This is a genomic window from Bradyrhizobium xenonodulans (assembly GCF_027594865.1).
In the GTDB taxonomy this organism is placed as follows: Bacteria; Pseudomonadota; Alphaproteobacteria; order Rhizobiales; family Xanthobacteraceae; genus Bradyrhizobium; species Bradyrhizobium xenonodulans.
Genome location: NZ_CP089391.1, coordinates 5,353,338 through 5,468,680 on the forward strand (window position 1 = coordinate 5,353,338; position 115,343 = coordinate 5,468,680).

Annotated in this window: 97 protein-coding genes (2 of these 97 cut by a window edge); 41 read left to right on the top strand and 56 right to left on the bottom strand. The window is 64.2% G+C overall.

The genetic code is table 11. The features are described from left to right. The 8 genes from I3J27_RS25575 to I3J27_RS25610 all read right to left on the bottom strand — a co-directional run. Positions 1–307, bottom strand: the beginning of a protein-coding gene (locus I3J27_RS25575) for a xanthine dehydrogenase family protein molybdopterin-binding subunit (RefSeq protein WP_270161661.1). The gene continues 2,003 nt to the left of window position 1, outside the view; 307 of the gene's 2,310 nt are visible here — the first part of the coding sequence; the start codon lies at positions 305–307; its stop codon lies beyond the left edge, outside the window. A gap of 234 nt (positions 308–541) precedes the next feature. After that, complete coding sequence (locus tag I3J27_RS25580) at positions 542–1,066, bottom strand: GNAT family N-acetyltransferase (protein ID WP_270172883.1); 525 nt, start codon at positions 1,064–1,066, stop codon at positions 542–544. A 58-nt stretch (positions 1,067–1,124) separates the two neighbouring features. Beyond that, positions 1,125–1,523 (bottom strand): DUF1127 domain-containing protein, encoded by a 399-nt coding sequence (locus I3J27_RS25585; protein WP_270161662.1) that lies wholly within the window; start codon positions 1,521–1,523, stop codon positions 1,125–1,127. 260 nt (positions 1,524–1,783) lie between these two features. Continuing rightward, on the bottom strand, positions 1,784–3,310 hold the full coding sequence (gene murJ / locus I3J27_RS25590; RefSeq protein ID WP_270161663.1) for a murein biosynthesis integral membrane protein MurJ: 1,527 nt from the start codon (positions 3,308–3,310) through the stop codon (positions 1,784–1,786). Between the two features lie 184 nt (positions 3,311–3,494). Beyond that, entirely contained in the window at positions 3,495–4,682 is a 1,188-nt protein-coding gene (locus I3J27_RS25595; protein ID WP_270161664.1) for a DegT/DnrJ/EryC1/StrS family aminotransferase, read from the bottom strand. 9 nt (positions 4,683–4,691) lie between these two features. Continuing rightward, positions 4,692–5,696 (bottom strand): Gfo/Idh/MocA family protein, encoded by a 1,005-nt coding sequence (locus I3J27_RS25600; protein ID WP_270161665.1) that lies wholly within the window; start codon positions 5,694–5,696, stop codon positions 4,692–4,694. A 183-nt stretch (positions 5,697–5,879) separates the two neighbouring features. Then, a complete protein-coding gene (locus I3J27_RS25605; RefSeq protein WP_270161666.1) occupies positions 5,880–7,292 on the bottom strand; it encodes a mannose-1-phosphate guanylyltransferase/mannose-6-phosphate isomerase in 1,413 nt (470 codons plus the stop codon). A 7-nt stretch (positions 7,293–7,299) separates the two neighbouring features. Further along, the gene (locus I3J27_RS25610; RefSeq protein ID WP_270161667.1) at positions 7,300–8,289 is read right to left on the bottom strand and encodes an SDR family NAD(P)-dependent oxidoreductase; all 990 of its coding nucleotides are present in this window, start codon (positions 8,287–8,289) and stop codon (positions 7,300–7,302) included. A 189-nt stretch (positions 8,290–8,478) separates the two neighbouring features. Here I3J27_RS25610 and I3J27_RS25615 point away from each other — a divergent pair, with 189 nt between their 5' ends. Beyond that, positions 8,479–9,438, top strand: a complete 960-nt coding sequence (locus tag I3J27_RS25615) for a lysylphosphatidylglycerol synthase transmembrane domain-containing protein (RefSeq protein ID WP_270161668.1) — start codon at positions 8,479–8,481, stop codon at positions 9,436–9,438. Beyond that, complete coding sequence (locus I3J27_RS25620) at positions 9,435–10,445, top strand: MraY family glycosyltransferase (RefSeq protein ID WP_270161669.1); 1,011 nt, start codon at positions 9,435–9,437, stop codon at positions 10,443–10,445. Before I3J27_RS25615 ends, I3J27_RS25620 begins: the two co-directional genes overlap by 4 nt. Here I3J27_RS25620 and I3J27_RS25625 read toward each other — a convergent pair. From I3J27_RS25625 to rfaD, 6 genes are all read right to left on the bottom strand, one after another. After that, entirely contained in the window at positions 10,442–11,389 is a 948-nt protein-coding gene (locus I3J27_RS25625) for an NAD-dependent epimerase/dehydratase family protein (protein WP_270161670.1), read from the bottom strand. The two genes, I3J27_RS25620 and I3J27_RS25625, sit on opposite strands and share 4 nt — an antisense overlap. Then, a complete protein-coding gene (locus I3J27_RS25630) occupies positions 11,386–12,606 on the bottom strand; it encodes a glycosyltransferase family 4 protein (protein WP_270161671.1) in 1,221 nt (406 codons plus the stop codon). Before I3J27_RS25630 ends, I3J27_RS25625 begins: the two co-directional genes overlap by 4 nt. Before the next feature lie 2 nt (positions 12,607–12,608). Next, positions 12,609–14,522, bottom strand: coding sequence for a nucleoside-diphosphate sugar epimerase/dehydratase (locus I3J27_RS25635; RefSeq protein ID WP_270161672.1), 1,914 nt, complete (start codon positions 14,520–14,522; stop codon positions 12,609–12,611). An 84-nt stretch (positions 14,523–14,606) separates the two neighbouring features. After that, positions 14,607–15,860, bottom strand: coding sequence for an O-antigen ligase family protein (locus I3J27_RS25640; RefSeq protein ID WP_270172884.1), 1,254 nt, complete (start codon positions 15,858–15,860; stop codon positions 14,607–14,609). Between the two features lie 41 nt (positions 15,861–15,901). Next, a complete protein-coding gene (gene rfaE1, locus I3J27_RS25645; protein WP_270161673.1) occupies positions 15,902–17,386 on the bottom strand; it encodes a D-glycero-beta-D-manno-heptose-7-phosphate kinase in 1,485 nt (494 codons plus the stop codon). Positions 17,387–17,398: 12 nt separating this feature from the next. Continuing rightward, positions 17,399–18,379: an ADP-glyceromanno-heptose 6-epimerase gene (rfaD, locus tag I3J27_RS25650; protein ID WP_270161674.1), complete on the bottom strand. Its 981-nt coding sequence runs from the start codon at positions 18,377–18,379 to the stop codon at positions 17,399–17,401. 173 nt (positions 18,380–18,552) lie between these two features. On the opposite strand from rfaD, the gene waaF reads away from it, so the two are divergent. Next, positions 18,553–19,623 carry a lipopolysaccharide heptosyltransferase II gene (waaF, locus tag I3J27_RS25655; protein WP_270161675.1) on the top strand — a complete coding sequence of 357 codons (1,071 nt, stop codon included), beginning with the start codon at positions 18,553–18,555 and terminating at the stop codon, positions 19,621–19,623. A gap of 177 nt (positions 19,624–19,800) precedes the next feature. On the opposite strand, the gene I3J27_RS25660 is transcribed toward waaF, so the two are convergent. After that, positions 19,801–20,838 carry a glycosyltransferase family 4 protein gene (locus tag I3J27_RS25660; RefSeq protein WP_270161676.1) on the bottom strand — a complete coding sequence of 346 codons (1,038 nt, stop codon included), beginning with the start codon at positions 20,836–20,838 and terminating at the stop codon, positions 19,801–19,803. Positions 20,839–20,964: 126 nt separating this feature from the next. Between I3J27_RS25660 and galE the strand changes: the two genes are divergently transcribed. The 3 genes from galE to I3J27_RS25675 all read left to right on the top strand — a co-directional run bounded on the left by galE (position 20,965) and on the right by I3J27_RS25675 (position 24,637). Further along, positions 20,965–21,978, top strand: a complete 1,014-nt coding sequence (gene galE, locus I3J27_RS25665; RefSeq protein ID WP_270161677.1) for a UDP-glucose 4-epimerase GalE — start codon at positions 20,965–20,967, stop codon at positions 21,976–21,978. Between the two features lie 118 nt (positions 21,979–22,096). Continuing rightward, on the top strand, positions 22,097–23,899 hold the full coding sequence (locus I3J27_RS25670) for an ABC transporter ATP-binding protein (protein ID WP_270161678.1): 1,803 nt from the start codon (positions 22,097–22,099) through the stop codon (positions 23,897–23,899). A 36-nt stretch (positions 23,900–23,935) separates the two neighbouring features. Further along, positions 23,936–24,637 (top strand): fumarylacetoacetate hydrolase family protein, encoded by a 702-nt coding sequence (locus I3J27_RS25675; RefSeq protein WP_028137558.1) that lies wholly within the window; start codon positions 23,936–23,938, stop codon positions 24,635–24,637. A gap of 55 nt (positions 24,638–24,692) precedes the next feature. Here the strand turns inward: I3J27_RS25675 and I3J27_RS25680 are convergent, their stop codons facing one another. Then, positions 24,693–25,151 carry a YybH family protein gene (locus I3J27_RS25680; RefSeq protein ID WP_270161679.1) on the bottom strand — a complete coding sequence of 153 codons (459 nt, stop codon included), beginning with the start codon at positions 25,149–25,151 and terminating at the stop codon, positions 24,693–24,695. Between the two features lie 141 nt (positions 25,152–25,292). Between I3J27_RS25680 and I3J27_RS25685 the strand changes: the two genes are divergently transcribed. Continuing rightward, on the top strand, positions 25,293–26,105 hold the full coding sequence (locus I3J27_RS25685) for an amino acid kinase family protein (RefSeq protein WP_270161680.1): 813 nt from the start codon (positions 25,293–25,295) through the stop codon (positions 26,103–26,105). A gap of 13 nt (positions 26,106–26,118) precedes the next feature. Next, on the top strand, positions 26,119–26,946 hold the full coding sequence (locus I3J27_RS25690; protein ID WP_270161681.1) for an amino acid kinase family protein: 828 nt from the start codon (positions 26,119–26,121) through the stop codon (positions 26,944–26,946). Between the two features lie 77 nt (positions 26,947–27,023). Here the strand turns inward: I3J27_RS25690 and I3J27_RS25695 are convergent, their stop codons facing one another. From I3J27_RS25695 to I3J27_RS25705, 3 genes are all read right to left on the bottom strand, one after another. Continuing rightward, positions 27,024–27,953: an aspartyl/asparaginyl beta-hydroxylase domain-containing protein gene (locus I3J27_RS25695; protein WP_270161682.1), complete on the bottom strand. Its 930-nt coding sequence runs from the start codon at positions 27,951–27,953 to the stop codon at positions 27,024–27,026. A 133-nt stretch (positions 27,954–28,086) separates the two neighbouring features. Continuing rightward, positions 28,087–28,242, bottom strand: coding sequence for a hypothetical protein (locus I3J27_RS25700; protein ID WP_014493894.1), 156 nt, complete (start codon positions 28,240–28,242; stop codon positions 28,087–28,089). Between the two features lie 146 nt (positions 28,243–28,388). After that, a complete protein-coding gene (locus tag I3J27_RS25705; protein ID WP_270161683.1) occupies positions 28,389–29,312 on the bottom strand; it encodes a LysR family transcriptional regulator in 924 nt (307 codons plus the stop codon). Positions 29,313–29,525: 213 nt separating this feature from the next. Here I3J27_RS25705 and I3J27_RS25710 point away from each other — a divergent pair, with 213 nt between their 5' ends. From I3J27_RS25710 to I3J27_RS25720, 3 genes are read left to right on the top strand one after another with little or no spacing between them, the layout of a single operon-like run. Then, a complete protein-coding gene (locus I3J27_RS25710) occupies positions 29,526–30,236 on the top strand; it encodes an SDR family NAD(P)-dependent oxidoreductase (protein ID WP_270161684.1) in 711 nt (236 codons plus the stop codon). 16 nt (positions 30,237–30,252) lie between these two features. After that, positions 30,253–30,489 carry a tautomerase family protein gene (locus I3J27_RS25715; RefSeq protein ID WP_270161685.1) on the top strand — a complete coding sequence of 79 codons (237 nt, stop codon included), beginning with the start codon at positions 30,253–30,255 and terminating at the stop codon, positions 30,487–30,489. 30 nt (positions 30,490–30,519) lie between these two features. After that, complete coding sequence (locus I3J27_RS25720; RefSeq protein ID WP_270161686.1) at positions 30,520–31,749, top strand: YbfB/YjiJ family MFS transporter; 1,230 nt, start codon at positions 30,520–30,522, stop codon at positions 31,747–31,749. An 18-nt stretch (positions 31,750–31,767) separates the two neighbouring features. Here I3J27_RS25720 and I3J27_RS25725 read toward each other — a convergent pair whose 3' ends face one another. The 4 genes from I3J27_RS25725 to I3J27_RS25740 form a co-directional block, all read right to left on the bottom strand. Then, positions 31,768–33,228: a flavin-containing monooxygenase gene (locus I3J27_RS25725; protein WP_270161687.1), complete on the bottom strand. Its 1,461-nt coding sequence runs from the start codon at positions 33,226–33,228 to the stop codon at positions 31,768–31,770. 159 nt (positions 33,229–33,387) lie between these two features. Continuing rightward, the gene (ahcY, locus tag I3J27_RS25730) at positions 33,388–34,809 is read right to left on the bottom strand and encodes an adenosylhomocysteinase (protein ID WP_270161688.1); all 1,422 of its coding nucleotides are present in this window, start codon (positions 34,807–34,809) and stop codon (positions 33,388–33,390) included. A 126-nt stretch (positions 34,810–34,935) separates the two neighbouring features. Beyond that, complete coding sequence (gene metK, locus I3J27_RS25735) at positions 34,936–36,132, bottom strand: methionine adenosyltransferase (RefSeq protein ID WP_270161689.1); 1,197 nt, start codon at positions 36,130–36,132, stop codon at positions 34,936–34,938. A 62-nt stretch (positions 36,133–36,194) separates the two neighbouring features. Continuing rightward, entirely contained in the window at positions 36,195–37,550 is a 1,356-nt protein-coding gene (locus I3J27_RS25740; RefSeq protein WP_270161690.1) for a hypothetical protein, read from the bottom strand. A 164-nt stretch (positions 37,551–37,714) separates the two neighbouring features. Here I3J27_RS25740 and I3J27_RS25745 point away from each other — a divergent pair, with 164 nt between their 5' ends. Continuing rightward, the gene (locus I3J27_RS25745; protein ID WP_270161691.1) at positions 37,715–39,418 is read left to right on the top strand and encodes a caspase family protein; all 1,704 of its coding nucleotides are present in this window, start codon (positions 37,715–37,717) and stop codon (positions 39,416–39,418) included. A 181-nt stretch (positions 39,419–39,599) separates the two neighbouring features. Here I3J27_RS25745 and I3J27_RS25750 read toward each other — a convergent pair whose 3' ends face one another. The 6 genes from I3J27_RS25750 to I3J27_RS25775 form a co-directional block, all read right to left on the bottom strand. Further along, positions 39,600–40,718: a cobalamin-independent methionine synthase II family protein gene (locus I3J27_RS25750; protein ID WP_270161692.1), complete on the bottom strand. Its 1,119-nt coding sequence runs from the start codon at positions 40,716–40,718 to the stop codon at positions 39,600–39,602. A gap of 19 nt (positions 40,719–40,737) precedes the next feature. After that, positions 40,738–41,454 carry an ABC transporter ATP-binding protein gene (locus I3J27_RS25755; RefSeq protein WP_270161693.1) on the bottom strand — a complete coding sequence of 239 codons (717 nt, stop codon included), beginning with the start codon at positions 41,452–41,454 and terminating at the stop codon, positions 40,738–40,740. Beyond that, a complete protein-coding gene (locus I3J27_RS25760) occupies positions 41,447–42,202 on the bottom strand; it encodes an ABC transporter ATP-binding protein (protein WP_270161694.1) in 756 nt (251 codons plus the stop codon). The genes I3J27_RS25755 and I3J27_RS25760 overlap by 8 nt, the downstream gene beginning before the upstream one ends. After that, on the bottom strand, positions 42,199–43,227 hold the full coding sequence (locus I3J27_RS25765) for a branched-chain amino acid ABC transporter permease (RefSeq protein ID WP_270161695.1): 1,029 nt from the start codon (positions 43,225–43,227) through the stop codon (positions 42,199–42,201). The genes I3J27_RS25760 and I3J27_RS25765 overlap by 4 nt, the downstream gene beginning before the upstream one ends. Before the next feature lie 8 nt (positions 43,228–43,235). Continuing rightward, on the bottom strand, positions 43,236–44,105 hold the full coding sequence (locus tag I3J27_RS25770) for a branched-chain amino acid ABC transporter permease (protein ID WP_270161696.1): 870 nt from the start codon (positions 44,103–44,105) through the stop codon (positions 43,236–43,238). Between the two features lie 192 nt (positions 44,106–44,297). After that, positions 44,298–45,476 (bottom strand): ABC transporter substrate-binding protein, encoded by a 1,179-nt coding sequence (locus I3J27_RS25775; RefSeq protein WP_270161697.1) that lies wholly within the window; start codon positions 45,474–45,476, stop codon positions 44,298–44,300. A gap of 519 nt (positions 45,477–45,995) precedes the next feature. Between I3J27_RS25775 and I3J27_RS25780 the strand changes: the two genes are divergently transcribed. After that, positions 45,996–46,280: a hypothetical protein gene (locus I3J27_RS25780; protein ID WP_270161698.1), complete on the top strand. Its 285-nt coding sequence runs from the start codon at positions 45,996–45,998 to the stop codon at positions 46,278–46,280. Between the two features lie 73 nt (positions 46,281–46,353). On the opposite strand, the gene purU is transcribed toward I3J27_RS25780, so the two are convergent. After that, complete coding sequence (purU, locus tag I3J27_RS25785) at positions 46,354–47,217, bottom strand: formyltetrahydrofolate deformylase (protein WP_270161699.1); 864 nt, start codon at positions 47,215–47,217, stop codon at positions 46,354–46,356. A 145-nt stretch (positions 47,218–47,362) separates the two neighbouring features. Between purU and I3J27_RS25790 the strand changes: the two genes are divergently transcribed. After that, positions 47,363–48,202, top strand: a complete 840-nt coding sequence (locus tag I3J27_RS25790; protein ID WP_270161700.1) for a uroporphyrinogen-III synthase — start codon at positions 47,363–47,365, stop codon at positions 48,200–48,202. Between the two features lie 5 nt (positions 48,203–48,207). Here the strand turns inward: I3J27_RS25790 and I3J27_RS25795 are convergent, their stop codons facing one another. The 4 genes from I3J27_RS25795 to I3J27_RS25810 all read right to left on the bottom strand — a co-directional run bounded on the left by I3J27_RS25795 (position 48,208) and on the right by I3J27_RS25810 (position 57,221). Next, positions 48,208–49,653: an adenylate/guanylate cyclase domain-containing protein gene (locus I3J27_RS25795; protein ID WP_270161701.1), complete on the bottom strand. Its 1,446-nt coding sequence runs from the start codon at positions 49,651–49,653 to the stop codon at positions 48,208–48,210. Positions 49,654–49,776: 123 nt separating this feature from the next. Then, entirely contained in the window at positions 49,777–50,457 is a 681-nt protein-coding gene (locus tag I3J27_RS25800; protein ID WP_270161702.1) for a redoxin domain-containing protein, read from the bottom strand. Between the two features lie 21 nt (positions 50,458–50,478). Beyond that, positions 50,479–53,787: an adenylate/guanylate cyclase domain-containing protein gene (locus tag I3J27_RS25805; protein WP_270161703.1), complete on the bottom strand. Its 3,309-nt coding sequence runs from the start codon at positions 53,785–53,787 to the stop codon at positions 50,479–50,481. 200 nt (positions 53,788–53,987) lie between these two features. Then, complete coding sequence (locus tag I3J27_RS25810) at positions 53,988–57,221, bottom strand: CHAT domain-containing tetratricopeptide repeat protein (protein WP_270161704.1); 3,234 nt, start codon at positions 57,219–57,221, stop codon at positions 53,988–53,990. 269 nt (positions 57,222–57,490) lie between these two features. Between I3J27_RS25810 and I3J27_RS25815 the strand changes: the two genes are divergently transcribed. Continuing rightward, positions 57,491–58,753: an MFS transporter gene (locus I3J27_RS25815; protein ID WP_270161705.1), complete on the top strand. Its 1,263-nt coding sequence runs from the start codon at positions 57,491–57,493 to the stop codon at positions 58,751–58,753. Here I3J27_RS25815 and I3J27_RS25820 read toward each other — a convergent pair. Beyond that, positions 58,750–59,424, bottom strand: a complete 675-nt coding sequence (locus tag I3J27_RS25820) for a Crp/Fnr family transcriptional regulator (protein WP_270161706.1) — start codon at positions 59,422–59,424, stop codon at positions 58,750–58,752. The genes I3J27_RS25815 and I3J27_RS25820 overlap by 4 nt on opposite strands. A gap of 335 nt (positions 59,425–59,759) precedes the next feature. Between I3J27_RS25820 and I3J27_RS25825 the strand changes: the two genes are divergently transcribed. The 6 genes from I3J27_RS25825 to I3J27_RS25850 all read left to right on the top strand — a co-directional run bounded on the left by I3J27_RS25825 (position 59,760) and on the right by I3J27_RS25850 (position 67,032). Continuing rightward, a complete protein-coding gene (locus tag I3J27_RS25825) occupies positions 59,760–60,581 on the top strand; it encodes an ABC transporter ATP-binding protein (protein ID WP_270161707.1) in 822 nt (273 codons plus the stop codon). Beyond that, the gene (locus tag I3J27_RS25830; protein WP_270161708.1) at positions 60,578–62,509 is read left to right on the top strand and encodes a long-chain fatty acid--CoA ligase; all 1,932 of its coding nucleotides are present in this window, start codon (positions 60,578–60,580) and stop codon (positions 62,507–62,509) included. Before I3J27_RS25825 ends, I3J27_RS25830 begins: the two co-directional genes overlap by 4 nt. A 220-nt stretch (positions 62,510–62,729) precedes the next feature. Further along, a complete protein-coding gene (locus I3J27_RS25835) occupies positions 62,730–63,623 on the top strand; it encodes a branched-chain amino acid ABC transporter permease (protein WP_270161709.1) in 894 nt (297 codons plus the stop codon). 3 nt (positions 63,624–63,626) lie between these two features. Next, a complete protein-coding gene (locus I3J27_RS25840; RefSeq protein ID WP_270161710.1) occupies positions 63,627–64,700 on the top strand; it encodes a branched-chain amino acid ABC transporter permease in 1,074 nt (357 codons plus the stop codon). Between the two features lie 46 nt (positions 64,701–64,746). Further along, on the top strand, positions 64,747–66,030 hold the full coding sequence (locus I3J27_RS25845; protein WP_270161711.1) for an ABC transporter substrate-binding protein: 1,284 nt from the start codon (positions 64,747–64,749) through the stop codon (positions 66,028–66,030). Between the two features lie 162 nt (positions 66,031–66,192). Continuing rightward, entirely contained in the window at positions 66,193–67,032 is an 840-nt protein-coding gene (locus tag I3J27_RS25850) for an ABC transporter ATP-binding protein (RefSeq protein WP_270161712.1), read from the top strand. Here the strand turns inward: I3J27_RS25850 and I3J27_RS25855 are convergent. Beyond that, positions 67,029–68,171, bottom strand: a complete 1,143-nt coding sequence (locus tag I3J27_RS25855) for an AGE family epimerase/isomerase (protein ID WP_270161713.1) — start codon at positions 68,169–68,171, stop codon at positions 67,029–67,031. The two genes, I3J27_RS25850 and I3J27_RS25855, sit on opposite strands and share 4 nt — an antisense overlap. 86 nt (positions 68,172–68,257) lie before the next feature. Here I3J27_RS25855 and I3J27_RS25860 point away from each other — a divergent pair, with 86 nt between their 5' ends. After that, a complete protein-coding gene (locus tag I3J27_RS25860) occupies positions 68,258–69,481 on the top strand; it encodes a phenylacetate--CoA ligase family protein (protein ID WP_270161714.1) in 1,224 nt (407 codons plus the stop codon). A 916-nt stretch (positions 69,482–70,397) separates the two neighbouring features. Here the strand turns inward: I3J27_RS25860 and I3J27_RS25865 are convergent. After that, a complete protein-coding gene (locus tag I3J27_RS25865; RefSeq protein WP_270161715.1) occupies positions 70,398–72,035 on the bottom strand; it encodes a carbamoyltransferase family protein in 1,638 nt (545 codons plus the stop codon). A gap of 39 nt (positions 72,036–72,074) precedes the next feature. Then, the gene (locus I3J27_RS25870; protein WP_270161716.1) at positions 72,075–74,162 is read right to left on the bottom strand and encodes a hypothetical protein; all 2,088 of its coding nucleotides are present in this window, start codon (positions 74,160–74,162) and stop codon (positions 72,075–72,077) included. A 356-nt stretch (positions 74,163–74,518) separates the two neighbouring features. Between I3J27_RS25870 and I3J27_RS25875 the strand changes: the two genes are divergently transcribed. After that, positions 74,519–75,208, top strand: coding sequence for an acylneuraminate cytidylyltransferase family protein (locus tag I3J27_RS25875; protein WP_270161717.1), 690 nt, complete (start codon positions 74,519–74,521; stop codon positions 75,206–75,208). Continuing rightward, positions 75,205–77,457: an N-acetylneuraminate synthase family protein gene (locus I3J27_RS25880; protein ID WP_270161718.1), complete on the top strand. Its 2,253-nt coding sequence runs from the start codon at positions 75,205–75,207 to the stop codon at positions 77,455–77,457. The genes I3J27_RS25875 and I3J27_RS25880 overlap by 4 nt, the downstream gene beginning before the upstream one ends. Before the next feature lie 104 nt (positions 77,458–77,561). On the opposite strand, the gene I3J27_RS25885 is transcribed toward I3J27_RS25880, so the two are convergent. Beyond that, positions 77,562–78,233 carry a class I SAM-dependent methyltransferase gene (locus I3J27_RS25885; RefSeq protein WP_270161719.1) on the bottom strand — a complete coding sequence of 224 codons (672 nt, stop codon included), beginning with the start codon at positions 78,231–78,233 and terminating at the stop codon, positions 77,562–77,564. Between the two features lie 193 nt (positions 78,234–78,426). Between I3J27_RS25885 and pseB the strand changes: the two genes are divergently transcribed. From pseB to pseF, 3 genes are read left to right on the top strand one after another with little or no spacing between them, the layout of a single operon-like run. Then, positions 78,427–79,428 carry a UDP-N-acetylglucosamine 4,6-dehydratase (inverting) gene (gene pseB / locus I3J27_RS25890; RefSeq protein ID WP_270161720.1) on the top strand — a complete coding sequence of 334 codons (1,002 nt, stop codon included), beginning with the start codon at positions 78,427–78,429 and terminating at the stop codon, positions 79,426–79,428. Next, positions 79,425–80,606, top strand: a complete 1,182-nt coding sequence (gene pseC / locus I3J27_RS25895) for a UDP-4-amino-4,6-dideoxy-N-acetyl-beta-L-altrosamine transaminase (RefSeq protein ID WP_270161721.1) — start codon at positions 79,425–79,427, stop codon at positions 80,604–80,606. Before pseB ends, pseC begins: the two co-directional genes overlap by 4 nt. Next, positions 80,603–81,292, top strand: a complete 690-nt coding sequence (gene pseF, locus I3J27_RS25900) for a pseudaminic acid cytidylyltransferase (RefSeq protein WP_270161722.1) — start codon at positions 80,603–80,605, stop codon at positions 81,290–81,292. The genes pseC and pseF overlap by 4 nt, the downstream gene beginning before the upstream one ends. Here pseF and I3J27_RS25905 read toward each other — a convergent pair. The 6 genes from I3J27_RS25905 to I3J27_RS25930 form a co-directional block, all read right to left on the bottom strand. Then, positions 81,289–81,927 carry a D-glycero-alpha-D-manno-heptose-1,7-bisphosphate 7-phosphatase gene (locus tag I3J27_RS25905; protein ID WP_270161723.1) on the bottom strand — a complete coding sequence of 213 codons (639 nt, stop codon included), beginning with the start codon at positions 81,925–81,927 and terminating at the stop codon, positions 81,289–81,291. The genes pseF and I3J27_RS25905 overlap by 4 nt on opposite strands. Before the next feature lie 26 nt (positions 81,928–81,953). Further along, positions 81,954–82,793, bottom strand: a complete 840-nt coding sequence (locus I3J27_RS25910; RefSeq protein WP_270161724.1) for a hypothetical protein — start codon at positions 82,791–82,793, stop codon at positions 81,954–81,956. Beyond that, positions 82,790–84,226 carry a DUF6418 domain-containing protein gene (locus I3J27_RS25915; protein WP_270161725.1) on the bottom strand — a complete coding sequence of 479 codons (1,437 nt, stop codon included), beginning with the start codon at positions 84,224–84,226 and terminating at the stop codon, positions 82,790–82,792. Before I3J27_RS25915 ends, I3J27_RS25910 begins: the two co-directional genes overlap by 4 nt. Positions 84,227–84,282: 56 nt before the next feature. Next, a complete protein-coding gene (locus tag I3J27_RS25920; RefSeq protein ID WP_270161726.1) occupies positions 84,283–84,555 on the bottom strand; it encodes a hypothetical protein in 273 nt (90 codons plus the stop codon). Between the two features lie 75 nt (positions 84,556–84,630). Next, positions 84,631–85,506 (bottom strand): phytanoyl-CoA dioxygenase family protein, encoded by an 876-nt coding sequence (locus I3J27_RS25925; protein WP_270161727.1) that lies wholly within the window; start codon positions 85,504–85,506, stop codon positions 84,631–84,633. 147 nt (positions 85,507–85,653) lie between these two features. After that, complete coding sequence (locus I3J27_RS25930) at positions 85,654–87,162, bottom strand: lipopolysaccharide biosynthesis protein (protein WP_270161728.1); 1,509 nt, start codon at positions 87,160–87,162, stop codon at positions 85,654–85,656. 471 nt (positions 87,163–87,633) lie between these two features. Between I3J27_RS25930 and I3J27_RS25935 the strand changes: the two genes are divergently transcribed. The 3 genes from I3J27_RS25935 to I3J27_RS25945 are packed head-to-tail and all read left to right on the top strand — an operon-like array spanning position 87,634 to position 90,002. Then, complete coding sequence (locus I3J27_RS25935; RefSeq protein WP_270161729.1) at positions 87,634–88,329, top strand: SDR family NAD(P)-dependent oxidoreductase; 696 nt, start codon at positions 87,634–87,636, stop codon at positions 88,327–88,329. Continuing rightward, positions 88,326–89,048 carry a metallophosphoesterase family protein gene (locus tag I3J27_RS25940; protein ID WP_270161730.1) on the top strand — a complete coding sequence of 241 codons (723 nt, stop codon included), beginning with the start codon at positions 88,326–88,328 and terminating at the stop codon, positions 89,046–89,048. The genes I3J27_RS25935 and I3J27_RS25940 overlap by 4 nt, the downstream gene beginning before the upstream one ends. Positions 89,049–89,057: 9 nt before the next feature. Continuing rightward, complete coding sequence (locus tag I3J27_RS25945) at positions 89,058–90,002, top strand: ATP-grasp domain-containing protein (protein WP_270161731.1); 945 nt, start codon at positions 89,058–89,060, stop codon at positions 90,000–90,002. Positions 90,003–90,014: 12 nt separating this feature from the next. On the opposite strand, the gene I3J27_RS25950 is transcribed toward I3J27_RS25945, so the two are convergent. From I3J27_RS25950 to pseG, 4 genes are all read right to left on the bottom strand, one after another. Continuing rightward, positions 90,015–90,887 (bottom strand): class I SAM-dependent methyltransferase, encoded by an 873-nt coding sequence (locus I3J27_RS25950; protein ID WP_270161732.1) that lies wholly within the window; start codon positions 90,885–90,887, stop codon positions 90,015–90,017. 64 nt (positions 90,888–90,951) lie between these two features. Further along, on the bottom strand, positions 90,952–92,352 hold the full coding sequence (locus I3J27_RS25955) for a surface carbohydrate biosynthesis protein (RefSeq protein ID WP_270161733.1): 1,401 nt from the start codon (positions 92,350–92,352) through the stop codon (positions 90,952–90,954). After that, positions 92,345–93,457, bottom strand: a complete 1,113-nt coding sequence (pseI, locus tag I3J27_RS25960; protein ID WP_270161734.1) for a pseudaminic acid synthase — start codon at positions 93,455–93,457, stop codon at positions 92,345–92,347. Before pseI ends, I3J27_RS25955 begins: the two co-directional genes overlap by 8 nt. 251 nt (positions 93,458–93,708) lie before the next feature. Next, the gene (gene pseG, locus I3J27_RS25965; protein WP_270161735.1) at positions 93,709–94,803 is read right to left on the bottom strand and encodes a UDP-2,4-diacetamido-2,4,6-trideoxy-beta-L-altropyranose hydrolase; all 1,095 of its coding nucleotides are present in this window, start codon (positions 94,801–94,803) and stop codon (positions 93,709–93,711) included. A gap of 178 nt (positions 94,804–94,981) precedes the next feature. On the opposite strand from pseG, the gene I3J27_RS25970 reads away from it, so the two are divergent. The 4 genes from I3J27_RS25970 (at position 94,982) to I3J27_RS25985 (ending at position 99,730) form a co-directional block, all read left to right on the top strand. Then, positions 94,982–96,382, top strand: coding sequence for a capsular polysaccharide export protein, LipB/KpsS family (locus I3J27_RS25970; protein ID WP_270161736.1), 1,401 nt, complete (start codon positions 94,982–94,984; stop codon positions 96,380–96,382). 12 nt (positions 96,383–96,394) lie between these two features. Beyond that, complete coding sequence (locus tag I3J27_RS25975) at positions 96,395–97,144, top strand: glycosyltransferase family 2 protein (RefSeq protein ID WP_270161737.1); 750 nt, start codon at positions 96,395–96,397, stop codon at positions 97,142–97,144. Positions 97,145–97,285: 141 nt separating this feature from the next. Next, entirely contained in the window at positions 97,286–98,746 is a 1,461-nt protein-coding gene (locus I3J27_RS25980; RefSeq protein ID WP_270161738.1) for a DUF6056 family protein, read from the top strand. Between the two features lie 21 nt (positions 98,747–98,767). Beyond that, positions 98,768–99,730, top strand: a complete 963-nt coding sequence (locus I3J27_RS25985; protein WP_270161739.1) for a glycosyltransferase family 2 protein — start codon at positions 98,768–98,770, stop codon at positions 99,728–99,730. 3 nt (positions 99,731–99,733) lie between these two features. Here the strand turns inward: I3J27_RS25985 and I3J27_RS25990 are convergent, their stop codons facing one another. From I3J27_RS25990 to rfbF, 5 genes are all read right to left on the bottom strand, one after another. Next, the gene (locus tag I3J27_RS25990; RefSeq protein WP_270161740.1) at positions 99,734–100,654 is read right to left on the bottom strand and encodes an NAD-dependent epimerase/dehydratase family protein; all 921 of its coding nucleotides are present in this window, start codon (positions 100,652–100,654) and stop codon (positions 99,734–99,736) included. A 41-nt stretch (positions 100,655–100,695) separates the two neighbouring features. After that, a complete protein-coding gene (locus I3J27_RS25995) occupies positions 100,696–102,453 on the bottom strand; it encodes a thiamine pyrophosphate-binding protein (RefSeq protein ID WP_270161741.1) in 1,758 nt (585 codons plus the stop codon). Between the two features lie 14 nt (positions 102,454–102,467). Continuing rightward, on the bottom strand, positions 102,468–103,760 hold the full coding sequence (gene rfbH / locus I3J27_RS26000; RefSeq protein WP_270161742.1) for a lipopolysaccharide biosynthesis protein RfbH: 1,293 nt from the start codon (positions 103,758–103,760) through the stop codon (positions 102,468–102,470). 120 nt (positions 103,761–103,880) lie between these two features. Then, positions 103,881–104,960, bottom strand: a complete 1,080-nt coding sequence (gene rfbG, locus I3J27_RS26005; protein WP_270161743.1) for a CDP-glucose 4,6-dehydratase — start codon at positions 104,958–104,960, stop codon at positions 103,881–103,883. After that, positions 104,957–105,727, bottom strand: a complete 771-nt coding sequence (gene rfbF / locus I3J27_RS26010) for a glucose-1-phosphate cytidylyltransferase (RefSeq protein WP_270161745.1) — start codon at positions 105,725–105,727, stop codon at positions 104,957–104,959. The genes rfbG and rfbF overlap by 4 nt, the downstream gene beginning before the upstream one ends. Before the next feature lie 221 nt (positions 105,728–105,948). Here rfbF and I3J27_RS26015 point away from each other — a divergent pair, with 221 nt between their 5' ends. The 7 genes from I3J27_RS26015 (at position 105,949) to I3J27_RS26045 (ending at position 113,116) form a co-directional block, all read left to right on the top strand. Next, positions 105,949–106,911, top strand: coding sequence for a UDP-glucuronic acid decarboxylase family protein (locus tag I3J27_RS26015; protein ID WP_270161746.1), 963 nt, complete (start codon positions 105,949–105,951; stop codon positions 106,909–106,911). 102 nt (positions 106,912–107,013) lie between these two features. Next, entirely contained in the window at positions 107,014–108,276 is a 1,263-nt protein-coding gene (locus I3J27_RS26020; RefSeq protein WP_270161747.1) for a hypothetical protein, read from the top strand. Between the two features lie 4 nt (positions 108,277–108,280). After that, positions 108,281–109,459, top strand: coding sequence for a CgeB family protein (locus tag I3J27_RS26025; RefSeq protein WP_270161748.1), 1,179 nt, complete (start codon positions 108,281–108,283; stop codon positions 109,457–109,459). A gap of 126 nt (positions 109,460–109,585) precedes the next feature. Continuing rightward, positions 109,586–110,032, top strand: a complete 447-nt coding sequence (locus tag I3J27_RS26030; RefSeq protein ID WP_270161749.1) for a cupin domain-containing protein — start codon at positions 109,586–109,588, stop codon at positions 110,030–110,032. Then, positions 110,029–111,150 (top strand): DegT/DnrJ/EryC1/StrS family aminotransferase, encoded by a 1,122-nt coding sequence (locus tag I3J27_RS26035; RefSeq protein ID WP_270161750.1) that lies wholly within the window; start codon positions 110,029–110,031, stop codon positions 111,148–111,150. The genes I3J27_RS26030 and I3J27_RS26035 overlap by 4 nt, the downstream gene beginning before the upstream one ends. Continuing rightward, the gene (locus I3J27_RS26040; protein WP_270161751.1) at positions 111,147–111,914 is read left to right on the top strand and encodes a class I SAM-dependent DNA methyltransferase; all 768 of its coding nucleotides are present in this window, start codon (positions 111,147–111,149) and stop codon (positions 111,912–111,914) included. Before I3J27_RS26035 ends, I3J27_RS26040 begins: the two co-directional genes overlap by 4 nt. After that, entirely contained in the window at positions 111,911–113,116 is a 1,206-nt protein-coding gene (locus I3J27_RS26045) for a glycosyltransferase family 4 protein (RefSeq protein WP_270161752.1), read from the top strand. Before I3J27_RS26040 ends, I3J27_RS26045 begins: the two co-directional genes overlap by 4 nt. A 63-nt stretch (positions 113,117–113,179) precedes the next feature. On the opposite strand, the gene I3J27_RS26050 is transcribed toward I3J27_RS26045, so the two are convergent. Both I3J27_RS26050 and I3J27_RS26055 read right to left on the bottom strand, forming a co-directional pair. After that, complete coding sequence (locus I3J27_RS26050; protein WP_270161753.1) at positions 113,180–113,581, bottom strand: hypothetical protein; 402 nt, start codon at positions 113,579–113,581, stop codon at positions 113,180–113,182. Between the two features lie 7 nt (positions 113,582–113,588). After that, on the bottom strand, positions 113,589–115,343 hold the 3' portion of the coding sequence (locus tag I3J27_RS26055; RefSeq protein ID WP_270161754.1) for a hypothetical protein. It continues 336 nt past the right edge of the window; the window shows 1,755 of its 2,091 coding nt (coding positions 337–2,091); its start codon lies off the right edge, out of view; it ends in the stop codon at positions 113,589–113,591.

A 115,343-nucleotide genomic window follows, 5' to 3' on the forward strand; every position in this document is an offset into this window, starting at 1 on the left:
CGCCCGCAGCGAGGATCGGGTAAGGCGGGCCGGTGAACGGATCGGTCTCGAGATTGAACAGGCACGGCAGGTTGCCGAGATCCTTCACATCGTCGGCGGTCAGGACCAGCGCGACGCCGGGCAGCGTGCGGGCGCGGCTCACATCGATGGTGTATTTGGCATGCGCATGCGGCGAGCGCAGCATCAGGCAGCGCAAGGCCGCCTGCGGCGCGTAATCGTCGGTATAGCGGCCCTTGCCGCGAATCAGCGCGTCATCCTCCTTGCGCAACACGCTTTGGCCAACGCCGAACTTGATGGGAGCCGCCATTTTCTTGTCCCGTCCTATGGTTGTTTTGCGGGCATATTGCCGTGGAAAAAGTGGCAAGGCAAACGGGTTTAGCCACGCACATCGGCGCAGGACGGAAAAAGGCGCCGCCCGCCCGTCATGGCGGGACTGCGCGAAAGGGCCGGAGGTCGCACCTTTCCCGTGGGGGTCGATATTCTGCGACCTCCACAACGCGCCCGGCGCTGCCCACCCCCGACCGGCCGCGCCAGACGGACGTTAATGACTGAACCTCTTCACCATAAGGTGGTTGTCATACACGGTGTCACCTATGCGAACGACACGCGGATCCGTGCCGTAGATCTCGAAGCCGTTGCGCTCGTAGGTCTTGATTGCGGCGATTTCCGTCGACACCACGGCAAGATGCACCTGTTCGACGCGTGCTTCGGCATGGGCAAGAAGCTCTTTGATGAGTCGATCTCCGACACCGTGCCCTCGACTATTCTTCCTCACGTAGACCGTGAAGATATGGCCCCTGTGCTGTGACCTCTTGTCCGCTGAGACATAAAAGCCCGCGACTCCGATCAAGCTCCCGCACCCAAATGCGCCAACGATAGTGCCGCTGAGCCAATGGCGATAAGCCGCCACCATGGCCTCGCCGCCTTCGTCCTCTTCGTGCGATCCAAACGTTTGAGGGTGGTTCTGAAGCGCTTCCGCGCGAATTTCGCGAAAAAGATTCAGATCATCGAGCGTCAATCGTCGGATTTCGAGGTTCGCCTGAGCACTGGAAGCATGTGACGCCATGATCGCCACCTTTCTTTCATAAATGCGAAGGATCGTATCGGCAGGGATTCGTGACCTGTCACATCCCGCCACGGCTCAACAGATACCTCGTGCCCTCTCTCAACCTGTCGATAGCGCGTTCAGGCGAGAGGTAGTCGACTTGGCCGCGCGTCAGACCGATATCCCTGAGCTCCCTGTCGCTCAGGTCCTGCACGGTGACCCGTGGGACCTGGCGCCGCTGCTGAAACGCACGCCAATATTGCTTGAGCAAGCCCAGGACGTTCGGCGTCGATGCGGCCGATGGTCCGGCAGCGTCCTTTTCCGACAAGGCGTCGTCCAGCGCTGCGGCGGACGCCTTGAGGCGTGCCGCCAAAGCCTGGTCGATCGCGTCCTTCGCCTGCACGATCGAGAGGTTGAGGCTGCGCCGTGCGGCATCGCCCTCAATCCCGGGTGAGATGTTCGTCAGTTGGGGTGGCATCGCATGCTCCTGCTGTTGTGCCGGCAGGGAGCGTGGCCAAACAAAAGGCCCCGTCCGATGCCGGCGGGGCCTGGTGGAAAAGATGTCGTCGTCGAATTGCTAGCGCACGACTCCTTCCACGGCCCAGCCGAAGCGGGTCATGTGGTTGCGGTTAATGGTGCGCGAGCATTTGATCATGAGCGGCTCATACCACGGCAATCGTGCAAAATCAAGAGATGTGCGGTGCTTTGCTGCAGCCTAGAGGCGAGCGCCCTGCCCGCCTAGCCACGCACCAGCGAGACCAGCCAGCGGCGGCCGAATAGGACGAGGATCGCGAGCGCGTAGACGATCGTGCCTCCGACGGCGAGCAGGACGAGCGTCAGCTCATCGTGGAAGTGCATTGCGCCCAACCAAGAGCCGCCGAAGCGCGCGATCAGCCAGAAGGCGGCGGCGAGGATGATGCCGGTCACGAGGAATTTCGCGAGCGACACTACCCAAGCGCGGTCCGGCACGAGAAAGCCGCGCCGCACGGCGAAGAACAGCACCAGCAGCAGATTGGTCCAGACGCCGACAGCGGTCGCGAGCGCGAGGCCAATCTGGGCAAGCGATCCCATCAGGGCGACCTTCAGGGCGACGTTGACGGCGATGCCGGTCAACGACGCCCGCACCGGCGTGGCGGTGTCCTTGCGCGCATAGAAGGTCGCAACCGCGCTGCGGATCAGCACGAAGGGGATCAGGCCGATGGCATAGGCCGCGAGCGTGGCGCCGGCTACGGCTGCATCGGCCTTGGAGAACGCACCGCGGGCGAACAGCGCACGCATGATCGCGTCGGGCACGGTGATGAAGGCGGCGACGAACGGGATCGAGAACAGCAGCGTGAAGTCGAAGGCGCGGCGTTGCGCCTTCATCGCGCCGTCATGGTCGTTGGCCGTGATCCGCCGCGACATCTCCGGCAACAGCACGGTGCCGATGGCGATGCCGATCACGCCGATCGGAAGCTGGTTGAGGCGATCGGCATAATACAGCGCCGACAGCGCGCCAGCGGGCAGGAAGGTCGCGATGATGGTGTCGGCGAACAGCGCGACCTGCGTGCCCATCGAGCCCAGCGTTGCCGGCCCGAGCGCTTTGAAGAAGCCGCGAATGTCCTCGTCGAGCCTCAGTGGCGCAAAGCGCGGCAGGCCGCCATGGCGCGCGAGATCGCCCGCGAGCAGGAAATATTGCAGGAAGCCCGAGATCAGCACGCCCCAGGCCGCGGCGTGGCCCGCGGTCGGAAACCAGGCGGCGACCGCCAGCGTCATCATCATGGAGATGTTGAGGAAGATCGACGCCGCCGCGGCGCTGGCAAAGCGCTGCATCACGTTGAGCATGCCGCCATAGAGCGTCACCAGCGTGATCAGCAGCAGATAGGGAAAGGTGATCCGCGTCATCTCGATCGCGAGCCTGCGCTGCTCGGCGTCCTCGCTGAAGCCCGGCGCCAGAATGCTCATCGCCTGCGGCATGAACAGCCAGGCGACGATCAGCAGCACCACCTGCGAAGCCAAGAGCAGCGTGAAGATGCGGTCTGCGAACAGTTTTGCCGCTCCCTCCCCGCGCTCGCCATGAACATGGGCATAGGCCGGCACCCAGGCGGCGTTGAAGGCACCCTCGGCAAAGATCGCGCGAAAATGATTGGGCAGCCGCAGCGCCACGAAGAAGGCGTCGGCCACAGGACCAGCGCCGAGAATCGCCGCGAGCATGATGTCGCGGGCAAACCCTGTCAGCCGCGAGAGCAGCGTGTAACCACCGACCGTGAAGATGCGTCCGAGCATGCGTCTGTTTTAGAGCATGGCGAGATTAGGTCTAGGTGCAAGCCGCGAAGAAGGTTTGCCCCTTCCCCCGCTTGCGGGGGAGGGTTGGGGAGAGGGTGTCTCCACAGCGGGACAGTCCCCAAGAGGAGAGAACCCTCACCCGGCGCTTCGCGCCGACCTCTCCCGCAAGCGGGAGAGGTGAGCCTCACCCCGCGAGCGCGCCGCGGACGGCGGCGATGATTCGCTCCTGGTCGGCTTCGGTCAGATAGGCGTGCATCGGCAGGCTGATGACGTCCTGCGACAGGCTCTCGCAAGCAGGCAGGCCACCCTCGGCGACCGGATACTGCTTGTAGGCGGTCTGCTGGTGCATCGACTTGCCATAATAGATCGCGGTCGGCACGCCCTGGGCCTTCAGCGCAGCGGCGAAGCCGTCGCGGTCGGTGCCCTCAGGCAGGCGGATGGTGTACTGCGCCCAGACCGAGGTGTTGCCCGGCGCCAGACGCGGCACGGTGACGACGTTGGAGAGGCCCCGCGCGTAGCGCTCGGCGACCCTGTTGCGGGCGGCGATCTCGTCGTCGAAAATCTTCAGCTTCTCGATCAGGACCGCGGCCTGCATGGTGTCGATCCGGCCGGTCAGGCCGAGGCGGACGTTGTCGTATTTATCGACGCCCTGCCCGTGCACGCGGATGCTGCGCAGCGTGGCCGCGAGCTCGTCGTCATCGGTGAAGATCGCGCCGCCGTCGCCGAAGCAGCCGAGCGGCTTTGCCGGGAAGAAGCTGGTCGCGGTGGCGAGCCCGAAGGTGCCGAGCTTGCGGCCCTTGTAGCTCGCGCCAAAACCCTGTGCGGCGTCGTCGAGCACGAACAGGCCTTCGGCCTTCGCGATCTCGGCGATGGCGTCGTGATCGGCGGGCTGGCCGAACAGGTCGACCGGAATCACCGCAACAGGCTTGAGGCCCGCCTTGCGTGCGGTCGCGATGCCGCGCTTGAGCGATTCCGGGCTCATGTTGAAGGTGGCTTCGTCGACGTCGACATAAACAGGCGTAGCCCCGGTCCGCGCCACCGGCGAGGCGGTCGCGATGAAGGTGAAGGACGGGCAGAACACGGCATCGCCGGGCCCGACATTCTTCGCCATCATCACCATCAGGATCGCGTCGGTGCCGCTGGCGCAGCCGATCACGTGCTTGGCGCCACTATAGGCCGCAAGCTGCTTCTCGAGCTCGGCGACTTCAGGGCCGTTGACGAACTGGCAATGGTCCATCACGCGCTTGACGGCGGCATCGAGCGAGGCGCCGAGCCGGCGGCGCTGCGAGGCAACGTCGATGAACGGAATGGGTTCGGAACGCAAATGCTGGTTCATGGCCTGGTTCTTGGCGCCTTCTTGCGAGGTCGACATGGAAAGAGTTCAGCCGGCGACGCGGCGCGGACCCTTGCGGGCGGGCGCCGTCGCCGCGGGACGCGACGGCGTCTCGAGGCATTGCGTCGCGATCTCGAGGCTCGCAACGCCCTCGTCACCGGTCACTGCCGGCGTCTCGCCGTTGCGGACGGCCTTGAGGAATGCGATCAGCTCGGCGCGCAGCGGCTCGTCATGGCCGACCGGCAGATGCCGCATCGAGTAGCTGCCGTCCGGTTTGAAGCCGAAGCACTCGGTGACCTGGCGCGTGAGCAGATCGCCCATCACGTATTTGCCGCGGGTCGCGACCGTGACGCTGCGCGCCTTGAACGGCGTCAGCCAGTTGGTGTTGATGTGCGCGAGCACGCCACTCTCGGTGCGGAACTGGAGCAGTGCGATGTCCTCGCGCTCGGCGACCGCGCTCGACAATTGCGGCTGCACCTCGACGATGTCCGATTCGGTGAACCAGCGGATCAGATCGATGTCGTGCACGGCGAGGTCGATGACGACGCCGACGTTCGACATGCGCGGCGGGAACGGGCCGACGCGGGTGATCGCAATGGAGAGAATGTCCTCGCCCGCGATCGCCTGCTTGACCGCAGCGACCGCCGGATTGAAGCGCTCGACATGGCCGACCATCAGCGTCACGCCGGCCTTCTGTGCGGCGGCGACGATCTCGCGGCCTTCCGCGACCGTGGAGGCGATCGGCTTCTCGACCAGCACGTGGATGTTCTTGGCGATGCAGGCGAGCGCGACCTCGTGATGCAGGTGGGTCGGCGCCGCGATGGTGACGGCATCGACGCCGGCCGCGAACAGCTGGTCGATGGTCTCGAAGCCCTGGCAGCTCGCAAGCTCGGTGGTGCGCGTCAAATGCGCCGGCGACGGATCGACCACGCCGACGAGGGTGACGCCGGGAAGACCCGCGAGCACGCGCGCGTGGTTGCTGCCCATTACGCCGGCGCCAATGACACCGACGCGCAAGCCGGCCTTTGCCGGTTGTGACCCTTTGGAACTCATCTGAGCAAACCCCGATTCAACGCAAATCCCCGGGCCGCTTCTAGCACGGACGCCACATTTGTGGCGAATGCCGCCCCAATGGGCCGGACACGATTTGATTCAAAAAATTACACGTTCCCCGGGCCTTAAGCCGAAAAAGATACCGCCTTTTCGGCCCGGGTCGCGTGATTCGGAGCTTGCTGGTTACGACCTTTGATAGTCGTCTTCAATCCGGATGATGTCGTCTTCCCCGAGATAGCTTCCAGTCTGAACCTCGATGAGTTCCAGCATGATTTTACCGGGGTTCTCCATCCGGTGCACCGCGCCCATCGGGATGTAGATGGACTCGTTCTCGTGCACCGTCTTCACGGTTTCGTTGACGGTGACCCGGGCGGCGCCACGGACCACGATCCAGTGCTCGGCGCGATGATGGTGCTTCTGGAGCGACAGGCGCCCGCCCGGCTTCACCACGATGCGCTTGACCTGATGGCGCTCGCCATTGTCGACCGACTGGTAGCTGCCCCAGGGCCGGTGCACCTTGAGGTGCTCCTCGGTGACCTTCGGCGCGACCGTCTTGAGCTTGGTGACGAGGCGCTTCAGGCCATTGGCATCCTTCTGCCGCGAGACCAGCACCGCATCGGCAGTCGCGACCACGACGAGATCGTCGACGCCTTCGAGCGCGACCAGCGCCTGGTCGGTGGTGACGTTGCAATTGCGCGAGTCTTCGAACACCGCGGTGCCGTGCGCGGCATTGCCTTGCGCGTCCTTCTCCGACAGCTCCCACACCGCGAGCCAGGAGCCGACGTCGGACCAGCCGCAGGACACCGGCACGACCGCGGCGCGCGAGGTCTTCTCCATCACCGCATAGTCGATCGAGATCGCCTTCGCCGCGCCGAACGCCTCGGGCTCCAGCGTCACGAAGCCGAGATCGCGGCCGGCATTAGTGACGGCGTTGGAGATCGCTTCCACGCTTCCCGCATCGACCTTGCGGTATTCGTCGAGCAGGACAGAGGCCGGGAACATGAAGTTGCCGCTGTTCCAGAGATAGCCCGAATTGACGTATTCGGCGGCCTTCACCGCGTCCGGCTTCTCGACGAAGCGCGCGACCGCGTGCACCGTGCCGGAGATCGCCTCGCCCGGGCTGATATAGCCGTATTCCGTCGCCGGCCGTTCCGGCTTGACGCCGAAGGTGACGATGCGTCCGGCGCTGGCGGCGGTGAGGCCTTCGCGGCAGGCGGCGACGAAGGCGGCATTGTCCTGCACCACGTGATCGGCGGCGAGCGCGAGCACGATCGCTTCACTCGAACGATTCTGCGCGAACACCGCGCCCGCGGCGATCGCGGGGCCGGAATCGCGCCGCATCGGCTCGAGGATCACGTCGGCCTCGATGCCGATCTCGGCGAGCTGCTCCAGCACCATGAAGCGGTAGGACGCGTTGGTGATGACGATCGGACGATCGAACAGCGCGGCGTCGGAGACGCGCAGCAGCGTGTCCTGGAAGGTCGAGCGCGTGCCGAACAGCGGTAGGAATTGCTTGGGGCGCACCTCGCGCGAAGCCGGCCACAGCCGCGTTCCGGCGCCGCCGCACATGATCAGGGGGATAATGCGTTTGTCCATCGTCATCTCAAACCTTGAAGTAGTCCCGATACCAGGTGACAAAATTACGAACCCCGAGCGCGATCGGCGTTGACGGTGCAAAGCCGGTGTCGCGCATCAGGTCCTCGACATCCGCGAACGTTTCCAAAACGTCTCCCGGCTGCATCGGCAGCAATTCTTTGATCGCCGTCCGACCCAGCTCCTGCTCCAGAAGCCCGACGACATGCATCAGCTCTTCCGGATGGTGGTTGCCGACATTGTAGACCTTAGACGGCGCATTTGCGGCAGCCGGGTCATCTGCGGGCACACGATCGATGAGCTTGGATACTACACGGGTGACGTCGTCAATATAGGTGAAGTCGCGGCGCATTTTGCCATGGTTAAAGAGCCGGATCGGCTGGCCCGCCATGATGGCGTTCACGAACAGAAACATGGCCATATCAGGCCGTCCCCACGGGCCGTAAATGGTGAAGAAGCGCAGGCCCGTGACCGGGAGCCGGTAGAGATGGCTGTAGGACTGCGCCATCAGCTCGTTGGCCTTCTTGGTCGCGGCATAGAAGCTCACGGGATGGTCGGTGCGGTCCTGCACGGCAAACGGCAGTTTTGTATTGGCACCGTAAACGGAGGATGACGAGGCGTAGACGAGATGACGACAGCCGTTGTTGCGGCAGCCTTCGAGCACGTTGAGGAAACCGCTCAGATTGGAATCGGCGTAAGCCTGCGGCTGCTCGATCGAGTAGCGCACGCCGGCTTGCGCGGCGAGATGCACGACTTTGGCAAATCGATGTCGCGCGAACAGCGCCGCCATCGTCGCGCGGTCGGCAAGATCGGCCTCGACGAAGGAGAACCGGGAATCGGTCGCGAGCAGTCCCAGCCGCGCCCGCTTCAGCGCCGGATCGTAATAATGGTTGAGATTGTCGAGTCCGACCACAGGCCGGCCTTCGCCAAGGAGCTGCCGGGCGACGTGAAAGCCGATGAAGCCGGCGGCACCCGTGACCAAAATCGCCTGATCCGTCATCCTGTTCCCACGGGATCCCTAGCTCACGGCGTCCCTTTAGCCACGGTATCGAGGGGGTCGCAAGAGCCCGAGAGCCCTCTTCACGACAGCTATTGCAAGATCGGCGCCAAAACCATACCAAAGCGGCCGAATTCGGCGCCCTGCGTCGGGTTGCCTCAAATCTTCGCAAACCCAGTTCATGCGGGCGAGATGCGCCGAATCCTGCTGTCGACGGCCAAAATCCTGATTTCCGCGGCGCTGCTCTACCTGGCGCTGCGCAAGGTGGATCTGACCGAACTGTTTTCGCGCTTCACCGCGACCAGCCTGTTCTGGATCGCCATGGCGATCGCGATCACGTTCCTGCAAATCTTCGTCGGCGTGCTGCGCTGGCGCGAGATCAGCGCCGAATGCGGCGCGCCGCTCGAGTTCGCCCGGGCCATGCGCTACAACGTGATCGGCGCTTTCTTCAACCAGACGCTGCCCTCCGCAATCGGCGGCGATGCGGTCCGGCTGTGGCTGGTCGCGCGCGCCGGCGCCGGCTGGCGAGCCGCGACCTACTCGATCTTCGTCGACCGCGCGATCGGCTTGATCGCGCTCGCGATCCTCATCGTCGCGAGCCTACCCTGGAGCTACGAGCTCATCACCGATCCGCACGGACGCTCGGCGCTGCTGCTGGTCGACCTCGCCGCGCTTGCAGGCGGGCTCGGCTTCCTGGTCTTCGGCGCGCTGAAATGGTCGTGGTTGAAGACCTGGTGGGCGACCCACCATGTCCACGCCTGCGCCGCGATCGCCAACCGCGTGATCTTCAACACCAGGCGCGGCCCCGTCATCGCGATCCTGTCGCTGCTCATTCACGTGCTCGCCGTCGTGATCGCCTGGTGCGTGGTGCAGTCGATCGCGGCACCGGTCACGTTCGCCCAGGTCTTCCTGCTGGTGCCGCCCGTGATGTTGATCACCCTGATGCCGATCTCGATCGCGGGCTGGGGCGTGCGCGAGGCGACCATGGGCCTCGCCTTCGGCTTCGCCGGGCTTGCCGCCAATGAAGGCGTCAACGTCTCGCTGCTGTTGGGCGCGGTTTCCTTCATCGTCGGCGCCTTCGGCGGCCTCGTCTGGATCCTCAGCGCCGAGAAAGCCGCACAGGGCTCGGCGCAGCTCGGGGTGCCGGAGTGAACCCACCCGCCGATGCCGTTGCCGCCGCGCCCTCGCTGCTTGCCCTCGCGATCGCCGCGCTGATCTCGGCGCTCATCACCAGGACCAGCCGTCCCCTGCTCCAGCGCTACGCGCTGGCGCGACCGAATGCGCGCTCCTCCCATCGCACCCCGACGCCGCAAGGCGCCGGTATCGCGGTGATCTCAGCGACGCTTCTCGTTGCATCGATGTGGGCGACCTGGGCGAACATCGCGATCCCGCCGGCGCTGGTCATTGCGACGATCGTGATCGCGCTGGTCGGATTCGCCGACGATATCGTGTCGCTGCCGGTGCTGGTGCGGCTCGCGCTGCAAGCGGCCTGCGTCGGCGCGGTGGTGTTCACCGCGCCCGAGACGGCGCGCATCGTGCCGGCGCTGCCGCTCGTGCTGGAACGCGGGCTGATCATGCTCGCCGGCGTCTGGTTCGTGAACCTCGTCAACTTCATGGACGGGCTCGACCTGATGACGGTCGCGGAAGTGGTGCCGGTCGCAGCGGCGCTGCTGCTGCTGGGATGGCTCGGCGATCTCTCCTGGCCGGCCGTGCTGATCGCGACGGCGCTGTGCGGCGCCATGCTCGGCTTTGCGCCATTCAACAGGCCGGTCGCAAGAGTCTTCCTGGGGGATGTCGGCAGCCTGCCGATCGGCCTTTTGCTCGGCTGGTGCCTGCTGGAGCTTGCCTGGCACGGACAGCCCGCCGCGGCGCTGCTGCTGCCCGGCTACTATCTTGCGGATTCCACCATCACGCTGTTTCGCCGCATCGCGCGCCGCGAGCAGTTCTGGTCGGCGCATCGCTCGCACTTCTATCAGCGCGCCACCGACAACGGCTTTTCGGTCCCGCGCGTGATCGGCGAGGTGTTCGCTCTCAATCTCGTGCTCGCATTGCTCGCCATCGTCACCGTCCGCGCCGGCGCGATGGCGACCACGCTTGTCTGTCTGCTCGCAGGCGCGATCGCGATCGTAGTCGTGCTGCGCCGCTTCTCCCGCCCTTAGATCTTCTGAGCCGACAGCGCGAGCCGCAGTCCCTCGTCCAGGGAGACCTGTGGCTGCCAGCCGGTCGCGATCGCCTTGGCGAGGTTGAGCTCGAGCGAGCCGATCAGGCTGTCATGCGTATCCTGCCGGCCCATCACGCTGAGCAGCGTCGAGAGCAGGTCCGGCGACATCCCGAACAGCCGCGAGTTCTTGCCGGCCGCCTTCGCCAGCCGCTCGATGAATTCGGGCGTCGAGACCTGCTCGGTGTCGGCGACCAGGAAAATCTCGAAATTGCTCGCGGGATCGGGATGGGTGAGCCGGCGCAGGATGAACGATGACAAATTCTGCACGGCCAGGAACGCGCGGTGATTGCGGATCGCACCGAAAGGCAGCGGCATCCCCAGATTCACCGCGCGCGTCAGCAGCGCGAAATTGCCCTTGGCGCCCGCGCCGTAGACCAGCGGCGGGCGGATCACCGAGATTTTCATGTCGCTGTCGCGCGCCAGCGTCCGCAAGCCCGCTTCAGCAGCGGCCTTGGACATGCCGTAGAGGCCGCGCGGCGTGAGGATGTCGTTCTCGCTGAACGGCGCGCGGCCTTCATTGCTGCGGCCGTGCACGAGAACGGTGCTGACGAAGATGAACTGGCGCGCGCCCGCCGTCGCCGCCGAGCGCGCCAGGTGCAGCGTGCCGGCGATGTTGACGTTGCGGTAGAGCTGGACCGCGTGTTCCTCGTGCTTGTGATGCACGCGCGCGGCGAGATGGACCACGGCGTCCACACCTTCGAGCGCGGCCGTCCAGTCGGTCTCGGGGCCGATCGATTCGATCACGACCTCGTCGTCCATCCCTTCCGGGCTGCGCACCGCACGGCGCACCGACCATCCCTCGCGCGCCAGCGCGGGCGCGACGTGACGGCCGACGAAGCCGCTTGCTCCCGTCACCAGCACGATCGGTTTGCGCTCGCTCATCGTTGCTCCGCCAAAACAGGGTTGCGCAACAATTCGTCGATCAGGCCGGCATAGGCGTTCATCGCGACGGTCCGGTCGAACTTTGCGGCGGCCCTCACCGTGCGCTCCGCCATCGCGCCGTCGCAGGACACGGACGCCGCGCGAATGGCGTCGGCGAGCTGATCGGCGCGGCCCGGCGTCACCACCCAGCCGAGCCCGTTCTCCACCACCGTCAGGGCGGCCTCGGCCTCCGGCTCGGAGACCAGCGCCACGGGGCGCCCGACCGCCAGCAGATTGTAGAAACGGCTCGGCACCGACACCCCCGCAACGTCCTTCCGGTACGGAATGATCCAGAGATTGGCAGCCGCCAGGAACGCCTCGAGCTCGGCATCCTCGACCCGCGCCACGAACGAGACATTGGCGAGGTTCGCCTCGGCCTGCAACTGCTTCAGCCGCTCGAAGCCTATGCCCCAGCCGGACAGCAGGAAGTGGATATCCGGCTCGTCCTTCAAAAGCCGCGCGGCCTCGAACACGATCTCCGGATCATGGGTGAAGCCGAGATTGCCCGACAGGCCGACGATGAAGCGCGCGGACAGCGCTTTCCGGAACGGATTGTCCGGCGTGATCGGCCGCGCCCCGGGCGCGAGCGTCGCCCAGTTCGGGATGAAGCGGATCTTGTTCCGCGTCATCCCGGCATAGCTCAGCAGCGGCCGCTCGGCGTCGCGCCCGATGGTGATGACGGCATTGAGCGCGCGGAACATCAGGCTGTTGGCGGCGCGCATCGTCCGCGTCACGATGGAACCTGGCTTCAGGATTCCCGCCATCACGAGCACGTCGGGGAAGAGGTCGTGCATGATCAGCGCCGAGCGCGCACCCCTCAGCCTTGCTGCCGCAGCAACGGCATAAGGCAGCATGAACGGCGCGGTGACGGTGAGCACGACATCGCCTGCCTTGAGCTCCCGTATCAGTGCAAAGAACGTGCGCGCAGCGAACAGCAGCTCGGATAAGCCGCGCCGCACCAGCGCCGCCTTTCCCGCCATTCTGTTCTTGATGGCGACGATTCGCGGCTTGCCGGGACCTGTCTGCAAGGCCGGCAATGCGCCCGATGAGCCCGACAGCACCACAACCTCATGATCTCCAGCAACGCGGCAGGCGATGTCGGCCATGATCGCCGCGGTCGTGCTCGGATCCGGCGGGTAGTGCTGGCTCGCGACGACGATCTTGCCTCGAGACTGCATGGTCAGGCCGCGGTCGACCCGAATTCCGGAACCGCATCCTTCAGGATCGTCCTGATGGTGGCCCGATCGTCGCGCGCGATTGCCTGCTCCAGCGCGGCGATCCATTTGCGCAGCGTCTGCATCGGCGGCTCGTTCGGCTGCGCGGCCATGATGCCGGCGACGCCGATCTCGCGGGTCGGCTCCTCGGATGCGAACAGGATCTCGTGCAGGCGCTCGCCCGGCCGCATGCCGGTGAACACGATCTCGATGTCGTAGCCGGGCTGCAGGCCCGAGAGGCGGATCATGCGCTCGGCGAGATCGACGATCTTCACCGGCTGGCCCATGTTGAGCACGTAGACCGAGACGTCGGGACGCTCGGTTCCGAGCGCGTGCGTCGCCGCCGTGATGACGAGATCGCAGGCCTCGCGGATGGTCATGAAGTAGCGAACCATGTCGGGATGGGTCACCGTCACGGGGCCGCCGGCCTCGATCTGGGCCTTGAACTTCGGCACCACCGAACCGTTCGACGCCAGCACATTGCCGAACCGGACCGAGATCAGCCGCATCGGCGGCCTGGGGCCGCCGGCACCTGTCGCAAGATCGTGGTCAAGCGCCTGGCAGTACATCTCGGCAAAGCGCTTGGTGAGGCCGAGCATCGACACCGGCTCGATCGCCTTGTCGGTCGAGATCATCACCATGGCCTCGGCGCCGGCGCTGTGTGCGGCATCGGCGACGTTGATCGAGCCGAAGATGTTGGTCTTGACGCCCTCGCTCCAGTCGCGCTCCAGGATCGGCACGTGCTTGAGCGCGGCGGCATGGAACACGATATCAGGCTTGAAGTCGGCCATCAGGCGCATGATGCGCTCGCGGTCGCGAATGTCGGCGATTCGTCCCTCGATCTCGGCCACCGCGCCGTGCGCGGCGAGCGCTTCCGTCACCGCGTAGAGCGCCGGCTCGGAATTCTCCACGATCAGGAGCCGCGCGGCGCCGAACGCGACGACGCGCTCGCAGATCTCCGAGCCGATCGAGCCGCCGCCGCCGGTGACGAGCACCGCCTTGCCCTTGATCAGGGCCTCCAGCCGCGCATAGTCGATGGCCTCGCTCGGCCGCAGCAGCAGGTCCTCGACCGCGACGGCCGTGAGGCGCGGCGTATCGCCGCTCTCGAGCGAGGGCATGCGGTTGACGATTACACCGAGCTTGCGCGCTCGCATCAGGATCGATTCCGGATGCGCCTCCGGCTCGAACGCCGACGGCGTCATGATGAGGCGCGCGATCGCCTTGTTGCGCTTGGCGAAGTCGGCGATGACGTCCTCGATGTCGTCGATGCCGCCCAGCACGGGCACGTTGCGGATGAGCTGGCCGCGATCGGACGTCGAGGGCGACAAGACGCCGACCGGCCAGATGCGCTTGATCGCCCCGCTCTCTATGCCGCGCAGCAGCACCTCGGCATCGGCGGCGCGGCCGATCAGCAGCGTTGGCGCGGCGTCGGCGGTGCGGGCATGGCGCCGCACCCGCGTATAGCGGAAATAGCGATAGGTCATGCGCAACGCGCTGAGGAAAGAGATCTCGAGGAACCAGTAGAGGACGATGGTCACCTTGCCGAGGAAGAAGGCGCCGCGGACGTTGGGGGCGACGAAGATGTAGTCGAGCACCAGTAGCGCCACCGTCAGCACGGTCGCGACGCGGATGATGTTCAGCGCGTCAGGCAGCGAGATGAAGCGCCATTTCGTGGTGGTCAGGTTGAAGAGGAAGAACACGACCACGCTGAAGGCGAGGAAGTAGGGCAGGATCTGGAACAGCAGCGGCAAACGGTCATAGAAGCCGTCGCCGCCCTCGAAACGCAGATAGAACGCGACGAACAGCGCCGCCGCGGTCGCCAGCAGGTCGTGGAGCGCGATCATGAAATTGCGCAAGGTGAGATGCGAAAGCCGCGTCATCCGCCGACCGATGATAATCCCGTGAGTTGCAACCTGACCGCGCTGATAGCCCATCTCGACCAGAGTTGCCAGCCGCGCGGCCGTTCAGGAACCGGCTTCCCCCATCTTCGCCCCGGCCTGTTGTGTCCGGATCACCATGCCGCCGGCAACGCCGACGCCGATGACGTACATCCAGCCCTCGTGGAAGTCGAACAGATGGGAGTTGAACAGCGAGGTGAAGAGGTTCTGAACCACGACCAGCAGCCCGATCCAATGAGCCAGCCCGTCGCCGCGAAACAGCAGCAGATGCAGGATCCAGATCGCGTAGAGAACAACGACGCCGATGATGCCCCATTGCACGGCGACGTTCAGCGTCTGGTTGTGCGGATTGCCGATCACCTCGGCGGAAGCCTGGTACTGCCCGCTGGGGGTGGCAACCTGCTCGAACAATCTGCGCGTCGAGCCCGTGCCGTGCCCCACGATCGGCGCCTCCGCGAAGAAGCCGAGCGATTTCCGCCAGAATTCGAGCCGCAGGCCCAGCGAGGTCGGCTCGCCCTTTTCGACATAGCGCGTGTAGTCGCTGACGAAGGTGTCGGCGGTCTTGCGTAAATACGGCGAAGCCTGCCAGGCGACGGCTGCGCCGACGATCAGGGCGACGGAGATGATCGCGATGCTGCGCCAGCGCAGGTGCAGCAGCGCGAACACGCCGAACATGATCGGAATGGTGACGAGCGCGGTGCGCGACACCACCACGAAGGCCATGTTGACGAAGAAGCCGAGCGCCAGGGCGATCAATAGCCCGGCGAGCCAGTAGCGCTTCTCGCGCAGCAGGGTCACGATCGGATAGGCCAGCGCGACCGCGCACAGCGTGAATTCCTGGCTCTGGTCGATGTAGTTCTTGACGAAGATGCCACGTTCGAGGTGGTCGGGCTTGAGCGTCAGATCGGGATAGAAGGCGACCAGCCACGACATCACCGACAACAGCGCGCAGGACACCAGGAAGGCGATGAATATCCAGTGCCCGCGCGGCGATCGCTCGAAGTGATAGAGCAGGACCGGCAGCACCAGCAGCTTGACGGTCGGACTGAGCGCATAGATGCGCGCACCCCAGGCCGCATCCGACCACAGCGTGCCCACCAATGCGAGCGCGACCATCGCGATCGGCGCCGCGCAGATCGGACGCTTCAGCGATTGCAGGAAGGCGCGGACGTCGAGAAACGGCACCATGCAGACCAGGAACGCCACGTTGAAGATCGCCGCGAGCGAGGTCGACCAGGGCAGCGAGGCCACGGTCAGGATCGCAAGCAGGTCGACCGTCTCGCACCACGCCGCCGGGCTGCGAAAGCGCCGCCACAGCATCTGGGTGGTCGTCTCCCGGGCGAGCGTCGTCGCTTGCTCCGTCAATTGTCCCCTCCCCGCGCGCGATGGACCAGCGCGGTCGTGCTGAATCCCTGGAGGATGTCGACCAGCACAACGGTTCCGCCGGCGGCCTCGACGACCTCGTGGCCGACCACCTGCTCGCGGGTGTAGTCGCCGCCCTTCACCAGCGCGCTCGGCTTGATCCGGGTGATCAGGTCGATCGGTGTGTCCTCCTCGAAGATGACGACGAGGTCGACGGCCTCCAGCGCCGCGAGTACTTCCGCGCGCGCGCGTTCGTCCTGCACGGGACGTTCCGGCCCCTTCAGCCGCCGCACCGAGGCATCGCTGTTGAGGCCGACGATCAGGCGGTCGCAGGCGGCGCGCGCCGCGGTGAGCACCTTGACGTGGCCGGGATGCAGGATGTCGAAGCAGCCGTTGGTGAAGCCGACCCGCAGGCCCTGCCGTTTCCATTCGGCGAGCTGCGCGTCGAGCGCGCCGGGCGCGAGCACGATCTTCTCCTCGGCCGCGAGATAAGCATGCGGCAGGATCTTTTGCCGCAGCTCGGCCGCGCTGACGCTGGCGGTGCCCTGCTTGCTGACGGCGACGGCAGCAGCCGCATTGGCCATGCGCAGCGCCGTATCCCAGTCCGCGCCGGTGGCGAGCGAGACCGCGAGCGCCGCAGCGACAGTGTCGCCGGCGCCGGAGACGTCTCGCACCTTCACCGGGAAAGCCGGCACATGAACGGCCTCGCCATTGCGCGGCACCAGCGTCATGCCATGCTCGCCTTGCGTGACCAGGATCGCCTCGCAATCGGCCAGCCGCATCACGTCCTCGCTGGCATCGACGATGCTCTGCGGCGTGTCGGCGCGGCTGCGGGTAGCTTCCGCAAATTCCTTGCGGTTGGGCGTCAGCAGCGTCGCGCCGCGATAGATCGCCCAATTGAGGCTCTTGGGATCGACGATCACCGGCTTATCGAGCTTTCGCGCGGCATCGATGGTGTGACGAATCACACGCGCGGTCAGCACGCCCTTGGCGTAGTCGGAGAGGAGCACGATGTCGGCGCGCGCGATCTGCGGTAGGATCGCCTCGATCAGCTTCGTCTCGATGTCGTCGGAGGCCGCGACCGCCTGCTCCCAATCCGCGCGCAGCATATGCGTCGAAAAATGCTCGGAGACGAAGCGGACTTTGCGCGTGGTCGGCCGCGACGGATCGCACACCAGCACGCTTTCGATTCCACCCTGTTCGGCCAGCGCCGAGGCGAGCCGCCCGCCCGCATCGTCCTCGCCGACGAGCCCGACGAAGACACAGCGCGCGCCGAGCGAGGCGACATTGCGCGCGACGTTGCCGGCGCCGCCGATATGGATCTCGCTGCGCTGGGCAACGATGACAGGCGTCGGCGCTTCCGGAGAGATCCGCGACACCTCGCCATAGACGAACTCGTCCAGCATGATGTCGCCGATGCACAGCACCGTGCGGCGGCTGATGGCTTGCGCGAGCGCATCGAAATCGAGAATGGGGGTCGGCATGATCCTGAAACCTCAGCGGAAGCGGTCGGGCCGGTCGAGATAATCCCCGACATAGGCTTTCACCGCGTCCTCGAGCGTCGTGAAGCCACCGTTATAGCCGGCGCGGTGGAGGCGATCGACCTCGCTCTGGGTGAAGTACTGGTAGGCGCCGCGAATGCTTTCGGGCATGTCGACATATTCGATGTTCGGCCTAGTGCCGAGTGCCGCATAGGCGGCTAACATCAGGTCCTTGAAGCTGCGTGCCTTGCCGGTTCCGACGTTGAAGAGGCCGGACACCGACGGCGTCGCCAGCAACCACATCACGACGCGCACGACATCGTCGACATAGATGAAATCGCGGTGCTGATCGCCGTCGGCGATGCCTTCGCGATGCGACTTGAACAGCTGCACGACACGGCCCGCTCTGACATCGTCGAAGCGGCGCGCCAGCACGCTCATCATCGAGCCCTTGTGGTATTCGTTGGGGCCGAACACGTTGAAGAATTTCAGGCCCACGCATTGCGGCGGCAGCGTCTCGCCTCGCGCGACGCGCTCGGCGACGGCGAGATCGAACATGTGCTTGCTCCAGCCGTAGAGATTCATCGGCCGCAGTTTCTTCAGCGCTTGCACCGAACCATCGTCGTCAAAGCCCGTCTCGCCGTCGCCATAGGTCGCCGCCGACGAGGCGTAGATGAACGGCACCATATTCGTGGTGCACCAGTCCAGCAGACGCATCGACAGACGGAAATTGGTCTCGATCACGAGGTCGCCGTCGGTCGCGGTGGTCGCGGAAATGGCCCCGAGATGGATCATTGCGTCGAGCTTGCGGCCCTTCAGCCAGTCGGGCAGCTCGACCGGTGGGACGATATCCACAAGCTGCCGCTTGGCGAGGTTGCGCCATTTGCCGTCGTTGCCGAGCAGATCGCAGACCACGACGTCGCTGCGGCCGGCCTCGTTCAGCGCGGCGACGACATTCGATCCGATAAAACCGGCCCCGCCGGTCACCAGCAACATTCCGAAATCCCTGCCCGATGTTTTGCGACCCGATACCTGCCGTAGCGCATCATCTGCCAAAGTGTAAGCATTTTGGGGCAGGCGCTTTTGGACTTGGGCTCTCCCGGCTTTACGTCCCGGCCCGGAGCAGCTAACCGAACCGCCACCTCACCTCGCCTCAGCCCTATAAACAAATGAATTCAGATTCGCAATTTAGTGGAGATGCAGATCGGAGCGACACACGCCCGATCCTGATCATTCCCTATATGTGGATCGGCGATTTCGTCCGGAATCACACTGTTATCCGGGTCCTGAAGGAGCGCTGGCCCAATCGGCCGGTCGATCTGCTGACAACCTCGCTCTGCGCCCCGCTGGTCGACTACATGCCCGGCGTGCGCGAGGGCATCGTCTGGGACCTCCCCCGCAGCCAGCTGGCCGTTGGCCGTCAGTTGGGCCTGGCGAAGCTCCTGCGCGAGCGGAACTACGGCACGGCCCTGGTGCTGCCCCGGACCTGGAAGGCCGCCATTGCGCCCGCGCTGGCCGGCGTCCCCGAACGGGTCGGCTTTGTCGGCGAATTCCGGTTCGGCCTGCTCAACCGCTGGCGCTGGGGCGAGAAGAAGCTGCCCCGCTTCATCGACAAGAACGCCGCCCTCGCCCAGCCCGACGGCGCTCCCCTGCCGGCGGAATGGCCGGTGCCGCAACTCCGGGTGCCGGCCGAGGAGATCGTCCGCTGGCGGCAGGCCAATGGCATCCGTGCCGGGGCAGCCGTGGCGCTTGCCCCCGGCTCGGTCGGGGTGTCAAAACGCTGGACCTACTATCCGGAGGCCGCCCGCCTGCTGGCCGAGCGCGGGCTTGAGGTCTGGGTGGTCGGCGGCCCCGGCGAAAAGGGGCTGGCCCAGGAGATCGTCGCCGCCGGCGGCCCGGGGGTGCGGGACCTCACCGGCAACGATTTGCGCAACGGCGTCCTGGCCATGGCCGCGGCCGGTGTCGCCATCTCCAACGATTCCGGCCTGATGCACATCGCGGCTGCTCTCGGCACGCCCACCATGGGCATTTTCGGCCCGACCAGCCCCTATCTCTGGGCGCCGTTGAACGGTCTTGCCGCCACCGTGGTCCAGGACAAGAGCGTGCTCTCCTGCCAGCCCTGCCAGAGCACGATCTGCCGGATGAACGACCACCGCTGCATGCGGGATATCGCGGCGAGCGAGGTGGTGGCGATTGCGGAGAGGGTGCTGGGTGAGGCCGGAGTACGGGCTGGGACGTGAGGCCGCCGCAGCTTCGTCGACGATGACATCATGCCACTGTATTGCCCGACGCGTCAAATCGACTTCGTAAAATCCGTAGCGCCTTGCACGGCGCGCCAAGCCATTGATCTTGCTGACCCCGGCTACTGTGCATGGGGTTGTTTTCGCGGTTTTTTGTTTGGCCACGAAAATGGTGGCTCAGAGCAGCGGCCGATAGACCTCGCCGATCCGCGCCGCTTCTGCATCGAGACTGAACTTCGCGAGCACCCGTACCCGCCCGCGTTCGCCCATCGCGATCGCGGCAGCCACATCGCGCATCAGCGGCTCCAGCGCCGCAGCGAGCGCATCGGCGTCACCTGTCGGGATCAGCACGCCGCTCATGCCATCCTCGACCACGAGTTCCGCCGCGCCGGCGCGTGCGGCGACGAGCGCGCTGCCGGCAGCCATCGCCTCGATCAGCGTCAGGCCAAAGCCCTCGTTGCGTGAGGTGAAGGCGAAGATCGTCAGCCGCTGATACCAGCGCTGCACCGCTTCGATCGGCAGTTCGCCGGTGATGACGATGCGCGATTGCAGGCCGGCGGCTTCGATCCGTTTCTTCAGGTCGTTCGCAAAAACAGTCTGCTCGGCCGTGACCTGGCCGACGATCACGGCCGTGAAATCCGGATAGCGCGGCAGCAACCGACACATCGCGTCGACGAACACATCGGTGCCCTTCTGCGCGCGCACGCGGCCGAAGCAGCCGATGGCGTAGCGGCCCGGCAAGCCGCTTTCCGCGAAGGCCGCGGCGCGGTCGTGCGGCGGTGCATAGACGTCGGTGTCGACGCCGTGCGGGATCACGGTCGCCTTCACCTTCAGGAACGCGGCCGAGAGATCCGATGTCGCGATGATCGCGTCCATGCGCCGGATCAGCCAGCGCGTGATCCAGCTGTGATGGCGCTGCGCCGCCGAGGTGAAGACGAGCTTCAACGGCCAGCCGAGCGCGCGCAGCACGACGCCCGCGATCATCTCGTTGTTGCGCCGCGCGTGCCAGATCAGCGGCTGCTTGCGGCGCCACAATCCCAGGACATCGACAGCGCCGAGGCGCGAAATCCCCTCCGGCGCGTCGGAGCCGAACCAGCCTGCGCGAAACAGCTTTGCCAGCCGCGGCGCCACCATCCGGTTGGTCGCCGTGACCCCGGAATAGCGCCTGTGCAGATTTGGCACGATCACCTGTAGATCGCGGGGGGAATTCGCCACGTCACGCTCCGTTTCGCAAAGTCCCTATACGCAACATTAAGCATAGTGACCAGTTCAGCCGCGCCGATACCCCCTCTTCACCACGCAAACGCTAGCATCCCGCGTTGATCGAAGACGGGTGAGACCATGACTGTGCTAGTCACCGGCGGCGCCGGCTATATCGGAAGTCACACGGTTCTAGCGCTGGCGGAAGCCGGCGAGGACGTCGTCGTGATCGACGATCTCTCCACCGGTTTCTCCGCATATCTGCCCGAGGGCGTGCCGCTGTTCATTGGCGATGCCGGCGACGAGAATTTGCTCGAAGGCGTGATCGCCCAGCACAACATCGAGAGCATCATCCATTTCGCGGGCTCCGTGGTCGTGCCGGATTCGATGCGCGATCCGCTCGGCTACTACCGCAACAATTTCACGACCGCGCGCAACCTGCTCAACGTCGCGGTCAAGCGCGGCATCGGCCGCTTCATCTTCTCTTCGACCGCGGCGGTCTACGGCAATCCGGATCAGGTGCCGGTGCCCGAGCACGCGCCGACGCGGCCGCTGTCGCCCTATGGCTCGTCGAAGCTGATGACCGAGATCATGCTGCACGACGTCGCCGCCGCCTACGGCATGCAATATGTAACCTTGCGCTATTTCAACGTCGCCGGCGCCGATCCGCAGGCGCGCATCGGCCTCGCCACGGTCGGCGCCACGCATCTGCTCAAGATCGCCGTGGAGGCCGCGACCGGCCAGCGCGCCAAGATCGACGTGTTCGGCACCGACTATCCGACCCAGGACGGCAGCTGCATCCGCGATTTCATCCACGTCACCGACCTCTCGCAGGCGCATCGCTCGGCGCTCGCCTATTTGCGCAACGGCGGCACCTCGACGACGCTGAATTGCGGCTATGGCCGCGGCTATTCGGTGCTGGAAACCATCGACGCCGTGCGCCGGGTCTCGGGCCGCAGCTTCGCCGTGCAATATGCCCCGCGCCGGCCCGGCGACATCATGACCATGGTCGCCGACACCAGCCGCATCCGCGGCCTGCTCGACTGGAAGCCGCAATACGACGACCTCGAGACCATCGCGGCGCACGCGCTGGCCTGGGAGGACAAGCTGTTCCGCGAGCGCCATGGCGAGCTCCGCCACGCCGCCTCGGCCTAGATTCCATCGAAGCGCAAGCCCCTAATTGGGCTTGAAAAACCCCGCTTGAGCGGGCACAGAGGCCCATCGATCCCTGACGCGCGGGCAGACTTGTCCCTGCCCCGTCAATGGACACCGGATGGCCCAGTTTCCAAAGAAAATCACCGACGATCCCTATGCGGCTGCGGCCTTGATTCGCCGCCTGGTCACGGAACAAGGGGTCGTCTACTGGCGGCGCTACCTCGTTGCCTTCTCGCTGATGGCGGTCGCCGCCGGCGCAACGGCATGCGCGACCTACGTGCTCGGCCAGGTCATCAACCAGGCCTATGTCGACAAGAACATCCCGGGCATCGCGATGTTCTCGGGGCTGACGGTGATCCTGCTGTTCATCAAGGGCGTGGCGACCTACGGCCACATGGTGATCCTGACCAAGATCTCCAACGCGATCCTCGCGACCAACCAGCGCCAGCTGTTCGCCAAGCTGATGCGCGAGGGCGTCGGCTTCTTCTCCGAGCGGCACTCGTCTGAATTCCTGGCGCGGCTGACGGCCGGCGCCAAATCGATCACCGACGTCCTCAACATGCTGGTCAATGCCATCGGGCGCGACCTGTTGATGCTGCTCGCCATGATCGGCGTGATGGTGTGGCAGGATCCCGTGATGTCGTTCATCGGCCTCGTCGTGGTGCCGCCGGCGATGCTGGTGCTGCGCAAGCTGGTCAAGCGCATCAAGGGCCTCGCCTACAACCAGTTCACCGGCACCGCCGACATCATGGAGACCATGCAGGAATCGCTGCAAGGCATCCGCACGGTGAAGGCGTTCACGCTCGAAGAGACGATGCAGAAGCGCATCGACGAGAACATCGCGATCGTCGAGCGCAACGCCAACAAGATGGCCCGCGTCGCCAACCGTTCCAACCCGCTGATGGAGATGCTCGGCGGCTTCGCGGTCGCCGGCTGCCTGCTCTATGGCGGCTACAGCGTGGTCGCGCTCAACGCCACGCCCGGCGCGTTCTTCTCCTTCATGACCGCGTTCCTGATGGCGACCGAGCCGGCCAAGCGGCTGGCGCGGCTCAACATCGACCTCAACAGCCAGCTCGTCGGCGCCCGCATGCTGCTCGAAGTCGTCGACAGCCCGGCGAGCGAGCACTCCGACGACGACAAGCCAGCGCTCAAGCTCTCCGACGCGCGGATCGAGCTGCGCGACGTCAGCTTCTCCTATCGCGCCAATGAGACTGTGCTGAATCGGATGAGCTTCACGGCAGAGCCCGGCAAGGTCACCGCGCTGGTCGGCCCTTCCGGCGGCGGCAAGTCGACCGTGCTGGCGCTGCTGCTGCGCTTCTACGAGGTGACGCAAGGCGACATCGTGATCGACGGCCAGTCGATCGGCGCGGTCTCGCGAAAGTCGCTGCGGGCGCAGACCGCCTATGTCGGCCAGGACGTCTATCTGTTCCGCGACTCCATCCGCAACAACATCGCCTTCGGCAAGCCGGGCGCGAGCGAGGACGAGATCATCGAGGCGGCGAAGGCGGCCTGCGCGCATGATTTCATCATGGGCTTCCCGCTCGGCTATGACACGCCGGTCGGCGAGCACGGCACGCAGCTCTCGGGCGGCCAGCGCCAGCGCATCGCGGTGGCGCGCGCGCTGATCAAGAACGCGCCGATCATCCTGCTGGACGAAGCGACTGCCGCACTGGATTCGGAGTCCGAGCGGCAGGTGCAGGAGGCGATCGAGCATCTCTGCCAGAACCGCACCACCATCGTGATCGCGCACCGCCTCCACACCATCATGCACGCAGACAGCATCCTGGTGGTCGAAGGCGGCGAGATCGTCGAGCAGGGCAGGCATGACGAGCTGCTGCGCCGCGCCGGCCGCTACGCCTCGTTCTTCCGCCTGCAACATCACGACGCCGGCGCTCTGGCGCCGATCAGCGCAACCGCATAGAGTTCCACATCACCTCAAGAGCCGCGAGATCGCTCCATGAACGCCGCCTCCTACGTCATCCCGCTTCCGCCCCAGGCCTCGCTTCCCGTCGTCGGGGAAAGCGGCCGCTATCCGGTGCGCCGCATCTGGTGCGTCGGCCGCAACTATCTCGAGCACATCCGCGAGATGGGCAATGACGAGCGCGCCCCGCCGTTCTTCTTCGCCAAGCACGCCGACATGCTGGTGCCGGATGGCGCCACCATCCCCTATCCGCCGCTGACCAAGGATCTGCATCACGAGGTCGAGCTGATCGTCGCGATGAAGAGCGGCGGTCTCAACATCCCCGCCGACAAGGCGCTCGACCATGTCTACGGCTACGCGGTCGGCATCGACCTCACGCGCCGCGACCTCCAGATCGCCTCGCGCAAGAAGGAGCGTCCCTGGGAGATCGGCAAGTCGTTCGACGGCTCGGCCCCCTGCTCCGCAATTCAGCCGGCCTCGAAGATCGGTCATCCCGCCAAGGGCAAGATCTGGCTGACCGTCAACGGCAAGGAAGCGCAAAAGGGCGACCTCACCGAGCTGATCTGGAACGTGCCCGAGATCATCTGGCAGCTCTCGCAGCAGGTGAAGCTCGCCGCCGGCGACATCATCATGACCGGCACCCCGGCCGGCGTGTCGCAGCTCCAGCCGGGCGACAAGCTCGAATGCGGCGTCGACGGCGTCGGCACGCTGAAGGTCTCGATCGGCCAGCCTGAATAACGCTGCGGCGACTGGAAATCAAAAGCCCCGGACGCGTCCGGGGCTCCTTTGTTTTTCACCAGGCCTTCACCGGCCGATTGGCGTGGCTGGTCTGCGGCACACCACGGTTCAGCGACATGTGCGAATGCACGCACAGCCAGCCGTCGCCGTTCCTCGCAAACACCATTGTCGCCCGGCCGGGACGCGGAAACGCACTGCCATCGGGATGATAGCCCGTGCTCGTCCACGGCACGATCACCGTCGCCATCGTGCCATCGGCGGACGCCAGAACGGAAGCCTGATCGAGTACGAAGCGGAAGTCGCTCGTCTTCGGCCACACGTTGTCCCATTGCGACGTGACCCATTGGTCGAGGCCGGGGATGACGTCGTTATGCGTGCCGAAGGCCAGCACATCCGGATGGAAGAGCGGCCGCGCCGAAGCGTAGTCGACCTCGCGGACGTAGCTTGCGAAGGTTTCCAGCCAAGCGCGGAAGAACTGTGCTATCTCCGCGTTCGCGGTCGGCAAGGGCGCCATTGCCTGCTCCATGTTCGGCCACTCAATCGCGGCAATCCTGTTGTTGCCATGGACCGAAGCGTCCGGCAACTCCAGGACCGCGAACGGTCAGGACCGGAGCGTCCGCCGCAAGAACGCATTGGATACGAAAGGATGCCTCTGATGTCAGCGACGACCACGGAGCTTGAAGCGCTCCTCATGCAGCGCTCGCTCTCCGACCCGCAGCTTGTGGCCGCAACGGAGGCGGCTTCGGACTTCCGCATCCTGCCGGACGCCACGGTGATCAAGATCGGCGGCCAGAGCATGATCGATCGCGGCCGCGCAGCGGTCTATCCGGTCGTCGAGGAGATCGTGGCCGCCCGCAAGGCACACAAGCTTCTGATCGGCACCGGTGCCGGCACCCGCGCGCGGCATCTGTATTCGATCGCCGCCGGGCTTCGCCTGCCGGCCGGCGTGCTGTCGCAGCTCGGTGCGTCCGTCGCCGACCAGAACGCCGCGATGCTCGGACAGCTGCTTGCCAAGCACGGCATCTCCGCCGTCTCCAGCGCCGGGCTGTCGTCGGTGCCGCTCTTCCTCGCCGAGGTCAATGCGGTGATCTTCAGCGGCATGCCGCCCTATAGCCTGTGGATGCGTCCCGCGGCCGAAGGCGTGATCCCGCCCTATCGCACCGACGCCGGATGCTTCCTGGTCGCCGAGCAGTTCGGCTGCAAGGCGATGATCTATGTGAAGGACGAGAACGGTCTCTACACCGCGAACCCGAAGACCTCGAAGAATGCCACCTTCATCCCGAAAATCTCGGTGGCCGAGATGAAGGCCAAGGGCCTCCAGGACTCCATCCTGGAATTCCCGGTGCTCGATCTCCTCACGGCGGCGCGCCACGTCCGCGAGGTGCAAATCATCAACGGCCTCGTCCCCGGCAATCTCACCCGCGCGCTCGCGGGCGAGCATGTCGGCACCATCATCACCGCGAGCTGAAGAGAGCACCGTCATGGCTGACACCAACCAGATCAAGCACGTCGCCTCGCCGCTCGCGCGCCAGACGCTTCTCGACAGCGACCTCACCCGCCCCGTCGCCGGCAACCGCCCGATCAAGCTGCTGCCCTGGCTGCAGGTCGTCAAGATCGGCGGCCGCATCATGGATCGCGGTCACGAAGCGATCCTTCCGCTGGTCGACGAGCTGCGCTCGCTCCTCCCGGAGCATCGCCTGCTGATCCTGACCGGCGCCGGCATCCGGGCGCGCCATCTCTACAGCGTCGGCCTCGACCTCGGCCTGCCGGTCGGCTCGCTCGCGCCGCTCGCCGCCAGCGAGGCCGGCCAGAACGGCCATATCCTTGCGAGCCTGCTCGCGCCGGAGGGCGTCTCCTACATCGAGCATCCCACCATCGCGAGCCAGCTCGCCATTCACCTCACAGCTAGCCGCGCGGTCGTCGGCAGCGCCTTCCCGCCCTACCACCATCATGAATTCCCGACCTCGCGCATCCCGCTGCATCGGGCCGACACCGGCGCCTTCCTACTCGCCGACGCGCTCGGGGCCGCGGGGCTCACGATCGTGGAGGACGTCGACGGCGTCTACACTACGGATCCCAATGGCGCCGATGGCAAGAAGGCGGAGCTGCTGAAGGAGACCAGCTTTGCCGAACTCACAAAACTCAAGGGCACGCTGCCGTTCGATCCTGCGCTGCTCGAGGTGATGGCGAATGCACGGCACATCAGCCGTGTGCAGGTCGTGAACGGCCTCGTCCCCGGCCGGATCAGCGCGGCACTGCGCGGACAGCATGTGGGGTCGATCATCAACACGGGCGCCCGGCCGGCGTAACACTCCGACCAAGCCCGAAAACAACAAAGCCCCGGAGATCACTCCCGGGGCTTTTCATTTTCAACGCGGCGATACGATCACCGCAACGCCGACAGCACGATGAGGCCGAGGATCAGCGCCGTCAGCGAGTACTTCAGCGCGTAGTAGACGTTGCGATTCCACTCCTTGATCTTGCGGCTGCCGAGATGGATCTCGTAGAGCTTGCCGAACACCTTGTTGAGCGCGCCGACATTCTCGCCGTCGACGTTCTGGGTTGCCGACGCCTTGACGATGTGATGGCTGACCCAGCGATTGATCGCGGTCATGAAGCCGTACTTCATCGGGCGCTCGACGTCGCAGAACAGGATGATGCGATTGATTTCGGTCGCATTCTCCGCGCTGTGAATGAAGGTCTCGTCGAACATGAAGGCCTCGCCGTCGCGCCAGACGCATTCGACGCCGTCGACGAGGATACGGCACTTGTTCGAGTTCGGCGTGACGAGGCCGAGATGATAGCGCAGCGAGCCGGCGAAGGGATCGCGGTGCGCGCCCAGCTTGCCGCCGGGCGGCAGCATCGCGAACATCGCGCCATGCACGCTCGGGATCGACCTGAGCAACTCCACCGTCTTCGGACACAGCGTGTTCGCCGAGGGCAGGAAGTCGTCGTACCATTTCAGGTAAAAGCGCTTCCAGCCGCTCTTGAAGAACGAGTAGAAGCCCCAGTCGTTGTTCTTGGCGGCCGCGCGGATGAAGCCTTCATCGAACAGGCGCACGGCCTCGTCGCGGATGGTCTCCCAGTTCTCGCTGAGGGGTTTCAGCTCGGGAAACTGCTCGACCGGGATCACCGGCCTGTTCGGCACCGCCGAGCCCGCATACACCAGCACGTTGTAGGGCGCGAGATAGGTCGAGTGATCGCCGAGCTGGCGCGCGAAGCGCAGCCGCTGCTTGCCGCGGAAGTGAACGTAAATCGTCGATGCTGCAAGCACATAAAGAATGACAAGTTGCGGCGCAAAAAGCTGTTTCAACATCTCCCCGTTCCCCAGTGACCCAGCCGGGGAGGTGATCTACTCCGCCCCGATTGGAGCGGCAAGATATTCACCGAAGGGTTGCGGTCACACTGGCGAGAGCGGGAGGCCGGAATCCGGGCCGAACCCGGCCGAATCACGCCCGGGACAGCGCCTGAAGACCCTTGAAGGTGAGGCGCTTGGGGTCGGTGACACCGGCGAGATAGAGCCGGCGGATGAAGGCGATGACGGCGTCGCGGTCGCAATCGGTCAACGCAACGACGGCGTCGACCGCGATCTTCTGGGCTTCCATTGGGCTCACCTCGGCCTTGCGAGTAACCCCGGCCGAGACAGGCTAGGACTCATCCGTTAAATCGCCGTTAACCGTTCCCGGATCATCGCCGATTCAGCCCAGCGGCCGTATACGCAAAACAACGCATTGGCGAACGATGCAGTGGCTCAGCGTGCCCTGATGCTCTTCTTCAGCAGCGCAAACTGCTTCTTCAGCCGGGGCACGGCAAAGTCGGTGAAGGCCCGCACCTTCGGGACCGAGAGCCGGCCCTGCGGGCAGATCAAATGCGCGGGCATCGAGGGATCCTCATCGCCGGCCAGCACGATCTCGAGCTCGCCGCGCGCGACCTGCTCGGCCACCTGGTACGAATACATCCGCGCCACCCCGCGCCCGGCGACCGCGGAGGCCACCGCCGCATAGGTGCTGTTGACCAGGAGCCGCGGGGTGAACTGCACCGTGCGCGGCGCCGACGAACCGGCCTGCGGCGCAAAGGTCCACGAATTGGGAAGGTGCGCCATCGCGACGATCTGGTGTTTTGCGAGATCGCCGGGCTCGGTGACGCGGGGATGCTGTTTCAGATAGCGCGGCGCCGCCACCACGACGCGGCTGATCTCGCCGACCCGCATCGCGATCATCGCGGAATCAGCGAGGGGGCCGATGCGGAGCGCCACGTCGACGCCCTCCTCGATCAAGTTGACGGCCCGGTCGAACAGCAACAGCTTGGCCGACACCGTCGGATAGGCGTCGAGAAACGCATCGAGGATCGGCCGCAAGACCATCTCGCCCGACACGACGGGTGCCGTGATCGTGAGCAGGCCGCGCGGCGCCGTCCGCGGCCCGGCCGCGATGTCATCGGCCTCCTCCAGCTCCGCAAGCACGCGGCGGCAGATTGCGGCATAGCGCTCCCCTTCCTCGCTCAGCTTGATCGACCGCGTGGTCCGGTGCAGCAACTCGGCGCCGACGCGCTCTTCGAGAAAACCGATCGCTCGGCTCACCGCCGCCGGTGAACGGCCGAGCTTGCGCCCTCCGGCCGCAAGGCTGCCCTCATCCACAGCAAGGACAAACACTTTCATCGCATCCAGACGATCCATACGCTTCCCGTCGCCCTATGAAATTGCGGTGCAAGCTAGGCGTTTGCCACCGCCGCGACAACCGCCTCCGGCGGCCGATCCGGCATTCGTTCGCGCCGCGAAAGAGTGTCTGCCGGACAGCGAGTATTCGCGAGCAAGCCGTCGCGGCGTACCTCTCTGCCCAAGCCAGCCGCTGCTGGCGCAGATTCTCAAAGCCAACAACAGGAGCCCATCATGGGTATCGAGCAGAAAGTCGCCATCGTCACGGGTGCTTCGCAGGGCATCGGCGCCGCGCTGGTCCAGGGTTTTCGCGATCGCAACTATCGCGTTGTCGCCACAGCGCGCTCCATCAAGCCGTCGAGCGACGACGATGTCCTCGTCATTCCCGGTGACATCGCCGACCGGAGCACGGCGGAACGCCTGGTCTCGGAAGCCGTCGCCCGCTTCGGTCGCGTCGACACGTTGGTCAACAATGCCGGCATCTTCGTCGCAAAGCCGTTCACGCAATATACGGCCGAAGACTATGCGGCGGTAATGGGGACCAACGTCGCCGGCTTCTTTAACATCACGCAGCTCGCCATCGCCGAGATGGAGAAGCAGGGCTCTGGCCATGTCGTCCAGATCACGACCACGCTGGTCGATCAAGCGAACTCGAACGTGCCGTCGGTGCTGGCCTCGCTGAGCAAGGGCGGACTGAACGCTGCGACCAAGTCGCTCGCCATCGAATACGCGAGGCGCGGCATCCGCGTGAACGCGGTCTCGCCCGGCATCATCAAGTCGCCGATGCATCCGGTCGAAACGCACGCCCAGCTCAGCGCGCTGCACCCGGTCGGCCGTATGGGCGAGATGTCCGACATCGTCGATGCCGTGCTGTATCTCGAGGGTGCTTCCTTCGTCACCGGCGAGATCCTGCATGTCGATGGCGGCCAGAGCGCCGGCCACTGAGCGGAGGAGAACGACAATGCCCATCGTCACAATTCAAGTGACCCGCGAAGGAACGACGCCGGGAGCGGCGTCGGTCACGGCGGAGGAGAAGGCCGCACTGATCAAGGGATCAAGCGAGCTCCTGCGGGATGTCCTCGGCAAACCGCTCGATGCCACCTTCGTCGTGATCGAGGAAGTCGACACCGACAATTGGGGCTGGGGCGGCCTGCCCGTGCCGGAATTCCGGCGCCGCCGCGCCGCCCAGACGGGATGATCCGCGCGCCGTCGCGCGCAGGAGGATGACATGACCAACGCCAACACGAAGCAGCACATGGAGACCCGGCTGCATCCGCAGCCGGGGTCAGAATCACAACAAACCTGGCGATATGCAGTGGCCGGCTTGTCCGCGTCGCTTGTCGGCCTCGGCCTCGCCCGCTTTTCCTACACACCGCTGATCCCGGCGCTGATTGCGGCAAAATGGTTCAGCGCATCCGACGTCGTCTATCTCGGTGCGGCGAACCTTGCCGGCTATCTCGCCGGCGCGCTCGCGGCCCGAGCCGTGGTCACCCGGATCGGCGCGGTCCGCGCACTGCGTTCGATGATGCTGCTGGCCACCGTCTCCTTCTTCGCAAGTTCCACACCGGTGTCGTTCACCTGGTTCTTCGCTTGGCGCTTTCTCTCCGGCCTCACCGGCGGGATCATCATGGTGCTGGCGGCGTCTGTCATTCAGCCTCACACCTCGCCGGCGCGGCGCGGCATCGTCGGCGGCGTGATCTTCGCCGGCGTCGGTCTCGGCGTCGCCGCGTCGGGCACGCTGGTGCCGTTGCTGCTGCAACAGGGCTTGCAACAGAGCTGGTATGGCCTCGGCGTGCTCTCGGCCATGCTCACGCTCGCGAGCTGGTGGAACTGGCCGACAGAGACCAAGGCCGATGCTGCATCCTCGCATCAAGCCAATCCCCATCATACCTCGCCCGCTGCCCGCGCGTTGCTCGTCCAATACGGCCTCAACGCGGTCGCGCTGGTACCGCACATGGTCTTCATCGTCGACTTCGTCGCGCGTGGCCTTGGCCAAGGGATCGCCGCAGGATCTCGCTACTGGGTACTGTACGGCCTCGGCGCCATCGCAGGTCCGCTCGTCACCGGCCATCTCGGCGACCGCTGGGGTTTCGGTCCGGCGCTGCGCGCGGCGTTCCTGATCGAGGCGGCCGCCGTGCTGCTGCCGAACGTCAGCGCCACGCCAATATCGCTGATCGTATCGAGCATTGTGGTCGGCGGCTTCACGCCCGGCATCGTACCGCTGGTGCTCGGACGCATCCATGAACTCGTGCCTCACTCCAACGAACGGCAGCGCGCGACATGGAGCCACGCCACTACCAGCTTTGCGCTGTTCCAGGCCGCCGCAGCCTATGGCTTCTCCTGGATCTACGCGCAGACCGGGGGTGACTATCTGCTCCTGTTCGGACTTGGCGGCGGCGCTGTCGTGCTGGCGCTTGCAATCGATCTTGGCCTTGCGCTCGCCACGCGCAAGGCATGACCGCTGACGATGGCGCGATCAGGAATACTGCATCACGCCGTCGTCGATCCCGCCGAAGCGCAAGGAGACGATGTCGAGCGCATAGTTCTGGTACAGCCGCCATGGCTGCTTCGAGCCCTGCTTCGGCATCTTGGCGACCGAGCGCTGCACATAACCCGAGGTGAAATCGAGCGACGGCTGCGCGGTGATTTCAGGATCGTCATTGTGCGGCATGCACTGGCGGAAATTGCGCCGGTCCATGTAGTTGATGAGGCGGCAGACATATTCGCAGGTGAGATCGCATTTCAGCGTCCAGGACGCATTGGTGTAGCCGAAGGCTGACGCCATGTTCGGCACGTCCGCATACATCATGCCCTTGTAGGTCAGCGTATTGGCGAAATCGACGGCGCGGCCGTCGACGCTGACGTCGAGGCCGCCGACGACCTGGAGCACCAGCCCCGTCGCGGTCACGATGATGTCCGCCGCAAGCTCGCTGCCGTCCTTGAGGCGAATGCCATCGCGGGTAAAGGTATCGATCTCATTGGTGACGACGGCGGCGCGCTTTTCGCGGATCGCCTTAAAGAGGTCGCCGTCGGGCACGAGGCACAGCCGCTGATCCCAGGGATTATAGCGCGGCGTGAAATGAGTGGCGAGGTCGTAGTCGGGGCCGAGCGCGATTCTCACGCCCTTGAGGACCAGTTCCTTCACCTTCGCCGGGCGGCGGCGGCTGAGCTGGAAGAAGAACATCCCCCACATCACGTTGCGCCAGCGGATGACATGATAGGCAAGCCGCGTCGGCAGATTGCGGCGCAATTTGTTGGCGACGGGATCCTGCGCCGGGCGCGACACCACATAGGTCGGCGAGCGCTGGAGCATGGTGACCTGCGCCGCAGTCTTGGCGAGCTCCGGCACCAGCGTCACTGCGGTCGCGCCCGAGCCGATCACGACGACGCGCTTGCCCGCATAGTCGATATCGTCGGTCCATCTCTGCGGATGCACGATGCGGCCGGCGAAATCCCCGACGCCCTTGAACTCCGGCGTGTAGCCGGCCTCGTACTTGTAATAGCCCGAGCACATGAACAGGAAATTGCAAGTGAAGCGCACCAGCTCGGTCGCGCCCTCACCTGTCATGCGCTCGGCCTCGACGGTCCAGCGCGCCTCAGGCGTTGACCACGCCGCACGCTTGACGCGGTGGCGAAAGCGGATGTGCTTGTCGATGGCGTTCTCGGTTGCGGTCTCGCGCACATAGTTCAGGATCTGCGGCCCGTCCGCGATCGCCTTCGGGTCGGTCCACGGCTTGAACGAATAGCCCAGCGTGAACATGTCGCTGTCGGAGCGGACGCCCGGATAACGAAACAGGTCCCAGGTGCCGCCGATGCAGTCGCGGCCCTCCAGAATGACGTAGCTCTTGCCCGGGCACTTCGTCTGAAGATGATAGCCGGCGCCGATGCCGGACAGGCCGGCGCCGACGATGAGAACGTCGAAATGTTCCTGGGGCATGGTTTCCTCCGCCGAGGAGGATTGTCCGCCCGTCGCCGCAGGCCGTCAATTGGCAATCAGTGGTGCAACAACCCTAAAGCGAGTTGAATTCCATGCGCCGAAACAACGAAGCCCCGGATTGCTCCGGGGCTTCGAGTCGAAATCGATGTGAGCGGCGGATCAGTACCGATAGTGGTCCGACTTGTACGGACCTTCCTGCTTGACGCCGATGTAGTCGGCCTGGTCCTTGCGCAGCTCGGTGAGCTTGACGCCGATCTTGGCGAGGTGGAGGCGCGCGACCTTCTCGTCGAGCGACTTCGGCAGCACGTAGACTTCCTTCTTGTACTTGCCGTCCTTGTTGTTGGCGAACAGCTCGATCTGCGCCAGCGTCTGGTTGGTGAAGGACGCCGACATCACGAAGCTGGGGTGCCCCATCGCGTTGCCGAGGTTCACGAGGCGGCCCTCCGACAGCATGATGATGCGGTGCTTGTCGGGGAATTCGATCTCGTCGACCTGCGGCTTGATGTTGGTCCACTTCAGGTTACGCAGACCCGCGATCTGGATCTCGTTGTCGAAATGGCCGATGTTGCAGACGATGGCGCGATCCTTCATCGCGCGCATGTGCTCGATCGTGATGATGTCCTTGTTGCCGGTCGCGGTGACGAAGATGTCGGCGCGGGGCGCCGCGTCTTCCATCGTCACGACCTCATAGCCTTCCATCGCGGCCTGAAGCGCGCAGATCGGATCGACTTCGGAGACCATCACGCGGCAGCCGGCCTGGCGCAGCGAGGCGGCCGAGCCCTTGCCGACGTCGCCGAAGCCCGCGACCATCGCGACCTTGCCCGACATCATCACGTCGGTGCCGCGGCGGATGCCGTCGACCAGCGATTCACGGCAGCCATAGAGGTTGTCGAATTTCGACTTGGTGACGCTGTCGTTGACGTTGATCGCCGGCCACAGCAGCGTGCCGGCCTTCTGCATGTCATAGAGACGATGCACGCCCGTGGTGGTCTCTTCGGAAACGCCCTTGATGCTCTCGGCGATCCCGGCGAAGTAGCCCTTCGGCTTCTCCTTGAGCTGCTTCTTCAGAAGCGCGAAGAAGACTTCCTCTTCCTCGGAGCCGGGCTTGTCGAGGAACGCGGCGTCGCCGTTCTCGGCGCGCAGACCGAGATGGACGTACATGGTGGCGTCGCCGCCGTCATCGAGGATCATGTTCGGGTGACCGCCGCCGTGCCAGTCGAACAGTTTTGCGGTGTAGTCCCAGTATTCGGTCAGCGTCTCGCCCTTGACCGCGAACACTGGAATGCCGGCGGCAGCGATCGCCGCCGCGGCGTGGTCCTGCGTCGAATAGATGTTGCAGGAGACCCAGCGGATGTCGGCGCCGAGTGCTGCCAGCGTCTCGATCAGCACGCCGGTCTGGATCGTCATGTGCAGCGAGCCGGCGATACGCGCGCCCTTCAGCGGCTGCTTGGGGCCATACTCTTCGCGGGTTGCCATCAGGCCGGGCATCTCGGTCTCGGCGAGCGAGAGCTCCTTGCGGCCGAAATCGGCGAGCGAAATGTCCTTGACGATGTAGTCGGTAAAGCCGGGCTTCGCATTCATAGCGGAGGTCCTGTTGTTGAATTGGTCATTCCGGGTGCCTCGACGAGGCGAACCCGGAAACTCGACGTGATGGATTTGGGATCCCGGGCTCGCCGCCCTCGCGGCGGCCCGGAATGATGTCGGTGATCAGACGGCGCGCTTGAGCGCTTCGACGAGATCGGTCTTCTCCCAGGAGAAGCCGCCCTCGTTGTCGGGCGTGCGGCCGAAATGACCGTAGGCCGAAGTCCGTGCGTAGATCGGACGGTTGAGATCGAGATGGGTACGGATGCCGCGCGGGGTGAGATCCATCGCCTTGGCAGCGGCCTTCTCGAGCTCGTCCTCCGACACTTTGCCGGTGCCGTGGGTGTCGATGTAGATCGACAGCGGACGCGCCACGCCGATGGCGTAGGCGAGCTGCAGCGTGCAGCGATCGGCAAGACCGGCTGCGACGATGTTCTTGGCGACGTAGCGCGCGGCGTAAGCCGCGGAACGGTCGACCTTGGTCGGATCCTTGCCGGAGAACGCGCCGCCGCCATGCGGGGCCGCACCACCATAGGTATCGACGATGATCTTGCGGCCGGTCAGGCCGGAATCGCCATCGGGACCGCCGATGTAGAACTTTCCGGTCGGGTTGATGTGCCAGATCGTCTTCGGCGTGATCCAGTCCTTCGGCAGCGCCTCGCGCACATAGGGCTCGACGATGTCACGGATCTGCTTGGACGAGATGTCCTCGACCAGATGCTGATGCGACACCACGATCTCGCGCACGCCGACCGGCTTGCCGTTCTCGTACTGCACGGTGACCTGGCTCTTGGAGTCCGGACCCAGCACCTTCTCGCGGCCGGAGTGGCGCGCTTCGGAGATCAGGCGCAGGATCTTGTGGGCGTAGAAGATCGGCGCCGGCATCAGATCAGGCGTCTCGTTGGTGGCGTAACCGAACATGATGCCCTGGTCGCCGGCGCCTTCTTCCTTGACCTCGCCCGGCTGCAGCGCATCGACGCCCTGCGCGATGTCGGCCGACTGCGGATGCAACAGGATCTCGATGTCGGCGGTCTTCCAGTGGAAGCCGTCCTGCTCGTAGCCGATGTCCTTGATGGCACCGCGCACGACGCTCTCGATCTGCTCGTTGGTGACCGATGCCGGGCCGCGGGTCTCACCGGCGATCACGACCTTGTTGGTGGTCGCGAGCGTCTCGCAGGCCGCACGGATCTGCCACGGATCGATGCCGGCCTTCGGCCCTTCGCGGTAGAACAGATCGACGATTTCATCGGAGATCCGGTCGCAGACCTTGTCGGGATGCCCCTCGGACACGGACTCGCTGGTGAAGAGATAGGACGCGCGCATCAGTAACCCCTTGTTCCGCCGCTGAGCTGGCGGGCGTTTGCGATGTTTACCTTCGGATGAAATCAATCACGCCGTCGCGAGATGACGTAGGATTCGTCGAGAAACCAGAGCCCGTTGTACTTTCGCAGCACATCCCTGGCGGCATCCAGGGTGCGGCCGTTTTGAGTCATTTCCGTCAAACGATCGTCCTCGATCTGAGCGACATACACCGCCGCATTCCACGCTGCAAAGGCCGTCGAGGTTCCGATGGTACCCGTGACCTCGTTGGGCAGCGCTTCCATATCATACCTGAAGATCGAACGGTTATCCGCGTAAGCATTAAAATTTAGGTCCCGGCCCAACGATCCGAGCTCGTACTTTACCGCGCGCAATAGCTCATGACGGCTGACCGAGAAAGGATTTTCTCCCGGCCAGATCGCCTGGATCATTTCCATGCCCGGATCCTGGCCGTGGGAGTGAATTCCGATCAGCCGCCCCCCCGGTCGAAGCGCCCGCGCCAGCGGCGCGATGATCCGCTTTGCCCGGAAATTGACCGAGGACAGGGCCCGGTAGGGCTGGGATGCGATGACGAGGTCGAAATTGGCCTCGGTCTGCCCCGGCCGCGGAATGGTCGAATCGAGCAGGAACCTGTGGTCCTCGCGGTAGAGCACGAGGACGACGGGCCGCTCATAGAGCGGCATGGCCGTGCGTGGGCTGATCGCCGCGCGCCAGTTCTGCTCCAGGAACGGCCGCAGCTCGGCGATCTGTTGCTCGAATTCGCCCGATGAGGCGCCCCGCAGGGGAACTTCGTGCCAGACGGTCGCCGCCGCTGCCGCGGGCGATGCCGGCGTGAGCCAGGGCGCCTCCGAATAGAACATGTTGGTGAAGACGAATACCGACGCCGGATGCTCGAAAATGCGGTCCGGCACCTTTTCTAGCGTCAGGCGCAGATCCTCGAGACTGAGCTCTTTGCCGGCCACGTAGAAGGGCATATGCGGGTAGCGCTGGTGGGTTGCACGCAGCACCCGCGCCAGCACCGTGCCGTCGCCGACGCCCGCGTCGAAGATGCGCAATGCCGGCGGACGCGGATGGATGCTGGAGAGTTCGAGCGCGACGCGCTCGGCGACCACCCGCTTCTCGCTACAGGTATGGACGAACAGCAGGTATTTCTGCCGGTTCTCGAAGAAACGGAAATTGCCGCGCGGGTCGCGCTTTTCCGGGGGCACCTGAAGCCCCCGCGGCGGCGGCAGCCCGCCGGTCGTCGAGGCCGCGATATAGGCCTGGATCCGGTCGAGCGTGTCGATGGTGATGCGCTTTCCCTCGCGCAGGCGGTGCACCAGCTTCCCATCGTTCACCGCGCGCCGGCCAAACGTCGATTCCGCCATGTCCGCCTTGCGGCAGAACTCGGTGATCTGGCTCAGGATTTCGTCGTTTTTCATGAGTGGGAAGCTGGTGGGCAGCGGTGTTGGGTTCTGCCTCGTAGCAAAATCTGCCCACTGAGGGAATACCCTCCCCTGGATTTCCCCGCGTCCAATGACGGGAGCGTGAACCCTGGGGCTCTGCCGGGCAACAAACAAGCGCTTCACCTCAGGGGACCACCGTCATGCGCCGCCTGCTCGTCGCGCTCTGCCTGCTCGCCGCAACCCTGTGGGCCGCACCCGCCTTCGCCCAGGCGCGCAGCCAACTCGGGCCGCTCTGCACCACCGACACCACGCCTGCCGACCAGATGATCGACGCCTGCACCAAGATCATCGCGCTGAAGGTGTTCAAGGGCGAGCAGCTTGCGACGGTCTATTTCTGGCGCGCGGTGGGCTGGAACAAGAAGGGCGACTACGCAAAAGTCATCACGGACGCCACCGAAGCGATCCGGCTCCGGCCGAGCCAGGCGGTCTACAATCTCAGGGGATCGGCCTATTACGACAAGGGCGACTACGACATCGCGATCGCCGATTTCGACGATGCGCTGAAGCTCGGCCCACCGAGTGGCATCATCTTCCACAATCGCGGCAATGCCTGGCGCGGCAAGGGCGACTACGCCAAGGCCATTGCCGACTACGACATGGCGATCAAGGCCGACCCGAAATCGGCGTTCTCGTTCCAGAACCGCGGCATCTCGAAAGCGGCGCTCGGCGAGCTCGACGGCGCGCTCACCGACATCAACCAGGCGATCCGGCTCGATCCGACGCTGCCGCAGCCGTTGATCAACCGCACCGCGATCTGGCGCGCCAGGGGCGATCTCGACCGCGCCATCGCCGATGGCAGCGAGGCGATCCGGCTTGCGAAGGAGAAGCCGCCCGTCAACATTATGACGCCGCCGAACAGCGTGCTGATCTCCGGCTATATCCATTGCGCACTGTCCTATGAAGCCAAGGGCGACTATGCGCATGCGCGCGACGACTACAGGGCGACACTGGCGATCGTGGCTTCCGATGCCGGCAGCAAGGCCAATCAGGCCACCGCAAAGGTGCGGCTGTCGCTGGTAACGGATGCGCTCACACCCATCCCGCGCGATGCGCCGTCACCGACGACGCAGCCGGCACCGCAGACGGGCGCGGCGCCGGTGCCCTCGCCTGCGCCGGTTGCCCTTGGCAAGCGCATGGCACTGGTGATCGGCAACGGCGCCTATGCGCATGTCAAGGCGCTGCCCAATCCACCCAACGATGCGCGTGCCGTCGCGAAGAGCTTGCGCGACATCGGCTTCGCGGTGACGGAGGGCGTCGATCTCGACCGCGCAGCGATGCAGAAGGTGACGCGCGACTTCCTGCGCGAGGCGGCGCGGGCGCAGGTCGCATTGGTCTATTATGCCGGCCATGGCGTGCAGGTCGACGGCCGCAACTATCTCATTCCCGTCGATGTCGAGCTCAAGGCTGGCATCGGCATGACGGAGGCGATGATCGACATGGACACGATCATGGCCGGCCTCGACGACCAGGTCCGCACCAACATTCTGATCTTCGATGCCTGCCGCAACAATCCAATGGCCCCGCAGGTGGCAAGCACCGGCGCCAACCGCGCCATCGAAGGTGCCTCGGGTCTTGCAGCTCCGACGAGCTTAGGTGCCGGTGCGACGCTTGGCGCGGGCACGCTGATCGCCTTCGCCACTGCGCCGGGCCAGGTCGCGCTCGACGGCGAAGGCGCCAACTCGCCTTTCTCCGCTGCGCTGTCCCGCCATCTCGGCACGCCGGGACTGGAAGTGCAGCAGATGCTCACGCGCGTGCGGGCGGAGGTGGTCTCGAGCACGAAGAACAAGCAGGTGCCGTGGTCTAACTCGTCGCTGTTGGGTGAGGTCTATCTCGCGTCGAAATGACGACACGCTAATCGCCCCAACACTCAGCTATCATCGCCCGGCTTGACCGGGCGATCCAGTATTCCGAGACGTCAGTGATTCACCGAGAGGCCGCGGCCTACTGGATTCCCCGCTTTCGCGGGGAATGACAGTGTGTGTGGTGAGGCTTCGCCGTTACCCAGCTGCGGGACGACGTGGCGCGTCAGTTGCCCCACACTTCCTTCGCGATCTCCACCGCAAGGCTCAGCTTGGCCCACTGCTCTTCCTCGGAGAGGATGTTGCCCTCTTCCGTCGAGGCGAAACCGCACTGAGGCGACAGCGCGAGCTGCTCCAGCGGCGCGAACTTGGCGGCCTCTTCCAGGCGGCGCTTGATGTCGTCCTTCTTCTCGAGCTCGCCGAACTTCGAGGTGATGACGCCGACCACGACGACCTTGTTGCCCTTCGGCAGGAAGCGCAGCGGCTCGAAGCCGCCTGCGCGGTCACTGTCGTATTCGAGGAAGTAGCCGTCGTAATTGGTGCCGGCGAGCATGGTCTCGGCCACGGGCTCGTAGCCGCCCGAAGAAATCCAGGTCGAGCGGAAATTGCCGCGGCAGACATGCGTCGTCACCACCATGTCGGCGGGCTTCTCTGCCAGCGCGTAGTTGATGACGCGCGCATAGATCTGCTGGAGGCCGTCCGGATTATCACCGCGCTCGCGCGCCTTCTGCAATTCATCCGGCGAGCAGAGATACGCCCAGACCGTGTCGTCGAACTGGAGATAGCGGCAGCCAGCGTCGTAGAACGCCTTCACCGCCTTGCGGTAGGTCTTGCCGAGGTCCTCGTAGAAGGCGTCCAGATCGGGATAGACGTCCTTGGAGATTGCCTTGCGGCCGCCGCGGAAGTGCAGCACCGCCGGCGAGGGGATCGTCATCTTGGCGGTGACGTGGGCCTGATCCGCGTTCTTCTTGAGGAAGCGGAAATGGTCCAGCATCGGGTGGTCGTCGGGGAAGTCGAGCTTGCCGATCACGCGCACCGCGTCGTGACGGGTCTGCACACCCGCGAACTGGATGCCGGAGTCGGGGTGAAACAGCTCGCAGCCGGTCAGCTTGGCCAGGAAGTCGAAATGCCACCAGGAACGGCGGAACTCGCCATCGGTCGCGAGCTTCAAGCCGACGGAGGCCTGCTTGTGCACGACCTTCTCGATCTCCATGTCCTCGATCTTGCGCAGATCGTCGGCCGAGATCTCGCCCTTCTCGAGACGGCTGCGGGCTTCCTTGATCTTGGCGGGGCGCAGGAGGCTGCCGACCTCGTCGGCGCGGAAGGGGGCTTTGATTCGCTGCATTTGTTACTCCCGGGATATTTTAGTGGGCGGCCGCTCCGGCGACACCGAGGTGGCGCTCCAGGACCGACGGGTCGGCCTTCAGCGCGGCGCTCGGGGCGTCGTGGACGATCGTTCCGCGCTCCAATATCACAACGCGGTCGGCGAGCCCCAGAATCTTTTGGGCATTCTGCTCGACGATGATCGAGCAGATGCCACCCGCCCGGGTGATGGCCCCGATCGCCCTCAAGAGCTCCTCGACGATGATGGGGGCAAGACCCTCGGTCGGCTCGTCCAGCAGCAGAACCTTCGGGTTGAGGGTCAGTGCGCGGCCGATCGCCAGCATCTGTTGCTCGCCGCCGGAGAGCTGGTTGCCGAAATTGCTCCGCCGCTCCTTCAGCCGCGGGAACATCTCGTAGACCTTCTCGACCGTCCAGGGGCCGGGCTGCGCCACGGCGGTCATGTTCTCTTCCACCGTGAGCGAGCGGAAGATGTTGCGCTCCTGCGGCACCCAGCCAATCCCGGCGCGCGCCCGCTGGTCGGGCCGCAAACTCGTGACGTCGGCGCCGGCAAGTGCGACCGAGCCGGAGAAGCGGCGGGTGACACCGACGATGGAGTTGATCAGCGTGGTCTTGCCGGTGCCGTTGCGCCCCAGCAGCGCCAGCACCTGCCCCTCGGCGATGCGCAGCGACATGTTGGGCAGCACCACCGCCTCGCCATAGCCGGCGCGCAGGGAATCGATCGCGAGCAGGTCAGACATTGACCGCCTCCTCGCCGAGATAGACGGCCTTCACCTGGGGATCGCGCGCGACCTGCTCGGGCGGACCTTCGGTGAGCAGCGCGCCCGAGACCAGCACCGAGATACGGTCGGCAAAGGAGAAGACGAGGTCCATGTCGTGCTCGATCAGGAGCACCGTGACGTCACGCGGCAGCGCGCCGACCACCGCGAGAATGTCGTGGCGCTCGCTTTCGGGCACACCGGCGGCGGGCTCGTCGAGCAGCAGCACGCGCGGCTTGGCCGCGATCGCGACCGCGATCTCGAGCAGGCGTTGCTTGCCGTAAGGCAGAGTCACGGTCTGCTCGTTCATGACATCGAGCAGATGGAAGCGCGTCAGCAGATCGGCGATCTCGCCGTTGACGTCGCTGCGCGTGCCCATCCGCCGCCACCAGTCGCCGCCATGTCCGAGGCGTTCGGAGACCGCAAGGCCAATGGTCTCGAGCGGCGTCAGGTCGGGATAGAGCTGGTTGATCTGGAAGGTGCGCGACAGGCCGCGCAGCACGCGCTTGTGCACGGGAAGGTCGGTGATGTCCTGGCCTTCAAGCAGGATGCGGCCGGAGTTCGGCTTCAGCACGCCGGTGAGCTGGTTGATGACCGTGGTCTTGCCAGCGCCGTTCGGGCCGATCAGCGCATGGCGGGCGCCCTGCTCGATCTTCAAGGACAGATCGCGGGTGACGCGCAGGCCGCCAAACTGCTTTTCGAGATTCTGGGTTTCGAGCGCGATGGTCATGAATCGCTCTCCGGCACGGCGACGACGGCCTTGCGCCCCATCACCTGCTTGATCACGAGGTTCGGCACGTACAGCACCCAGCGATGCAGGCGCTGGCGGCCGACCAGCACGATCACGACCAGCACGAGGCCGATCCAGAACATCCAGTATTGTGGCGTGATGGTCTGAAACAGTTCCTGCAGCATCTTGAAGACGACCGCGCCGATCAGGCCGCCATAGAGATAGCCGGTGCCGCCGATGACGAGCACCAGCATCAGATCGGCCGAGCGCTCGAAGGCGAACACGTCGAGCGAGGCGATCGCGGTGGTCTGGGTGAACAGCGCGCCCGCGATACCGGCATAGAACGCTGCGAGCGTGTAGATCGCGATCAGCCGGCGGTTGACGGGGATGCCGATCGCGGCAGCGCGCAGCGGATTGTTCTTGATCGCGCGCAGCGACAGACCAAACGGCGAGTGCACGACGCGGCGAGCGAGCAGAAACAGCAGGAACAGCACGGCCAGCGAATAGAAGAAGCCGGTCTTGCCGAACATGTCGAACGGGATCTCGCCGAAAATCGGCTCCATCTCGATGCCCTGCAAGCCGTCGGTGCCGCCGGTGATGTTGGAGAAGCGCTCGGCCAGCGCCTCGAGCAGCAGCGCGATGCCGAGCGTGACCATCAGCCGGGTCAGGTCGACGCCGCGGATCACGAGAAAGCTCGTGGCAAAGCCCAGCACCATCGCAGCCAAGCCAGCGACGATCAGCGCGAGCACCGGCTCCTTGACGATGCCGTGAAGCGCAAGAAGCCCCGCCGCATAGGCGCCGACGCCGAAGAAGGCGGCGTGGCCCAGCGAGACGATGCCGGCATAGCCGAGGATGAGATCGAGCGACATCGTGAACAGCGCCAGCCGCAGGATGTCGGTCATGATCAGATAGCGCGTGGGAAATATGAAGCCGCAGGCCAGCACGAGGAGCCAGAAAGCGACTTCGCCATAGTGCCAGCGCGCCTGGCGCTGGGCATGATAGCCGACGTCGGAGGAAGCGCTCATCGGCAAACTCAACGCGCGGCCGTGCGGCCGAACAGGCCGTTCGGGCGCCAGATCAGGATCACGATCATCATGGTGTAGATCACGAAGGGGCCCATCTTGGGCACGTAATATTTGCCGGCGACGTCGCCAATGCCGAGCAGAAGCGAGGCCAGGAACGGCCCGGTGATCGAGGACGAACCGCCGACGGTGACCACGATCAGGAAATAGATCATGAACTTCAGCGGGAAGTACGGATCGAGGCCGAGGATCTCCGCGCTCAGCGCACCGCCGAGACCGGCAAGCCCGCAACCGAAGGCAAAGGTGAAGGCGAACACCTGCGGCACGTTGATGCCGAGGCCGCTCGCGGCACGGGGATCATCGACCGCGGCGCGCAGGCGGCTGCCGAAACGGGTCTTGGCCAGTACCATCTGAAGACCGATGGTGAGCAGGCCGCAGATCACGATGATCATCAAGCGGTAGCGGCCGATGCCGACGCCGAACACGTCGAACTGGCCCTGCAGCGCCGCCGGCAGATTGATGAACACGCGCGACGAGCCCTGGATGTAGTCGACGGCCGCGACCGACATGAAGGTCAGGCCGATCGTGAACAGCACCTGGTCGAGATGGCTGCGCGTGTAGAGATGGCGATAGAGCGTGCGCTCGAGCGCGATGCCGATGGCGGCGGAGGAAACGAAGGCGAGCGGCAGCGCGGCGAAGAACGGCCAGCCCATCCGGTTGACCAGCACCATGCAGACATAGCCGCCCGCCATGGCGAAGGCGCCGTGGGCGAGATTGACGAAGTTCATCAGGCCGAGCGTGACCGCGAGCCCGCAGGCCAGCACGAACAGCAGCATGCCGTAGGCAACGCCATCGAACAGGTTGGTGAGGATAGAGGTCATCGAGGCTCGAAGGTCATCCTAGGTGTGGCCTGGGGCCGTGCTGCGCTCCCTCTCCCGCTTGCGGGAGAGGATTGGGGAGAGGGTGTCTCGACGGAGAGACTCCCGATGAGGAGGGAGCCCTCACCCGGCGCTTTGCGCCGACCTCTCCCGCGAGCGGGAGAGGTGAGCCCCGGGATGACGCGCTTTCGCGCGTCACTTCTTGGTCTTGCCGAGATCCTTGACGGCCTCGAAGGTCGCGAACTCGACGTTGTAGAGCTCGCCGTCGACCTTCTCGACCTTGCGGATGTAGATGTTCTGGACGATGTCGCGGGTCTCGGGATCGATCGAGATCGGGCCGCGCGGGCTCTCCCACTTCTGGCCCTTCATGGCTTCGATCAGCTTGGTGCCGTCGGTGTCGCCATTGGTCTTCTTCAGAGCCTCGTAAATCAGGTGGATGCCGTCATAGCCGCTCACGGCCATGAAGCCCGGACGGTTGCCGAAGGCCTTCTTGTAGGCCGCGACGAAATCCTTGTTCATCTGCGAGGGGTGCGCGGCGGAATAGAGATGCGCGGTGACCGTGCCGAGCACGGCGTCGCCCATGTTGTTGAGCAGATCGTCGTCGGTGACGTCGCCGGGTCCGATCACCTTGATGCCGGCCTTGTCGAGACCACGCTCGGCATATTGCTTCATGAAGTTGCCGCCCTGGCCGGCCGGCACGAACACGAAGATCGCGTCGGGTTTTGCGTCCTTCATGCGCTGGAGGAACGGCGCGAAATCGGGATTGGCGAGCGGCGTCTTGACCTCTTCGACGACCTCGCCGCCACCGGCGGTGAAATTCTGCTTGAAGAAGTTGAGCGCATCATTGCCCGGCGCATAGTCCGAGGTCAGCGTCGCCACCTTCTTGATGCCGTTCTTCACGGCCCAGTCGGCGATGATGGTCGAGGACTGCGCGAGCGTGAAGCTGGTGCGCACGATATAGGGCGAGCGCTCGGTGATGATGGAGGTGCCGGCCGCCATCACGACTTCCGGGATCTTGGCCTGCGTCGCGAGCGGCGCGGCGGCGAGCGCGGCCGGCGTCACGCCGAAGCCGGCGATGAAATTGACCTTGTCGTTGACGATCAATTCCTGCGCGGCGGTCTTGGTCTTGTCCGGGATAGCGGCGTCATCCTTGAGGATGATCTCGACCTTCTTGCCGGCGACGGTGTCGCCCTTCTGCTGCATGTAGAGCTTGATCGCGTTCTCGATCTGCTTGCCGGTCGAGGCCTGGCCGCCGGTCATCGGCAGGATCAGGCCGACCTTGACGGTGTCCTCGGCCTTGGCCGGCACGACGGCCGCAAGGCCGGCGATGGCAACCGCTGCTGCCGTGCGTGAAAACGTGCTGCGTTCGAACATCAGATGTCCCTCCCCTTCATTCCTGACCTCTTGTGCGCCGAACCGAGTGCCCGGTCCTTCTTAACCTTAGCTCACGCAGGCGCGTGTCGCGCGTCACATGGCGTCTTTCGCGCCCTCATTGTCAATCGGACGTTTGGCGACCATTCGGCGCAAGCCGAACGTTCCGATTGCCGACGGCGGGAAGCGCTGCCGCGGTTACGTCGGAGTGACCCGAGCCCCCGATCGCGGTTTCACCTATTTGTACGATTGTACAAATAAAATGGACCTGTCAACGAAAAATCCCCTGCGTCGGCCAAGCCAATTTGTCTCGAGCCTGTTGCCGCAGTCTAGGAACGCAGCGGACCGGGTGGATGGAGGATTTCGTCTTTCTTTTGCAGAATTCGGACACGGGCCCGCCCGTGCCGGCCACAATTCGGTAACAAATTACCTACCTCGAATAAGTCTATTTTACCTTGTTGAAGGCTACGCTCCGTCCCGCCAGCCTGACCTGGCGCCCAACAGACCGAATTCGCGCGCACAATGCTCAAGCCATTCCGCTCCGTCCTAATCCTCGTTGCGCTCGCCGCGGGGCTGTCCGGCTGCGGCACCGTCAACGAGAAGCTTTCGGCCGGCATGGGCGACTACATTCCGCAATGGGCTGGCGGCCTGCCGGCCGGCGCACCGCCGCGGCCGGGCACGCCCCAATACGATGCCTACCTGAAGGAGCGCGAGCGCAAGCGGCTGTTGCCGGCGGCGGATCGCGAGAAGGAAGAGCAGGCGCAGCAGGGCGCGACCGGATCGACGTCGGGCGACGCGGTGCGCTGAGAAAGCGAATGGCGAATAGGGAGTGGCGAACAAGGCCACCGATTGCTATTCGCTACTCCCTATTCGCCATTCGCTAATCCATGAACACCACGGTCTTGCGACCATTGAGGATGACGCGATCGTCGAGGTGGTAGCGGATGGCGCGCGCGAGCACGCGGCGCTCGATGTCGCGGCCCTTGCGGACGAGATCCTCAGGCGTGTCGCGATGGCTGATGCGCTCGACGTCCTGGTCGATGATCGGGCCCTCGTCGAGGTCGCGCGTGACGTAATGCGCGGTGGCGCCGATCAGCTTGACGCCGCGCTCATGGGCCTGGTGATAGGGCTTTGCACCCTTGAAGCCCGGCAGGAACGAGTGGTGGATATTGATGCAGCGCCCCGACAGGTTTGCCGAAAGGTCGTCGGACAGGATCTGCATGTAGCGCGCGAGCACGACGAGATCGGTCCCGGTCCCGGCGACGAGATCGAGGATTTGCGCCTCCTGCTCGCGCTTGGTCTCCTTGGTCACAGGCAGATAGTGGAACGGGATGCTGCCGAAATCGAGCCCGGCGTAGACCTCGCGCGGATGGTTGGACACGATCGCGGCGAGCGTCATCGGCAGCTCGCCGGTGCGCCAGCGATAGAGGATATCGACCAGGCAGTGGTCGGATTTCGACACCAGCAGCATCACCTTGCGATGCGCGGCGCGGTCGCGCATCTGCCACTCCATGCCGAAACGCTCCGCGATCGCGGCAAAGCCGGTCTGGAGTGCCGACAGTTCCACCGCGAGGTCGGCGGCGGTGAAGACCACGCGCATGAAGAATTTCTTGGTCTCGACGTCGTCGAACTGCTGGGCGTCGAGAATATTCTGTCCGTTATGGGCGAGGAAAGTGGACACCGCCGAGACGATGCCGGGGCGATCCGGACAGGACAGGGTCAGGACATATTGATGATCGGGCATGGTTCTTGATCAAGGTTTGTGCAGCGGCGCGCGGAACAACCCGCGATTTGCGCCCTGCTCTATCACCGACCCCGCCCTTGCGCCAATCCCGATCGCGGAGTCAGGATGAATGGTCCATTGCGATTTGACTGACCGGAGCATCCCCATGGCCGACCGCTTGAACGGCACCCGCATCCTGATCCTGGAGACGCGCGAGGAGGCGCAGTTTTCCAAGCTGCTGGCCGAGCAAGGCGCCGAGGTCGTGCAGTGCCCGATGTTCACGATCGAGGATGCACCGGACCCCGCGCCAGTCGAGGCCTGGATCCGCCGCGCCATCGACAGGCCCCTCGACGACCTCGTGCTGATGACCGGCGAAGGGCTGCGGCGGATCATGAAGCTCGCCCGCGCCCGCGGGCTCGACGCGGCTCTCGTGACAGCCCTCGCCAAATCGCGAAAATTCACCCGTGGCCCCAAGCCCGGCAAGGCGCTGCGCGAGATCTCGCTCGAGGCGCAGCAGACCACGGAGAAGCCGACCACCGAGGGCGTGATCGAGATGCTGGGCAAGCTCGACCTGAAGGGGCGCCGCCTCGGCCTTCAACTCTATCCGGACAAGGATCACAGCGCGCTGACCGTCGCGCTCTCGGCGCAAGGTGCCGACGTCGATACCGTGCTGCCTTATGCCTACGATTCCAAGGCAGCGGATGCGAGCATCGTCGCCGCCATCGACGACATGGCGGAGGGACGGATCGATTCCATCGCGCTGACCAATCTTGGCCAGGTCCGTCGCCTGGTCGAGGCAGCGAAGGCGCATGGCAGCGAGGCAAAGCTGCGCGCCGGCTTCGAGCGGACGCTGATCGCATCGGTCGGCCCGGCAGTCTCGGGCGAGCTCGCCGCGCATGGCTTGCGCACGGACATCTCGCCGGCCGATGAAGCCTATTTCATGCGCCCGCTGATCTCGGCGATGGCCATAGCGCTCGCGGAGAAGCTGCCATCACGAGAGACCTGAGAGTCCTACGCGCGCAAGACACGATACACGCTGGCGTTTCCTTCAACGCCGCGAAGAGGAGCATCAAACACCGCGATTGCATGCCCGGAAAGGAGATCGCACACTCCTGGCGCCGAATACAGCGCCTCCGAGATGCAAATCTCGCACGCGTCCGCCAGCGACTGCACACGCGCGGCAACATTCACGGTCTGACCGAAATAATCCAGATTGTCGTTCAGGGTTACCGCGATGGAAGGGCCGCAATGGGCTCCAATCTTCAGGATGATGCTCGGCTCGCCATGCTCTGAGTTGTGGCGTTCAATTTCCCCCAGCATGTGGAGCGCAGCCGAAACCGCGTCCGTTGGTCGAGAGAAAACAGCCATGACCGCGTCCCCAATCGTCTTGACGATGGCCCCGGAATGTTCCTGGACGGTCGCACCGAGCAGGGCAAAATGTTCGCGGACCAGCGCATAGGCATTGAGATCGCCGAGCCGTTCGTACATGGCGGTCGAACCTTTGAGATCCGTGAACAGCAAGGTCACCTGCCGGATACCCAGCCCCTCCCTTTCGTCCACGCGTTCTGACCGGAACAGGCGACGAAACGTTTGTCTTGCAAGCAACATCCCACCGGACATGTAGGGCTCGAAATCAAGCGGCGGCTTGGTCGCTTGAGCCAGAACGTCAGGCGGCCAATTGATCAGGAGCAAGGAGCCTCGCATCGCTCCGGAGTTCTCCGTCTCGACAATGACGGGACCGGGCGGGACGGCGGCCAGCGAAGACGAAAAGCGCTGCCCGTCGTATCCAATTCGCAAGATTGTCGGCGTGGTCGTCGGCTCGCCGGCCACCCCGACCACGAACGCAGCCTGGGTTTGAATATTGACCCCCGCCAGAGCGCCGGGACCGAGCTCGCAGCGAATGGTCGTGGCGGAGCCTGGCGGCAAGAACGAAAGTCCACGAACGAACGCATGCAAATGATCGAGGAACCGGATTTGCTGGCCCGGTATCCGCGCGTCACTCAGAAATCGAAGCTTCCAATGGAAATCCTCGACCGAAAGGGAGTCGGGATCGTGAAACGGAAGCCGCCGCAGTTGGGGCGACACAGTAAACGTGACATCTATGAAGTCGTCGAGATCAGTTTCGCCAGAGACGTCGCACAAGCCGCAGACATAGTGGGTCTTGAGCGTGCGCAAGGCGCCGAAGCTATCGAGCACCATGCCGGATTGAGGACAAACAACGCCCCAGCTCATCTCGAACAGCCCGCTTCTCGTCGCGTAGAGAAACAGGTCTATGCTTTCCGGCTCCGCTATGGCGCGGTCGCGCGCGAATGCCAGAGGATTGACGCGGTAGAGCGATAAATCGTCACCGCTCCTGATGAGCGTTTCGAATTTGGAGATCACGCGGGGGCTCCAGGATCGGGCCCGCTCGATCTCGGTCATCTTGCTTTCGAGGAGCCTTTCCTGAATCTGGGTCATGGTACGCCCGGGTCATTGCCTTCGTCATGTGCGGGCCTGGTCGGGAAAACGGCGGCTGCACCTCGAGCGCACAGGCTCATGCCTTCTGGTGCCGAGGGCAGCGCGCCAACCAGGCGACGACGCCTAGCCTGCGACCTGCGAAGCAGCCGACATCAATTCCTGCGGGCTCGGCATCCCGAACATGCGATGGCCGCCTTCGGGTACCTCGGTAAAGGTCCAGCGTACGACCCCTTCCCGATCGAGCAGGAACTGGCCGAACAGCTGGCCCTGCCCGGTTGCTGCCATGCGCTGATCGGCGTCCATCATCTCGTAGCCATCCTTGTTGTTGAGCTGCTCGGCAGCCGCCAAGCGATTCATCGGCCCTGACAATTCTCCGGGAATGTCCACCTGCATGCTCGTGACCACGTCCATGCCCACCTTGCGCGGCCACTCGGTTTCCTTCTCGGTGAACTCGAGATTGGGCAGGCCGAACGCGCGATGCGACACCCGCTCGGGGTCGGACGCGGCGAGCAGATTGGGCAATGGATGATAGCGGAAGTAGAGCCGCGCGCGCTCGATGGGCGTATTCACGACCGTGAGACTTTCGACGCCCTTCTCGCGCAGCGCTGCGTCAAGTTGCGCCTGTGCCGCGATATGGCGTCGGCAGAACGGGCAATGCAGACCTCGAAACAAGCCGATCAATATCGGACTATGCCCGCGGTAATCCTCGAGAGCGATCTTTCCGTCGCGTGTGATGGCATCCAGCACGACGTTCGGTGCGCGGTCGCCCGGTTGAAGCGGTCCATCGACGTGAAGTTCTGGCATGGTTGAACTCCTTCATATGACCTAGTCAAGAAACGGCAGTACGATCAGCCCTGCGGGATCGAGCCCGTGGCGGGCGCAGACATCCTGGGCCAGCGCGAAATATCGATCGGCCTCGGGCATGTCGCCTCGATCAAGGCTCAGTGTCGCGAGACCATCATAGCATGGAAAGAGCTGCTGCGGTTCACCGGACTCGTTCGCCACCTCGATTGCCTCATTGTAGCAGCGGGCGGCCAGATCGGGGCGGAAATGGCATTGATGGATCTGCCCGAGCACGATCAAAGGCACCGATAAATGCTCGCGCTGATCGAGTGCACGATCGATCTCGATCGCCTTTTCGGCGGCCGGCACTCCCTCGTCGGTACATCGGTCCGTGAAGGTGCAACAGGCAACGGCAAAATTGGCAAGAAGACGCGCCTGGAAGCCGAGATCGCCAATACGGTGCGCGACATCGAGTCCGCGCCGGCAAACCTCGATGGCTCGCGCCGGATCGACGATCGTGTAGAGCACGCCAAGGTTGGTGTAGCCACGACACACCACGTTGAGGAGGCCGGCGGCTTCGGCGGCTGCGACACTTTGCTCCACCTCGCGTATCGCCTCCTGATATCGTCCAAGCCGCGCCAGTGCGACCCCCTTGGTATTGAGAGCCTCCGCAATGGCGCGCGCCGCCTCCAGCCCGGCCTGCTTGTCCACGTCGACCGGCACGGACCGGGCATAGCCGAGCGCCTCGTCGGCCCAACTCGCGGCGGCCACGTGATCGCCGGTGCGAAACGCGAGACGGCCGCGCTCCTGCAGGAGATGAGCCCACTCGATAGGGGCGTCGGCCCCTCCGAGCAGTTTGGCCGCCTCGGCGTAATGCGTCTCCGCCTTGATCCGCTTGCCGGCGTCCCACAGCAATCGGCCAAGCTTGCGAAGAATTCGCGCTTCGCCGATCCGGTCCCCTATGGCGCGGTGTCCCTCCAACGCGCTCTGATAGTGCTCCTCGGCCGTGTTCCGGCGGCCAGCCGCACCGCAGAGGTCCGCAATCCGCTCGTACAGGACCAGACGTTCAGGCTCCCGTTCGCCGCCGGTCGCCAGCACCGCGAGGGCCTGTTGGTAGAGACGGATGGCATCCTCATTGGCATAGGTCGCGCGCGCGCGATCGCCGGCCGCGCGCAGATAGCGCGCGCCTTTCGGCTTGCTCGCGCTCAGACTGAAGTGATGTCCGAGCAGTATGAGATCTTCGAGGCGCTCGGGCTCGTTGCCGTAGAGCCGCTCCAGCGCGGCCCCAATCCGTCCATGAAGCTCGATCCTGCGCTGCAGAAGCAGATTTTGATAGATCACGTCCTGAAGCATGGTTTGCGTGAAGCGGTAGGCCCGCAGCGAAATCGAGTTCGAGCCGGCGATCTCCTCGATGATCTCCGCGTCGCACAGAAGTTCGAGCCCTGTTTCAACCCTTGCCGGTTCGGTTGCCGCCGCACCGAGAGCCGCCGCATCAAAACGTGGGCCGATCACCGCGGCCTCCTGTGCCAGGCGGCGCACCTGATGCGGCAACCGGTCGAGGCGCGCCAGCAGCAACGCCTGAATGCTTGCCGGAATATCGGCGGCGGCTTCATCCGATTTCATCCGCCACTGCGCGCCGTCGCGCTCCAGGGCACCGGCTTCGATGAGACCGCGTATGATCTCCTCGAGGAAAAGCGGATTGCCGCCAGCGCGATCGAGGATTCGACCGAACAGACGTCCCGGCGGTTCGCGCCAACCGTGACTGAAATAGGCCGCGAGAAGCCGTTGTCCGTCAGCGTCGCCAAGCGGGGGCAGCCGGAGGGTTGCCTGACTGATCCTGCTCGAACCGAACTGGTCCAGTTCCAGCATCGGCCGATGCGTAAACAGCAGCATCAGCCGCGTCCGCTCCAGTCGGTCCATCAGGAACCGCAACGCTTCAAGAGACACCGCATCGGCCCAATGCAGATCCTCGACGATGATCAGCAGCGGCGACAGGGCCAGGCGGCGTTCGAAGACGGTGCGAATCGCGAAGAATATCTGCCGGCGGAGCTGTTCGGGCTCGACATGCCTGAGCACGGCGTTGGGGTCGCCGAGACCGAGTACGTGCAGATAGAGGGGCATCAGGCGGTCGGCCTCGTCAGTCGCGAGGCCAAGCTCCGAAAGCGCTTCGGCAACCCTCGCCTCCGCCTCTGCTGCGCCGGCCTTCTGCGCGATGCCATAGGCGCTGCGCAGCACGGCGGCGAGTGTGCCGTAGGATTGTTCGCCGAGCGGCGAGCAGGCCGCCTGCCGGACCGCCACGCCTGCGAAGCGGTCCTCGTCGCGGATGCGGGCGACGAATTCGCTGACCAGACGTGTTTTCCCGATGCCGGCTTCACCGACCAGCCGCACCAGTTGAGCCGCGCCGCCGCACGCAAGATCAAGGCTGCCGATCATGCGTGCAAGCTCGGCGTCGCGCCCGATCAGCGGCGCATTGAGGCCTAGCGTGTCGAGGCCTCGTGCCGCACGGGGCGTGTCGAGCGGCTCCTTCAGACGGTGGACCAGTACGCTGCCCATCTTGCCCTTGAGCGAAACCTCGCCAAGCGAATCGTAGGAGAACGCATGCCGCGTCAGACGGTGGGTCAACGGCCCGACCAGCACCTCGCCCGGAGCCGCCATCGACTGTAGTCGCTGGGCGGTATTCACCGTGTCGCCGGTCACGGAGTAGGATTTGGCAACGCCCACCCCCAGTCCGCCCGCGACCACGTGTCCGGTGTTGATGCCAATGTGGAGCAGCAGCGGCGCACCGGCATAGACCTTCGCACGGGCGCTGAGCTGCTCCGTCCGCTTGATCATGTCGAGGGCAGCGCGAACCGCACGCTCGGGATCATCCTCGTGCGCAGCCGGCGCGCCGAATAGCGCCAGCAGCGCATCGCCGATGAATTTGTCTACGAAGCCGCCAAAGCCTTGCACGGCCGCCGTCAGCTCCTCGAACAACTCGTTCTGAAGCGTCTGCATGACCTCGGGGTCGAGGCGTTCGCTCATCGCGGTGAAGCCGCTGAGATCGGCAAACAGCACGGTGATGGTGCGGCGGTTGGCTTCGCTGTCGATCTTGTCCGGCTGCGGTCGAAGTGCCGGTTGAGGGTCGTCCGTCGGCGCCAGCGGCGGAGACGACGCCCTGATCGGCGCTGTCTGCCGGACCTGTCCCCCGGCTTTCGGGGCTGCACCGACGAGGGCGCCGCATTTCGGGCAATACGCAAAATCCGGTGCGCATGCATAGCCGCAGCCGGGGCACGCGTTCGGCTGCTTCGTGCCGCACTTCGGGCAGAAGCCAAAGCCGCTCTGAACCTCGGAACCGCAGCAAGAGCAGTTCATGGGTCAAGTCCTCGCGGAAGCCGCGACGGCGCGATCTACTGGACCTGCCGGATAGGTCCAGGAACCTGGCAAGCATGGGCTCGCCGCTTTGGAAGAGCAAGCTGCCTTTCGATGTCGAGGATAGTGGCCCCCAGTGCTCCAGCCGCAAAAAGAACCCTCCTTCTCCGGCCGGTATCAGCCCGCGGCATCGCGCTGACCCACTACAGGGCGCCGGTCCCCACCAGCACGAACGGCGCCCAGGTTCCTGGCCGCGCGCTCTCGGTGCCCTTTGCGATCAGCGCCGAAATCGAACGGCGCAGCGCCTCGGCGCGGCCGACGTCGGGATGCGCACGCATGGCGTCGATCGCACCTGTGGTGACGGCGACCGCCGCGTCGGAGTTCACCGCCCAGTGCGACACCAGCAGCGCGCGTGCACCGGCATAGAAGAAGGCCCTCGCAAGACCGGAGAACGCCTCCGAATTGGCCGCCTGCCCGCCGGCGGTGTTGCAGGCCGACAGGATCACCCAGTCTGCGTCGAGCTTGAGGCCCGATATCTCCGACGACGAGAGATAGCCGTCATCGGTCAGTGTCGGCGCCGTTGGCGGGCTGAGGATCAACCCAGGCTCGATCGAGCCACGCACCTGTCCCGCAAGCGCGCCATGTGTGGCGAAATGCAGGATGCGATACTTCGCGAGATCACCGCTCAGGCTGAGCGCCTTCATCTTCGTCTCGGAGGCATCGCCCGCGAGGGCGACGTCGCCTTTGACGGGCGTGAAGGTGTCCGCCACCGCGCACAGTTCGAGCGCGGTTTCCGGCAGCGGCATCTGGCGCCGGAGCTGGGCGATATCGGCCGTGCCGCCCGACAGCGCATCCACGGCGCGCAAGCTCCTTTGCGCGACCTGGGTCGCCTGGGTCGGGATCGCGGCACAGCTCTGGATCTGGCGCGCCAGTTTGGCGCGTGCCAGCGCGAGCTCGCTGCGGCCATCGCCGTCGAGCACGGGATTGCCGACGCCGAGAAACGGTTTCGGCGCCATGCTCTTGCGCGCGACCTGGCGCAGCGCCCTGAGGCTGGACACGGAGGGCAAGACGGTCGTGGCAAACCGCCTGACGAGCCAGGGCGCCTTCGTGAGGTCTCCACCCGCCACGGGCTTGTCCGTCAGCAAGACCTGGAAGGGCAGCGTCGCCAACGGACCCGACGGCACCAGGATCAGCTCCTTGCCATCGATGTCGCGCGCGACCGGGCCGAGCAGCGCCTGGTAGAGTGCGAAGGCGCGCTCCTGATCGAACGGCAACGGCTCGTCTGCGCCCAGCGGCGTTTTTCGGCCGAGCTTCTGCGGACATGTGGATGCCTTGTCCAGCCATGCCTCCGCATCGAGACCGCAGCGCAGGGCGCTGACCGCTTCGTTGAGCTGCTTCTCGCCGAGATCTGCCGCATGCCAGCGCACGTCCGAACGTGTCACCGTCCAGACAAAGGTGGCGCGCGCCGTTGTCGTGAACAGCAGCATTGCCTCATTGGGTCGAAGCTGCTTCTGGACATCCTCGATCGCCACCGGCGCCTTGGTGACCAGTGCCGTATAGTCCGGAAACTGCGCAGCGATGGTACGATCCAACTCCCGGATTTGCCCCGCGATGGCCGCGGCCCGGGCCCGAAGCGCCTGCTCCGATGCCGCGTTGCGCGCCGCATCGGCTTGCGAGATCGCCGCGACGAGCATCTTGTCGGTAGCGACGGCCTGCTCGCCGAGATCCTGCCGCTCACGGACGCGGGCGGCCAGATCGCCGCGGCCATCAGCGATGCGGGCCGACATCCCTGCGATCGCCCGCGCGGCCTGCTCGTCACCGATCCATTGCGCCGCCTCGAACGCCTGCGACCGCAAGGCGCCCGCCTGCCCGCCATTGGCGGCGAGATTGTAGGCGGCAACGATCAGTCCCGGATATGGATTGGTGTCTTCATGAGCTTTCAGGTCGCCTCGGCTCTCCTCGCCGAGCTCCGCGGCACGGCGGCCGTTCTGAATCGCCGCCGCGCGCGCGAACGCATCGCGGGCTTGCTGCCAATCCTTCAGATCGAGAAAGTGGGCGCCGAGGTTCGCAAAGCTGCCAGCGACATCCGGATGCTGCTCGCCGAGAGTACGGAGACGGATATCCAGCGCGCGTTTCAACAGCGGTTCGCTCTCCTGCTGCCGGCCGGTGCTGTCCAGAACGACGGCGAGATTGTTGAGGCTGTTCGCGACCAGCGGGTGAGAGCTGCCGAGCGCCGCCTCGCGTATGGCCAGCGAGCGACGCGCGAACGGCTCGGCCTCGGCGTAACGACCGCCGTCACCCATCAGCGTCACGAGATTGTCGAGCGCGATCGCAACGTCCTGATGCGCCGGACCGAGAGCTTTCTCGCGTATGGCCAGCGATTTGCGGAACAGCTGTTCGGCTTCCTGGCTGCGGTTCAGACGCGTCCAGGCTTCGGCAAGATTGTTCAGTGCCGTCGCCACGTTCGGATGCGCCGCGCCGAAAGCCTTCTCCTGGATCGCGAGCGCGCGCGTCAGCAGCCCCTCGGCCTCGGCGTCCCGCCCCTCGCGCGAAAACACCAAGGCAAGATTGTTGAGGCTCGCCGCGACGTCGGCATGATCGGGCCCCAGCGCCTTTTCCCTGATGGCCAGAGTCCGGCGGGCCAGTTGCTCGGCCTCCTGAAGCCGCCCCTGCGCACGCCGGAGCTCGCCGAGATTGCTGAGCGTCGCCGTCAGATAGATGCTATCAGGACCATGCTGCTTCTCCTGAAGCACCAGCGCTTCGGCAAAGCTCGCCTCGGCCTGCTGCAGCCGGCCTTGCGCCCGGTTGACCTCCGCGATGTTGTTCAAGGTCACCGGAATCATGATCTCAGCCTGTCCGGGAGAGTTCCTGAAAACGACGAGTGCGCGGTTGAACAGGTCGAGCGCCTCCGTCTCCCTCATCTGGCGGTGACGGAGATTGCCGAGCTGCATCCGAGCCAGCGCCGTCGTGAGATGATCGCGGCCCAATACGCTCTCGTCGATGGCGATGGCGCGCGACATATCCTGCTCGGCCTCGCTCAACCGGTTCAGGCCCAGCTCGATCTGGCCGAGCGTGGCGAGCACCGCGGCGACGTCGGGATGATTGGGACCGAGGCTCTTCTCGCGAAACGCGAGTGCCCGCCTCAGCACGGTCTCCGCTTCGGCCGATTCGCCTTGCGCCTGGAGCGCTTGGCCGAGCACGACCAGCGTGGTTGCGGTCAGGGGCGACTGTCGCCCCGCGGTCTTCTCGGCCTCGCTAACGAGCTTTCGCGCAAGACCCACCGCCTCGCCATAACGGCCCTCCTTCGCCAGCGACGTAATGCGCTGCATCAGGGTCACCATGTCCTGCGGACCGGCGCGGCAGGGCAACACGACGACGCTCATGAAAAACAGTGCACCGAAAAGCCGCGCGGCGAGCTTTTGCCAACGTACCCACATGCTGCGATCGCTCCACTCCCCCGAGCCGGCCGACCCTTAGGGCCACAGCAAAATGAAAACTGTGTGACCGCACCATCGGATTTTGGCCGCGGCAACGGGAAATGAGGACGCGCGGAATGGTGACGCCGGCGCGTGGCAAGCCGTCCAGTATCTTCGAGCATGACGCCATGCGGCAGCTCCGATTGACATGAACACTCCCCGCGCTACGCTGACGAACGAAAAGAACAAGAATAAGGGCAGGGAATCGCCGTGACACGCGTCATCGCGTCGTGAGCGCAGCCGCGCGGCCTTCGGCGCTCGCGCCGTTCCGCATCCGCAATTATCGTTTCCAGTGGCCGTCCGATCTGCTGACCTCCTGGGCGTTCGAGGTCGAGACGCTGGTGCTCGGCTGGTACGTCCTGGTCGAGACCGGCTCGGTGCTGATGCTCACATTGCTTGCATCGCTCCAGTTCGTCGGGACACTGGTGGCGCCGGTGTTCGGCATGATCGGCGACCGCATGGGCCATCGCGATCTCCTGGTGGTGATGCGCCTTGCCTATACGGTGCTGTCGTCGACCATCATGGTTCTCGCGCTGAGCGGTCACCTCACGCCGCTGAGCGTCATGATCATCGTCGCGATCATGGGCCTGATTCGCCCGTCGGATCTCGGTGTACGCGGCGCGCTGCTTGCCGAGATCATGCCGGCCGAGCAGTTGGTGGGTGCCATCAGCGTCGCGCGCACGACCCAGGACAGCGCGCGCATCGCCGGCGCGCTGACGGGCGCCGGACTGTTTGCTCTGCTCGGCATTGGCTTCGTCTATGTGGCGATCGCCTGCCTTTACTTCGTGGCCGCACTGCTCATGCTCTGCCTGACCCGGCCGGAGAGGACCATCATCACGAGCGATCTTCCGGCCAACAGCCACGCCATCTCGCGATTGCTGGGCGATCTGAAGGAAGGCATCGTCTACGCCTGGAACGGCCCGGGAATGAGCGCGGCGCTGTGCGTCGCCTTCCTGGCCAATCTCACCGCATTTCCCTTTACCGGCGGACTATTGCCCTACATCGCGCGCGAGATCTTTCAGACCGACCAGACCGGCCTCGGTTATCTCTCGGCGAGCTTCGCAATCGGCTCGCTGACCGGCTCCATCACGCTCAGCCTCGTCGGCGGAGTGCGCATTGCCCGGCTTCTGATCGGCGCGACGCTGGCGTGGTATGCGATGCTGCTGGTGTTCGTCGAGATCAGGACCATGCCGGTGGCGATGGCCTGCCTCGTGCTCGCCGGCATCGCCCAGAGCATGTCGATGATCTCGGCCGCGGTGATCCTGATGCGCACGGCGAGCGCGCATTTGCGCGGCCGCGTCATGGGCGTCCGCATGATGGTGATCTACGGCCTGCCGCTCGGATTGCTCGCGGCCGGCAGCCTGATCGACGTCATCGGCTATTCCGCGACGGGCTCGCTCTACGCCGCCGCCGGCTTCCTCGCGATGCTGGCGATTGCGATCCACTGGCGCGCCGACCTCTGGCCGGCGCACGCCCCCGCCAACGCGCGCTAATCCCCGTAGCCGCGCAGCCGCGCGACATCGAGGATGGTGACGCCGCCATATTCCAGCCGCAGCAGCCCCTCCTTCTCCAGCCGGTTCAGCGCGCGGTTGGCGTTCTGGCGGGACATGCCGGAGAGCGCGCCGATCTCCTCCTGGGTGATCTCCAGATGCGCGGTCGATTCCGGATAGAGGATCGGATTGAACAGCGAGGCGATGCTGCGCGCGAGGCGCGCGGTGGCATCCAGCGTACGGTTGACCTCGAGCATGCCGATGAACTGGCCGAGCCGCTCGTTGAGCTGGCGGACCAGGAAGCGGTTGAAGCCGACACTGTTCTCGAACAGCCACATGAAGGCGCTGCGCTCCATCAGCGCGACGCGGCTGTTGCGCAGCGCGACGACGTCGTAGCGGCGCGGCTCGTTCTTGAGCACGCTGCCCTCGCCGAACCAGGCCCCGGCCGTGAGCCCGGCAAGGCTGGTCTCCTTGCCGTCGCGCGAGACCCCGCCCATCCGGGCAAGCCCGAAGACCATGCCGGCCCAATAGTCGAACGTGTCGCCGCGCATGAACACGGTTTCGCCGGTGCCGTAGGACCGCTCCGTGATCCCGGCACGAGCAACCTCGATCTCCGCTTGCGTGAGCTCGCGTGACCAGGCGGCGACGCGCTTCAGTTGATCCTCTGAAATCATGATCCCGAAGCCAGCCGCACCGTGTCGTTACTCCACCTTCTGCTGCATTGCAGCATATTCACTCGACCACTATCCGACGAAAGATGGAGGTCGCTGCCCACCCGAAAACTTTGTCGCAGAATTGTCAGGCCGGAGACATTTCAAAATAGCGCTTTCCCCTATTGAGGACCACCTCGGGCGATGCGGCTTTTGATCCCAAACGGGAACGAGAGCGGTGCGGCTCCGGTCGAGACCATGTGCTGCATGGCCTCACCGGCACGGCCGTACTAGGATCGGCCGGCAGAAACCGACGAAGAGCGCTGCTGAATGCGCCATCACCGGGAGGGATTTGTTTGGTGGCTACCAGTCTCGAAGTGCGCGGCGTGTCCTTGCGATTCGGCGGCGTGCGCGCGCTGACCGACGTCAGCTTCGCCATCAATACGGGCGAGCTGTTCTCGATCATCGGCCCCAACGGCGCCGGCAAGACCTCGATCGTGAACTGTATTTCCGGCCGCTACAAGCCGACCGAAGGCCAGCTGTTCTACCAGGGCCGCGACATTACCGGCCTGACGCCGAATGCGCGTCCCACGCTCGGCATCGGCCGCACCTTCCAGAACCTGGCGCTGTTCCACCATATGAGCGTGCTCGACAACATCATGGTCGGCCGTCATCACCTTCTGAAGAACAATTTCCTAACGGGCTCACTGTACTGGCTCACAGGTGCCCGCAAGGAAGAGCTCGCCCATCGCCGCAAGGTGGAAGAGATCATCGACTTCCTCGACCTCCAGTCGGTCCGCAAGGCCACCGCCGGTACCCTCCCGTATGGCCTGCGCAAGCGCGTGGAGCTTGCCCGCGCCATGGCGCTGGAGCCGCGCCTCATCCTCCTCGACGAGCCGATGGCCGGCATGAATTTCGAGGAGAAGGAGGACATGGCCCGCTACATCGTCGACCTCAACGAGGAGTTCGGGATGACGGTGGTGATGATCGAGCACGACATGGGCGTGGTGATGGACATCTCCCATCGCGTCATGGTGCTGGATTTCGGCCGCAAGATCGCCGAGGGCGACCCGGCCGCGGTGCTCGCCGACCCCCACGTCAGGCGCGCCTACCTTGGTGAAGAAGACGAGGTGCTGGTCGATCCCGACGATGCTCCGCCGGCGCAGGAGAGCGCGGCATGATGGACTACGCAGGACGCGTCGCGCAGGCCGATACCTATCCAAAGATGCTCCGGCTCAACGCCAGGGAGCACGGCAACGAGATCGCGCTGCGCGAGAAGGATCTCGGCCTCTGGCGCATCTTCACCTGGAATGATTACCACGCCCGCGTACGTGACTTTGCGCTCGGCCTCGTCGAGCTCGGCCTCGGCCGCAACGACGTGATCGGCATCATCGGCGACAACCGGCCCGACTGGGTCGCTGCAGAGATCGCAACCCACGCCATCGGCGGTTTGAGTCTCGGGCTCTATCGCGACGTGCTCGACGAGGAAGCCGCTTATCTCCTCACCTATGGCGAGGCCCAGCTCGTCTTCGCCGAGGATGAGGAACAGGTCGACAAGCTGCTCACGCTTGCCGAGCGCGTGCCGAGGCTGAAGCACATCATCTATTCCGATCCGCGCGGCATGCGGAAATATGACGACCCGCGCCTGATGTCGGCGGAAAAGTTCGCTGAGCTCGGCCGCGCCCGCGCCGCACGCGAGCCGGATCTCTACGACAAGCTCGTCGATGCCACCAAGGGCGAGGATGTCGCGATCCTCTGCACCACCTCGGGCACGACCTCGCACCCGAAGCTCGCCATGCTCGCCGCCGGCCGCGTGCTCGGCCATTGCGCGACCTATCTCGCCTTCGATCCGAAGGGTCCCGACGACGAATATGTGTCGGTGCTGCCGCTGCCCTGGATCATGGAGCAGGTCTATGTGCTCGGCAAAGGCCTGCTGTGCCGGATGAAGATCAACTTCGTCGAAGAACCTGATACGATGATGAACGATTTGCGCGAGATCGCGCCGACGTTCGTCCTCTTTGCCCCGCGCGTCTGGGAATCCATCGCCGCCGACGTCCGCGCCAAGGTGATGGATGCAACGCCGTTCAAGCAGCGCCTGTTCGATCTCGGCATGAAGTCGGGTCTGTCGGCGCTCGCAGAGGGCAAACGTTCGGGCTTCGCCGACGCCATCCTGTTCCGCGCGCTGCGCGACCGGCTCGGCTTCACCCGCCTGCGCTCGGCTGCGACCGGCGGCGCGGCGCTCGGGCCTGAGACGTTCAAGTTCTTCCAGGCCATGGGCGTGCCGCTGCGCACGCTCTATGGCCAGACCGAACTGCTGGGCGCTTACACGCTGCATCCCGAAGGCAAGGTCGATCCTGACACGACCGGCGTGCCGATGGCCGACAGCGTCGAGATCCGCATCGACAATGCCGACGTCCATGGCGTCGGCGAGATCGTGGTGCGGCACCCCAACATGTTCCTCGGCTATTACAAGAACCCCGAGGCGAGTGTTGCCGACATCAGGGATGGCTGGATGCTGTCGGGCGATGCCGGCTATTTCAACGCGAACCGCCAGCTCGTCGTCATCGACCGCATCAAGGATCTCGCCGAGACCTCGCGCGGCGAACGCTTCTCGCCGCAATTCATCGAGAACAAGCTGAAATTCTCGCCCTATATCGCCGAAGCCGTGGTGCTGGGAGCCGGCCGCGACGCGCTCGCGGCGATGATCTGCATCCGCTACTCCATCATCTCGAAATGGGCGGAGAAGAATCGCTTCTCCTTCACGACCTACAGCGACCTCGCCTCGCGGCCCGAAGTCTATGCGCTGCTCCAGAAAGAGGTCGAGACCGTCAACGCCACCTTGCCCCCGGCCCAGCGCATCTCGCGCTTCCTGCTGCTGTACAAGGAGCTCGACGCCGACGACGGCGAGCTCACCCGCACGCGCAAGGTTCGCCGCGGCGTCATCAACGAGAAATACGAAGGCATCATCGACGCCATCTATCGCGGCGATGCCGACATCCCCGTCGACACCGTGATCCGCTTCCAGGACGGCACCACGCAAAGAGTGCGCACCACGCTGCGCGTGGTGGATCTCGGGGGGCACGGGCATATGGCGGAGGCGGCGGAATGAGTTTGCTTCGAACCGAGAGCGCGATGCCGGCCGATGTGCCCTCTCCCCTTGTGGGAGAGGGCATCTCCGCCACCAGCCACGCCCTCACTCGGGTGAGGGGTCCTCTCTCCGCACCGTCACTGCCGAAGCAACCCCTCACCCGTCTTCGCTTCGCGAAGCCACCCTCTCCCACAAGGGGAGAGGGAAAGAGCACGCCGGATTTGTCAGCGAGCACCACTGCATGAACACCGCCTTTCTCATCCAGCTCCTGGTCAACGGCCTCGTGGTCGGCACGCTCTACGGCGTGGTCGCGATGTCGTTCGTGCTGATCTACAAGGCGACGCAGGTCGTCAATTTTGCGCAAGGCGAGTTGCTGCTGGTCGGCGCCTGGGTGTGCTGGGCGCTGCTCGCGAAATACCAAGTGCCGTTCTGGATCGGCATGCCGATGACGCTGGTGTTCATGTTCGTGTTCGGCATCGCGGTCCAGGTCCTGATCCTGCGGCCCATGATCGGCGAGCCCATCATCTCCGTAATCATGGTAACGATCGGCCTCTCCACGGTGCTCCAGGCGACGCTGAAATGGATGTTCGGCGTCAATCCGCAGCCGTTCCCGCGCGTGTTCGAGAGCCAGTCAGTCAGCCTGCTCGGGCTTCAGGTCCAGACCGTCTATGTCATGAGCCTCGTGGTCTCGGTCGCGATGATGATCGGCATGGCCTGGTTCTTCCGCGCTTCGAAATACGGCCTCGCGATGCGCGCCACTGCGTTCAATCAGCAGGTGGCGCAGTCGCTCGGCATCTCCGTGAAAAGCGTGTTCGCGATGGCCTGGGCGATCTCGGCCACGGTGTCCGCGGTCGCGGGCGTCGTGGTCGCCGTGGTCAACGGCGTATCCTCGGGCCTTGCCGCCTACGGCATCAAGGTGTTCCCGGCGGCGATCCTCGGTGGGCTCGATTCCGTCGGCGGCGCCGTGCTCGGCGGCATCATCATCGGGCTGCTCGAGAATGTCGCGCAATATGTCGACAGCGAGTATCTGCACTGGGGCAATCTCTACGAGATCGCGCCGTTCTACGTCCTCATCATCGTGCTGATGATCAAGCCCTACGGCCTGTTCGGCACCCACGACATCGAGCGGATCTGATTCATGGCCGGCCCTGCCCTCATCCCCGCTGGTGATTTCCGCACCTCCTATGCCGCGGACACCACGATCTTCCCGACCTCGACCAGCCGCAACTTCGCGATCGCGGGCGCGCTGCTGCTGTGCCTCGCGCCGCAGTTCTTCAGCGGCTACTGGCTCAGCATCCTGATCCAGATCGGCATCTTCTCGATCGCGGCACTGGGGCTGAACATCCTGGTCGGCTTCACCGGCCAGATCTCGATCGGTCACGCCGCCTTCTTCCTGCTCGGCGCCTTCACCTCGGCCTACATCTCCAACAACGCGCCGATCCCGGTGTTCTTCGCGATTCCACTCGCCGGCGTGGTCACCGCGCTGGTCGGGCTGATCTTCGGCATTCCGGCGGCGCGGCTGAAGGGGCTGTATCTCGTCATCGCGACCCTCGCCGCGCAATACATCCTGCTCGACTTCTTCTCCCGCGCCGAGTGGTTCACCGGCGGCTCGGTGCCGGCGAGTGCAAACCCGTTTTCGATCTTCGGCTTCACGCTGCGCGGCGACAAGCAGTATTTCTACGTCGTGCTGGCCTATGTGCTCGCAAGCTACATCCTCGTCACCAATCTGATGCGCACGCGCGATGGCCGCGCGCTGGTGGCGATCCGCGACCATTATCTCTCCGCCGAGATCATGGGCATCAACCTCACCAAATACCGTACGCTGTCGTTCGGCCTTGCCGCGTTCTTCGCCGGCATCGCCGGCGCGCTCTATGCGCATTACCAGCTCGTGGTCTCGCAGGAGGGTTTCGGCATCGAGCGCTCGATCCTGTTCCTCGCCATGATCATCATCGGCGGCACCGGCTCGATCATGGGCACGCTGATGGGCACGGCTTTCGTGGTGCTGTTGCCCGAGGCGATGGAGTTCATCAGCCACTATTTGAAGGGCGGCGCCATCGACAAGGCGCTGTCGCTCAATACCAATATTACCTTTCTGCGCGAGATCGCGATCGGGGTGATCATCATCGCGTTCCTGATGTTCGAGCCTGACGGCCTCGCCCATCGCTGGCGGCAGATCAAGGCGTACTGGAAACTCTACCCGTTCTCGCACTGAGCGCGGTAAATTCACTACCAACGAATAAAACAGGAGGAGGCAACCCATGAAGACAAAATCCCTTTTGAGCACCGCGTCGCTCGCTCTTGCCATCGCAGCCTTTTCTGCAAGCGCACAGGCGCAGATCGCGATCGGCCATCTCGCCGATTATTCCGGGGGCACCTCCGACGTCGGCACGCCCTACGGCCAGGCCGTCGCCGACACCTTTGCGTGGGTCAACAAAAACGGCGGCGTCGGCGGCAAGCAGCTCAATGTCGACACCAACGACTACGGCTACCAGGTGCCGCGCGCGATCGCGCTCTACAAGAAGTGGTCGGCGCCGGACAGCAAGGTCGCCGCGATCATGGGCTGGGGTACCGCAGACACCGAGGCGCTGACCGGCTTCCTTGCCCAGGACAAGATCCCCGACCTCTCCGGCTCCTATGCTGCTGCCCTCACCGATCCCGAAGGCGTCAGCGGCAAGGCCAAACCCGCGCCCTACAATTTCTTCTATGGCCCAAGCTATTCGGACTCGCTGCGCGCGATGCTGATGTGGGCGGCTGAAGACTGGAAGGCCAAGGGCAAGCCCGGCAAGCCGAAATTCGTCCACATGGGCGCCAACCATCCCTATCCGAACGCGCCGAAGGCCGCCGGCGAAGCCATGGCGCAGGAGCTCGGCTTCGAAGTGCTGCCGCCGCTGGTGTTCGCGCTGACGCCGGGTGACTACAGCGCGCAGTGCCTGAGCCTGAAGTCCACCGGCGCCAACTACGCCTATCTCGGCAACACCGCCGCCTCCAACATCTCGGTGATGAAGGCCTGCAAGACTGCGGGCGTCGAGGTGCAGTTCCTCGGCAATGTATGGGGCATGGACGAAAACGCCGCCAAGACGGCAGGGGATGCCGCCAACGGCGTGATCTTCCCCTTGCGCACCGCAGTGAGCTGGGGCGGCGACGCGCCCGGCATGAAGACGGTGATGGAGATCTCGAAGATGTCCGACCCCACCGGCAAGGTCTATCGCCCGGTGCACTACGTCGCGGCCGTCTGCTCGGCGCTCTACATGAAGGAGGCGCTTGACTGGGCTGCCAAGAACGGCGGCGCCACCGGCGATAACGTCGCCAAGGGCTTCTACCAGAAGAAGGACTGGGTGCCGGCGGGAATGGAAGGCGTCTGCAATCCCTCGACCTGGACCGACAAGGACCACCGCGGCACGCTGAAGGTCGACCTCTATCGCACCAAGATCGCGGGCGCGACCGACGGCGAGCTCAATGACCTCATGGCCAAGGGCGCGATCAAGCTCGAGAAGGTCAAGACCATCGAGCTGCCGCGCAAGCCGGAACTGCTGGGGTGGTGAACCTCACTATTCCCTCGCACGCAACTGTCATCCCCCGCCTTGTGCGCAGTGCGCACTGGAGCGGGGGATCCAGTACGCCGCGCCCTCTCGGGGAACGTCAGGCGTCTCTGGAATACTGGGTCACCCGCCTGCGCGGGTGACGACAGCGGAGATTGAAGACGCATGTCCCAAACGATTGAAGCGACCCACCCCACTCCTGCCGCGGTGCCGGCGCCTGCCCTCCTCGCCGTGCGCAACATCGAGGTCGTCTATGACGACGTCATCCTGGTGCTGCGCGGCCTCAGCCTCGACGTGCCCAAGGGCGCGATCGTGGCGCTGCTGGGTGCCAACGGCGCCGGCAAGTCGACGACGCTGAAAGCGATCTCGGGGCTGCTCAAGACCGAGGACGGCGAGGTCACGCGCGGCGAGATCCTGTTCGAGGGCGAGCGGATCAACGGCATCGATCCCGACAAAATCGTCCGCCGCGGCATCTTCCAGGTGATGGAGGGACGGCGCATCGTCGCCGACATGACGTCGCTGGAGAACCTCAAGCTCGGCGCCTTCACCCGCAGGGACCGCGAGGTCGATGCCGATCTCGACATGGTCTTCAACTATTTCCCGCGCCTGAAGGAGCGCACCGGCCTTGCCGGCTATCTCTCCGGTGGCGAGCAGCAGATGCTCGCGATCGGCCGCGCGCTGATGGCGCGCCCGAAGATGATCCTGATGGACGAGCCGTCGATGGGCCTGTCGCCGCTGCTGGTGAAAGAGGTGTTCTCCATCATCCAGAAGATCAACCGCGATCTCGGCGTCACCATCCTCTTGGTCGAGCAGAACGCGCGCGCTGCGCTGTCGGTCGCGAGCCACGGCTACATCATGGAGCAGGGCAAGGTCGTGCTCGACGGCACCGCGGACGAGCTCCGCGACAACGAGGACGTCAAGGAATTCTACCTCGGCGGTGCCGGCGACCAGCGCAAGAGTTTCAAGAACCTCAAGAGCTTCAAGCGGCGCAAGCGCTGGCTCTAATCCAGCACCTGCTCCGCTTCCGTGACTGCACAGAGAACATGATAGAACGACGACGCAGGAATGGTGTCGACCAGCGATTTGCCGTCGCGATCAAACTGGTCGTACCAGCCACCCTTGACGGGATGGCTGAGGTAATGCCGTTCGAGCCGCGCCAGCGCCGCGCGCGCCTCGTCCGCCGCACCGACCTCGCCGGATTCGGCCTGCGCGATCCACGCCTTCGCCATCTCGGTCTGCGGCCACAGCCGTCGCGTGCTGCGACGGATGCCGCCACTGGCATCGCCCTCGTCGACGAGGCAGCCGGTCGCCTCGTCGCGATAGCGCAGCGCCGTCGCCAGCAGCTCGGCACGGCGCTGCCCGGTCGGGCATCCCGTGATGCGCTCGAATCCCTTCAAGAGCCAAACCCACTCCGCCTGGTGGCCAGGCTCGACGCTGACCGGCTCGATCTTCGACCAGTCCTCCTCGAAATACTCCGTCAATATCCGCTTCTGCTTGTCGTAGAGATTGGCGAGGAACAGCGCGAAGAACTCGCCGGCGCGATTCTGGAACGACAGATCGTGGGTCGCGTCGAAGCACGCGATCATCGCCTCGAACAGATGCATATGCGGATTCTGCCGCCGCGGCAGCGAGACCGGCAGGCTCTCGTGCACGCCGCCATGCGGCGAGCGCAGATGGCCGTCGAGGAAGGCCAGCAGCGCGCCGATCTCGGCGCGGATTTGCGCGTCCTGGTCGAGCGCGTAGACGGTCGCGAGCGCAAACAGGATGAAGGCGTGGTCATAGGCATCGCGCCGGCCGTCCAGCACCGCTCCCTCCGGCGTCAGCCGGTGCACGTAGCCGGGCTTGCCGTCGGGCGCCTTCGCGCGTCCCAGCAGATGCTCCAGCCCCTTCAGCGCGATGGCGCGCCCGTCCGGATACCATCCCATCTGCGCCGCCTTGGCGTAGCACCAGATCTGACGAGCCTGCACGAACACCCGCCGCGGCGCGGCTGCATCCGCCGTGCCGTCATGGTGCAGCCGGTCGATGAACCCGCCTGCGGCGTGGTCCCAGCCGACGGTCGACCACAGCGGCAACGCCTCGTCGATCATGCGGCGCTTCAGGCGTGCAACGACGTCGTCCGCCGCCATGATTCCCTCGTCCGCCATCGCGTCCTCTTCAAGCCTTACCCATGGCCGTTTGATAGCCATGCCGGCGGCGGCGCGCAACGGATGCCAACCCGGAAAGACCCGCCATGACCGCCCATTACGATGCCCGCGAGACGCGCGAACAGGCCGCGCGCGAGGCCGAGCTGTTCGCCCGCCTGCCGGAGGTGCTGCGCAGCGCGATGGCCGCGCCCGCCTATGCCGAGCGGCTGAAGGGCGTCGATCCGGCCGCCGTGACCTCCAGGGCGGCGCTGGCGGGCCTGCCGGTGCTGCGCAAGTCGGAACTGCCTGTCCTGCACAAGGCCTCAGCGCCCTTCGGAGGCTTCGTGGCGGCAGCCCCCGGCTCGTTCGCACGCCTCTTCACCTCCCCGGGGCCCATTTTCGAGCCGGAGGGCCGGCACGCCGATCCCTGGCGCGGCGCACGGGCGCTGTTCGCGGCGGGGTTCCGGCCCGACGATATCGTGCTCAACACGTTCAGCTACCACCTCACCCCCGGCGGCTTCATCTTCGACGCCTCGGCGCGCGCGCTCGGCTGTGCGGTGATCCCGGCCGGCCCCGGCAATACCGAGCAGCAGTTCGAGCTGATCGAGGCCTACCGTCCGGTGGGCTACAGTGGCACGCCGGACTTTTTGAAGATTCTGCTCGATGCCGCGGCAAGCTCAGGCCGCGACGTCTCGTCGATCAAGCGCGCGCTGGTCTCGGGGGCCGCCTTCCCGCCCTCGCTCCAGGCCGAGATCAAGGCGCGCGGCATCGACGCCTACCAGGCCTTCGGCACCGCCGATCTCGGCCTCATCGCCTTCGAGACGGAGGCACGCGAGGGCATGGTCGTGAACGAGGATCTGATCATGGAGATCGTCAAACCCGGCACCGGCGATCCCGTCGCGCCGGGGGATGTCGGCGAGATCGTGGTGACGTCGCTCGACCCGCATCATCCCTGGATTCGCCTAGCGCTCGGCGACCTCACCGCAGCACTGCCCGGCCCGAGCAAATGCGGCCGCACCAACATGCGCATCAAGGGCTGGATGGGCCGCGCCGACCAGACCACCAAGGTCAAGGGCATGTTCGTCCGCCCCGAGCAGGTGGCCGAGATCGGCAAGCGCCATGCCGCGCTCGGCCGCCTGCGCCTCGTCGTCACGCGCCAGGGCGAGACCGACGCGATGACGCTGAAGGCCGAAATAGCGGGCGCGAGCGACAGCTTGCGCGAGGAGATCGCCGGCACCTTGCGCGCGGTGACGAAACTCGGCGGCAATGTCGAGCTGGTGAACCCGGGCGCGCTGCCGAACGACGGCAAGGTGATTGCGGACGAACGATGAGGTTCGGTTGTCCGAATGGAAATTTCGCTTTGATGGGCAAACGCCCGCGTCCTTCCTCTGAGGAGGTCGAGAGCAAGAGCCATATGCACGCCAAATGAGCGGCAGTCTTGGCGCCATTCCGGGGGCGATTGGAGCGCAGGATCCGCCTGGGCAGGGGAGACGCCGCACACTTCGTGCTGGCAAGTTTCTTGCGGGACCGATCATCCTCTCAGGTGAATTTTCGGTGAATGCACCGTTCAGCTCTCGTTCCACTTGAACTACAATACTTCCTGCTACAACACTTCCTGCTACAACCCGATCCGTGGGAGAAGCCATGTTCATTCGTGCGATAACGTTGGTGCTGGCGACAATCGGCGCCACGGCGTGCGCTGCTGCGCAGGCGCAGGAGCCTCAGATCCACCACATACAGTTTCCTGGGAGAGGCGGCGCATGCCCGGATGGATACGATTTCAATTTCTCGAACGGACGCTGCTATCCAAACACGATGCACGCTCCCGGCGTCTACAATCGGGGCGACCCGCCATATGGCTATGACCGACCCCACAGGTATGGCGCTTGTCCTCACGGTTACGACTTCAATTACTCGGATGAACGCTGCTATCCGAATGGAAGGCGTGTGCCAGGCACTTATGCCCGCTAAATGGAGCCGCTGAGTTTCCCGTTTCCCCGCGCCGGAGTCCGGGGAAGCGGAGTGCGAGATGTCACTCGCTGCGTCGGCGCCAGGGCCTTTGTTTGAAGGCGCCCAGACGGCCCTCGGCATGCTCGACTGCCGTTGATGCCGGCTCAGTGGAATATCTAGAGCGCGATGAGATTACGATGAATCGTCATCGCGCTTTGGGTTGTTGTTTGAGCATGATCTTTTCGAAAACCGCTTCGCACTTTGCGCTAACGCAGCCCTTCGGGTCCGGATCATGCCCTAGCGCAGTTTGGACAGTCGATAAGGCCCGAGATAGAGCACATCGAGTCCCGAGCAGAAATAGGTGTGCAGCGCTTCCAGCGGCGCATTGACGGTCGGCTGCTCGTTGATGTTGAGACTGGTGTTGATCAGGACCGGCAGCGAACTCGCTTTCGCGAATTCGCCGATCAGGCGGCTGTAGAGCGGATTGCTGTCGGCATGGACGCTCTGGATACGCGCGGTATTGTCGACATGGACCACCGCCGGCATTGTCTCGGCGACCTTCTGATTGACCGGAAATGTCACCACCATGAACGGCGCGTCGAACGTATCCTCGAAATACTCGGCCTGGCGCTCGTACAGCACCGAGGGGCAGAACGGTCGGAACTCCTCGCGATATTTGATCGTGAGGTTGATGCGGTCCTTCATGTTCGCATGGCGCGGATCGGCCAAGATCGAGCGGTTGCCGAGCGCGCGCGGACCGTATTCCATGCGCCCCTGGAACCAGCCGACCGTCTTCTGCTCCGTCAGGTCGGTGACGCAGCGCGAGACCGGATCGTCGAGCAGTTCGAACCGCGCGCCGATCTTGTCCAGCGTCTCCTTGATCATGTCGTTGGAATATTCCGGTCCCCAATAAGCATGGGTCAGCGGCGCGATCCTATGGCCCGCCTCCGCGCACTTCATCATCGCAGCGCCGAGCGCCACGCCCGCATCGTGCGGTACCGGCGGAACGTAGAGACGCTTCACGGACGGCTCGGCCGCGATCTCCATGTTCATCTTGCAGTTCAGCCCGACGCCGCCGGCAATGCAGACGTCGCCGCAGCCCGTCTCGGCGATGGCGGAGCGGATCACCTCGGTGGTGACGATCTCGAGTTGCTTCTGGCCGCTGGCGGCGATGTTCGTCATCCGCTGGTCGAGCGGCGCGCCGCGCAGCCGCCGCGGGCCAAGGATCTCCTCCATCTTCTCGGTGAAGATGCGCTCCTGGCGCGTGGAGAAATCGCTGGTGAAGACATCGGCGTCACGCCTGCGCTTGTCGAGTTCGGGATCGAGCTCGTAATTGATGCCCGCCGGGCGCAGCAGCTTGGCGAATTTGTCGAGATATTCGGGACTGCCATAAGACGACAGGCCCATGACTTTGTATTCGTCATTGGTCATCTGATAGCCGAGATACTGGGTCAGCATCCCGTAGTAGAGACCGAGGCTGTTGTGGCGGCCGAACCGCGTCAGCACGCGGAAGTCGTTGCCGCGCGCATGGGCGACGAGGCCGGCGCTGGAATCGCCCGAGAAGTCGAAGCAGGCCACCGTCGCCTCGGAAAATCCGGAGCCGTAGAACGAGCTTGCGGCGTGACAGAGATGGTGGTCGTAGAGCTCGATCTTCGGGCTGTGGCCGAACTGATATTTGAAGTATTCGGTCAGGCGCTGCGTGTAGTTGGTGTAGGTCTTCAACGGCGAGCAGATCCAGTCGACGTCGCGCATGGTGATGCCGGCCTGCTTCAGGCAGAAGCCGATCGCCCCGCGCGGCAGCTCGCCGCGCGCGTGCTTGGCCAGCGTGAAACGCTCCTCCTCGGCCGCCGCGATCAGCTCCCCGTCACGCAACAGCACCGCCGCGCCATCATGATGGCCGTGCTTGATCCCCGAACTGATTCCGATCACATACATGCGTTCATACCTCTGGGGCGCGTTCTATAGGAACCGCAGTCATTTGTGAATTGGCGTAGCGCCTGCGCCGCAATCGATCGTGCGCGCCTCGGTTGGCGTCGCAAGGACGAACACCGTACGCAACCCCCACCGAGTTGCGCGGCTACACAGCTCCTCGTCCGTCGTTGGCTGGGACACAGAGTCGGGCCCGTAGGAGGGAAAGCCGTAATTGGGCTCGTTGCGGCACTCGGGTGCTATTGGACTGAGTCCTCTGATCATCGGCGCGCCGAGCAGCGCAGGAATGAACAGCGAGCCAGTGCGGCAATCCCGGAGGTGCGACCAGAACGGCACGTTTTCCGGCGGAATGAATACGGCGCTGCGCGGGGTTTCGGCAAGTCCGGCGTCGAGCAGCGTCTTGATCGACTGTGCACGCGGCAAGCGAGCCACGTCGGCTGCGAACGCGCGGCGTGTCCCGCTGACCGGGAACAGAAGCGTGTCGAGGCGACGCCGCGTCGATCCCCCCACATCGGTGGCGCTCCCGAAATAACCGCTCGTGCGATGCGCGAGATCTGCCAACGCCTCGCCGACGACGATGGGACTTCTGATTTTCTGGGGCGTATCGAGCGTCGCGAGCACGAGGGCGGCAACGAGGAGCTCCGGCCTGAACAGGTTCGGCACCTTGCCCTCAAGCCAGGGGCCGGCATAGGCGACGACGAAGACGACCGCGGCGAGCGCCCCGACGTGGATGAAGTAGTAGGCCGAGCCGCCGGTGATCGCCAGCAGCAGGCTCGGCGTGCTGGCCGCGAACGCCATGATTGCAAACGACTCGGCGCAGAGACGGTCGGCGCGCTGTCCAGCGATCCACACCGCGACGGCGACACACAGCAACACGATGTTCGAGACGAGCATCGGCCAGCCCGCCTCGGGATATTCGTTCATGATGCTGAACGGATCGATCATCTCCAGGCGTCCACCCATCGCCCTGACGATGACCCACGCTCCCACCGCAGCCAGCACAACAGCCGCGGCTGCGGAGACCCACAGCGTCATCGGCCTCAGGCCGATCTGGCGGAGCAGCAAGTATCCGGCAGCAGGCAGGAACACGACGCCCACCGACACTTTCGACGCCTCCATCAGCAATCCCGCGGCGGCAACGCTCGCGGCCTGAACGCAGAGTCTGCGGCGGCTCGAGGTTCTCGAGATTTCCGCGAGCAGCGGCACGCTCAGCAGAAAGATGATGATCGCAAGGAAGTAGGATTCGGAGATCAGGTAGGACGATACGTTCCACATCTCCGTCAAGGACAGCAGCAACAGCGGTGCAAGCACGACAAGTGCACCGGAGCGGAGCCGCTCGCCCTGCGGCCTCAGCAAGTAGACTGCCCAAAAAAGGCTGAAGAACAGCAGGGGCACGGCGACGATTTGCGCGCCGATGTAATAGGCGTTGAACGTGCCGGCGCCGAGCCACAATCCGAGGCAGCCGAGCCAGATGTGCGACAGGAAGTGATAGGCGATCGGCACGAGACCATCGATGCCTGTGCTGAGCGCCCCCTGCTTCACCAGCATGTTGGCGATCGCAGCATGAAACAACGTATCGAGGTTCTCGACGCCAACGATCGCCTGCTCCGGCGACAGCACGGTGGCGAGGCCGCGGGAGTTGATCAGCATGAAATAGCCAAGGCCGGCCAGGCCCCCGAGGCTCACCGCCGGCAGCTTCTGGCGCGACGTCATCGCGCGTGCCGCCAAGGCGTTCTGCCGGATGCCAAAGGCAAGAAGCACGAGCAGGACCGGATCGATGACGAGGTCAGCGGCCCGCCCGAGCAGCAAGGCGAGGCAGGGCAGAAACAGCGTCGCCAATCCCGCCATCAAGACGCCTGCATAAGATCCGCCGCGCCGCTCCGCGACAGCGCGCATCAGGGTCACGGCAGACACGACCGCGCCGAACAACAGAAAGGCCTTGGCGAAGACAAGCCAGTGCGGCCCGCCCAGAGGCCCGCGGACGATCGCACAGGTCATGGCCGACACCGCCGACATCGTCAGGGCGAAGACCGTGACGAACTGGAACGGCCCCGGCGAATCAGCACCCGGGCGTTGGCGCGCCGCTGCGAATGACGGGAACCAGGGATTGAGGAGATCTTCAGCTGCTTGCACGCACGCCCGTCCCAGGGTGAGGAAATCTAGGGTTCCGCAACCCGGGGGCCCCCGGGGACGAAGTACTCCCATATCGCCCCATGACGGTCCAGCGGCGGCCTGCCGCTAGCACGCAAGGCCGGCGTCCGCCACCGCCGGAAACCTTGCATGATGTTGCCCCGTGCCGTATCTAGCAACTCCCGGACGAGGTTGACCGAGCAGCTCGTCGCGGACATAAGGGCTGGAAATACCTTCGGTTTTTCGACCCGCCAACGGGGGCAGACGCAGCATCGGCAGAAAGCCCGTGTGAGCATTCGCCGAGATCACCACCTGCTCTCCCCGGCGATCTCCGCCTGACATGGATGAACGTTGATTCGATGAACGCCTCGCCTGGCAAGCAGAGCATTGCGGCACTGGTTCCGCTGCGCGGGGGGTCGAAGTCCATCCCCGGCAAGAACATCAAGCCGTTTTGCGGCCAGCCGCTCTGCGCGTGGACGCTGAGGGCGCTACTCGACTGCGACTTGATCTCGCGGGTCTTCGTGTCGACCGACAGCGAGGAAATCGCCGCGGTGGTGAGGTCCGTCGACGCCCGGATCCTCATCCACCCCCGCCCCACGCATCTGGCGGCCGACAACTCCACCACCGAAGAGGCGATCTACGACCTGACCGCGTCCTGCGACATCACGGAAAAATATTTGATCACCGCGCAGGCGACGAGCCCGCAGACGACCCGCCGCGACGTGGCGAGCGCCATCTCCCATCTCCTCGCCAGCGGCGCCGATTCGCTCGTCACTTGCGTCAGGACGCGGCGGTTCTTCTGGAATGACGACGGTACGCCGATCAACTACGATCCGTCGAGACGACCGCTGCGTCAGCAATGGAACGGCACCCTGATGGAGAACGGCGCATTCTACATTTCGACCGTGGAGCGGCTGCGCGGCGGCAGCGCGCGCCTTCACGGCAAGATCGCCGTCTACGAAATGGATGAGAGCACGAGCATAGAACTCGACGAGCTGTCCGACTGGGAAGCGCTCGAAGCCACGTTCCGCAGGAACATCGCAGGATGATCATCGACAGAGACCTCCAGAGCTATCTGGTGCACGAGGACGCCTCCATCCAGGAGGCGGCGAGCAAAGTCGCGGCGAACCGGCGCGAGATCGTGTTCTGCGTCGACGGCAGCGGCCGGCTGCTCGGCAGTCTCTCGAACGGCGACATCATCCGCTGGATCGGCGCAGGCGCCGCCTCGGGCGTGCAGGCCGCGGTCGGCGACCTCTGCAACCGGCGCGTCCGCAGCGCCGTCGCCGGCGACCGTGAGACCGCCAACCGCCTGCTGCGCGATGTGCTCTACGTGCCGCTGGTCGACGCCGAGCGGCACGTCGTCGGCGTCGCCCGCCAGCGTCATCCCGGCGAGGGCATCAGGATCGGCGGCCGCACCATCGCGGAAGAGAATCCGACCTTCCTGATCGCGGAGATCGGCAACAACCACAATGGCAGCCTGGACGCCGCCTTCGCCCTGATCAAGGCGGCGGCGGAGGCCGGCGCCGATGCCGCCAAATTCCAGATGCGCGACATGTCCGGCCTCTACGGCAAGCGGGCGAAGGGACAGAGCGAGGACCTCGGCACCGAATACGTGCTCGACCTGCTCGACCGCTTTCAGCTCAGCGACGAGGACCTCTATCGCTGCTTCGACTATTCGGCCTCGCTCGGAATGGAGCCGCTCTGCACCGCCTTCGACGTCAACAGCGCGGACAAATGCCGCGCTTACGGATTGAAGGCGATCAAGACCGCGTCCGCCGACCTCACCAATCACGAGCTGCTCCAGCACATCGTCGACCAGCGAATCCCGATCATCTGCTCCACCGGCATGTCGACCGAGGACGAGATTCGCGAGACGGTGAAGCTGCTCCAGACCTCGGGCGCGGAGTACGTCATGCTCCACTGCAACTCGACCTATCCGGCGCCGTTCCGCGACATCAATCTGAAATACATGCTGCGCCTCCAGGAGCTCTGCGAGAGCGTCGTCGGATATTCCGGGCACGAGCGCGACGTCTTCGTGTCGGTTGCGGCCGTGGCGATGGGCGGACGCCTGGTCGAGAAGCATTTCACGCTGGCGCGCGACCAGGAAGGCAACGACCACAAGGTCAGCCTGCTGCCGCACGAATTCAAGCGCCTGGTCGAAGGCGTGCGCCAGGTCGAGGACTCCCTCGGCAGCGCCCTGCCCCGCATCCTCAGCCAGGGCGAGAAGGCCAACCGCATCAGCCTCGGCAAATCGATCTTCGCCATCGACGTCATCGCAGCCGGTGCGACGATCACGCGGGAGATGATCGAGATCCGCAGCCCGGGCCAGGGGCTGTCACCGAATCGCATCGACGAGGTGGTCGGACGGAAGGCGCCGCGCGCGATCCCGGCCCAGACGCCGCTCTATCCATCCGACATCTCGGATCTCGGCGAGCTCACGGCCGGCGGACAGATCAATTTCCGCCGCCCCTGGGGCGTTCCGGTGCGCCATCGCGACGCCGACAAGCTGATCGCGACGATCAACCCGGACTTCGTCGAGTTTCATCTCAGCTATCGCGACCTCGGCATCAACGATTCCGACTTCCTTGCCGACAGCTATCCGTGTGGCCTGATCGTGCATGCGCCGGAGCTGTTCGAGGGCGACCACGTGCTCGACCTGACGATACCGGACGACGACTATCGCACGCGCTCGATCGCGGAGATGAAGCGCGTCATCGCCAAGACCAAGGCGCTGGCGCAGCGTTTTCGCAACGACGGCCCGGTCGGCATCATCTGCAACGTCGGCGGCTTCTCGTCCACACGCTTCCTGACTGCGGAAGAGCGGGCGGTTCGCGAAGCCCATTTGCGTGCCAGCGTCCGTGAGCTCGCCGATCCCGCGGTCGAGCTCTGGCCGCAGACCATGCCGCCCTATCCCTGGCATTTCGGCGGCCAGCGCTATCACAATCTGTTCGTCTCCAGCGACGACATCGTGCGCAGCTGCCGCGAGCTCGGGTTGCGCATCTGCTTCGACACCTCGCATTCCCAGCTCGCCTGCACCGAGAATCGCTGGTCGTTCGACGAGTTCATGGAGGCGATCGGCTCGCTGGTCGCTCATGTTCACATGGGCGACGCCCGCGGCGTCGACGGCGAGGGCCTCCAGATCGGCGAAGGCGAGATCGACTTCGGCAACGTGTTCCGGGTGCTGAACCGGCAGGCGCCGCAAGCCTCGTTCATCCCGGAAATCTGGCAGGGACACGAGAACGACGGCGAAGGATTTCGCATCGCGCTGCAGCGATTGTCGAGCTTCGAGGACCGCTAGAGCATGATCCGGAAAAGTGCGAAGCGGTTTTCCGAAAAGATCATGCTCAAACAACAACCTAAAGAGCGATGACGATTCATCGTAATCTCATCGCGCTTTAGAATTCACTCGGGCTTCGGTCCAACCGGACTGAAGTGGTAATAGCTCGAATAGCTCCAGAGGTCGCTGAACTTCATGCCCTTGCTGGTAATGAAGCCGGCTGCAGCGATATAGCCCTTTCCCTTGCGCACCAGTTTCAGGCCGGCGCGATTGATAAGAGATTGCATCACCGAAGAGGGAAACAGCGAGATGTGGCCGAATTCACCGGGACGCTCTGTGCGATAGCGGTAGCTGTTGCCCGTCAGCAGCCAGCTTACTCTTTGGAATACGTTCGTGCAGTTCGGCACCGTGACGTAGAGTGAGCCCGTATCGGTCAACAGCTCCCGCATTGACCGTATGACTTTGGCCGGGCGCTCGAGATGCTCCAGCGTGTCCGAGCACACGATGAGCTCGAACTTTGAATCGACCACGTCCTCCAGCCTCTGCTCGTTGAGATCGACCTGCTTGTAGGAAGAAACCGAATTTGGAATAAGGGAAGAAGCGGCACCCCAGTCGACACCATGAACCTCGGGGAACCCGGCTTCCCTCATCAGCTTGGCGAGATATCCAGGTCCGCAACCGACATCGAGGACCTTGCCGACGAAACCGGGCTGTTCTTCCTTAATGAATTCGACAAGATCTTGATGCCGCCGAAGCTGCGGAAATGCGTTCGGACTGCTCTTTATCCGTTCAATCATGCTCGACCCGGCCGGTTAACCTCCCCAATATCTAATCAAACTCCCCACCGGTTGAAAGTGCGATTTGTCCGGCTCAAGATGGCCGGTCCGGGCCACTTCTTCCCGCGTGGAGATTCCATGCCTAGACGGCTTCGAATGTCTATGGTAACAGCCGCCGTTCCCCCGACATCACCGCAAGCCGTTTAAAGCGCCCATGTTTGACGAAAGATCTGTACTGATCACCGGAGGCACGGGCTCGTTCGGCAAGAAGTTCGTCGCTGGCCTCCTCAAAAACTTCAAGCCGCGTCGCGTCGTGGTCTATTCGCGCGACGAGCTGAAGCAGTACGAGATGCAGCAAGACTTCGACCAGCCGGCGATGCGCTACTTCATCGGCGACGTGCGCGACGGCGAGCGCCTGCGCACCGCCATGAAGGGGATCGACTTCGTGATCCATGCCGCGGCGTTGAAGCAGGTTCCGGCCGCCGAATACAATCCCATGGAATGCATCAAGACCAACGTCCATGGCGCCGAGAACGTGATCCAGGCGGCGCTCGAGGCCAACGTCGAAAAGGTCGTCGCTCTCTCGACCGACAAGGCGGCCCAGCCGATCAACCTCTACGGCGCGACCAAGCTCGCCTCCGACAAGCTGTTCATCGCCGCCAACAACATGGCCGGCGGCCATCGCACCTCGTTCGCCGTGGTCCGCTACGGCAACGTGGTCGGCTCGCGCGGCTCGATCGTGCCGCTGTTCAACAAGCTGATCGCCGAGGGCGCCGATCATTTGCCGATCACCGACCCGCGCATGACGCGGTTCTGGATCACCCTGCAACAGGGCGTCGACTTCGTGATCAAGAGCTTCGAGCGCATGTCGGGCGGCGAGATCTTCGTGCCGATGATCCCCTCGGTGCGCATCCCTGACCTTGCGGCCGCGATGGCGCCGAGCCTGCCGACCCGCGTGATCGGTATCCGGCCGGGCGAGAAGCTGCACGAAGTCATGTGCCCGACCGACGATTCGCATTTGACGCTGAAATTCGACGATCACTTCGTGATCAAGCCGACGATCAAGTTCTTCCGCCGCGACGTCGACTACCTCACCAACCAGATTGGTGAACATGGTGAGCCGGTATCCGACGGCTTCGAGTACAATTCCGGCCGGAACGACCACTTCCTCGACGTCGCCGAGATCAGAGAGTTCAACAAGATAGCGGTCCAATGATTCCGTACGGGCGCCAGGATATCTCTGCCGAGGACATCGACGCGGTCAGAGACGTCTTGACCTCGGACTGGTTGACCCAGGGACAGGCCGGGCCGCGTTTCGAGCAGGCGCTGGCGACATATTGCGGTTCAGCCCACGGCATCGCCGTCTCGAATGCGACCGCCGCGCTCCACATCGCCTGCCTCGCGCTCGATCTCGGGCCGGGCGACATGCTGTGGACGGTGCCGAACACGTTCGTGGCATCAGCCAATTGCGCGCTCTATTGCGGCGCCAGCGTCGACTTCGTTGATATCGATCCGCGCACCTACAACATGAGCGTTGCGGCATTGGCCGAAAAGCTCGCCCAGGCGGAAGCCGCAGGCGGTCTGCCGAAGGTGGTGGTGCCCGTGCATTTCGCCGGGCAGTCCTGCGAGATGGTGGAGATCCGCGCCCTTGCGGACCGCTACGGCTTCCACATCATCGAGGACGCCTCGCATGCGGTCGGCGGCGACTACCGCGGGCGCAAGGTCGGCGATGGCGCCCTCAGCGACGTCACGGTGTTCAGCTTCCATCCGGTCAAGATCATCACCACCGGCGAAGGCGGCATGCTGATGACCAACGTGCCGAAACTCGCCGAGCGGCTCTCCTATCTGCGCAGCCACGGCATCATTCGCCCAATGCAGTCACCCCCGACGGCCGACGAGCGGCGCTCGAACGAGGACCGACACGGTCCCTGGATGTATGAGCAGATCGAACTCGGGCTGAACTACCGGATGACCGACATCCAGGCCGCGCTCGGCAGCAGCCAGCTCAATCGGCTCGATGCGTTCGTCGAACGCCGGCGCGAGCTCGCGGCGCGCTACGATCGCCTGCTGTCGAAGCTGCCGGTGACCTGCCCGTGGCAGCATCCGGACACGAACTCGGCCTGGCATCTCTACGTGATCCGGCTCCGGCGCAACGAGCTCAAGCGCAGCCGGCGGCAGGTGTTCGAGGCGCTCCGTGCCGCCGGCATCGGCGTCAACGTGCATTACATCCCCGTGCACACCCAGCCCTACTATCAGCGCCTGGGCTTCAAGGTCGGCATGTTTCCGGAGGCCGAGAGCTATTACCAGGACGCCATCACGCTGCCGCTGTTCTCGAAAATGACGGATGCCGAACAGGACACCGTCGTCGCAGCGCTCACGAATATCCTCGCGTGAAGATCGCGGTCATCCCGGCCCGCGGCGGCAGCAAGCGCATCCCGCGCAAGAACATCCGGCCATTCTGCGGCAAGCCCATCATCGCCTATTCGATCGAGGCGGCGCAGGCGAGCGGCCTGTTCGACGAGATCATCGTCTCCACTGATGACGCTGAGATCGCCGAGGTGGCGCGCCAGTTCGGCGCGACGCTCCCTTTCATGCGGCCGAAGGAGATCGCCGACGACCACACCGGCACCGCCGCGGTCGTCAAGCACGCCGTCTCCTGGTTCATCGAACGCGGTGACGACGTCACTCATGTCTGCTGCATCTACGCGACTGCGCCACTGATCCAGACGCGCTTCCTGTGCGAGGCCCATGACGCCCTCACCGGCTCCGACGCCGCCTACGCGTTCTCGGTGACGAGCTACTCATTTCCGATCCAGCGCGCCTTGCGCGTGACCCCGGCCGGCCGCGTCGATCCGTTTCACCCCGAGCATCGCATGACGCGATCGCAGGATCTCGAGCCGGCCTACCACGACGCGGGCCAGTTCTACTGGGGTACCGCCGCGGCGTTTCTGGAAGATGTCCCGGTCTTCTCAGAGCGTGCCATCGGAATCGTGCTGCCGCGCCACCTCGTGCAGGACATCGACACGGTCGAGGATTGGGAGCAGGCGGAATTCATGTTCCGCGCGATCGCCCGGAGTTAACTCCGGGCGGTGAGCAACGGACGGAGGAATGCGGCGAGGTCGCCTTCCCTGAACAGATGTCCCGGTATTCCCGCGGCAACCGCTGCCTCGATGTCGCGAATGTTGTCGCCGACGAGCAGGCTGCCCTCGATCCGCACCGGCCACGTCTTCAGGCAATCCAGGATCATTCCGGGGGCCGGCTTGCGCCGGTCGCTCACGCGTCGATAAGCCTCGACCGTGCCTTCCTCGTGGTACGGACAGTACTGGAAGTCGTCGATATGGGCGCCGATCGCACCCAACTCCCTGTTCATCCAGTCGTGCAGACGGTGGATATCGTCGACACCAAAATACCCTCGGGCGACCCCCGACTGATTGGTGACGACGAAGACGTAGTAGCCGAGATCATTGCAGAGTTTGACAGCCTCGCGCGCTCCCTGCACCCACTCGAAGTCGTCGATCCTATGCACATAGGCCTTGTCGACGTTGAGCACGCCATCGCGATCGAGGAATACGGCCGGGCGTCTCGGCCTGTCGTCCGCCGGCTCGCGTCGGGCGTGCCGGGGATCAGCAGGATTTTGCATCTTCACGAAGGCTCCGCCAAAGCATCTGGCACCGAGCTGACCGACCCCGGCCATTTCGCGTGCGCAGGTCGACATCGACAATTCGCAACCGGATCGGCAGGCTAGGCCGATGTCGGCCTGCTCACCATGGCATATACGAGCATGATCACCAGCACGATCGCAGCGGCGAAAATGGCGTGCCGAAGCGGACTTGGAGATATCTGTCGGATGGTCACATCGTCGCTGAGTGTTGCCGGGTAAGTCTTGGACAGCCCAATCCGCTCCGCCAGAGCGCGCCGATCGTTCGTCGCGGCCGCCAGCTTTTCCTCATTGCGCGCAATCAGATCGAGCACCCACACCCGCCGCAGCATCACCGAGGCCGGATCGTTCGCCGACTCCGGCGCGATCGATCCGGGAGACGCGAGCGCCTCTCGAACTCTGGTCAGACTGGCGATATTCGAGTCAACCAGGCCGACCTGGATGTTGATCTCCGCGAGCTTCGGCTCACGAATCTTTTCCTGATCGGCGTTCAAGGTGCGCACGGCGGCCTGAAGCGCTTCTGCCGCAGCCTGCTCGTTCGCGGCACCGACGAACAGGGTGAGCAATTCGGCCGTCGCAGGCCGCACCTCAAAGCTGTCCAGGATCAATTTCCGTGACTTGGCGTCACCACCAGCCGATGCATCCGCGCCGGCGAATGCCCGGCGCTTGAACGACGTCGAATTCATCTGGAGGACGATCGACGACATTGGCGCGACGTCGGCGCCATCGATCCGTCCGACCCGCATCACGCCTTGCGCGGCGTTAACGACCGGACGCATCCAGTCCCCGACGAAGACGACGACAGCCGCGAGCAGCGTTGTCAGGACAACGGTCTTCAACCGGAATCTAACCGAGCGGGCCAGAAAGCTGAACATCCCGCCAATATAGGCAACAGTCGATATGGAAGTCGTCGTATCTCTCATGGCGTGACTTCCTTCTCGAATACCGTCGCCTGATCCGCTCCAGGCGATATCGATGCCATCAACCTCGCCCGCCACCTATCTTCCAGGACGTAGACGAAGATCGCCACCCCCAATTTTATCATAAAGGTCAGCTGGATAAACGAATTCATCATTCCCGACGCGAGGTTGATTTCAACCGCATACAATATCGGCGTCAGGAAAAAGCAAGTAGCATATCGCTCCTCCACGACACAGCGCATCAACAAAAACAAGAACTCAGAAAAAATGATCGCCGAGATTGCAGTTAAAAGAAATCCGTTAACCGGTCCGCCGAGTTCAAACAACACCTCCGGCCAGCCGCCTGCGTAGGCTATCCCTGAATCGATCAGGTCATGCGTACGCTCGATCGGCAGACCGAGCTCCATCAGCAGTTGCATTGTCGAATTGCGGTTCGGATTAAAAGGATCGAGGAAAAGCTTGATGAAAGCCAGACGTGCGTTCCAGTCTCCGTGCAGAAAGACGCGCTCATACGTCATCCACCACATCTCACCCTGCTGCACCAGAAGCCGCTGAGTGAGTTTGGCTTGGAGCAATCCCGATTCCCCACCACGCACGACGGCGTAAGAATATGTCAGCGCGCCCAGAACGAGCGCACCAAGACCGGCCACCGGCAACCAGAGAGCGCGCAGCATGCGGAAGAATGCCGAATGGTCGAACGCTGCTGCCTTGCTGCGTCCCAGGAGAATGCAGCCCAAGGGCATGATGAAAAACGAGAAATACAGAAAGAACGACGAAAACCTGTGCCCGACGAAGAGCAGGTAAACCATCAGGCCGCCGAACAACGCTCCAAATCGGTGGTCAAAGCGCGCGCCGCGCAGGACCGGCGCCGCGAAAAGCAAGCCTAGCTGGAAAGCCAGCATCGGCCCCCAATCCATCAGGCGTCCGTGGAGAAAACCCCCGAACTGCCTCGAATAGTCCAGCCGTTCGATTTTACCGACAATCGGGATCGACCCCCGGCTCAGCATCTCGATCCAGAGAGCAACTTCGAACAGGAGGACGATCCAGAACGCCAGATTGAACAAGTCGAGGCGACCGGACGGCAGAAAATTCGGCATTCTGAAGTTGGACGCGGCCGCGAGAGCCTTCAAACGCTGCGGGTGAAAGGAGACCAGCAACATCAGCAAGACAAGGATCTGACAGGCGGCCAGCGGCACTGACGCCAGCCCGGGACCGATGCTCCTCTCCAGTTGCTCGGAGGCGATCGGCCCGGATATGTCAATATAGAGAACCGAGACGAGCCTCCAGCTACTGACAAAGCAGAAAAGGAGACTGAGGAGAAGCAACCCAGGCTGGGACAGAGAGATCCGGGCAATGAGCGCAAAGACAAGCAACGTGACGGATGCGTTGAGGAATAGTTCGAGCAGCGCTCCGGAATCCCATAGCAGTGCGCCCACTTCACGTCCCCCATTCACACCAAGGCTCGAACCGCAAGCCTGGTTTGATCAACCGCCTAGCGGCTCCCCGGCTGACTGAGCGAAAACAGGTGATGACCGGTCCAAGAGCCCAACTCGACCAGTGATGTCGCTTCGCCGCCATGGCGCATCATCCAGGCACGCTCGTTCAGCACTCTGTCCCAGACACCGCTGCTGTATTCAGAATCGACGGCGTCGCCGGTCCGTTTGCCATTCCTGAAGGCGAGGCGGAGCAGGCTCCGTGCAAGGTCGGGCGTACAGGGACGGGACAACGCCAGCATCGATGCCGGTGCGATATCAGGCGACAGCATCAACCCTGCCCCTGGACTGCTGATCCATGGAAATCTCGATGGCCGCCCCGACCGCACAGTGCGAAAGCGCCAAAGTCAACCAAGCCCCAGGATCATCTTGTGCAGTTCGGAGGTGTCCCGGGTTGCGCGGAACGGCCGATCGCCCCAGGGAAACATCCGAGGAAAAGCAAAGAAGGTCGCAGTGTACATTAGCCGGCCATGACCGGGAGCGATCCGGCTGCCCATGTGCAGACAATGGCTGGTATCGATCATGAAAGAAACAAGACGAGGCGCCTTCATCACCTTCACGTCTTGGCGCGAAACTTTCTCGAAGACTTCCTCGTCCTTGAAATGGCTTCCAAGCAACGGATAGCCAAATCGGTCGGTCGATTGCCGGGGCAGAAACGTGAAGGGACCGTCTGCATCCTCCTGCACGTCGGTGAGATAGGTGTAGAACTTCACCACCCGGACGTCATCATGATCACGATGCCACAGCTGCGATGACGCGAGCGCCTGCCCGGTGTGTCGAGAATACGACAGCATGACATAGTCGAGCCAGGGAACTTCTCCGAGCGCGCTGGCAACGACGTTCACCACACCCGGCTGCAGGGCGTATCGCACGAACAGATTGTCTGCGGCGAGCTTTCCATCGACCATCTCGGAGTCGAGCAGGTGGACAAGGAACTTCTTCCAGTATCCGGCCTGCTGCTCGGCGGCGGCGTCTATTTCCGACAGCTTCGCATCGCCCGATGCGGCAAGCTGCTGAAGCAGCGAGGGGTCGATCAGATCGCTGACGACGGCATAACCGTCGCGATTCAAGTCAGCCGCCGCGGCAGCTTGCGCCGCGTCCACGTGCAGTTGGTTCAAGGCCTGCTTGCGCTGCCGTTTGGCGCCGTAATGCCAGGTGTTGACGCCGGTCTTTACCGCCCATCGCAACGGCGAACGGTTTACCTGCCAAAGTGCTCTGGACATCAACCCCATTCTGCCCACCCAATCGTGCCGGTTTCGCATCCCTTGTACCCAAGGGCTGATCGTACGGTTGCCATTAGCAAATCGCCCCATAGCGGGCAACCGTAGAGTGTCTGCCGGGAGCTTGACCACGCTGGGCGGCGAGATTGCCTAATGGTGGGTCATGGCGCGGGCGAACTTGCCGAACATGGCGCGATCGCTGCGGGACAGAATCAGCATGAGGCTCAGCGCCCACGCTGCGACGCACCCCGTTGCGCCCGCAACGATCAGCGCGGCCAAGCTCTGAGGCGGCACATATGTCTTGTAGGCAAGCACCAGTGCCGCAAGGATCGCAGCCACCAGCGCCTGCCGAGCGAGGTGCTGCCAGAGCAGCGAGCTCGGCAGTTCCATGAACCTGAGCATGCGATGTGCGGACACGGGCGTCAGCGTCACATAAGAGAACACCCAACCGAGGATGAACGCGCGCTCCTGAAACCAATGCAATGTGATCGCGGTCGCCACATATTGCACCATCACCTGCGAATAGAGGTATCGATTTGCAAAGCGCAGGTAGTCGGCCTTCACCAACAGCGCCATCTGTCCGGCCCCGACCATGACCTGAGCAGCAGGCACAATCAGCGCGAGCGCGAGCCACGGCCATTGCTCGCTGCCCTGCGGTCCAATCCACACCTTCAATATCTCTTTCGAGTACAGCGCCATCACCACCACGATCGGAATGACGACGGCGGCAGGCAGCACGAGGCTATTGCGTCCCAACAGCTGTAGCCGGCGAACGTCGGTCCTCTCATCGATATGCGCCGAGATCGGAAGGATCGCAGAGAACAACGGACTCAACACCGTCTTCAGGAAGCGCGGCAGACGCATCAACAGATCGTAGGCACCGACCTGCGCGGGTCCGTACAGCGCACCGATTGCGAGCGGAATGACGGGCTGCTGCAGGATGCCGCCGATACGGGCGTTGAACATCAGCCAGCCGCGGTAGACGAGGTCGTCGCGCGTCTCGCGGGTCCACGAAACGAAGCGGAGCGAAGTGCGCCTCGCGGCTGTCGCGACAATGAGCGCGAGCACAAGATATTTGACGACCATGGTGGCGAGATAGGCGTAAGCGATCCACTCGAAGGAGAGATTGTGCGAGGCCGCTAAATAGATCGCGGCGACATAGAGGAGGCTTCCACCCACCTCGGTCAGCCGCAACCAGCCATACTCTTCGAATCCCTTCAGGGCGCCTTCCACCACTAGGCCGACGAATGCCAGCGGCGTGATCAGCGCCGTGACCTTCAGGACCGAAACGAAGGCCGGTGCCTCCTCTGCCGCAACCTTGAGCAGGATTGCGAGATCGGTCGCCGCAAACCACAGCGCGACACTTGACACCAGACCGGTGACGGCGGCAACCGCGGTCAGGAACGAAACTCTCTCGCTCGCCGCCACCCAATCCCCGAGGCGCCCGCGGGCGACCATCTGCGTTGTGGTCTCGGAGACACCGAAATCGATCAGGGACAGAAAACCGCTCGGCAGGAACGCGCGTGCCAGTGCAATGAGGCCAAGCCCGGCAAGCCCGTAGAATTTCGCGATCAGTCCGACCGAGAACAGCCCCAGCAAGCCTGCCAGGCCGAAGGCGACAGCGGAAATCGCGGTGTTATGTAAGAATCTACGCAGCACGAATCAGCCCGCCTGGATCCGCAGCACAATAACGCGGCAGGCGGCACGAAAGCCTAGTCCGCCGGCAACGCGGCAGGCAACCGCGGAAATGGCGGCGTCAGACGGGAAGTTCCAAGGCACGGATCGGTTCGCCTCGCCACAGATTATCGCAACGGGTAGATAACATAGCCCAACGTCACTTACCCATCATCCTCAATGCCGGAGACAAGCAAGCATCATCGAGGTTTGTCCTATTTAGTATCATTCTATGACCCTCGCGGAATCCTAGTCCGCCGCCAATCCCACCAATCTAATGGTATTTTGTTACCGGAAGCCGCACAATGCGTGGATGGCCGCTACAGCCCAACCGACATAGCCGCAGGACCCCTGGCTTGCGCCTTCGCCCGGCGATCGGTCGTAGAGCACCGCAACCAGCTTTGCGAAACGGCTCTTATCGACAGAATACCGAGATATATGCCAAAGGGGGTCCGCATGGAGCAACAGCGCGCAATCGTCATCACCGGGGCTTCGCGTGGGCTCGGCTTCGAGCTGCTCGATCTCCTCGTTGGGGTTGGCGCAAGACCGATCGCGATAGGCCGGGGTCTGGACCCGCGCCACGCGGCGGCCGTAGCCAACAGCGCCTGCATTTTCCTGGCTGCTGATCTTTCCGTGTTGGAGAGCCTCGAGCAGATCGACCTTGCCGGCGCGTTGCCTCAAACCGCCGATGAGATCGTCCTGATCAGCAATGCCGGCGTGGTTGAGCCAATCGGCACGCTCGGCACCATCGATGGCGCGTCGCTTGCCGCGGCGTTCGCGGTCAATGCTCTGGCCCCGGCGATTCTCGCACGCAAGCTTCTCGCGGCGACCGGCGCGCAAAAGACACGGCTGCGCATTCTCAATATCAGCACGGGAGCCGCGCGCCGCCCGCTGCCGGGACTTGCCGCATACTGCGCCAGCAAGGCGGCAGCCGCGATGATCCTTGATTGCCTGGGCAAGGAACGATCCGACATCGCCATCGAGCATATCGATCCGGGCGTCCTCGACACTGACATGCAAACGACGCTGCGGAGCGCCGACGATCAGGCCTTGCCGGTCCGGCAACTGTTTGCGAGCTTCGAGAGCGAGGCAAAACTTCGACATCCTCGCGACGTTGCCCGCGAGATCCTCACGCGAGCCAGCCTGCTATGAAGATCGCCGTGCTCGCGGACATCCATGGTAATGCCGGGGCTCTGCGCGCTGCCCTCATCGAGGCGCGCAAGAGAGGCGTCGAGCATCTGGTCGTGCTCGGCGATCTCATCGGCTACTACTATGCCGCGCGCGACGTGCTTGAACAATTGAGGGAGTGGCCCTTCGTCGCGATCCGGGGCAACCATGAGCGGATGCTCGCCGAAGCTCTCAAGAATGATGGGGCCATGCAGACGTATCGCGAACGGTATGGCAGCGCGCTGGACGTGGCCGCGACGACGCTTCAGCCGCAGGACATCGATTGGCTGATCGGCCTGCCCGACCGGACAAGCATTCATCTCGGCGAAATGGCGCTGGAGCTGTGCCATGGCTCGCCGCGCGATCCCGATGAGTATGTCTATCCCGACGCGAAGGCGGCCACGCTGGAAGCTTGCCGGGTCGCCGGGGCCGATCTCGTGCTGATGGGACACACTCACTATCCCATGCTTGCCGCCGGCGAGCGCCCTCTGCTGCTCAATCCAGGCTCGGTGGGGCAGGCCCGCGACCGCGGTGGATTTGCCTGCTGGTGCCGCATCGACACCGACACGCGTGTCGTGGTGCTGGAGCGAACCCCCTATGATACGCGCGCACTCATCGATGAAGCACGACGGCGCGACGGGCACCTCCCCTACCTCGCGGATGTGCTCGAACGAGGCTATCCCGCAGCCGCCCGCACAAGCTGAGACCGCCAGATGATTTACGACACCATGCTGATCACGGGATGCGCAGGCGATATCGCGCTGGCGCTGGCCCGTATCGCGCGGGAAGCGGGCGCAGTGCGCCGGCTGATCGGCTGCGACATTCATGCCGACCACGCAGGTCCTGCCTTCTTCGATGCGTGCGAGGTGGCTCCGCGTGCAAACGTTGCTGCGTATCTCGAAGCACTCGAACGAATCGTCAGGACGCACGGCGTCGACGTAATCGTGCCGATGTCGGAAGCGGAGCTTACCGTGCTGCTCGCCGCCGGGCACTTGGGCGCTTTCGCCGGCGTGCCGGTCCTCGCCGCAAACCGGCTCGCCGTCGAGACTGGTCTCGACAAGCATGCGACGTTCAATCGACTTGCCGCACACGGACTTGGGGTGCCCTGGACCCGTGTCGTCGGGGAGGCGCCGCCGCTCACCCTGCCCTGCATCCTCAAGCGTCGGCGCGGCCAGGGCAGCAAGGATCTGCGCCTCGTCAACACCGAGGCGGACGTCGAGGTCGCCGGGCAGACGCGGGCCGGCGACCTGTGGCAGGAGTTGCTGCTGCCCGACGACCAGGAATACACCTGCGGCTTGTACCGCAGCCGTGCCGGGGAAACCCGCATGATCGCACTCCGTCGCCGGTTGCAAGGCGGGCTCACCGGCACGGCCGTGGTGGCCGACAGCGCACCGTTCAGCCCCCTGCTGCACGGAATAGCGGACGCGCTTCACCTCAATGGTTCGGTTAACGTACAGCTGCGACTGACGGCCGACGGCCCGAAAGTGTTTGAGATCAACCCGCGCTTTTCGAGCACGGTCCGCTTCCGTGACAAGCTGGGCTTTCGCGACTTCATCTGGTCGTTGCTGGATTTACGTGGGCTTGCCATCGGGGACTATCGTGCGCCCACTCCCGGCATACGAATGTATCGCTGCGCCGATGAAGTCATCATCGGCTGACATCCGGCCCGTTCAGCGCTGCACGACGATACAAATATCCCTACCCAGTCCCGCCGTGAATATCGACCTGAACAACCCGAGCCTGGCGTCGACGTCGATCCTGCTTGCATAACGGAAAAACTTTCGCCGCAACGAATGCGCCGAAGGACCAAGCTTCTTATCCTTGTAGTAATTGAACGCATCCTCCATCAACAGATGGTCGATGGGGTAATCGCCGAAGCCGTCAAGGACGGAAAAACCGTTGCGCCGCCCAAGCTCGGGAAGCGTCTTCGTCGTGAAATAGTGCAGGTGCACCGGCGGCACGAAGATGGAAAGCTCTTCCTTGCTGGTATCGCCGAATATGATCGAATGAAGCTCTGAGAAATCATTGGGAACTTCGATGATCGCTACCCCTCCGGGAGCCAGGTAAGACGCAATGCGCGTCATGATGCTGTCCGGATCGATGACGTGCTCGATGACGTTCTTGCAATAAACCAGATCAAACGCGACGCCTTCGAAATGACGCCGGGATCCGATGTCCCCGGCGACAAAATGGCTGGGATCGCTGTCGATCAGATCGCGATTTTGCCGTTCAATGCCGACCAAGGAGTGGTCCACACCGTAGACATTGAAGCCGCGTCGCCGCGCCGACTTCAGGACAAACCCCTCCCCGCAGCCGAGATCAAGCACATTTCCCTTGGTGACACCGTGAAGCGCTGAGAAGTCGAGCGCGACGTTCGCTCGATCGTCGAAATAGTCGAGTTCCACTCTCTCATACGTCTTGCTGTATTGCCCGGTCGGGTCTTGATAATAGGACTCGCGATAGTGTTGCTCGATCTCCTCGATGCTCGGCATCGGCTCGGCCGAGTGACCATACACGGAGGGGACGCATCGATATTTCTGCATTGGCTACTCGCGAGAAAGATCAAGGGACATGAGGTTGTGAAGCGGTAACATCCCGTTTCTGCGGTCAGTTCGCTTCCATCAATTGCAGGCTGCCGCCGCTCACGGCTCCGGCCATCCGGCGCGCGTCACCAACGACCCTGCGGACGGAAAATCGCCTTCCATCCACGGAAGCAGCGTCTATCCTGCCGAGTACGGCGCCGACCATGTCCACTGCGAAGGACTTGGCGAGGCGACGACGCTCGATCTCCGGCGAGCCAAATCGGCGACGCAGGGCCGAACTCGCCTTGTACCCAAGCGTGGCACGGGCCATGGCAACGGCACGGCCGCGCAACGAAGGTCGCGGCACGGCGCCGGAACGCACCTTGCCGCGAGCGTTTGCGATGGTGTCGAGGACGACATCGGCAACGCGAATCGAGCTTGCGCCGTCGACGGCTGTAAAGAGATCGCTGATGATCTGGCGGCGGAATTGCGCGGTTTCCTCGGCAACCGAGGGCAGCCGTCTTTCCAGCCCCTCCTTCACCAGCGCGATCAGATCGGATTCCGAGGCGACCGGACGGCTGACCTGTGCGGCGGCCTGAACGCGCAGGGAAGGCGTATTGAACCACTCCATACTCAGCGGCTCAACATTCAGCATCGTCGCTTCGATTGCCGTCGAGCAATTCTGGTGGATCAGCAGGCGCGCCCGATTGATCCACTCGATCGACGTCCCTTCCTGCCGCACCTCGAAATTCGGATAGGCGGCCAACGCATCGTAGGACTTGATGTTCTCGAAGGGGTGCGGGCGCAGCACGAAACGCACGTCGGGAAAATGCTCGGCGAGCTTCTTCGACATCTCGAGCGTCGATTGATAGGCATGCCTGGCTTCGACAATGACCTGATTTGCGTAATCCCTGGAGTAGCCCGCGTTGACGATGGTCTCCACCTCATCACCCGGTCCCTTGGAGAAACGCGGATTGACGCTCGGGAAGTTCGTGTTGAGGAGCACATAGTCCGTACCGACCGACGGCTTGGACAGCGCCGCGCGCCACGGCCCCGCGCAAAAATCGTATCGCGGACACCCGGTCGCATGCAGGATATGCGCAGGCACGGTCCCGTGCTTGAGGAAGGCAGCCCGTTGCGCCTGTCCCCAAACGCAATAGAGGTCGAGCAAATCGGGAGAACCCGCTTTTTTGACCAGCTTGGCGAACTCCTCGGCATTGTTGCCGCCGATGCCCTCGGTATCCAGCACGCCGACCAGGATGCCTGCCCGCTTGTAACGCCTGATCAGGTCGGCATTGTTCGGTCGCGTGTAGTTCAACAGCACCAGATCGGGTTGCAGCGCCGGAACGTCGTATCCCTGTTCGTACATGGGAACGAGGGTGACCTTCACGCCTCGCGTCGCAAGTTCCCGCCCAAGCAGAACCAAGCCCTCGAGGTCACGAAGCGGATTGTCGACGATCAGGCAGACATGCGGCTGGTCAGGCACGGGCGTTCCTCGACGCGGCCTGTCGCGGCTCCACGACCGGAGCGTCGACGGGCGTCAGAAGGTCCCAACTCATCGGCGTGCCCTTGCGCACGGGGCGGCCGACGCGCTTGCCGATCAGGGTCGAGAAATACTTCGGCGGCAGCCCAAGGCCGGGGCGGATGATCCGCAGGTTCTTATCCGTCAGGACATCCCCCGCCGCGAGGTCCTCGGCCACGTAGAGCGAGCGGCGGAAGACCCGCGAGTCCTTTTCCTTCCCGGTCAAGCCGTAGTGAACCTCGCCGAGCGCCATCCAGGCGCGCTCGGTCTCGACCACCAGCGAGGCCATCTCGTCGGGCTCCATGGAGAAGCTCGAGTCCACCCCGCCATCAGCGCGCGCGAGCGTAAAATGCTTCTCTATGACGCTGGCGCCGAGCGCCACGCTCGCCACGCTGGCTCCGATGCCGAAAGTGTGGTCGGACAATCCGACCTCGCAACCGAACATGCCGCGCAAATGCGGAATGGTCAGGAGATTGGTGTCGGACGGCGTCGCCGGATAAGTGCTGGTGCATTTGAGGAGAACCAGCTCCTTGCAGCCGACCTCCCGCGCAGTGCGCACCGCCTCGTCGATCTCGGCCACATTCGCCATGCCGGTCGATATGATCATCGGCTTGCCGGTCGAGGCGACCTTGCGGATCAGCGGCAGGTCGGTGTTTTCGAACGATGCGATCTTGTAGCAGGGCACGCCGAGCCCTTCGAGGAAATCCACCGCACTCGCATCGAATGGCGACGAGAACGGGATCATTCCAAGGGCGCGGGCGCGCTCGAAGATCGGCTTGTGCCATTCCCAGGGCGTGTACGCCTGCTGGTAAAGCTTGTGCAGCGAGTTGCCCTTCCACAGGCTGTCCGGATCGTTGATGAAGAATTCATCCTGGTCGAGATCGAGTGTCATCGTGTCGGCCGTGTAGGTCTGCAGCTTCAGCGCGTGCGCGCCGGTCTTCGCTGCGGCCTCGACGATGGCCAACGCCCGATCTAGCGATTGATTGTGATTGCCCGACATTTCCGCAATGATGAACGGCTTGTGCGACCGGCCGATCGAGCGCCCCGCAATTGAGATCTTGTCCGTCATCGATTGCTCCTAACGCTCACGGATCGCGGTTCCATCGTATCAAGCAGCGATCCGGCCGGCTCGTTTGTTCCAGCGCATCTATGGTCGCGGGCCGCTTCATGTCATTTCGATAACAGTCCGGCCTCGTCTTTGGTAGCTGATCGTCCCAAAACGTCGCATCGCGAACCATTCCAAAGCAGTCCCGCCATAAGCGTGGACCGTTGATGAGTCAACCGACGGGGCGGGTCTCAGGCCCGCTTCCCATTGGAAAGTCAGCAGAAAACTGCGCGGCGGACACGCTCCGCGCCGCCGCCGTCGACGAGGGCCAGTGCGGTCTCGCTCATCAACCGCACCTGCCCCGGATTGCACAGCAGCGAATGCAGCGCCTGCGCAATCACCCCATCAGTCACTGACGCGGCTGCACCGATATGCATAATCGCCCCGGCCGCTGCGAGGGCCGTGAGGACGTCGGCCTGGTTCTCGGCAATGCCGATCGCCAGCGTCGGCAGACCAAGACAGCAACGTTCCCAGCTCATCACGCCACCTGCCCCGATCGAGAGATCGGCGCGCCGCATCAGCTCAGCAATATTGTTCGCTCCGCGATGCAGCGTGACATTCGCCATCCGCTGGCAGAGCGCATCCACCGACGCCGCATGCGGGTTGGTCGCTCCAATGGCGACATCCGCCGCAAGGCGCGCCATCGCAAGGCTCGCGATCGCCTCCAGCGCCTTCGCGGTTTCGTTGCTCGGATCGGAGCCGCCGAAGCAGATCAGGATGCGATTGATCTCGCCGCTGCGCGGGGCGAGGAGAGCGCGCAACGCGGCAAAATCCGGACGAAGCAGTGCGTAGCCGGGCCCGAGCAATTGCGCGCAGGCGGCGGGCACGCGGCCACGATAGCGCGTCTCCATGCCCCTGACGAGATTTTGGTCGAGCAAGATCTCGCAATCATGATCACGGTCGGCAAGGTCGTCGATGGCGAGGATGCGCATGCCGCCGCGCCGGCAGGCGTGCTCCCATCGTGCGTCGAGGGCGTAGTGATCGACGATGAGCCATTCGACCGCGCCGATCTCGTCGAGTGCGCTGCGCGTCTGGGCCGCGTCTTGTTGCCAATTGGTCGGCAGCCAATGCGCGTACGGCCCGCCACTATCGTCAGTTCCGGCCAGCCGCACGGGCGGATCGGGGAGCAGCCGCACCTGATGTCCACGGCTCTCGACGAGATGTGCCAGTCCGGCCGCATGACCGCGCATGAGGAAGCACGACCGCGCTCCGGCCGCGGCGAGCGCATCGGCGAGCGTCAGACACCGCGTGAGGTGACCAAGTCCCATCTCGACCGAAGCGTCGACGCGGAAGACGACCTGCCTGTTCATCGATTTGAGCCAACAATCCTCTGTTCTGTCACCCGAGCCCGGTGCGTTTCGCCATGTCTGGCCCGATAGCACCGTCTATTACCACAATTCGATGGTGGAACTGGCCTCAATCCACCCTTGAGCTATCGTGCAGGCTTCTATATGCGGAAACCGCAACCGAGCAACCCAGCCCCAACACATGTCTTCCGAGAAAACCCTCCTGATCACGACGCTTGCGGAATACCAGACCCGGTTCTGGATCCCGGTGGCGCAGCGTCTGCGCGCGGCGGGATACGCGGTCGAACTGCTCGCCTTCGACGATCGCAGCGCCGAAATGTCCGGGGCCGCCGGCGTTCCGGTCATGAACATGTACCGCCAAGGCCTCAAGACGGGCGCTGCACCCGACGACCGGCAGGCTTTCGACGCGCGCATCCAGGCCTACGGCCTCGACGGCTCCAACTTCCTGTTCAGCCACGAGCGCTTCACCTTCGGCATCCGCGATACCGCCGCATTGCGCCGTCGCTTCATGATCTACACCAATGCCATGGAGGCCCTGCTCGACCGGCTGGAGAGCCAGGGCAAACGCGCCGAACTGGTGCAGGAGCTCGGCGGCTTTCTCTCGGTGATCACGAGCTTCTACGCCGCCAAGCGCCGCGGCATTCGCAACTGGTTCATCGAGCCGTCGTTCTTCCGCGGACGGATGTATTTCACGCCTGACAGTTTTGGCGCGCCCGAGATGATGGCAAAGCCGGCCGACGCCGTGTCGCCCGACGTGAAATCCTATCTCGATGCCACGCTGAACCAGCGCGCGATCGTGATCCCGAAGAAGGACGCGCATCACTACTCGGCCGCCTTCAAGAAGGTGGTGAACTTGCGCAACTCACGCCGCCTCGCCGAAAAGCTGTGGGACCAGTTCGCGCTCGGTAAGCACCAGGAGTTCGGACACAATCTGCGGCACGCGCGGGTACACGCGATGATGGCCGTCAACGCGGCGCGGCTGCGCAAGCTCTACCGTCCGATTCCCGAGACGCCCTTCGTCTACTATCCCTTCCACGTACCCGCCGACATGGCGTTGACGCTGCGCGCGCCCGACTATCTCGACCAGGTCGCGACCGTCGACTTCCTGCTGCGGACGATCCCGGACTCGCACGTGCTCGTCGTCAAGGAGCATCCGGCGCAGATCGGCGCGATCTCGGCCGATCGCCTGTTCGAGCTCGCGCGGCGTTTCGACAATCTCGTCCTGTTGCCGCCGCAGACCAACAATTACGCCGTCCTCAACCGGGCCGATGCCGTGATCTCCGTCAACAGCAAGTCGGGCGCCGAAGCCCTGCTGCTCGGCAAGCCCGTCGTGGTGATGGGCGATGCGTTCTATCGCACCTGCCCGCTGGTCTATTCGACCGACCGTCTTGCCGACGTGCCGAAGCGCCTGCGCGAGGCGCTGCGTGCCGGGCCGTTCGATCCCGCCCTGGGCGCGCCCTATTTCGAAGCCGCCTGGCGCCGCTCGTTTCCCGGCGAGCTCTACATCGGCGATCCCACGCTGCTCGATACGTTCACCGCCTCGCTGCGGGCCGCGCTCGCCGAGCCTGCGACCGCTCACTGAACGGATCACGCGATGCCCCTCGTCTCCATCATCATGCCGTCCTGGAACGTCGAGCGCTTCATCGAGGAGACTATCCATTCGGTGCAGGCGCAGACCTTTGACGACTGGGAATTGCTGATTGCCGATGACTGCTCGACGGATCGCACGCCCGCGATCATCGCGGAGATCGGCACGCGCGATCCCCGCGTCGAGCTGATCCGAATGGCGAAGAACGGCGGCCCCGCGCTGGCGCGCCAGGCCTCGATCGACCAGGCGCAGGGCCGCTATCTCGCTTTCCTCGACAGCGACGATCTGTGGCTGCCGACCAAGCTGGAACGCCAGCTCGCCTTTGCCGGCGAGAGGCGCGCCGCGCTGAGCTACACGGCGTTCCGCCGCATCGACGAGGCCAACACCATGTCCGGCCGGCTGATCGAGGTGCCGGCGTCACTGAGCTACGATCAGCTCCTGAAGAACACCTCGATCGCGACGCTGACGGCGCTGGTCGACCGCGAGATTTCGGGCCCCGTCGCGATGACCAACGAGGGCTATGACGATTTCTGCCTGTGGCTCTCCATTCTCAGGCGCGGCCACACCGCCCACGGCCTCAACGAGGATCTGGCGCGCTACCGCGTCCGGGGCTCATCCGTCTCCAGCCGCCCGGCGCGCTCCGCCAAATGGGTCTGGAACATCTACCGCAACGTCGAGAAGCTGCCGCTGCTCAAATCGGCCTGGTGCTTCGGCCATTGGGCCGCGCGCGCCTGGCTGAAGCGGCGACAATTCTAGCGATCTGCGACGCACGTGACCGTAGCGCGGACGAGCGCCGCGCGGCCGTCCGCAGCGGGCGGAAATCAGCATTGCGAGCCGGATCGGTTGTCACTAGTCTGACCTGGATCGAAGGGGCTTTGCGTGTACAATCAAGCTGTTATGCCGTTGGCGACACGCCCCCTCGCCGGGCGAAGAGCCAGCCTTGCCTGGGCGCTGGGCAGCTTCTTTCCTGCCGCCTTTCTGTTCGGTCTGTTTGCGCTCATTCTACTCAGCGCGCCCGAGCATGATGATTTCTGTTTCGCGGATCAGTACGCGCGCCACGGCTTCATCCAGACCATCTCGATCATCTATCATTCGCTATCGGGCCGGGTGGTAGCCCTGTTCCTGAGCCAGATACCAACGGCGATCTCCAAGGCCACGAATGTCAGCCTGCTATCGGCCTATTCACTGACGCTGATGGCGTGCGCCGGCCTGTTCCTGTTCGGCTCGGCTGTGGCGACGATTCGTGCATGGCCGCGCGCGGGCGTGCTGCAAGTGACATTTCTCACTTTGGCGTTTGCGAGCACCGTGGTGAGCGCGGCGCCGAGCCTGCGCGAGTTGCTTTACTGGCTGGCGGGCCTGACGTGCTACGTTCCGCCTGCGCTGCTCACCATTCTGATCCTCGGCGAATGCACGCGGGCGCTCGACACTGATACGGAATTCTCCTGGCCGCTCACCATCGGCGTGGCTTTGGGCGGACTCGTCGCCGCAATGTGCAATGAGTTCACCGGCCTCTGGCTGCTGCTGATCGTCGCCGCATCCCTCCTCGCGCGTCACCTCTTCGGCCAGCGGCGCCAGATCACACATCACAGCCTGATCGCTGTCGCCATCGCCGTCGGCTTTGTCGTGGTGGTCTCGGCCAGCGGCAACAGCACGCGCATGGAGCAGCTCCCGAACGCCGGGCATTTCCTGCCGTCGCTGTTCAATGGCTTCCGGGATTCGCTGATCGGGCTCGTCCGGTTCTTCCGCGAGCCCGCGACACTGGTCTCGCTGATCGCCGCTGGCGCCATCGCCCTGGTCGAACCGGAGCCGGCGAAACCGGCATCGTCCAAAGGCAAGATGCTGGCGCTCGGCATCATCGCCACGTGCATGGCCTGCTGCTACTTCGAATATTTCGCGCATCAATACGCGACGGGATTCCGGCTGGTCGAAAGGGCGCAGAACCAGGCCCTGATCCTGCTGCTGTTCGGCCTGATGCTGAGCGTCAGGCTATTGGTCCAGGCTTATCGCCCGCAATTGCGTGAGCGGATTTCGGTCAGCGGCTACCGCGGCCTCCTCGGTCCGGTCACGCTGCCGACGGGCCTTGCGCTTCTCATGATCGCCTCGCTCGGCCTCGGCTCGACGGCGGCGCTGCTGCGCAAGCAGTGGCAAGACCTCTATCCGTACTGGCAAGAAAGCAACGCCCGACACGTACTCCTGACGACGAGCACCGAACAAGTGGTTGCCGTTCCCAGGCACAGGTGGACGCCGTCCTTGCTGATGAGCTCCGACGTCACCGCCGATGCCGACCGATTGCCGAACGACTGCATCGCCAGATACTATCACAAATCCGCCATCTACGCCTCCGACGCGCCACGCTGACAGCTTCCCCTTTCCAGAGACATGAACGTGAAAACAATCAGCGTCATCACGCCCTGCTACAACGAAGAACTCAATGTCAGGGATTGCTACGAAGCGATCCGGAAGATATTCGACACCGAGCTTGGGGGCTACCAGCGCGAGCACATCTTCTGCGACAACGCCTCCGACGATCGCACCGTGGAGATCCTGCGCGAGATCGCCGCACAGGACCCGGCCGTCAAGATCATCGTCAACGCGCGCAATTTCGGGCCGCTGCGCAACACGTTCAATGGCGTCATGGCTGCGAGCGGCGACGCTGTTCTTCTCTTCATGCCGGCCGACCTCCAGGATCCGCCCGAACTGCTTCCCGAGTTCGTCAAGCTGTGGGAGGCCGGCAACGAGATCGTCTACGGCATCCGCGCGGTACGCGAGGAAGGGCAGCTGATGCGCGGCATCCGCAACGTCTATTACCGCCTGCTGACCCGTTTCTCCGAGATCAAGGTGCCGCCGGGCGTCGGTGACTATCAGCTCGTCGACCGCGCCGTGGTCGAGCGGATGCGGCTCGTCCGCGACGGATACCCGTTCATGCGCATGATGACCTTCGAATGCGGCGGCCGCGCCGTCGGCGTGCCTTACACCTGGCGCGCACGCAAGAAGGGGCTATCCAAGAATCGCGCGGCGGCGCTCATCGACCAGGGGCTCAACGGTCTCGTTTCCTTCACGTCGGCACCGCTGCGCTTCGGCCTCTATGCCGGCTTCATCCTCTCATTCGCGAGCATCGGATATGCCGTGATCAACCTGCTGCTCGGCCTGCTTCTCTATCAGCGCCTCGCGGAGCCCGGCATCCTGACGCTCATCGTGGCGATGTTCTTCTTCGGCGGCGTCCAGTTGTTCTTCATGGGCATGATCGGTGAATATATTCTCGCGATCTACGGCCAGGTCCGGGAGAAACCCGTGGTGTTCGAGCGCGAGCGCGTCAATTTCGACGGGCCGCCGCCCGGCTAGAGATTACCTGTCGCCCGCTTCCGCGGTCCGGGACCACGCAACCGTTTCGCGCAATCCTTGATCGAGCCCGACCGCGGGACGCCAGCCCAGACCTTCGAGCCGCCTCACATCCGCGGCAAGGACCATCACCTGGTCGGGCCGGTAGGGCACCTCGCCGAAGCCGAGATCACCGGCGCCGATCTGATCGCGCAACCGCGTGACCGTCTCGCGGAGCGGCGGCGCCTCCGGGCTGCCGAGATTGTAGACCCCCTCCGCGGCCGGACTTGCCAGCACCAGCCGGACGGCCGCCGCGGCGTCGCGGGCGTGAAGGAAGCCCCAGCGCTGTTCGCAACCCGTCAAAGCCATGTGCCCGTTGGAGCGCAGAGTTCTGATCAGGCTCGGAATCAGCCAGGAATCGTTGTCCTTGGGGCCGTAGACGGAAAATATGCGCAGCCATACAAAACGCAGCTTGCGTTCCGCGCAGCGCCGCTCGGCCATCAGACAGCTTGCGAGTTTGGCGATGCCGTAGAGAGTTGTCGGTTTCGGCGGATCACTCTCGACGATCGCCCGATCATAAGGGCCATATTCGGCCTGAGACCCCGCACCGACGAAGATCGTCGCGCCCGCGTCCGCGGCGAGGTCGACCAGGTCCACGGTATCAACGACGTTTCGCGCTTGGTCCTTGTTGTTTCGATCGCTGTTGCCGACGCCACGCCAGGCCATGTGCACCACGGCGTCCGGCCTGAAGGAACGAAGTCCGCTCCCCAGCGCAGCAAGATCGTCGAGCGCGCCCCCAATCACGGTGAGCCGATCCAGCTTGGCCGCGAGGCGCCAGGGCCTGACACCAGGCCGCAACAACACTGCAACATCGTGCCCCTGATCGATCAGGTCGGTGACGACGTAAGACCCCAGAAAGCCCGTCGCTCCCGTTACGAAGATGCGCATCGCGATCCCGACAATGTCATGGGGACGACCTCCTGCGAGACCTATGCGGTTCGCAGCGAAGCCGGCCTGGGGTAGTCGACGAAGCGGTTGCCTTCAGCGTATTCGCTCTCGCCGAGATAGGGAAACTGGTCGTTGATGGGGCGCCCCATCTCGAGCTTCGGTTCGATCAGCGTATGCTCGCTCAGCATCACGTCGATGACGATCGGCCCGCTAGTGAACAATCCCGGCTCGATCTGTTCGAGTCGCTCGATTCGGGCATAGCGCAGCCCATAGGCCGCAGCCAACGCCCCGAAATCGGGAAAGCTCAGGCCATCGCGCGAGGCGTTGTAGCGGCCCTGCATGTAGCTGTCCTGGAACTGCTTGATGATCCCATACGATCCGTTGTTCATGACGATGATCGCGATATCCAGATTGTTGTGCCGAACAGTCTGAAGCTCCTGGATATTGAGATGAAAGCCGCCATCCCCGTTGTAGGAAATGACCTGCCGATCCGGACGGTCGATCTTGGCCCCGATCGCTGCCGGCAGCGCATAGCCCATCGGCGAGTTGCCACCCGGATTGAACAAGGTATGCCGCTTCACCTTGAAGGCCTGGTAGAGCCAGCAGACGGCGGCGCCGGTATCGCCAATGACGATCGCGTCCTCCGCAATGATCTCGTTGACACGACTAATGACGTCGTAGGGTGACAGCGAATTCAGCCGCGCAGCCGACGTGCTGACTTCCTTGTGGTAATAGCGCTGCTTCATTGTCGCGACGTAGTCGCCCCACTCCGGATCGAGCGGCCGAACATCGAGCTCGCGCAAGGCCTCCGGCAGCAGAGCGAAATCAAGATGGCTGGTGCGATAGCCGTCGTTGCGATATTTCGCCAGCTCCTCGACGTCGACGTCGACGACATGGACGATGGCACCCGCAGCAAATTGCTTCGTGTTGCCCGAGCGTTGACGATTATCCAGCCGGCTACCGAGCACCAGCACGGTATCGGCGTTCTGCAAGACGAAATTCGCGCCGCGATTTCCGTAAACACCGATCTGCCCAACGAAGCCGGGCTGATCGTGATCGAAGTAGCTCAGGCCGGCCCAGCTCGAGACAAACGGCAGGCCGGTTTGGCGCAGCCAGGTCGCCACCTCCCGCTCGACGCCGGCAAGGCCAATCCCCGCCCCCCAGAGAACCACAGGCCGTTTCGCCTCGGCCAACGTCTGCCTGAGGTCCGAGAGCACCTTCGCCGGCTCCTCGGCCGTCACGGGCCCCTTGGACGGCAGCAATATGTCGTCTCCGGCCTCAGCCTGCTGAACGTCCATGGGAACATCGATCAGGACGGGGCCCATCCGGCCGGACGTTGCGATCGCGTAGGCCTTGGCCAGTTCCTCGCGCAGTTCGGCCGCGCTTCTGACCATGGTCGCATACTTCGTGACCGGCCGGACCATTTCCACGATCCTGGTCTCCTGGAACCCGGCCTGACGGACATTGGCGCCGTGAAACGTGCTGCTCTCGCGCTGATTCACCTGACCGGTGATGTGCAGGGAGGGTATGGAATCGAAATGGGACGTGGCGATGCCCGTGATGAGGTTGGTTGCCCCGGGCCCGGACGTCGCCATGGTCACGCCGACCTTGCGATTGACACGCCACAGCGCATCAGCCGCCATCGCGGCTCCCTGCTCGTGCTGGAAGCAGGTGTAGTGAAGCCCCCGATGCTGAGCGACCGCATCGATCATGAATGCGCAGGCGCCGCCAGTCAGGAGAAAAACCCGATCGCTTCCGACCCGAGAGAGGAACTCCGCGATGTATTGTGCTCCATTCATCGTGTCATTCCCAACTAGACGCCACGCGCCTGGGCGACACAGAAGTCGCGGATCACCTCGACGACGTAGCCGATGTGCTCGTCGCCAAGCCCCGGATAGACGCCGACCCAGAAGGTCTGGTTCATGATCGTGTCGCTGTTGGCGAGCGATCCGTGAACCCGAAAATTGCGGCCTGTCATATAAGGCTGCCGCACCAGATTGCCGCCGAACAACAGGCGCGTGCCGATGCCAAGGTCGTTCAGGTGCCGTACGATCGCGTCACGCTTGAACGGCGCGGCTTCACGAACGGTCAACACGAATCCGAACCAGGACGGCTCGCTGTTCGGCGTGGGCTCCGGCAAAATGAAGAACTCTTCGAGCGGCTTCAATCCACTCTTCAGGAGATCGAAATTCCTTCGTCGGTCAGCAATGAAGCCTTCGAGATGCTCGAGCTGGGAAACACCGACTGCCGCCTGCATGTCGGTAATCTTCAGATTGAAGCCGAGATGGCTGTAGATGTATTTGTGGTCATATCCGTGAGGCAATTCGCCGAGCTGCCAATCGAACCGGCGCTGGCAAGTGTTGTCCTTTCCGGGTTCGCAATAGCAATCGCGTCCCCAGTCACGAAACGTCTCCATGGCGCGACGTAACGCCGGGTGACTTGTGAAAACTGCGCCGCCCTCGCCCATCGTGATGTGGTGAGCCGGGTAGAAGCTCAGTGTGCCGATATCCCCGAAGGTGCCCACATGACGGCCCGCAAACGTCGCACCGAGCGCGTCGCAACAATCTTCGATCAGCCACAATTTGTGCCGCTTGGCGATATCGGCGATCTTGCCGACATCGAAGGGGTTGCCGAGCGTGTGTGCCACCATGATCGCGCGCGTGTTCGGCGTGATCGCCTCCTCGACCAGTTCCGGGATGATGTTGTAGGTCGGAATGTCGACATCGACGAACACCGGAACCATGCCCTGCGTCATTGCAGGATTGACCGTCGTCGGAAATCCCGTCGCTGCGGTGATCACCTCGCTTCCCGCCGGAACCTGCCGTTCGCGGAGCAAGGGCGAGGTCAGTGCCGAGAAGGCAACGAGATTGGCCGAAGACCCCGAATTGACCGTCATGGCGTAGCGGACACCCACCCGCTTGGCCAGCTTCTGCTGGAACTCCTCATTGAAGCGACCCGTGGTCAGCCAGAAGTCCAGCGCCGAATCAACCAGCGACTTGACGTCGCTTGAATCGAACACCCGCCCCGACACGGGCACCGGAGACTGCCCGGCGACGAATGGCTTGGATGCATGCGCGATGGCGGAGTATTCCTCCACCAGTTCCATGATCGAGGCCCTGATATCTTGAAGGTTTCTTTGGCCCGATCGAGCAGATGCTGGCGTCAATTTCATGAGATTTGCTTGGCGTTGACCCGCGACGACCTGACCGCGAGATGGTTTGGATGCCTACTGCGCTGCGCCGTTCGATACGGCGCCATGCAGTACGCGTTCGAGCTGTTCGAGCGAGACGCGACGAAGGTCCTGACCGCGCTGGAGCGCCTTGTACCAGTCGACGGTGAGAGCCAGCCCCTGCGACAGATCGAGACGCGGTGTCCAGTTTAGTCGCTCGCGGGCCCGTTCGCAATCGAGCCTGAGATAGGCGGCCTCGTGCGGGTGCGGACCGGCATCGGCGGTCCAGCGCGCACCGTCGCCCCACAGCGCGATCAGACGTTCGACCACGGTTCCGACCGGCACCTCGCTCGCGGCATCGGGCCCGAAATTCCAGCCGCCGATGAAACCTTCATCGTTCGCCAGCCGCTCGACCAGTCTGAGATAGCCGAGCACCGGATCGAGTGCGTGCTGCCAGGGCCGCACCGAATCGGGATTGCGGATGCGCAAGGTCTCGCCGGCGAGGAAAGCCTGCATCGCATCGGGCACCAGGCGGTCGCGCGCCCAGTCGCCGCCGCCGAACACGTTGCCGGCGCGCGCCGTCGCGACACGCGCCGCGCCCGGCACGTTGAAGAAGCTGCGCCGATAGGAGTGCGTCACGAGTTCGGCGCAGGCCTTGCTGTTGCTGTAGGGATCGTCGCCGCCGAGACGGTCGCCTTCGCGGAAGGCCGCACCTGCGCCGTTGTTCTCGTAGCACTTGTCGCTGGTGACGTTCAGGATCACCTGCACTGAACGCAGCCGACGTGCCGCCTCCAGCACATGCACCGTGCCCATCACGTTGGTGGCAAATGTCTCGACCGGCTCCTGATAGGACGGGCGCACCAGCGCTTGCGCGGCCATGTGGATGACGATGTCAGGCTCGGCCTCCGCCATCGCGGCGCGCAAGGCCGGGAGATCGCGAATGTCGGCGATGCGGTGCTTGATGTCGTCGGCGATGCGCGCCGTCACGAACAGCGCGGATTGATGCGTCGGCTCGAGCGCATAGCCGTAGACTTCGGCTCCCATACGGCGCAGCAGCAACGAGGCCCATGCGCCCTTGAAGCCGGTGTGCCCGGTCAGAAAGACCTTCTTGCCGCGCCAGAATGCCGGGTCCGTCACCAGATCCTCCATTTGGCGCGCCTGTTGGCCCACTCCTCCTCGAGGAAATTGCGATCGCGCAGGGAATCCATCGGATGCCAGAAGCCGGGATGCACATAGGCGCGCAGATCGTCGCTGCGGGCGAGCTGCTCCATCGGCTCGCGCTCCCAGATCGTCTTGTCGCCTGCGATCAGCTCGCCGACCACGGGCGACAGCAGGAAGAAGCCGCCATTGATCCAGCCACCGTCGTCATTCGGCTTTTCCTCGAAATTGACGACCCTGTCGTCCTCGATCGTGACTGCGCCGAACCGCTTGGCGGGGCGCACCACCGAGACAGTCGCCTTGCGGCCATGCCTCTTGTGAAAGGCGACCTCGGCGGCGAGGTCGATGTCGGCGACACCATCGCCATAGGTCAACGCAAAGAACGGCTCATCGGCGACGTAAGGCAGCACCCGCTTCAGCCGGCCGCCGGTCTGGGTGTCCTCGCCGGTGTCGACCAGCGTGACCCGCCAGGGCTCGGCGGTTTCACGATGCACCTCCATCCGGTTCTCGGCGAGATGGAAGGTCACGTCGGACATGTGCAGGAAGTAATTCGCGAAATACTCCTTGATCATGTAGCCCTTATAGCCGAGGCAGATCACGAAATCATTGAAGCCGTAATGGCTGTAGATCTTCATGATGTGCCACAGGATGGGCCGGCCGCCGATTTCGACCATCGGCTTCGGCCGCGTGCTGGTCTCCTCCGAAATTCGGGTTCCCAGTCCTCCGGCGAGAATTACGACTTTCATTCAGTTGGCTCCGAATGGGGACTCCCATCCCTCCTGCATACCCGATGGCTTCTATACGAACCGGAAACGGCTGGAAAATCACCGGACGCAACCTGGGAAATATCCAGAGGTAATATATTACTTAGCGTACCCCTATTGGCCTTTCCACCCGTAGTCGATACCACTGCCCGCCGAAGGCAAGCACCGGACGAGACCGTCCCGAGACCCAGCTGGAACCGATAATGCCGTTTGAAAGCTATAAGAACAGCCGCATCCTCGTCACCGGGGGCGCCGGCTTCATCGGATCGCACATCTGCGAACGGCTGCTCGATGCCGGGGCCGAAGTGGTCTCCGCGGACAATTACTTCACGGGCAGCCGGCGCAACATCGCCCATCTGATCGCAAATCCGCTGTTCGAGCCGGTCCGGCACGACGTCACCTTCCCGCTCTACATCGAGGTCGACGCGATCTTCAACCTGGCCTGCCCGGCCTCGCCGATCCACTACCAGCGCGACCCGGTGCAGACCACCAAGACCTCGGTCCACGGCGCCATCAACATGCTGGGCCTCGCCAAGCGGCTGAAGGCCCGGATCTTCCAGGCCTCGACCAGCGAGGTCTATGGCGATCCGCTGATCCACCCGCAGACCGAGGATTATTGGGGCAACGTCAACCCGATCGGCATCCGCTCCTGCTACGACGAAGGCAAGCGCTGCGCCGAGACGCTGTTCTTCGACTATTGGCGCCAGCACGGCCTGCCGATCAAGGTCGCGCGCATCTTCAACACCTACGGCCCGCGCATGCAGCCCAATGACGGGCGCGTGGTGTCGTCCTTCATCGTCCAGGCGCTCAGGGGCGAGCCAATCACCGTGTTCGGCGACGGCGGCCAGACCCGCTCGTTCTGCTATGTCGACGATCTCGTCGAGGCCATCCTGCGATTGATGGTGACGAACGAAGACGTCACGGGCCCGATCAACCTCGGCAACAATTCCGAGTTCACGATCCGCGAGCTCGCCGAGAAGGTCATTGAGTTCACCGGCTCGCGCTCCAAGCTGGTGTTCAAGCCGCTGCCGCAGGACGACCCGCGCCAGCGCCAGCCCGACCTCACCAAGGCCAAGGCGACACTGAACTGGGTGCCGAAGGTCGCGCTCGAGGACGGCCTGAAGGAGACCATCGCCTATTTCAAGCACTCGCTCGAAATCGCCTGATCCCGCTCGCAACTCACCTCGTCCGCAAGCGAGCCCGCTTCCGCCATGAGCGCACCGTCCGTCTTCATCAGAGACCTGCGAGCCCGACTGGACTCCAGGGTCTTGGACTCGAAGCCCGCGCTTGCGGTCCTGGTGCTGCTGCACAGCGCCGTCACCTGCCTGTCGCTGATCAAGGTCGCGACCTTCCAGTCCTACATCCACTTCAGCGGCGAGCGTGTCTGGATCGCGGTCGGCATTGCGGTCGCCTTCTCGGTCGTCTCGCTGCTGTTCGCCGCCGCCCGCTTCAGCTTCGGCTATTTCGCCGCCTTCTATTTCTACACGATGATCCTGGGCTTCCTGTGGATCGACGTCTTCTCGGAATACAGCTATCCGCGATTGCTCGCCGGGTTCTCGGCGGCGCTGTCGCTGGTGTTCTTCCTGCTGCCCGCGCTGTTCGTCAGGGCGCCGTTCCGGCAACTCGTCGTGCTGTCGAATGCGCATTTCGAGCATTTGCTCACGCTGATCCTGGTGATTTCCGTCGCGACCATCGCCGCGGCATCAACCTACAATTTCCGCCTGGTCGCGATCGCGCACATCTACGACTACCGCGACGCGCTCGAATTTCCGGGAGCGGTGCGTTATCTCACGGGCTGGGTTTCGAGCACGCTGCTGCCGTTCGCCTTCGCCTGCTACTGGCTGCTCGGCCATCCCAAGCGCGCCGGCCTGGTGCTGGTCCTGCTCCTGCTGTTCTACCCGATCACACTGACGAAGTTCGCGTTCTTCACGCCGGCCTGGCTGATCGCGCTCGCGGTGCTGTCGCGCTTTCTGGAGGCGAGGACCTCGGTCATCGCATCGATCTTCGTTCCGATGCTGCTCGGCCTCGTCTTGATCGCCCTCACCAGCGCCTCCCTCACCAGCGTCCCCGGCAGATATTTCGACCTCGTCAACATCCGGATGATGGCGACGGCGTCGAGCGCGCTCGACATCTACAACCATTTCTTCGCGAGCCACCCGACGACCTGGTTCTGCCAGATCTCCGTCCTCAAGCCGCTGACGCAGTGCCCCTACCAGGAGCCGCTGGCGGTGGTGATGCAGAACACCTACGGCTTCGGCAATCTGAATGCGTCGCTGTTTGCGACCGAAGGGGTCGCCTCCGTCGGGCTTTATCTCGCGCCCCTGACCGCGCTCGCAGCGGGTCTCGTGCTGGCGGTCGGCAACCGCGCCTCCGCGGGACTTCCGCCCCGCTTCGTGCTGATGTCCTCGGGCGTGCTGCCGCATGTCCTGCTCAACGTGCCGCTCTCGGTCGCCATGCTCACCCACGGCACCGCGCTCCTGTTCCTGCTCTGGTACGTGATGCCCCGCAACCTGTTCGAACCGAAACCGTGACGCCGTGCGCATCCTGATCCTCAATGCCGACTATCCGCGTTTCCTCGCCTGGCTCTACCGGCGCCATCCCGGCCTGGAGAACGAGTCTTACGCGGCACAGATGGCGGCGCGGAACGCCAGCCTGTTCGGGGTTGCCGATTTCTACTCGCGCAATTTTGCAGGGCTCGGGCACGTCGCTGCCGACATCCATGTCAACAATCCCTGGATGCGGGCGGCCTGGGCGCGCGAGCACGGCCTTGTCGTCGCTGAACCATCGCCGCCAGGCACGCCCGCCGCGCGCGATGCCGTTCCCGGCTGGCTGCAACGCGCCGTCGCGCCGTTCAAGCCGGTGCTGCGGCCGCTCGCGCGCAAGGTCGGGCTCAGCCCGCGGCTCGATGCGGAGGCCGAAAAAATCCTGCTGGCGCAGGTCGAGGACTTCAAACCCGATCTCGTCCTCAACCAGGATCTGTTTCACGTCGACACGCGCCTGGCGCGCCGGATCAAGCAGATCGGCCGCCCGATCCTGATCGGCCAGGTCGGCATCTCGCCCTCGCGCGGCGAGGATTGGTCGGTCTACGACCTCATGATCTCGCAGATGGCCGCGGTGGTGGATTTCTTCCGCCAGCACAACGCGCGCGCCGAGGTGGTCCATCTCGCCTTCGAGCCCGGGATCCTCGACGTCCTGCCTGCGCCGCCAGCGCAGAATTTCGACGTCACCTTCGTCGGCGCGGTGTCGGCCGATCACCAGCTCCGCGTCGCGCAGCTCGAGGCGGTGGCGCGGCGCTACGACCTGAAACTGTTCGGCAGCGGCCTGCACTCCCTTCCCGCCTCCTCGCCGCTGCATCGCTGCTACCAGGGCGAGGTCTGGGGCGTGGAGATGTACCAGGCGCTGCGCGCCTCGCGCGTCACGCTCAACTCGCACATCGACATGGCCGGCCGCGAGGCCGGCAACGCGCGGCTGTTCGAAGCGACCGGCGTCGGCGCATTCCTGCTCACCGACTTCAAGGACAATCTGCACACGCTGTTCGAGCCCGCGCGCGAGGTCGCAGCGTGGCGCACCGTCGAGGACTGCCTTGCGCACATCGAGCACTATCTCGGCGACGAGGCGGCGCGCAGGTCCATCGCCATGGCGGGACAGACCAGAACATTTGCCGCTCACACGTTCCACCGGCGCGTCGAAGAAATCCTGGCTTTCGTCGGTTAAATCCCGCTCGCGGGCATACCATTCGTCATATTCGGTCCGCCCTTGACGGTCCCGGCCAAAATGGCCAAAGTGTTCGACGGGACCGCTATCTCACTCTAATTACAGCATTTTTTGTCGAGGCTCAGGATGGACCACGTCGAACATGTTCGATTCGGCGACCAGCTCTACGCGATCATCGTGCGCGCCTCGTTCCGCGAGCCGGGTATCCATTTCTTTTCGACGCCGGAACTGTCGCAGCAGCTCGCCTATATGAGCCATCCGAAGGGCAAGAGCATCGAGCCGCATCGCCACAACAAGGTGACGCGCGAGGTGCACTACACCCAGGAAGTGCTGCTGATCCAGAAGGGCAAGCTCCAGGTCGACTTCTACACCGTCGAGGAAAAATATCTCGAAAGCCGCGTGCTCGGTGCCGGCGACATCATCCTGCTGTGCAGCGGTGCCCACGGCTTCCACGTGCTCGAGCCGCTCGAGATGTTCGAGGTCAAGCAAGGCCCCTATTCCGGCGAGGCCGACAAGACCCGGTTCGCCGAAGTTGCTCCGTCCGAAATCCGGATCAAGGGTCCGGGCCTGTGAGTACGCCGTTCATTCCCGTCAACACGCCGCTGCTCGACGGCAACGAAGCCGACTATCTCGCCGAATGCATCCGCACTGGATGGATCTCTTCGGAGGGACCGTTCATCAAGCGCTTCGAGCAGGCGATGGCCGAGGCCGCGGGACGTCGTCACGGCGTTGCCGTGACCAACGGCTCGGTCGGGCTCGACATCGCCGTCCACGCGCTCGGGCTCGAGCAGGGCTCCGAGGTCATCATCCCGACCTTCACGATCATCAGCTGCGCCAGCGCCATTGTGCGCGCCGGCCTCGTGCCGGTCGGAGTCGACTGCGATGCCGCGACCTGGAACATGACGGCCGCGGGCGTCGAAGCCGCGATCACGCCGCGGACGCGCGCGATCATGCTGGTCCACATCTACGGCCTGCCGGTCGATCTCGATCCGATCCTCGCGCTCGCCCGCAAGCACGATCTGAAGGTGATCGAGGACGCCGCGGAGATGCACGGCCAAACCTATCGCGGCAAACCCTGCGGCGGCTTCGGCGACGTCTCGACCTTCAGCTTCTATCCCAACAAGCATGTCACGACCGGTGAAGGCGGCATGATCCTCACCGACGACGACGCGCTCGCCGACCGCGTGCAGAGCCTGCGCAACCTCTGCTTCCAGCCGCAGCAGCGTTTCGTCCACGAGGAGTTCGGCTGGAACGCGCGCATGACCAACCTGCAAGCCGCGCTCGGCGTTGCCCAGGTCGAGCGCCTGCCGCGCACGGTCGAGATCAAGCGCCGGGTCGGCCGGCTCTATGACGAACATCTCGCGGGCCTCAACAGCATCCGCCGCCCGGTCGCCCGCACCTCCTATGCCGACAACATCTACTGGGTCTACGGCATCGTGCTCGGCGACGACGTGCCGTTCGACGCCAAGGAAGCGATGCGTCGCCTCGGCGAGAAGGGCATCGGGACGCGGCCGTTCTTCTGGTGCATGCACGAGCAGCCGGTGCTGCGCCGGATGGGCCTGATGCGCGACGAAGGCCATCCGAACGCGGAATACATTGCCCGCCGCGGTTTTTACCTGCCGAGCGGGCTTGCCTTGACCGACGACGAGATCGCTCGCTCCGCCCAGGCGCTGAAGGAGATTTTGGCGTGACGGTGTTCGCCGACTACGCGCCCTGGTATGACCTCCTCTATCAGGACAAGGATTACGGCGCGGAGACGGCGTTCGTCGAAACGCGCCTGCGCGACCACGGCGCCTCCCCGGGCAGACTGCTCGATCTCGGCTGTGGCACCGGCTTGCATGCGCTCGTCTTCGCGCGCCAGGGCTGGAGCGTTGCCGGCATCGATCTCAGCCATGAGATGATCGCGAGCGCTAAGGCGCGCGCCGAACAGGCCGGGCTGTCGATTCCGTTCCGGCAGGGCGATGCCTGCGAAGCCGGTCTCGAGCGCGACTTCGATGCGGTGGTGTCGCTGTTTCATGTGGCGAGCTACCAGACCAGCCGCGATGCGCTGGCGGCGATGTTCCGCACCGCTCATGCTGCGCTGAAGCCTGATGGCTTATTCTTCTTCGACTATTGGTATGGCGGCGCAGTGCTGGCCCAGGGCGTGGAGACCCGAGTGAAGGTGATCGAGCAGACGCCACTGCGCCTCACCCGCATCGCGCAATCCGATCATGACGAACAGGCCGCCACCGTCACCGTGAACTACACGCTGTTCTGCGAGGACACCGACCGCGGCACCATCCGGCGCGTCGATGAAGCGCACCGCATGCGCTACTGGTTTCCGTTCGAGATCGACGCGGCGCTGCAGGCGAGCGGCTTTCAGCCCGCAGCTCATGCCGCATGGCTGACGCAGGATGCGCCGAGCACGAAGAGCTGGGCGGCCTACGCGGTTGCGAGAAAGAGCGGCACGCCGTGAGACCGCTGCGGCTCGCCGTGATGCTGGAGCAGGCGCTCGAGGTCGGCGGCGGCTTCCAGCAGCCGCTCAACGATTTGCTCTGGCTGCGCGACTGGGCCGCCAAGTCCGGCAACGAGATCGTGGTGTACTCGCCCTATCCGAAGACGCTGGAGATCCTGAAGGAGTTCGGCGTCGCGGCCCGCCTCCGCAAGTTCGGCGTGCTCGACTATCTCTTCCTGTTCCTGAAATATTGCGGGCCGTTCGATCTCGTCCAGATCGCCCTTAGGCTGAAATCGCCGTTCGAACGCGCCCTGATCCGCGACGGCATCGACGTCGTGCACTTCACCTCGACCTCGAAGCGGCACCTTCTGCTCTACGAGCTGCCCTTCGTCATCACCATCTTCGACGGCTGCCATCGCGACGCGCCGGAGTTTCCTGAGGTCCGCAACTTCGGCGAATTCGAGCGCCGCGAGATCCTGTTCGGTCTTGCCAGCACCAAGGCGGCGGTGGTGATCGTCAACGCGCCCGAGTTGATCGACGATCTCTGCCGCCGCTACGCCATGGAACGGGACCGCGCGGTCTGCATCCCGTTCTCGCCCTCGGCCTATGTCGGCCAATCCGCGCCCGCCGCCGATGACGCGGCGGTGCTGGCAAAGTACCGCCTCGAGCCCGGCTATCTGTTCTATCCGGCGCAGTTCTGGCCGCACAAGAACCACATCACGCTGCTCGCAGCCGTCGCGAGCTTGCGCGAGCGCGGCATCACCGAACGGCTGGTGCTATGCGGCTCCGATCGCGGCGGCCGCGACAAGATCGACGCAGCGATCCGCAGCTACGGCCTGTCGGACCAAGTCTCCATCATCGGCTTCGTCGAATCCGCCGAGCTCGGGGCGCTCTATCGCGGCGCCGCAGCGCTGGTGATGCCGAGCTATTTCGGCCCGACCAATCTGCCGCCGCTGGAAGCCTGGGCGGTCGGAACACCGGTGATCTATCCCGAAGCCTTCAAGGCCCAGGCCGGTGATGCCGCGATCCTGTTCGACTACGACGATCCGCGCTCGCTCGCGGACGCGATCATTGCCCTCCGCACCGACGGGACGCGCGAGCGGCTGCGCTCAGCCGGCCATCTCAGACTCGCGCAATTTGCCGAAGAGACCAAGACCGGGCACCAGCAATTTGCCCGCCATTTGGAACGGCTGAAGCATCGGCTCGCGCTGACGCCGCGCTAGTGTCCTGAACCAGAAGTTCGCAACATCTTTGTCTCGATCGATAAACCAGACTCGGGACACTAGCTAGATCGGCTCGAAGGTCTCCGAGCTACAATTGTCCTCGGCCTCGGCGCGACGCCGATCGACCACCTTCCCGCCTGTGATGGTCACGATGTAGGTCTGCACGCCCAGCGCTGTGCCGGTCGCGGAGGTGAGCTGTGCGCGGATGCAGGCCGTCCAACCCGGCCCGCGCAACTCTCGGTGCGGCGCGGCCACCTCGACGCCGCGGGGATAAGACGTGGTGAGGAAAACCACATCGAGCTGCTCGTGGACCACCTGCTTCACGTCGGGCGCCGCCTCCGGCGCTGGTTGCCCGGTTTCCTTGGTGCGCATGAACGAGGGCAGCGGGGCATGACTGTCGGCAAAGCCGCAGGCGCCAAGCACGAGCGCAACGGCGACGGCCGCCGCGCGAGCCGCAATTCGCAACGCGGCCCTAGCCATACCTGCGCGCGATGACGATAAAGCGGTCGGGCTCCGCCTTCAGGCGGCGGAGCAGGTCGTCCGGAGGATTGACCGGCACGGGCACGCCGACGTAAGGGCGATCCGCCATTCCGACGATCGGCGCCGTTTCAGGCAGCGCGAACGCCTGCCTCCGGTCGGCCGGCACGAAGACCAACACGCTCATGTCGGAACGTGGCCGGATCACCTCGGTGCGCCGGCGCAACCAGGCGTTCGTTTCGTGGTCGTAGAGACCGCTATATCGCAGGGCGCGCTCCAGCCAGGTAGCATCTGGCCGCTCGCCTCGGTCCGGCGGAATGTAGACCGTAGCGCCCTCAAGCTCAGGCGGCACGCTGGTGAACCAAAGCTCCCGGCGCGTCTGGCCGAACGGCTTGAGGCCTTCGCCTAGAACGCCGATCCGGCTCCACTCGATCCGGCCGAGATTCGGGACGACATAGGACACTCGGCTTGCGATGGTCCGGTAGTCGGCGGCTTGCGCGTAGACCAGCTCACGCGCATGGGGGGAAACGACGTGGCCCGTGGCGTTATCCTTGACCAGCAGCCGCCCGAACGCGTCCTGGATCTGTTGCTGATTGCCCGTCTGATAGGGTGTCAGGATCTGGCGGCTCTCCTTGAAGTAGCCGGCATATATTACGTTCGTCAGGGCCGGAATCTCGGCCTGCGCCACACCGCGCGCGAGCAAGACCACGACGCATAAAGTAGCCAGGCCGCGAGCGGCCAGTCCGCCCCTCTGATGGATCAGCGCAAGCATAAGACCGAAGTGGGCGAGCACCAGCGGCTCCGTGAAGATCGCGTCCTGATGGATGATCATGCGGTCGAACCAGAGGATCGAAACCACGTCGAAGAGGCCGATGAGCGCAAGCACTCCAACCTCGCGAAGCGAGGCGAGGCGCGGTGACCAGAAGCCCAACACCGCGAACAGCAGAACCGGCGGCAACAGCAACGCAGGCGAGCTGACAACCTGCTCCCAAAATCCGGCGTAGCCGGGCGCGAGCGCGGGATCGATGACGCCGAGAAAACATACCTTTGCAAGTGCCGCAACGAAGCGAATTCCGCTCTCCGGACTCATCATGACAAACCAGAGTGCCAGAAAGGACAGCGTGAACCCCAACGCCATCAGATTGGCGAACGAGAAGAAGCGATAGAGCACGGAGCGCTCGGGCAGGATCCTCGTCACGATTCCCGGCCCGGCAATCGCCGCAAAAGCAGCAGCGCAAAGCAGGTAGTTGTGGAACGAAACCCGAGTGTGGATGAACGTTGAAGGCATCGGCAGCAGCGCCAACATCAGCAACAGGACATAGACCGCCACCGCGACGACAGAAACACTCCTGTTGAAGCGGCGCGAGACATCGAAGGAACGAGTGAAGGCCTGATCACGCCGCACCAGCATGAAGAGGACCAGAGCGGGCGCGAGAGCGATTGTCGGCACGATCGTGAGCTTTGACGTGAAGGCGAAGCCAGCGGCTATGCCCGCGGCCGCGGCGAGCGCAATCGCAGTGTGCCCGCGCTGTCTTACAGCCGATACGGCGAAAGCGGCAGCCACGGCCGCGTAGAAGAGCGCAAAGCTGTCGGTCCGGAAGATCAGCGTATGGAAGGCGAGCGCGCGCGAGACTGCGATACAAAGGAAGATCGGCACAACGATCCATGGGCCTGCACCGGCAGCCCAGGCGACAGCCAGCGCCAACAACAAGGAACTCCCGACGGCAAGGAACGGCAGATGCGCCCTCAG

Bases quoted from the DNA above. Each gene is read 5' to 3' on its own strand.
- I3J27_RS25580 (WP_270172883.1), bottom strand. From the start codon at position 1,066: ATGGCGTCACATGCTTCCAGTGCTCAGGCGAACCTCGAAATCCGACGA.
- I3J27_RS25585 (WP_270161662.1), bottom strand. From the start codon at position 1,523: ATGCCACCCCAACTGACGAACATCTCACCCGGGATTGAGGGCGATGCC.
- murJ (WP_270161663.1), bottom strand. From the start codon at position 3,310: ATGCTCGGACGCATCTTCACGGTCGGTGGTTACACGCTGCTCTCGCGG.
- I3J27_RS25595 (WP_270161664.1), bottom strand. From the start codon at position 4,682: ATGTCGACCTCGCAAGAAGGCGCCAAGAACCAGGCCATGAACCAGCAT.
- I3J27_RS25600 (WP_270161665.1), bottom strand. From the start codon at position 5,696: ATGAGTTCCAAAGGGTCACAACCGGCAAAGGCCGGCTTGCGCGTCGGT.
- I3J27_RS25605 (WP_270161666.1), bottom strand. From the start codon at position 7,292: ATGGACAAACGCATTATCCCCCTGATCATGTGCGGCGGCGCCGGAACG.
- I3J27_RS25610 (WP_270161667.1), bottom strand. From the start codon at position 8,289: ATGACGGATCAGGCGATTTTGGTCACGGGTGCCGCCGGCTTCATCGGC.
- I3J27_RS25615 (WP_270161668.1), top strand. From the start codon at position 8,479: ATGCGCCGAATCCTGCTGTCGACGGCCAAAATCCTGATTTCCGCGGCG.
- I3J27_RS25625 (WP_270161670.1), bottom strand. From the start codon at position 11,389: ATGAGCGAGCGCAAACCGATCGTGCTGGTGACGGGAGCAAGCGGCTTC.
- I3J27_RS25630 (WP_270161671.1), bottom strand. From the start codon at position 12,606: ATGCAGTCTCGAGGCAAGATCGTCGTCGCGAGCCAGCACTACCCGCCG.
- I3J27_RS25635 (WP_270161672.1), bottom strand. From the start codon at position 14,522: ATGACGCGGCTTTCGCATCTCACCTTGCGCAATTTCATGATCGCGCTC.
- I3J27_RS25640 (WP_270172884.1), bottom strand. From the start codon at position 15,860: ATGCTGTGGCGGCGCTTTCGCAGCCCGGCGGCGTGGTGCGAGACGGTC.
- rfaE1 (WP_270161673.1), bottom strand. From the start codon at position 17,386: ATGCCGACCCCCATTCTCGATTTCGATGCGCTCGCGCAAGCCATCAGC.
- rfaD (WP_270161674.1), bottom strand. From the start codon at position 18,379: ATGTTGCTGGTGACCGGCGGGGCCGGTTTTATCGGATCGAATGTCGTC.
- waaF (WP_270161675.1), top strand. From the start codon at position 18,553: ATGAATTCAGATTCGCAATTTAGTGGAGATGCAGATCGGAGCGACACA.
- galE (WP_270161677.1), top strand. From the start codon at position 20,965: ATGACTGTGCTAGTCACCGGCGGCGCCGGCTATATCGGAAGTCACACG.
- I3J27_RS25670 (WP_270161678.1), top strand. From the start codon at position 22,097: ATGGCCCAGTTTCCAAAGAAAATCACCGACGATCCCTATGCGGCTGCG.
- I3J27_RS25675 (WP_028137558.1), top strand. From the start codon at position 23,936: ATGAACGCCGCCTCCTACGTCATCCCGCTTCCGCCCCAGGCCTCGCTT.
- I3J27_RS25680 (WP_270161679.1), bottom strand. From the start codon at position 25,151: ATGGCGCCCTTGCCGACCGCGAACGCGGAGATAGCACAGTTCTTCCGC.
- I3J27_RS25685 (WP_270161680.1), top strand. From the start codon at position 25,293: ATGTCAGCGACGACCACGGAGCTTGAAGCGCTCCTCATGCAGCGCTCG.
- I3J27_RS25690 (WP_270161681.1), top strand. From the start codon at position 26,119: ATGGCTGACACCAACCAGATCAAGCACGTCGCCTCGCCGCTCGCGCGC.
- I3J27_RS25695 (WP_270161682.1), bottom strand. From the start codon at position 27,953: ATGTTGAAACAGCTTTTTGCGCCGCAACTTGTCATTCTTTATGTGCTT.
- I3J27_RS25700 (WP_014493894.1), bottom strand. From the start codon at position 28,242: ATGGAAGCCCAGAAGATCGCGGTCGACGCCGTCGTTGCGTTGACCGAT.
- I3J27_RS25705 (WP_270161683.1), bottom strand. From the start codon at position 29,312: ATGGATCGTCTGGATGCGATGAAAGTGTTTGTCCTTGCTGTGGATGAG.
- I3J27_RS25710 (WP_270161684.1), top strand. From the start codon at position 29,526: ATGGGTATCGAGCAGAAAGTCGCCATCGTCACGGGTGCTTCGCAGGGC.
- I3J27_RS25715 (WP_270161685.1), top strand. From the start codon at position 30,253: ATGCCCATCGTCACAATTCAAGTGACCCGCGAAGGAACGACGCCGGGA.
- I3J27_RS25720 (WP_270161686.1), top strand. From the start codon at position 30,520: ATGACCAACGCCAACACGAAGCAGCACATGGAGACCCGGCTGCATCCG.
- I3J27_RS25725 (WP_270161687.1), bottom strand. From the start codon at position 33,228: ATGCCCCAGGAACATTTCGACGTTCTCATCGTCGGCGCCGGCCTGTCC.
- ahcY (WP_270161688.1), bottom strand. From the start codon at position 34,809: ATGAATGCGAAGCCCGGCTTTACCGACTACATCGTCAAGGACATTTCG.
- metK (WP_270161689.1), bottom strand. From the start codon at position 36,132: ATGCGCGCGTCCTATCTCTTCACCAGCGAGTCCGTGTCCGAGGGGCAT.
- I3J27_RS25740 (WP_270161690.1), bottom strand. From the start codon at position 37,550: ATGAAAAACGACGAAATCCTGAGCCAGATCACCGAGTTCTGCCGCAAG.
- I3J27_RS25745 (WP_270161691.1), top strand. From the start codon at position 37,715: ATGCGCCGCCTGCTCGTCGCGCTCTGCCTGCTCGCCGCAACCCTGTGG.
- I3J27_RS25750 (WP_270161692.1), bottom strand. From the start codon at position 40,718: ATGCAGCGAATCAAAGCCCCCTTCCGCGCCGACGAGGTCGGCAGCCTC.
- I3J27_RS25755 (WP_270161693.1), bottom strand. From the start codon at position 41,454: ATGTCTGACCTGCTCGCGATCGATTCCCTGCGCGCCGGCTATGGCGAG.
- I3J27_RS25760 (WP_270161694.1), bottom strand. From the start codon at position 42,202: ATGACCATCGCGCTCGAAACCCAGAATCTCGAAAAGCAGTTTGGCGGC.
- I3J27_RS25765 (WP_270161695.1), bottom strand. From the start codon at position 43,227: ATGAGCGCTTCCTCCGACGTCGGCTATCATGCCCAGCGCCAGGCGCGC.
- I3J27_RS25770 (WP_270161696.1), bottom strand. From the start codon at position 44,105: ATGACCTCTATCCTCACCAACCTGTTCGATGGCGTTGCCTACGGCATG.
- I3J27_RS25775 (WP_270161697.1), bottom strand. From the start codon at position 45,476: ATGTTCGAACGCAGCACGTTTTCACGCACGGCAGCAGCGGTTGCCATC.
- I3J27_RS25780 (WP_270161698.1), top strand. From the start codon at position 45,996: ATGCTCAAGCCATTCCGCTCCGTCCTAATCCTCGTTGCGCTCGCCGCG.
- purU (WP_270161699.1), bottom strand. From the start codon at position 47,217: ATGCCCGATCATCAATATGTCCTGACCCTGTCCTGTCCGGATCGCCCC.
- I3J27_RS25790 (WP_270161700.1), top strand. From the start codon at position 47,363: ATGGCCGACCGCTTGAACGGCACCCGCATCCTGATCCTGGAGACGCGC.
- I3J27_RS25795 (WP_270161701.1), bottom strand. From the start codon at position 49,653: ATGACCCAGATTCAGGAAAGGCTCCTCGAAAGCAAGATGACCGAGATC.
- I3J27_RS25800 (WP_270161702.1), bottom strand. From the start codon at position 50,457: ATGCCAGAACTTCACGTCGATGGACCGCTTCAACCGGGCGACCGCGCA.
- I3J27_RS25805 (WP_270161703.1), bottom strand. From the start codon at position 53,787: ATGAACTGCTCTTGCTGCGGTTCCGAGGTTCAGAGCGGCTTTGGCTTC.
- I3J27_RS25810 (WP_270161704.1), bottom strand. From the start codon at position 57,221: ATGTGGGTACGTTGGCAAAAGCTCGCCGCGCGGCTTTTCGGTGCACTG.
- I3J27_RS25820 (WP_270161706.1), bottom strand. From the start codon at position 59,424: ATGATTTCAGAGGATCAACTGAAGCGCGTCGCCGCCTGGTCACGCGAG.
- I3J27_RS25830 (WP_270161708.1), top strand. From the start codon at position 60,578: ATGATGGACTACGCAGGACGCGTCGCGCAGGCCGATACCTATCCAAAG.
- I3J27_RS25835 (WP_270161709.1), top strand. From the start codon at position 62,730: ATGAACACCGCCTTTCTCATCCAGCTCCTGGTCAACGGCCTCGTGGTC.
- I3J27_RS25840 (WP_270161710.1), top strand. From the start codon at position 63,627: ATGGCCGGCCCTGCCCTCATCCCCGCTGGTGATTTCCGCACCTCCTAT.
- I3J27_RS25845 (WP_270161711.1), top strand. From the start codon at position 64,747: ATGAAGACAAAATCCCTTTTGAGCACCGCGTCGCTCGCTCTTGCCATC.
- I3J27_RS25850 (WP_270161712.1), top strand. From the start codon at position 66,193: ATGTCCCAAACGATTGAAGCGACCCACCCCACTCCTGCCGCGGTGCCG.
- I3J27_RS25855 (WP_270161713.1), bottom strand. From the start codon at position 68,171: ATGGCGGACGAGGGAATCATGGCGGCGGACGACGTCGTTGCACGCCTG.
- I3J27_RS25860 (WP_270161714.1), top strand. From the start codon at position 68,258: ATGACCGCCCATTACGATGCCCGCGAGACGCGCGAACAGGCCGCGCGC.
- I3J27_RS25865 (WP_270161715.1), bottom strand. From the start codon at position 72,035: ATGTATGTGATCGGAATCAGTTCGGGGATCAAGCACGGCCATCATGAT.
- I3J27_RS25875 (WP_270161717.1), top strand. From the start codon at position 74,519: ATGAACGCCTCGCCTGGCAAGCAGAGCATTGCGGCACTGGTTCCGCTG.
- I3J27_RS25880 (WP_270161718.1), top strand. From the start codon at position 75,205: ATGATCATCGACAGAGACCTCCAGAGCTATCTGGTGCACGAGGACGCC.
- I3J27_RS25885 (WP_270161719.1), bottom strand. From the start codon at position 78,233: ATGATTGAACGGATAAAGAGCAGTCCGAACGCATTTCCGCAGCTTCGG.
- pseB (WP_270161720.1), top strand. From the start codon at position 78,427: ATGTTTGACGAAAGATCTGTACTGATCACCGGAGGCACGGGCTCGTTC.
- pseC (WP_270161721.1), top strand. From the start codon at position 79,425: ATGATTCCGTACGGGCGCCAGGATATCTCTGCCGAGGACATCGACGCG.
- I3J27_RS25905 (WP_270161723.1), bottom strand. From the start codon at position 81,927: ATGTCGACCTGCGCACGCGAAATGGCCGGGGTCGGTCAGCTCGGTGCC.
- I3J27_RS25910 (WP_270161724.1), bottom strand. From the start codon at position 82,793: ATGAGAGATACGACGACTTCCATATCGACTGTTGCCTATATTGGCGGG.
- I3J27_RS25920 (WP_270161726.1), bottom strand. From the start codon at position 84,555: ATGCTGTCGCCTGATATCGCACCGGCATCGATGCTGGCGTTGTCCCGT.
- I3J27_RS25925 (WP_270161727.1), bottom strand. From the start codon at position 85,506: ATGTCCAGAGCACTTTGGCAGGTAAACCGTTCGCCGTTGCGATGGGCG.
- I3J27_RS25935 (WP_270161729.1), top strand. From the start codon at position 87,634: ATGGAGCAACAGCGCGCAATCGTCATCACCGGGGCTTCGCGTGGGCTC.
- I3J27_RS25940 (WP_270161730.1), top strand. From the start codon at position 88,326: ATGAAGATCGCCGTGCTCGCGGACATCCATGGTAATGCCGGGGCTCTG.
- I3J27_RS25945 (WP_270161731.1), top strand. From the start codon at position 89,058: ATGATTTACGACACCATGCTGATCACGGGATGCGCAGGCGATATCGCG.
- I3J27_RS25950 (WP_270161732.1), bottom strand. From the start codon at position 90,887: ATGCAGAAATATCGATGCGTCCCCTCCGTGTATGGTCACTCGGCCGAG.
- pseI (WP_270161734.1), bottom strand. From the start codon at position 93,457: ATGACGGACAAGATCTCAATTGCGGGGCGCTCGATCGGCCGGTCGCAC.
- pseG (WP_270161735.1), bottom strand. From the start codon at position 94,803: ATGAACAGGCAGGTCGTCTTCCGCGTCGACGCTTCGGTCGAGATGGGA.
- I3J27_RS25970 (WP_270161736.1), top strand. From the start codon at position 94,982: ATGTCTTCCGAGAAAACCCTCCTGATCACGACGCTTGCGGAATACCAG.
- I3J27_RS25975 (WP_270161737.1), top strand. From the start codon at position 96,395: ATGCCCCTCGTCTCCATCATCATGCCGTCCTGGAACGTCGAGCGCTTC.
- I3J27_RS25980 (WP_270161738.1), top strand. From the start codon at position 97,286: ATGCCGTTGGCGACACGCCCCCTCGCCGGGCGAAGAGCCAGCCTTGCC.
- I3J27_RS25985 (WP_270161739.1), top strand. From the start codon at position 98,768: ATGAACGTGAAAACAATCAGCGTCATCACGCCCTGCTACAACGAAGAA.
- I3J27_RS25990 (WP_270161740.1), bottom strand. From the start codon at position 100,654: ATGCGCATCTTCGTAACGGGAGCGACGGGCTTTCTGGGGTCTTACGTC.
- I3J27_RS25995 (WP_270161741.1), bottom strand. From the start codon at position 102,453: ATGAATGGAGCACAATACATCGCGGAGTTCCTCTCTCGGGTCGGAAGC.
- rfbH (WP_270161742.1), bottom strand. From the start codon at position 103,760: ATGGAACTGGTGGAGGAATACTCCGCCATCGCGCATGCATCCAAGCCA.
- rfbF (WP_270161745.1), bottom strand. From the start codon at position 105,727: ATGAAAGTCGTAATTCTCGCCGGAGGACTGGGAACCCGAATTTCGGAG.
- I3J27_RS26015 (WP_270161746.1), top strand. From the start codon at position 105,949: ATGCCGTTTGAAAGCTATAAGAACAGCCGCATCCTCGTCACCGGGGGC.
- I3J27_RS26030 (WP_270161749.1), top strand. From the start codon at position 109,586: ATGGACCACGTCGAACATGTTCGATTCGGCGACCAGCTCTACGCGATC.